Annotated in this window: 103 protein-coding genes, 1 tRNA gene and 2 pseudogenes; 60 read left to right on the forward strand and 46 right to left on the reverse strand. The window is 59.8% G+C overall.

Annotated elements, in window-relative coordinates; translation table 11 throughout:
• The 3 genes and pseudogenes from CLH61_RS11985 to CLH61_RS11995 form a co-directional block, all read right to left on the reverse strand.
• Positions 1–80: pseudogene (locus tag CLH61_RS11985) on the reverse strand (electron transfer flavoprotein subunit beta/FixA family protein); the annotation flags it as partial.
• Between the two features lie 173 nt (positions 81–253).
• Positions 254–1,393 (reverse strand): DcaP family trimeric outer membrane transporter, encoded by a 1,140-nt coding sequence (locus tag CLH61_RS11990; RefSeq protein ID WP_099614991.1) that lies wholly within the window; start codon positions 1,391–1,393, stop codon positions 254–256.
• A 210-nt stretch (positions 1,394–1,603) separates the two neighbouring features.
• Positions 1,604–2,608 carry a LysR family transcriptional regulator gene (locus tag CLH61_RS11995; protein WP_099614992.1) on the reverse strand — a complete coding sequence of 335 codons (1,005 nt, stop codon included), beginning with the start codon at positions 2,606–2,608 and terminating at the stop codon, positions 1,604–1,606.
• A gap of 264 nt (positions 2,609–2,872) precedes the next feature.
• Between CLH61_RS11995 and CLH61_RS12000 the strand changes: the two genes are divergently transcribed.
• The 10 genes from CLH61_RS12000 to CLH61_RS12045 all read left to right on the forward strand — a co-directional run bounded on the left by CLH61_RS12000 (position 2,873) and on the right by CLH61_RS12045 (position 15,412).
• Entirely contained in the window at positions 2,873–4,012 is a 1,140-nt protein-coding gene (locus CLH61_RS12000; RefSeq protein WP_099614993.1) for an acyl-CoA dehydrogenase family protein, read from the forward strand.
• A gap of 73 nt (positions 4,013–4,085) precedes the next feature.
• Positions 4,086–5,534 (forward strand): 3-oxoacyl-[acyl-carrier-protein] synthase III C-terminal domain-containing protein, encoded by a 1,449-nt coding sequence (locus CLH61_RS12005; protein WP_099614994.1) that lies wholly within the window; start codon positions 4,086–4,088, stop codon positions 5,532–5,534.
• Between the two features lie 28 nt (positions 5,535–5,562).
• On the forward strand, positions 5,563–6,762 hold the full coding sequence (locus tag CLH61_RS12010) for an acetyl-CoA acetyltransferase (protein ID WP_099614995.1): 1,200 nt from the start codon (positions 5,563–5,565) through the stop codon (positions 6,760–6,762).
• Between the two features lie 77 nt (positions 6,763–6,839).
• Positions 6,840–8,507: an acyl-CoA dehydrogenase family protein gene (locus CLH61_RS12015; RefSeq protein ID WP_099614996.1), complete on the forward strand. Its 1,668-nt coding sequence runs from the start codon at positions 6,840–6,842 to the stop codon at positions 8,505–8,507.
• A 91-nt stretch (positions 8,508–8,598) separates the two neighbouring features.
• Positions 8,599–9,519, forward strand: a complete 921-nt coding sequence (locus tag CLH61_RS12020) for an SDR family NAD(P)-dependent oxidoreductase (RefSeq protein WP_099614997.1) — start codon at positions 8,599–8,601, stop codon at positions 9,517–9,519.
• Positions 9,520–9,605: 86 nt separating this feature from the next.
• Positions 9,606–10,463, forward strand: a complete 858-nt coding sequence (locus tag CLH61_RS12025) for a MaoC/PaaZ C-terminal domain-containing protein (RefSeq protein WP_099614998.1) — start codon at positions 9,606–9,608, stop codon at positions 10,461–10,463.
• Positions 10,464–10,530: 67 nt separating this feature from the next.
• On the forward strand, positions 10,531–11,757 hold the full coding sequence (locus tag CLH61_RS12030) for a CoA transferase (RefSeq protein ID WP_099614999.1): 1,227 nt from the start codon (positions 10,531–10,533) through the stop codon (positions 11,755–11,757).
• 87 nt (positions 11,758–11,844) lie between these two features.
• Positions 11,845–12,975 (forward strand): CaiB/BaiF CoA transferase family protein, encoded by a 1,131-nt coding sequence (locus CLH61_RS12035; RefSeq protein ID WP_099615000.1) that lies wholly within the window; start codon positions 11,845–11,847, stop codon positions 12,973–12,975.
• A gap of 41 nt (positions 12,976–13,016) precedes the next feature.
• Positions 13,017–13,814, forward strand: coding sequence for an enoyl-CoA hydratase/isomerase family protein (locus tag CLH61_RS12040; RefSeq protein WP_099615001.1), 798 nt, complete (start codon positions 13,017–13,019; stop codon positions 13,812–13,814).
• Positions 13,815–13,858: 44 nt separating this feature from the next.
• A complete protein-coding gene (locus CLH61_RS12045) occupies positions 13,859–15,412 on the forward strand; it encodes an acyl-CoA synthetase (protein ID WP_211289111.1) in 1,554 nt (517 codons plus the stop codon).
• A gap of 58 nt (positions 15,413–15,470) precedes the next feature.
• Here the strand turns inward: CLH61_RS12045 and CLH61_RS12050 are convergent, their stop codons facing one another.
• Entirely contained in the window at positions 15,471–16,250 is a 780-nt protein-coding gene (locus CLH61_RS12050) for an enoyl-CoA hydratase-related protein (RefSeq protein WP_099615002.1), read from the reverse strand.
• 290 nt (positions 16,251–16,540) lie between these two features.
• Here CLH61_RS12050 and CLH61_RS12055 point away from each other — a divergent pair, with 290 nt between their 5' ends.
• The 10 genes from CLH61_RS12055 (at position 16,541) to CLH61_RS12100 (ending at position 27,784) form a co-directional block, all read left to right on the forward strand.
• Positions 16,541–17,611, forward strand: coding sequence for a C4-dicarboxylate TRAP transporter substrate-binding protein (locus CLH61_RS12055; RefSeq protein WP_099615003.1), 1,071 nt, complete (start codon positions 16,541–16,543; stop codon positions 17,609–17,611).
• 234 nt (positions 17,612–17,845) lie between these two features.
• Positions 17,846–18,283: a PaaI family thioesterase gene (locus tag CLH61_RS12060; protein WP_099615219.1), complete on the forward strand. Its 438-nt coding sequence runs from the start codon at positions 17,846–17,848 to the stop codon at positions 18,281–18,283.
• A gap of 150 nt (positions 18,284–18,433) precedes the next feature.
• Positions 18,434–19,501 (forward strand): C4-dicarboxylate TRAP transporter substrate-binding protein, encoded by a 1,068-nt coding sequence (locus tag CLH61_RS12065; protein ID WP_099615004.1) that lies wholly within the window; start codon positions 18,434–18,436, stop codon positions 19,499–19,501.
• Positions 19,502–19,601: 100 nt separating this feature from the next.
• The gene (locus CLH61_RS12070) at positions 19,602–20,678 is read left to right on the forward strand and encodes a C4-dicarboxylate TRAP transporter substrate-binding protein (protein ID WP_099615005.1); all 1,077 of its coding nucleotides are present in this window, start codon (positions 19,602–19,604) and stop codon (positions 20,676–20,678) included.
• Between the two features lie 142 nt (positions 20,679–20,820).
• Positions 20,821–21,420 carry a TRAP transporter small permease gene (locus CLH61_RS12075; RefSeq protein WP_099615006.1) on the forward strand — a complete coding sequence of 200 codons (600 nt, stop codon included), beginning with the start codon at positions 20,821–20,823 and terminating at the stop codon, positions 21,418–21,420.
• Positions 21,420–22,766, forward strand: a complete 1,347-nt coding sequence (locus CLH61_RS12080) for a TRAP transporter large permease (protein WP_099615007.1) — start codon at positions 21,420–21,422, stop codon at positions 22,764–22,766. The genes CLH61_RS12075 and CLH61_RS12080 overlap by 1 nt, the downstream gene beginning before the upstream one ends.
• A gap of 176 nt (positions 22,767–22,942) precedes the next feature.
• Positions 22,943–24,517: a class I adenylate-forming enzyme family protein gene (locus tag CLH61_RS12085; protein WP_099615008.1), complete on the forward strand. Its 1,575-nt coding sequence runs from the start codon at positions 22,943–22,945 to the stop codon at positions 24,515–24,517.
• Between the two features lie 182 nt (positions 24,518–24,699).
• On the forward strand, positions 24,700–25,860 hold the full coding sequence (locus tag CLH61_RS12090; protein ID WP_099615009.1) for an acyl-CoA dehydrogenase family protein: 1,161 nt from the start codon (positions 24,700–24,702) through the stop codon (positions 25,858–25,860).
• 23 nt (positions 25,861–25,883) lie between these two features.
• A complete protein-coding gene (locus CLH61_RS12095) occupies positions 25,884–26,984 on the forward strand; it encodes an acyl-CoA dehydrogenase family protein (RefSeq protein WP_099615010.1) in 1,101 nt (366 codons plus the stop codon).
• A 17-nt stretch (positions 26,985–27,001) separates the two neighbouring features.
• Positions 27,002–27,784, forward strand: coding sequence for an enoyl-CoA hydratase/isomerase family protein (locus CLH61_RS12100; RefSeq protein ID WP_099615011.1), 783 nt, complete (start codon positions 27,002–27,004; stop codon positions 27,782–27,784).
• A gap of 76 nt (positions 27,785–27,860) precedes the next feature.
• Here CLH61_RS12100 and CLH61_RS12105 read toward each other — a convergent pair whose 3' ends face one another.
• From CLH61_RS12105 to CLH61_RS12130, 6 genes are all read right to left on the reverse strand, one after another.
• Complete coding sequence (locus tag CLH61_RS12105; RefSeq protein ID WP_099615012.1) at positions 27,861–28,829, reverse strand: NAD(P)H-dependent flavin oxidoreductase; 969 nt, start codon at positions 28,827–28,829, stop codon at positions 27,861–27,863.
• 39 nt (positions 28,830–28,868) lie between these two features.
• Positions 28,869–30,296: a hypothetical protein gene (locus CLH61_RS12110; RefSeq protein WP_099615013.1), complete on the reverse strand. Its 1,428-nt coding sequence runs from the start codon at positions 30,294–30,296 to the stop codon at positions 28,869–28,871.
• Complete coding sequence (locus CLH61_RS12115; RefSeq protein ID WP_228152628.1) at positions 30,293–31,564, reverse strand: acyl-CoA dehydrogenase family protein; 1,272 nt, start codon at positions 31,562–31,564, stop codon at positions 30,293–30,295. Before CLH61_RS12115 ends, CLH61_RS12110 begins: the two co-directional genes overlap by 4 nt.
• The gene (locus CLH61_RS12120) at positions 31,485–32,666 is read right to left on the reverse strand and encodes an acyl-CoA dehydrogenase family protein (RefSeq protein ID WP_099615015.1); all 1,182 of its coding nucleotides are present in this window, start codon (positions 32,664–32,666) and stop codon (positions 31,485–31,487) included. Before CLH61_RS12120 ends, CLH61_RS12115 begins: the two co-directional genes overlap by 80 nt.
• A gap of 90 nt (positions 32,667–32,756) precedes the next feature.
• Positions 32,757–33,440 carry a nitroreductase gene (locus CLH61_RS12125; RefSeq protein ID WP_228152629.1) on the reverse strand — a complete coding sequence of 228 codons (684 nt, stop codon included), beginning with the start codon at positions 33,438–33,440 and terminating at the stop codon, positions 32,757–32,759.
• 125 nt (positions 33,441–33,565) lie between these two features.
• Positions 33,566–34,348: an IclR family transcriptional regulator domain-containing protein gene (locus CLH61_RS12130; RefSeq protein ID WP_099615016.1), complete on the reverse strand. Its 783-nt coding sequence runs from the start codon at positions 34,346–34,348 to the stop codon at positions 33,566–33,568.
• 142 nt (positions 34,349–34,490) lie between these two features.
• Here CLH61_RS12130 and CLH61_RS12135 point away from each other — a divergent pair, with 142 nt between their 5' ends.
• The 8 genes from CLH61_RS12135 (at position 34,491) to CLH61_RS12170 (ending at position 44,737) form a co-directional block, all read left to right on the forward strand.
• Positions 34,491–35,612 (forward strand): C4-dicarboxylate TRAP transporter substrate-binding protein, encoded by a 1,122-nt coding sequence (locus CLH61_RS12135; RefSeq protein ID WP_099615017.1) that lies wholly within the window; start codon positions 34,491–34,493, stop codon positions 35,610–35,612.
• A gap of 71 nt (positions 35,613–35,683) precedes the next feature.
• A complete protein-coding gene (locus CLH61_RS12140; protein WP_099615018.1) occupies positions 35,684–36,889 on the forward strand; it encodes a CaiB/BaiF CoA transferase family protein in 1,206 nt (401 codons plus the stop codon).
• A gap of 13 nt (positions 36,890–36,902) precedes the next feature.
• Positions 36,903–37,901 (forward strand): NADPH:quinone oxidoreductase family protein, encoded by a 999-nt coding sequence (locus CLH61_RS12145; protein ID WP_099615019.1) that lies wholly within the window; start codon positions 36,903–36,905, stop codon positions 37,899–37,901.
• The gene (locus tag CLH61_RS12150; protein WP_099615020.1) at positions 37,901–38,416 is read left to right on the forward strand and encodes a TRAP transporter small permease; all 516 of its coding nucleotides are present in this window, start codon (positions 37,901–37,903) and stop codon (positions 38,414–38,416) included. The genes CLH61_RS12145 and CLH61_RS12150 overlap by 1 nt, the downstream gene beginning before the upstream one ends.
• A complete protein-coding gene (locus tag CLH61_RS12155; protein WP_099615021.1) occupies positions 38,413–39,720 on the forward strand; it encodes a TRAP transporter large permease in 1,308 nt (435 codons plus the stop codon). Before CLH61_RS12150 ends, CLH61_RS12155 begins: the two co-directional genes overlap by 4 nt.
• A gap of 338 nt (positions 39,721–40,058) precedes the next feature.
• Positions 40,059–41,213 (forward strand): TAXI family TRAP transporter solute-binding subunit, encoded by a 1,155-nt coding sequence (locus CLH61_RS12160; protein ID WP_099615022.1) that lies wholly within the window; start codon positions 40,059–40,061, stop codon positions 41,211–41,213.
• A gap of 91 nt (positions 41,214–41,304) precedes the next feature.
• Entirely contained in the window at positions 41,305–43,257 is a 1,953-nt protein-coding gene (locus tag CLH61_RS12165) for a TRAP transporter permease (RefSeq protein WP_170003720.1), read from the forward strand.
• A 142-nt stretch (positions 43,258–43,399) separates the two neighbouring features.
• Complete coding sequence (locus tag CLH61_RS12170; protein ID WP_099615023.1) at positions 43,400–44,737, forward strand: hypothetical protein; 1,338 nt, start codon at positions 43,400–43,402, stop codon at positions 44,735–44,737.
• A 46-nt stretch (positions 44,738–44,783) separates the two neighbouring features.
• Here CLH61_RS12170 and CLH61_RS12175 read toward each other — a convergent pair whose 3' ends face one another.
• Together CLH61_RS12175 and CLH61_RS12180 are read right to left on the reverse strand one after the other, a co-directional pair.
• Complete coding sequence (locus CLH61_RS12175; protein ID WP_099615024.1) at positions 44,784–45,767, reverse strand: aldo/keto reductase; 984 nt, start codon at positions 45,765–45,767, stop codon at positions 44,784–44,786.
• Positions 45,768–46,006: 239 nt separating this feature from the next.
• Positions 46,007–46,966 (reverse strand): LysR family transcriptional regulator, encoded by a 960-nt coding sequence (locus tag CLH61_RS12180; RefSeq protein WP_099615025.1) that lies wholly within the window; start codon positions 46,964–46,966, stop codon positions 46,007–46,009.
• 99 nt (positions 46,967–47,065) lie between these two features.
• Between CLH61_RS12180 and CLH61_RS12185 the strand changes: the two genes are divergently transcribed.
• Positions 47,066–48,820, forward strand: coding sequence for an acyl-CoA dehydrogenase family protein (locus CLH61_RS12185; protein ID WP_099615026.1), 1,755 nt, complete (start codon positions 47,066–47,068; stop codon positions 48,818–48,820).
• Positions 48,820–50,076, forward strand: a complete 1,257-nt coding sequence (locus tag CLH61_RS12190) for a CaiB/BaiF CoA transferase family protein (RefSeq protein WP_099615027.1) — start codon at positions 48,820–48,822, stop codon at positions 50,074–50,076. Before CLH61_RS12185 ends, CLH61_RS12190 begins: the two co-directional genes overlap by 1 nt.
• 139 nt (positions 50,077–50,215) lie before the next feature.
• Here CLH61_RS12190 and CLH61_RS12195 read toward each other — a convergent pair whose 3' ends face one another.
• A complete protein-coding gene (locus CLH61_RS12195) occupies positions 50,216–51,373 on the reverse strand; it encodes a C4-dicarboxylate TRAP transporter substrate-binding protein (protein ID WP_099615028.1) in 1,158 nt (385 codons plus the stop codon).
• A 173-nt stretch (positions 51,374–51,546) separates the two neighbouring features.
• Between CLH61_RS12195 and CLH61_RS12200 the strand changes: the two genes are divergently transcribed.
• Positions 51,547–52,632 carry an alcohol dehydrogenase gene (locus CLH61_RS12200; protein WP_099615029.1) on the forward strand — a complete coding sequence of 362 codons (1,086 nt, stop codon included), beginning with the start codon at positions 51,547–51,549 and terminating at the stop codon, positions 52,630–52,632.
• Between the two features lie 56 nt (positions 52,633–52,688).
• Here CLH61_RS12200 and CLH61_RS12205 read toward each other — a convergent pair whose 3' ends face one another.
• The 3 genes from CLH61_RS12205 to CLH61_RS12215 are packed head-to-tail and all read right to left on the reverse strand — an operon-like array spanning position 52,689 to position 55,996.
• Positions 52,689–54,149: an NAD-dependent succinate-semialdehyde dehydrogenase gene (locus CLH61_RS12205; RefSeq protein ID WP_099615030.1), complete on the reverse strand. Its 1,461-nt coding sequence runs from the start codon at positions 54,147–54,149 to the stop codon at positions 52,689–52,691.
• A 19-nt stretch (positions 54,150–54,168) separates the two neighbouring features.
• Entirely contained in the window at positions 54,169–55,482 is a 1,314-nt protein-coding gene (locus CLH61_RS12210) for a TRAP transporter large permease (RefSeq protein WP_099615031.1), read from the reverse strand.
• Positions 55,475–55,996 carry a TRAP transporter small permease gene (locus CLH61_RS12215; RefSeq protein WP_099615032.1) on the reverse strand — a complete coding sequence of 174 codons (522 nt, stop codon included), beginning with the start codon at positions 55,994–55,996 and terminating at the stop codon, positions 55,475–55,477. The genes CLH61_RS12210 and CLH61_RS12215 overlap by 8 nt, the downstream gene beginning before the upstream one ends.
• A gap of 366 nt (positions 55,997–56,362) precedes the next feature.
• Between CLH61_RS12215 and CLH61_RS12220 the strand changes: the two genes are divergently transcribed.
• Positions 56,363–57,565 (forward strand): acetyl-CoA C-acetyltransferase, encoded by a 1,203-nt coding sequence (locus CLH61_RS12220; protein ID WP_099615033.1) that lies wholly within the window; start codon positions 56,363–56,365, stop codon positions 57,563–57,565.
• 12 nt (positions 57,566–57,577) lie between these two features.
• On the opposite strand, the gene CLH61_RS12225 is transcribed toward CLH61_RS12220, so the two are convergent.
• Entirely contained in the window at positions 57,578–58,486 is a 909-nt protein-coding gene (locus tag CLH61_RS12225; protein ID WP_099615034.1) for a LysR family transcriptional regulator, read from the reverse strand.
• Between the two features lie 163 nt (positions 58,487–58,649).
• On the opposite strand from CLH61_RS12225, the gene CLH61_RS12230 reads away from it, so the two are divergent.
• The 10 genes from CLH61_RS12230 to CLH61_RS12275 all read left to right on the forward strand — a co-directional run bounded on the left by CLH61_RS12230 (position 58,650) and on the right by CLH61_RS12275 (position 70,733).
• Positions 58,650–59,486, forward strand: coding sequence for an HTD2 family dehydratase (locus tag CLH61_RS12230; protein ID WP_099615035.1), 837 nt, complete (start codon positions 58,650–58,652; stop codon positions 59,484–59,486).
• A complete protein-coding gene (locus CLH61_RS12235; protein ID WP_099615036.1) occupies positions 59,487–60,650 on the forward strand; it encodes an acyl-CoA dehydrogenase family protein in 1,164 nt (387 codons plus the stop codon).
• A 26-nt stretch (positions 60,651–60,676) separates the two neighbouring features.
• Positions 60,677–61,876, forward strand: coding sequence for a CaiB/BaiF CoA transferase family protein (locus tag CLH61_RS12240; RefSeq protein WP_099615037.1), 1,200 nt, complete (start codon positions 60,677–60,679; stop codon positions 61,874–61,876).
• Positions 61,877–61,969: 93 nt separating this feature from the next.
• Complete coding sequence (locus CLH61_RS12245) at positions 61,970–62,785, forward strand: HpcH/HpaI aldolase/citrate lyase family protein (RefSeq protein WP_099615038.1); 816 nt, start codon at positions 61,970–61,972, stop codon at positions 62,783–62,785.
• A gap of 47 nt (positions 62,786–62,832) precedes the next feature.
• On the forward strand, positions 62,833–63,945 hold the full coding sequence (locus CLH61_RS12250) for an HlyD family secretion protein (protein WP_099615039.1): 1,113 nt from the start codon (positions 62,833–62,835) through the stop codon (positions 63,943–63,945).
• Entirely contained in the window at positions 63,932–65,473 is a 1,542-nt protein-coding gene (locus tag CLH61_RS12255; protein WP_211289112.1) for an MDR family MFS transporter, read from the forward strand. The genes CLH61_RS12250 and CLH61_RS12255 overlap by 14 nt, the downstream gene beginning before the upstream one ends.
• A gap of 181 nt (positions 65,474–65,654) precedes the next feature.
• Entirely contained in the window at positions 65,655–66,779 is a 1,125-nt protein-coding gene (locus CLH61_RS12260) for an acyl-CoA dehydrogenase family protein (RefSeq protein ID WP_407657585.1), read from the forward strand.
• Between the two features lie 46 nt (positions 66,780–66,825).
• The gene (locus tag CLH61_RS12265; RefSeq protein ID WP_099615040.1) at positions 66,826–68,502 is read left to right on the forward strand and encodes a long-chain fatty acid--CoA ligase; all 1,677 of its coding nucleotides are present in this window, start codon (positions 66,826–66,828) and stop codon (positions 68,500–68,502) included.
• Complete coding sequence (locus CLH61_RS12270; RefSeq protein WP_170003726.1) at positions 68,477–69,550, forward strand: MBL fold metallo-hydrolase; 1,074 nt, start codon at positions 68,477–68,479, stop codon at positions 69,548–69,550. Before CLH61_RS12265 ends, CLH61_RS12270 begins: the two co-directional genes overlap by 26 nt.
• A 130-nt stretch (positions 69,551–69,680) precedes the next feature.
• Entirely contained in the window at positions 69,681–70,733 is a 1,053-nt protein-coding gene (locus CLH61_RS12275; RefSeq protein ID WP_099615042.1) for an AraC family transcriptional regulator, read from the forward strand.
• 7 nt (positions 70,734–70,740) lie between these two features.
• Here CLH61_RS12275 and CLH61_RS12280 read toward each other — a convergent pair.
• The 5 genes and pseudogenes from CLH61_RS12280 to CLH61_RS12300 all read right to left on the reverse strand — a co-directional run.
• Positions 70,741–72,300 (reverse strand): annotated as a pseudogene (locus tag CLH61_RS12280) (acyl-CoA synthetase); the annotation flags it as partial.
• A 44-nt stretch (positions 72,301–72,344) separates the two neighbouring features.
• The gene (locus CLH61_RS12285) at positions 72,345–73,679 is read right to left on the reverse strand and encodes a TRAP transporter large permease (RefSeq protein ID WP_099615044.1); all 1,335 of its coding nucleotides are present in this window, start codon (positions 73,677–73,679) and stop codon (positions 72,345–72,347) included.
• A 44-nt stretch (positions 73,680–73,723) separates the two neighbouring features.
• Entirely contained in the window at positions 73,724–74,269 is a 546-nt protein-coding gene (locus CLH61_RS12290) for a TRAP transporter small permease (RefSeq protein WP_099615045.1), read from the reverse strand.
• 72 nt (positions 74,270–74,341) lie between these two features.
• Positions 74,342–75,436, reverse strand: coding sequence for a TRAP transporter substrate-binding protein (locus CLH61_RS12295; RefSeq protein WP_099615046.1), 1,095 nt, complete (start codon positions 75,434–75,436; stop codon positions 74,342–74,344).
• A 177-nt stretch (positions 75,437–75,613) separates the two neighbouring features.
• The gene (locus CLH61_RS12300; RefSeq protein ID WP_099615047.1) at positions 75,614–76,408 is read right to left on the reverse strand and encodes an enoyl-CoA hydratase/isomerase family protein; all 795 of its coding nucleotides are present in this window, start codon (positions 76,406–76,408) and stop codon (positions 75,614–75,616) included.
• Positions 76,409–76,622: 214 nt separating this feature from the next.
• Here CLH61_RS12300 and CLH61_RS12305 point away from each other — a divergent pair, with 214 nt between their 5' ends.
• From CLH61_RS12305 to CLH61_RS12330, 6 genes are read left to right on the forward strand one after another with little or no spacing between them, the layout of a single operon-like run.
• Complete coding sequence (locus CLH61_RS12305) at positions 76,623–77,435, forward strand: ABC transporter ATP-binding protein (protein ID WP_099615048.1); 813 nt, start codon at positions 76,623–76,625, stop codon at positions 77,433–77,435.
• The gene (locus CLH61_RS12310; protein WP_099615049.1) at positions 77,435–78,313 is read left to right on the forward strand and encodes a branched-chain amino acid ABC transporter permease; all 879 of its coding nucleotides are present in this window, start codon (positions 77,435–77,437) and stop codon (positions 78,311–78,313) included. Before CLH61_RS12305 ends, CLH61_RS12310 begins: the two co-directional genes overlap by 1 nt.
• Before the next feature lies 1 nt (position 78,314).
• Positions 78,315–79,358 carry a branched-chain amino acid ABC transporter permease gene (locus CLH61_RS12315; RefSeq protein ID WP_099615050.1) on the forward strand — a complete coding sequence of 348 codons (1,044 nt, stop codon included), beginning with the start codon at positions 78,315–78,317 and terminating at the stop codon, positions 79,356–79,358.
• Positions 79,359–79,416: 58 nt separating this feature from the next.
• Positions 79,417–80,625, forward strand: a complete 1,209-nt coding sequence (locus tag CLH61_RS12320) for an ABC transporter substrate-binding protein (RefSeq protein WP_099615051.1) — start codon at positions 79,417–79,419, stop codon at positions 80,623–80,625.
• 9 nt (positions 80,626–80,634) lie between these two features.
• Positions 80,635–81,447, forward strand: a complete 813-nt coding sequence (locus CLH61_RS12325; RefSeq protein WP_099615052.1) for an ABC transporter ATP-binding protein — start codon at positions 80,635–80,637, stop codon at positions 81,445–81,447.
• Entirely contained in the window at positions 81,444–83,246 is a 1,803-nt protein-coding gene (locus CLH61_RS12330; RefSeq protein WP_099615053.1) for an AMP-dependent synthetase/ligase, read from the forward strand. The genes CLH61_RS12325 and CLH61_RS12330 overlap by 4 nt, the downstream gene beginning before the upstream one ends.
• Here CLH61_RS12330 and CLH61_RS12335 read toward each other — a convergent pair.
• Genes CLH61_RS12335 through CLH61_RS12350 form a run of 4 tightly spaced genes read right to left on the reverse strand, consistent with a single transcriptional unit; the run spans position 83,237 to position 87,935 of the window.
• On the reverse strand, positions 83,237–83,908 hold the full coding sequence (locus CLH61_RS12335) for a LutC/YkgG family protein (protein ID WP_099615054.1): 672 nt from the start codon (positions 83,906–83,908) through the stop codon (positions 83,237–83,239). The genes CLH61_RS12330 and CLH61_RS12335 overlap by 10 nt on opposite strands.
• Before the next feature lie 2 nt (positions 83,909–83,910).
• Complete coding sequence (locus tag CLH61_RS12340; protein WP_099615055.1) at positions 83,911–85,356, reverse strand: LutB/LldF family L-lactate oxidation iron-sulfur protein; 1,446 nt, start codon at positions 85,354–85,356, stop codon at positions 83,911–83,913.
• Positions 85,353–86,192, reverse strand: a complete 840-nt coding sequence (locus CLH61_RS12345; RefSeq protein ID WP_099615056.1) for a (Fe-S)-binding protein — start codon at positions 86,190–86,192, stop codon at positions 85,353–85,355. Before CLH61_RS12345 ends, CLH61_RS12340 begins: the two co-directional genes overlap by 4 nt.
• 45 nt (positions 86,193–86,237) lie before the next feature.
• Positions 86,238–87,935, reverse strand: a complete 1,698-nt coding sequence (locus CLH61_RS12350) for an L-lactate permease (RefSeq protein WP_099615057.1) — start codon at positions 87,933–87,935, stop codon at positions 86,238–86,240.
• A gap of 227 nt (positions 87,936–88,162) precedes the next feature.
• Between CLH61_RS12350 and CLH61_RS12355 the strand changes: the two genes are divergently transcribed.
• Positions 88,163–88,939 carry a GntR family transcriptional regulator gene (locus CLH61_RS12355; protein ID WP_099615058.1) on the forward strand — a complete coding sequence of 259 codons (777 nt, stop codon included), beginning with the start codon at positions 88,163–88,165 and terminating at the stop codon, positions 88,937–88,939.
• 18 nt (positions 88,940–88,957) lie between these two features.
• On the opposite strand, the gene CLH61_RS12360 is transcribed toward CLH61_RS12355, so the two are convergent.
• On the reverse strand, positions 88,958–89,275 hold the full coding sequence (locus CLH61_RS12360) for a hypothetical protein (protein WP_099615059.1): 318 nt from the start codon (positions 89,273–89,275) through the stop codon (positions 88,958–88,960).
• Positions 89,276–89,576: 301 nt separating this feature from the next.
• On the opposite strand from CLH61_RS12360, the gene CLH61_RS12365 reads away from it, so the two are divergent.
• Positions 89,577–90,827, forward strand: a complete 1,251-nt coding sequence (locus CLH61_RS12365; protein WP_099615060.1) for an ABC transporter substrate-binding protein — start codon at positions 89,577–89,579, stop codon at positions 90,825–90,827.
• A 62-nt stretch (positions 90,828–90,889) separates the two neighbouring features.
• On the opposite strand, the gene CLH61_RS12370 is transcribed toward CLH61_RS12365, so the two are convergent.
• The 9 genes from CLH61_RS12370 to CLH61_RS12405 all read right to left on the reverse strand — a co-directional run bounded on the left by CLH61_RS12370 (position 90,890) and on the right by CLH61_RS12405 (position 98,238).
• The gene (locus tag CLH61_RS12370) at positions 90,890–91,132 is read right to left on the reverse strand and encodes a sulfurtransferase TusA family protein (RefSeq protein ID WP_099615061.1); all 243 of its coding nucleotides are present in this window, start codon (positions 91,130–91,132) and stop codon (positions 90,890–90,892) included.
• Complete coding sequence (locus CLH61_RS18635) at positions 91,125–91,250, reverse strand: hypothetical protein (protein ID WP_265734789.1); 126 nt, start codon at positions 91,248–91,250, stop codon at positions 91,125–91,127. The genes CLH61_RS12370 and CLH61_RS18635 overlap by 8 nt, the downstream gene beginning before the upstream one ends.
• Positions 91,247–92,419, reverse strand: coding sequence for a formate dehydrogenase subunit gamma (locus CLH61_RS12375; RefSeq protein WP_099615062.1), 1,173 nt, complete (start codon positions 92,417–92,419; stop codon positions 91,247–91,249). Before CLH61_RS12375 ends, CLH61_RS18635 begins: the two co-directional genes overlap by 4 nt.
• A gap of 86 nt (positions 92,420–92,505) precedes the next feature.
• Positions 92,506–93,114, reverse strand: a complete 609-nt coding sequence (gene fdh3B, locus CLH61_RS12380) for a formate dehydrogenase FDH3 subunit beta (protein WP_099615063.1) — start codon at positions 93,112–93,114, stop codon at positions 92,506–92,508.
• Positions 93,115–93,129: 15 nt separating this feature from the next.
• Positions 93,130–96,015: a formate dehydrogenase subunit alpha gene (locus tag CLH61_RS12385; protein WP_099615064.1), complete on the reverse strand. Its 2,886-nt coding sequence runs from the start codon at positions 96,013–96,015 to the stop codon at positions 93,130–93,132.
• Between the two features lie 87 nt (positions 96,016–96,102).
• Positions 96,103–96,291 (reverse strand): twin-arginine translocation signal domain-containing protein, encoded by a 189-nt coding sequence (locus CLH61_RS12390; RefSeq protein WP_099615065.1) that lies wholly within the window; start codon positions 96,289–96,291, stop codon positions 96,103–96,105.
• Between the two features lie 41 nt (positions 96,292–96,332).
• Positions 96,333–96,944 (reverse strand): TorD/DmsD family molecular chaperone, encoded by a 612-nt coding sequence (locus tag CLH61_RS12395; protein WP_099615066.1) that lies wholly within the window; start codon positions 96,942–96,944, stop codon positions 96,333–96,335.
• A gap of 92 nt (positions 96,945–97,036) precedes the next feature.
• Positions 97,037–97,660 (reverse strand): DUF3306 domain-containing protein, encoded by a 624-nt coding sequence (locus tag CLH61_RS12400; protein ID WP_099615067.1) that lies wholly within the window; start codon positions 97,658–97,660, stop codon positions 97,037–97,039.
• Positions 97,660–98,238, reverse strand: coding sequence for a DUF3305 domain-containing protein (locus CLH61_RS12405; protein ID WP_099615068.1), 579 nt, complete (start codon positions 98,236–98,238; stop codon positions 97,660–97,662). Before CLH61_RS12405 ends, CLH61_RS12400 begins: the two co-directional genes overlap by 1 nt.
• A gap of 141 nt (positions 98,239–98,379) precedes the next feature.
• Between CLH61_RS12405 and CLH61_RS12410 the strand changes: the two genes are divergently transcribed.
• From CLH61_RS12410 to CLH61_RS12425, 4 genes are read left to right on the forward strand one after another with little or no spacing between them, the layout of a single operon-like run.
• Positions 98,380–100,359 (forward strand): 4Fe-4S binding protein, encoded by a 1,980-nt coding sequence (locus tag CLH61_RS12410; protein WP_099615069.1) that lies wholly within the window; start codon positions 98,380–98,382, stop codon positions 100,357–100,359.
• Between the two features lie 17 nt (positions 100,360–100,376).
• Positions 100,377–101,222 carry an Mrp/NBP35 family ATP-binding protein gene (locus CLH61_RS12415; protein WP_099615070.1) on the forward strand — a complete coding sequence of 282 codons (846 nt, stop codon included), beginning with the start codon at positions 100,377–100,379 and terminating at the stop codon, positions 101,220–101,222.
• Positions 101,219–101,923 carry a biotin/lipoate--protein ligase family protein gene (locus CLH61_RS12420; RefSeq protein WP_099615071.1) on the forward strand — a complete coding sequence of 235 codons (705 nt, stop codon included), beginning with the start codon at positions 101,219–101,221 and terminating at the stop codon, positions 101,921–101,923. The genes CLH61_RS12415 and CLH61_RS12420 overlap by 4 nt, the downstream gene beginning before the upstream one ends.
• Positions 101,920–102,396, forward strand: a complete 477-nt coding sequence (locus CLH61_RS12425) for a DUF6505 family protein (RefSeq protein WP_099615072.1) — start codon at positions 101,920–101,922, stop codon at positions 102,394–102,396. The genes CLH61_RS12420 and CLH61_RS12425 overlap by 4 nt, the downstream gene beginning before the upstream one ends.
• Here the strand turns inward: CLH61_RS12425 and CLH61_RS12430 are convergent, their stop codons facing one another.
• The 7 genes from CLH61_RS12430 to CLH61_RS12460 form a co-directional block, all read right to left on the reverse strand.
• A complete protein-coding gene (locus tag CLH61_RS12430) occupies positions 102,397–103,644 on the reverse strand; it encodes a molybdopterin-binding protein (protein WP_099615224.1) in 1,248 nt (415 codons plus the stop codon).
• A 71-nt stretch (positions 103,645–103,715) separates the two neighbouring features.
• Complete coding sequence (gene mobB / locus CLH61_RS12435) at positions 103,716–104,207, reverse strand: molybdopterin-guanine dinucleotide biosynthesis protein B (protein WP_099615073.1); 492 nt, start codon at positions 104,205–104,207, stop codon at positions 103,716–103,718.
• A complete protein-coding gene (mobA, locus tag CLH61_RS12440; protein WP_099615074.1) occupies positions 104,204–104,791 on the reverse strand; it encodes a molybdenum cofactor guanylyltransferase MobA in 588 nt (195 codons plus the stop codon). Before mobA ends, mobB begins: the two co-directional genes overlap by 4 nt.
• Entirely contained in the window at positions 104,784–105,653 is an 870-nt protein-coding gene (locus CLH61_RS12445) for a formate dehydrogenase accessory sulfurtransferase FdhD (RefSeq protein WP_099615075.1), read from the reverse strand. Before CLH61_RS12445 ends, mobA begins: the two co-directional genes overlap by 8 nt.
• Before the next feature lie 183 nt (positions 105,654–105,836).
• Positions 105,837–106,643, reverse strand: coding sequence for an ABC transporter substrate-binding protein (locus CLH61_RS12450; protein WP_099615076.1), 807 nt, complete (start codon positions 106,641–106,643; stop codon positions 105,837–105,839).
• A 63-nt stretch (positions 106,644–106,706) separates the two neighbouring features.
• Positions 106,707–107,450, reverse strand: coding sequence for an ATP-binding cassette domain-containing protein (locus CLH61_RS12455; RefSeq protein ID WP_099615077.1), 744 nt, complete (start codon positions 107,448–107,450; stop codon positions 106,707–106,709).
• The gene (locus CLH61_RS12460; protein WP_099615078.1) at positions 107,447–108,145 is read right to left on the reverse strand and encodes an ABC transporter permease; all 699 of its coding nucleotides are present in this window, start codon (positions 108,143–108,145) and stop codon (positions 107,447–107,449) included. Before CLH61_RS12460 ends, CLH61_RS12455 begins: the two co-directional genes overlap by 4 nt.
• Before the next feature lie 116 nt (positions 108,146–108,261).
• Between CLH61_RS12460 and CLH61_RS12465 the strand changes: the two genes are divergently transcribed.
• Positions 108,262–109,146 carry a helix-turn-helix transcriptional regulator gene (locus tag CLH61_RS12465; protein ID WP_099615079.1) on the forward strand — a complete coding sequence of 295 codons (885 nt, stop codon included), beginning with the start codon at positions 108,262–108,264 and terminating at the stop codon, positions 109,144–109,146.
• 49 nt (positions 109,147–109,195) lie between these two features.
• Positions 109,196–110,332 carry a putative sulfate/molybdate transporter gene (locus CLH61_RS12470; RefSeq protein ID WP_099615080.1) on the forward strand — a complete coding sequence of 379 codons (1,137 nt, stop codon included), beginning with the start codon at positions 109,196–109,198 and terminating at the stop codon, positions 110,330–110,332.
• Positions 110,333–110,357: 25 nt separating this feature from the next.
• Here the strand turns inward: CLH61_RS12470 and CLH61_RS12475 are convergent, their stop codons facing one another.
• A complete protein-coding gene (locus CLH61_RS12475) occupies positions 110,358–111,311 on the reverse strand; it encodes a GlxA family transcriptional regulator (RefSeq protein ID WP_099615081.1) in 954 nt (317 codons plus the stop codon).
• A gap of 146 nt (positions 111,312–111,457) precedes the next feature.
• On the opposite strand from CLH61_RS12475, the gene CLH61_RS12480 reads away from it, so the two are divergent.
• Positions 111,458–112,336, forward strand: coding sequence for an MBL fold metallo-hydrolase (locus tag CLH61_RS12480; RefSeq protein ID WP_099615082.1), 879 nt, complete (start codon positions 111,458–111,460; stop codon positions 112,334–112,336).
• Positions 112,337–112,379: 43 nt separating this feature from the next.
• Positions 112,380–112,922 carry a cysteine hydrolase family protein gene (locus CLH61_RS12485; protein ID WP_099615083.1) on the forward strand — a complete coding sequence of 181 codons (543 nt, stop codon included), beginning with the start codon at positions 112,380–112,382 and terminating at the stop codon, positions 112,920–112,922.
• A gap of 164 nt (positions 112,923–113,086) precedes the next feature.
• Here CLH61_RS12485 and CLH61_RS12490 read toward each other — a convergent pair.
• Positions 113,087–113,163: transfer RNA gene (locus CLH61_RS12490), tRNA-Arg, on the reverse strand.
• A gap of 89 nt (positions 113,164–113,252) precedes the next feature.
• Positions 113,253–113,792 carry a YaeQ family protein gene (locus CLH61_RS12495; RefSeq protein ID WP_099615084.1) on the reverse strand — a complete coding sequence of 180 codons (540 nt, stop codon included), beginning with the start codon at positions 113,790–113,792 and terminating at the stop codon, positions 113,253–113,255.
• A gap of 77 nt (positions 113,793–113,869) precedes the next feature.
• Here CLH61_RS12495 and CLH61_RS12500 point away from each other — a divergent pair, with 77 nt between their 5' ends.
• Together CLH61_RS12500 and CLH61_RS12505 are read left to right on the forward strand one after the other, a co-directional pair.
• On the forward strand, positions 113,870–114,235 hold the full coding sequence (locus CLH61_RS12500; RefSeq protein ID WP_099615085.1) for a CidA/LrgA family protein: 366 nt from the start codon (positions 113,870–113,872) through the stop codon (positions 114,233–114,235).
• Positions 114,228–114,950, forward strand: a complete 723-nt coding sequence (locus CLH61_RS12505) for an LrgB family protein (RefSeq protein WP_099615086.1) — start codon at positions 114,228–114,230, stop codon at positions 114,948–114,950. The genes CLH61_RS12500 and CLH61_RS12505 overlap by 8 nt, the downstream gene beginning before the upstream one ends.
• Positions 114,951–115,026 lie beyond the last annotated feature (76 nt).

The raw sequence follows: 115,026 nt of genomic DNA on the forward strand, positions 1-115,026 counted from the left end.
TCAACACCGGTGTTGTCCGGCTTGACCCGCACCTTGACGTTGTAGTCGATAACGCGCTTGACCGCGACGAGAACCTTCATCCAACTCTCCGTTTTTCAATGCAGGGTGGAATCTGGCCACCCTTGTTACAGTTCCGGGTTACAGGTCCGGTTTACAGGTCGAGAGCGGGCTACCTTCAGGTGGCCCGCCCCCGGGGAATTCGTGTGAAAGGGTCCGGGTTGCAACAACCCGGACCCCTTGCAGTGTGGCTAGATCAGAAGTTGTACTGGGCAGCAAACATCAGGCGGCTGGCGTCGCCATCATCCCCGCTGACTTCTTTGACCTTGAAGTAGCCGTACTGAACGCCAAGATTGACGCTCTTTACCGGGGACCACTGGTAGTTGACGAACGCATTGGTGTTGCGCTCATGCTTGTCAGCAACGGCCAGGCCATCGGCCTCTGCGTCGTCCCAATCCATCTCGGTCATACCGGCGACCAGGTTGAACGTACCACCGGCAGCTTTCAGGCTGGCACCGATGTTGCCACTCATGCCAGTGATGGTTTCGACGTTACCGTTAACAACGTAGGCGTCTTCGCCGTAGTAGTTGCTGCCGGAGCGCCACAGATAGCCATTGGCGCCGTCGCTGTAGTTGACCGAGCCCTGGATGCTGAAGGTGTCGGTCAGTGCCAGTTTGGCGGAGCCAAACACCGCGTAGCCGAAGGCGGAATCGTCTTCGGTGCCGTCATCGTAGCCAACCTGCTGTACCACGGCTGCGGTGGAGTAGGCGAGCATGCCGGATTTGCTCTCGAGGCGGGCGGTGAAAGCCGGGAGGCCGTTCTTTGGCGTGGCGCCTTCAATACGGGTAGCCGAGTCCTCAACGGAAACGGACAGAGGGCCGGAGGTGTAGCGAACCTGGGCTTTCCGTGACCGCAGACCGGGATCACCGGCAACACCGTCGAATTCCAGCACTGAAGTGCCGCCAACAAAGCTGTTGTAGTTGGACCAGGTCTGGCCCAGGATCCAGTTTTCGTACTGGCCATAGGCGTGACGCAGGCGGAGAACGCCGCCGGTGGCGCCACCACGGAAGTCACCTTCCACATTCACCATGACGCCGGTCGGCAGGGTGGTGCGGACACCGATCCGTGACTGGACGGCATCGGCGTCGAAATAACCGGTCGCTTCGTTGTCTTCGTCAGCACCGGTATTGATCTTGCTGAAGTCACCTGACTGGGTGCCGGAACCGATGCTGATCTGCTCATCGATGTCGTATACGGCGTTGAGGCGGGCATAGCCGTAGATATCAACTTTTGCATCGCCCGCTTCAAAGGAAATCGCGCTTGCCTGTGTTGCAACCCCGAATGCGATGGCGGCGGTCGTTGCTTTTACTGCCATTGCTAATTTGTTAGTGGACATAGGGATACCTGTCTCCGAGATTCTTGTTGGAATTGTGTCGACTGGCCGTGACCTGTTGTGATTGCGGCCTTGGCGCCAGTGGTTTTAGCCGTCGCACGGCAGATGACACGCTAGCAGCGGCTGAAGACTCCAACAATTATCTATATTCGATAAGTCCTATGCGCTTTTGGTATATCGGAATTTTCCATACCTGCCCACCGGGCTGGGCGATTACTCGAGGACCTCGCCGACTTCGCCGGTTTCACGGGCTGACTGACTGATTTCCTTGGGATTAAACAGCAGCTTGCCCTTCCAGGTGCCGGCTTCAACCTGCTCTGCCACCTGCTGCATGATGATCTCCGCCAGCTTGGTGGTGGCAACGGACGCGGGCAGGTCGGTCGGTGTGACAATCGACAGGGTCCGCTTGATCTCCGGGGCGGTAATGGGGATGGCGACCACTTCCTTGCGCTGGGTCATGTCATGAACCGCAGCCGAAGACAGGATGGTATAACCCAGGCCGCGACGGACCATGTCGGTCAGCATCGGCCAGGCGCTGACTTCCAGCGCCAGCTTGAGGGTTTTCTTGCGCTCGGCGGCTTCCTTCTCCATGGCAACCCGCAAGCCATGCTTTTCTTCCGGCATGACCATGGGCAGGTCCAGTACTTCATCGAGGGTGATTTCCGAACGGTTGGACACCTTGGTGTTGGTGGGAGAAATCAGGTAGAGCCGTTCTTCGATCAGTGGCCGGTAACGCAGGTTCTTGTGGTTGCTGTGGTTATAGGTGATGGCGAGGTTCACCCGGTGCTGCATCACCATCTGTTGCAGGGTGCCGCTCATGGCGGACTTGACCGCCAGGTGGACCTGGGGAAACCGCTTGCGGTATTGCTCGACAATGGTGCCGGAGAAACCATGGGTTACCGTTGGCAGCAGGCCCAGCACCACCTGGCCGGTGACTTCTCCGGCCACCGCAGTCACATCCGCCTGGGTTCGCTCCAGGCTCTGCAGCAGCGTGCGGGCCCGCTCGTAGAGCAGTTCGCCCGCTGCGGTCAGCACCACGCCGCGGCCATGGCGGACAAACACTTCGACGTTCAGCGCCTCTTCCAGCATCCGGATCTGGCGGCTCAGTGCCGGCTGGGCCACGAACAGTTTTTCGGAAGCGCGGCTGAAGCTGCCGGTATCGGCAACGGTCAGGAAGGTGTTGAGCTGGCGCAGGTCGATGTTCAGGTTGAAGGGCATGGCGATCTCTTCTATAACAATTAATTATTCGTTCGGCGTACTCTATACCATCTTTGTCGGTGAGGCCTAGGGGTTATTAGTTGCCCATGGTATGCCGAAAAGAGATGGCAGATATAAAAAGTATATAATTGCTGTAGTTTTTCCTTGCTGATACGGTTGGTCACATCTGGTTTTTCCGCGCATCGCGGGCTCCGCCACATCCGGGTCGGGGTGATTGAAGTCCGGAATCGCACCTGACCAAAAGTCATCAAGAGGATAAAAACTATGCAAAACCGTTCTATCTATAGCAGCGACCATGAGCTGTTCCGCGAGAACGCCCGTCGCTTCTTCCGCGAAGAGCTCGAGCCCAACATCGAGCAGTGGGAAAAGGACGGTATCGTCCCCAAGGCGTTCTGGCGCAAGGCGGGCGAGAACGGTTTCCTGTGCTGTGGCGTGCCGGAAGAATACGGCGGGCCGGGTGCGGACTTCCTCTATAACATGGTGCTGTCAGAAGAAACCGGCTACGCCATCGGCGGTGCCAGCGTGGGTTTCTCGGTAAGTGCCGATATCGTCGCCTACTACCTGATGAATGCCGGTAGCGAAGACCAGAAGCGCCAGTGGCTGCCGAAGATGGTGACCGGTGAAGTGATTGCCTCTATCGGTATGACCGAGCCGGGCGCCGGCAGTGACCTCAAGGCGATCCGTACCTCTGCGGTCCGTGATGGTGACGAGTACGTTATCAACGGCCAGAAGACCTACATCACCAACGGTCAGAACTCCGATTTTGTCCTGCTGGCCTGTGTGACTGACCCGTCCAAGGGCGCCCGCGGTATCAGCATGATCATCGTGGAGGCCGACCGTCCCGGCTTCCAGCGTGGCCGCAACCTGGACAAGATCGGCCAGAAGGCCGCGGACACTTCCGAAATGTTCTTCCAGGATGTGCGGGTGCCGGTCACCAACCTGGTGGGCCAGGAAGGCGAAGGTTTTGCCATGATGATGCGTGAGCTGCCCCGCGAGCGGATCACCATTGCCTGCCGTGCCCAGGCTGAAGCACAGCGTGCCTTTGACCTGACCAATGCCTACGTCAAAGAACGCAAGATGTTCGGCCAGGCACTGGCAGATTTCCAGAACACCCAGTTCACCCTCGCCGACATCAAGACCAACCTGAGCGTGGGCTGGGCGTTTCTCGACCAGTGCATCAAGAAATGCGCGGAAGGCACGCTGACCGCAGATGAGGGTGCCATGGCCAAGTTGTGGACCACCGAGAACGAAGGCGTGGTGGTCGACAAGTGTCTGCAGCTGTTCGGTGGCTACGGGTACATGTGCGAGTACCCGATTGCCCGCATGTTCGTCGACGCCCGGGTTCGCCGCATCTACGGTGGTGCGTCTGAGGTCATGAAGCTGGTTATCGCCCGCTCTCTCTAATCCGGCTATCAATCTGGCAGGTCCGGCTGGCTCTGGTCGCCGGGCCTGCACAACAAGAAAGGAAGGAATTCACATGTCTGGTATTACCGCCTACGGTGCCTACATTCCCCGGACCCGCCTGCTGAAGTCCGCCATCGCCGACGCCAACGACTGGTTTGATGCCAGCCTGCGTGGCCTGGCCAAGGGCGAGCGCAGTGTCTGTAACTGGGACGAAGACACCATCACCATGGCCGTTGAGGCTGGTCAGGACTGTCTGTCGGTCCTGGATGCCGGTTCCGTCAACGCGCTGTACCTGGCTTCCACCACGCTGCCGTTCCTTGATCGCCAGAACTCGGTGGTGGTCAGCCAGGCGCTGAACCTGGGTGACCACCTGCGCACTATGGACGTGGCCGCCTCCCAGCGTGCCGCGACCTCGGCGCTGATCACCATGCTGGAATCCGGTGCTGCGGCCAAGGGTAACGCCCTGCTGCTGGCGTCCGAGCACCGCCGCAGCAAGTGCGGCTCCCGTGCCGAAATGCTGTGGGGTGACGGTGCCGCTGCGGTTGCGGTGGGTAACGAGGACGTGATTGCCGAGTACCTGGGCAGCGAAACCTACGTGACCGATTTCGTCGACCATTACCGCGGTGAAGACTCCACCCTCGACTACGAGTGGGAAGAGCGCTGGATCCGCGACGAAGGCTTCATGAAGAGCGTTCCGCTGGCGGTCAACCGCCTGCTGGAAAAGACCGGCGTGAAGGCATCCGAGATTGCCCATTTCGTGCTGGCCACCGATCAGGGCCGGACCCCGGCTGCGGTTGCCAAGGCCATCGGCATTGCCGCCGATGCAGTTGCCGACAACCACATCGGCAACCTGGGTGTGACCGGGGTTGCCCATCCCATCCTGTTGCTCACCGAAGTGCTGGAGAAAGCCCGCGCCGGTGACCTGATCCTGCTTACCGGATTTGGCCAGGGAACGGATGCGGTGCTGCTGCGTGCCACCGATGCCATCGCCGCCAGGCGTCCGAAAACCGGCTTCAGCGGTGCGCTGGCCCGCCGTCGCGAAGACGCCAACTACAACCGTTTCCTCAGCTTCAACAACCTGGTGGATCGTGAGGTTGGCAAGCGTGGTGAGCTGGACAAGCAAAGCTATCTGGCGGCCATGTACCGTCGCAAGGACCTGCTCACCGGATTCATCGGTGGCAAGTGCCGCAGCTGCGGCACCGTGCAGATTCCCAAGGAAAAATACTGCGTTAACCCTGAGTGTGGTGGTCTGGACAGCCAGGACGATCACCCGATGTCTGCCGTCAAGGGTCGCGTGATGACCTGGACTGCCGACCGCCTGACCTTCGACTGGAACCCGCCGGCGTACTTTGGCCTGGTGGAATTCGAGGGCGGTGGTCGCCTGATGATGGACTTCACGGAAGTTGAGCCCGGCACCATGGATACCGGTGTTGAGGTTTCCGTGCACTTCCGTATCCGGCAGTTCGACAACCAGCGTGGCTTCCGGAAGTACTTCTGGAAGGCCACTCCGGCTCAGCAATAACTTACGCAGCGACTACAGGTGACTAACAATGGCTAGTGGAATCAAAGATAAAGTAGTGATCCTTGGAATGGGCTGCAGCAAGTTTGGTGAGCGCTGGGATGCCAGTCCTGCCGATCTGATGTCCGAGGCATTTGAAGAAGGCCTGGCGGATGCCGGTATCGACAAGAACCAGATCGAGATGGCCTGGTTCGGTGCCGGTATCGATGCCTACAACGTGGGCTCCAGCGCCATGCCGCTGTCCATCGCCCTGCGTCTGCCCAACATTCCGGTGACCAAGGTCGAGAACATGTGTGCCACCGGTACCGAAGCCTTCCGTGGAGCGGTGTATGCGGTGGCTTCCGGTGCCTGTGACATCGCCCTGGCACTGGGTGTGGAGAAACTCAAGGACGTGGGTTACGGCGGTCTGCCCCAGCGGACCCGCGGTGTCGAAAACGACATGTACTGGCCGAACCTGTCCGCGCCGGGCGCCTTCGCCCAGCTGGCCAGCGGCTACCGTGCCAAGCACGGCGTCGACAAGGCCGACCTGAAGCGGGCCATGGCGCATATCTCTGTGAAGAGTCATGCCAATGGTGCCAAGAACCCGAAGGCTCACCTGCAGCGCGAGATCACCGAGGAACAGGCGATCAACGCCCCCTACATCGCCGAGCCGATTGGACTGTTTGACTGCTGCGGCGTGAGTGACGGGGCCGCCTGCGCCATCGTCTGCACACCGGAAATTGCCCGTGCCCTCGGCAAGGCCGACCTGGTGTCCGTCAAGGCGCTGCAGCTGGCGGCGTCCAACGGTGAGGAAGGTGGCTTCAGCAAGTGGGACGGTTCCTACCTGAAAACCACCCGCATTGCGGCCCAGCGTGCCTACGACGAGGCGGGTATCCGCAATCCCCGGGCTGAAGTCAGCATGACCGAGGTCCATGACTGCTTCTCGATCACCGAGCTGGTCACCATGGAAGACCTGCAGCTGTCGGACGAAGGCCAGGCGGTGCGAGACGTGCTCAACGGTGACTTCGACGCCAATGGCCGCATTCCGTGCCAGATCGATGGCGGCCTCAAGTGCTTCGGGCACCCGATTGGTGCCTCCGGTATGCGGATGATCTATGAAAACTACCTGCAGTTCTACGGCCGTGCCGGTGACCGTCAGCTGAAAGATCCGCGGCTGGCGCTGAACCACAACCTGGGCGGTTTCCCGCACCAGAACATCTGCAGTATCTCGATCATCGGTCGATACGAGTAAGGTGGTTCAGCCGGGGCGGCCAGCGGTTGGCTGCCCCGGTCCGTTTCTCCCAATCCACAGAGTCAGGAAGGTAGAGCATGAGTGTCGGTGAACAGGCTGCGGCCCTTGAACTTGCAAGCAGCAGTGTCAACACGGTTGAGCAGTTTGTCCGTCAGGGACTGAAGAACCTCAAGGCGTTCGCCACCGTGGACGGCAGGCTGGATGGCGACCTGCTGGACCGCCATCAGCTGGGTTGTTACGAACTGGCATTCTGTACCGCAGAGCTGGTGGCCGCGCGGGAAGTCTGCGAATACGCCCGCAAGGTGGGTGAGGACGATCGCTTTGCCGCGGATACCGCGCTGGCGTTTACCGCCGAAGCCGTGAGCTCGGCCCTCCAGCGCCTGCTGGCCCGTGCCACGGACCTCGGCCTGGATGTTGCGGAAGTGTCTGCGCTGTATGGCGATGGCGCCATCAGTACCTTGCGGGCCAGCTACGGCAGTGCGGAGTTCCTCGCCGGGATCGGCGGTGCCGTCACCGAGCGCGGCAGCAGCCGTCTGCCGACTTTGCTCAGTGAAGACAAGGAAATGGTCCGCGACATGTTTGCCCGTTTCGGTGCCGACGTGGTTGCGCCGCTGGCGGAGAAAATCCACCGCCACGACCTCGATATTCCCGATGAGATTCTCAACCAGGCCGCAGAGCTCGGCTGTTTCGGAATCAGCATTCCGGAACGGTTTGGTGGTCTGCAGCCGGACGACCGCGATGACAGCCTCGGCATGATCGTGGTCACTGAGGAACTTTCCAAGGCCTCCCTCGGCGCCGCCGGTTCGCTGATTACCCGCCCGGAAATTGCCGCCAAGGCCCTGCTGCAGGGTGGCACGTCGGCCCAGCAGGAAACCTGGCTGCCGCAGATCGCCTCTGGCGAGAAGCTTTGCGCGATTGCCATAACCGAGCCCAACTTCGGCTCGGACGTCGCGTCGCTGGGGCTGAAGGCGACGCCGGTGGACGGCGGCTGGCTGCTCAACGGCAGCAAAACCTGGTGTACCTTTGCCGGCAAGGCCAGCCTGCTGCTGGCGATGGCCCGCACCGAGGCGGATCCTGCCCTGGGACACAAAGGACTGAGCCTGTTCCTGGTGGAAAAGCCGGCGGCTGCCGGCCATGAATTCCGTCATCAGCAGCCCGGCGGCGGAGTGATTCAGGGCAAGGCCATCGCCACCCTGGGCTACCGCGGCATGCATTCCTATGACGTGTTCTTCGAGGATTACTTTGTGCCCGCCGATCGGCTGATTGGTGAGGAAAACGGCCGAGGCAAGGGTTTCTACTTCACCATGGCCGGCTTTGCCGGCGGTCGTATCCAGACCGCCGCCCGTGCCACCGGGGTGATGCAGGCCGCCTTCGAGAAGGCGCTGAGTTACTCCCGGGAGCGCAAGGTGTTCGGCAACCCGGTGGGCGATTACCAGCTGACCCGGGTGAAGCTCGGCCGCATCATGGCCACCCTGACCGCTTCCCGCCAGTTCAGCTACGCGGTGGCACGGATGATGGACGAGGGCGCCGGTCAGATGGAGGCTAGCCTGGTCAAGCTGTTCAGTTGTCGTGCCGCGGAGTGGGTAACCCGCGAAGCCATGCAGATTCACGGTGGCATGGGGTATGCCGAGGAAACGGCGGTCAGCCGTTACTTCGTCGATGCCCGGGTGCTGTCGATTTTCGAGGGCGCCGAGGAAACCCTGGCGCTCAAAGTGATTGCAAGAAACCTGGTGGGCAACGCCTGAACGGCGGTCGGCCAGACCCGATTGACCGGCAGTGCTGCACTGCCGCAACTACATCAATGATCAGACAACAAGAGACCTGTAGGAGGGTGTCATGAGCGATAAGAAACTTCTGGAAGGAAAAGTCATCGTGGTTACCGGCGCCGGCCGTGGTATCGGCCGCGCCACTGCACTGTTGCTGGCGGAAAGTGGCGCCAAGGTAGTGGTTAACGATATCGGTGGCGGTGCGGACGGTTCCGGTAACGATGCCACTCCGGCCCAGGAAGTGGTCAACGAGATCAAGGCAGCAGGCGGTGATGCGGTTGCCAACTTCGACAGCGTGACCTCCTGGGAAGGCGGTCAGAAAATCGTCCAGTCCGCCATCGACACCTTCGGTCGCATCGACGGCGTCATCAACAACGCCGGTAACCTGCGCGACGTGATCTTCCACAAGATGACTGAGGAAGACTTTGACGCGGTGCTGGCGGTCCACCTGAAAGGCACCTTCAACGTCAGCCGTGCTGCGGCGCCGATTTTCCGCGAGCAGGGCAGCGGTACCTTCGTCAACATGACCTCCACCTCCGGCCTGATCGGTAACTTCGGCCAGGCAAACTACGCGGCGGCCAAGATGGGTATCGTGGGCCTGTCCAAGTCCATGGCACTGGACATGCAGCGCTTCGGGGTAACGTCCAACTGCATCGCGCCGTTCGCCTGGAGCCGGCTGATCGGCAGCATTCCGACCGACAGTGAGGAACAGAAGGCCCGCGTTGCCAAGATCCAGCAGATGACTCCGGACAAGATCGCCACCCTGGCGGTGTCCCTGTGCAGCGACCAGGCGAAGAACGTCACCGGCCAGATCTTCGGTGTGCGTAACAACGAAATCTTCCTGTTCAGCCAGCCGCGTCCGTTCCGCTCTGCCCACACCTCCGAGGGCTGGACTCCGGAGACTGTGCTGAGCCGTGTGCTGCCGGCCTTCGAAGCGGACTTCTATCCGCTGAGCCGCTCTGCGGACGTGTTCAGCTGGGACCCGTTCTGATCCCGGTCTGACATTGCAGTATCGTTCCGGCCCTGCGGGGCCGGGCACCTGTACGGCCCTGACAGTAACAATAAAGGAGCGCCACGGTGGCCATCGATTACGATAAGCTGATGAATCGCAAGTTCGAGCGTCTCGAACACACCTACACCGAGAAAGACACCATCCTCTACGCCCTGGGTGTGGGTATGGGCATCGACCCCCTCGATGAAGACTGCCTGAAATTTGTCTACGAAGATGGCCTGAAAGCCATGCCCAGCATGGCGAATGTGCTGGCCTATCCCGGTTTCTGGGCGAAAGAGCCGGATACCGGCATCGACTGGGTGAAGATTCTCCACGCCGGTCAGGAAATGATCATGCACAAACCCCTGCCCGCCTCCGGCACGGTTGAAGCCACCACCCGGATCAACGAAATCGTCGACAAGGGCGAGGGCAAGGGTGCCCTGATCCTGTCCGAGCGCACCGTCCGTGATGCGGCTACCGGTGAAGACCTGTGTACCCTGATCAGCACCACCATGGCCCGCGGTGACGGCGGTTTTGGCGGCCCGTCGGTGCCGTCACCGAAGCCGGACCCGATTCCCGAGCGCGAGGCAGACCTGGTGTGCGACCTGCCAACGCTGCCGATGTCGGCACTGATCTACCGTCTGTCCGGCGATTACAACCCGCTGCACGCGTCACCGGCGGTGGCAACGGCGGCCGGATTCAAGGCGCCGATCCTGCACGGGCTGTGTACCTTCGGGGTGGCCACCCACGCCATTCTGAAAACCCTGTGTGACTACGATCCGGCCCGATTCCACCGCATTCGCCTGCGGTTCTCGTCACCGGTCTATCCGGGTGAAACCATTCGCACCGAAATCTGGCGCACCGGCAACGAAGTCGCCTTCCGCTGCCGGGTAACCGAGCGCGATGTGGTGGTCATCAACAACGGCTACGCCGAAGTCAGCTGACGCCCGTTCCGGTCGCCGGTGACGGCGGCCGGTGCTTCCACCCCCTGACAGCCAGGAACTGAACACCATGCAGAACATTCTCTCAGGACTCCGTGTCGTTGAAGGCAGTGCCTTCGTGGCCGCACCTTCCGGCGGTATGACACTGGCGCAGCTGGGCGCGGACGTCATCCGTTTCGATCCGATCGGTGGCGGTATCGATTACAACCGCTGGCCGGTGACCGCGGACCAGAAAAGCCTGTACTGGCACAGCCTCAACAAGGGCAAGCGTTCCATCGCGGTGGATTTCCGCCGCCCCGAAGGCCAGGAGCTGCTGACCCGGCTGATTGCCGCCCCCGGCGACGAGGCAGGCCTGTTCCTGACCAACTTCCCGGCCAAGGGCTGGTTGTCCTATGACCGCCTGAAAGAACACCGGGACGACCTGATTTACCTGAACCTGGTTGGCGATCGCCACGGCCGTGGTGCGCTGGATTACACCGTCAACTGCAAAGTGGGCTTTCCGGCGCTGACCGGGGTGGGCAAGAGCGGGGAGATCCCGCCACTGAACAACCCGATGCCCGCCTGGGACGTAATTACCGGGCAGCAGATTGCCCTGGGCCTGCTGGCGGCCGAGCGCCATCGCAGCCGCACCGGCCAGGGCCAGCTGGTGCGCATTGCCCTGGCTGATGTGGCACTCGCCACCCTGGGCAACCTGGGTTACATCGCCGAAGCCATGATCAATGGCAGCGATCGCGAGGCCATCGGCAACAACATCTTCGGCACCTACGGTCATGACTTCCAGTGCCAGGACGGTGAGCGGGTGATGGTGGTGGGAGTTAGTCCCAACCAGTGGCGGGCGCTGGTCGAGGTGACCGGTACCGAAGCCGAGATAACCGCCCTGCAGCAGCGCATGGGGCTGGATTTCCGCAAGGAAGGCGACCGTTACGAAGGCCGCGACGGTATCACCGAGATCTTCCAGCCCTGGTTTGCCGCCCGCCGCTTCGAGCAGGTTGCCACCGAGCTGGACAACGCCGGCGCCTGTTGGGGCAAGTACCAGACCATCCGCGAAGTGGTCGAGAACGACATCGACTGTTCGGTGGACAACCCGATGTTCCAGATGGTGGAGCAGCCGGGCATTGGCAAGTATCTGATGCCGGATCATCCGCTGCGATTCACCTCGGTGGATCAGGAGCCGGTGCGGCCTGCACCAAAACTGGGTGAGCACACCGAGGAAATTCTGGCGGACACCCTCGGCCTGTCCGCTGGCGAGATCGCGCGCCTGTTCGACCAGAAGATTGTGGCGGGTTCTGGCCGCTGAGTACCGAGATCAATAACAACACGATCAATCACAGCACGATTAATAACAACAAGGCTCGCCGGGTATCGGCGGCGATGGAGATTGCACATGGGACCGTTGCACGGTTTTCGCATTATCGAATTGGCCGGTATCGGCCCCGGACCCTTCTGCGGCATGGTGCTGGCAGACCTGGGTGCGGAAGTGATCAGCGTGGAGCGACTCGGCGCGCAGGCGCCGAAAGCGGCACTGGATTGCAGCCGCCGTGGCAAACGCTCGATTGCCCTCGACCTCAAGAGCAAAGTCGGGGTAGAGGCGTTGCTGAAACTGGTGGAAAGTGCCGATGCGCTGTTCGAGGGTTTTCGCCCCGGGGTAACCGAAAAACTCGGGATCGGCCCCGACGCCTGTCTCGCCCGTAACCCGAAACTGATCTATGGCCGGATGACCGGCTGGGGCCAGTTTGGTCCGCTGTCTCACGCCGCCGGCCATGACATCAACTACATCTCGCTGACCGGTGCACTCAATGCCGTGGGTCGCGCCGGCGAAAAACCGGTGCCCCCGCTCAACCTGGTGGGTGATTTTGGCGGCGGCGGCATGTTCCTGGCGCTCGGGCTGGTGGCCGGGCTGCTGGAGGCCCAGAAGTCCGGCAAGGGCCAGGTGATTGATGCGGCAATGACCGACGGGTCTGCCATCCTGATGTCCATGTTCCACAGTGCCCATGCCATGGGGCTGCATTCCCTGGAGCGCGGCACCAACAAGCTGGATGGCGGTGCCCACTTCTACGACACCTATGAAACCCGCGACGGCAAGTACATCTCCATCGGTTCCATCGAGCCACAGTTCTATGCCCGGCTGATGGCAGTGGCCGGTTTGCCCGCGGAGCGGTTTGCCGACCAGCTGAACCAGCAGCGCTGGCCGGAGCTCAAGCAGGCCATCGCCGAGGTTTTCCTGCAGAAGACCCGTGAGGAGTGGTGTGAGCTGATGGAAGGCACCGATATCTGCTTTGCGCCGGTGCTGGATATGCAGGAAGCCCAGAGCCATCCGCACAACGTGGCGCGCCAGACCTACGTGAAAGTGGGTGACATGACACAGCCCGCGCCAGCCCCCCGCTTCAGCAGGACTGCGCCGGAGATTCGTCACCCGGCAAAACCCTACGGTACGGATACCGCAGCAGTCTTTACCGAGCTGGGGTACAGTGCCGAGCAGCTGGACGCGCTACAGGGCGCCATCGCCGTCAACTGAACCTGGACCAACCGAATACGTTTGCATGGGGACAATAACAAATGAGTCATCTCTTATACGAAGCAGAAAACGGTGTTGCCTACCTCACCATGAATCGTCCGGAAGCCAGAAACGCGCTTTCGCTGGACATGCGGCAGAAGCTGTTGGCGACCTTCCAGGCGCTGGAGTCCGATGACTCGGTGCGGTGTGTGGTGCTGCGGGGCGCCGGTGATCATTTCATGGCGGGGGGCGACGTCAAGTCGTTCATGGAATTCACCCCGCTGACTCCCGAGCAGCGGCGGCTGACCTTCATCAACCGGATCCACACCAACCTCAACGGCATCATGTACACCATGCGGCGGCTCAACAAGCCGATTATTGCCAGTGTCCGTGGCGCGGCCGCCGGTGCCGGTATCAGCGTGGCACTGAGTTGTGACCTGGTGATTGCTGCCGACGATGCCTTCTTCACCCTGGCCTACAGCCACATTGCCAGCAGCCCGGACGGCGGTGCGACCTATTACCTGCCGCGGCTGGTGGGCACCAAGAAAGCCATGGAAATTGCCTTGCTGGGGGACCGCTTCAGCGCTGCCGAAGCCAAAGACCTTGGCATGATCAACCGGGTGGTGCCCGGTGCCGACCTGGAGGCGGAGACCCGCAAACTGGCCGAGCGGCTGGCTCAGGGGCCGACCCGCGCCTACGGCAACATCAAGAAGCTGATCCTGCAGTCATCGGAAAACTCCCTCGAACAACAACTGCAGTCCGAGGCGGAAACCTTCGGGGACAGCGTGATGGCTGAAGACTGGGTCGAGGGTGTAACCGCCTTCAATGAAAAACGCAAACCGCAGTTTACCGGCCGTTGAGGTCGTCAGTTTGAGCTGACGGGCCGGTTACAGGAGATTGAGCAGTGACCAAGACCACAATCGACAAGACTACGTTCAAGGGCATTGTCTGCGGCAGCAGGCATCTGAGCCATGAGGAATTCCAGCATGATATCCGTCGCGCGGCGGCGGGCTTCCGCAATATGGGAGTCGAACCGGGTGACTGCGTCGGTATCTTCATGCGCAACGACATTCCGTTCCTGACCGCCAACCATGCCGCCAACTATGTCGGTGCTTACGCGGTGCCGATCAACTGGCATCTGGCCGGTGAGGAGCTGACCTACATTCTGAATGACTGTGGCGCCAAGGTGCTGGTGATTCACGCGGATCTCTGGCGCGCCATCCACGATGCCATTCCCGCCGGCGTGACCTGCCTGGTGGTGGAGACCCATGAGGACATCGGTTCGGCGTTCGGCCTCGATGCGCAGGCCTGTACAGTGCCGGAAGGGCAGACCAGCTGGTACCAGTGGCTCGACAACCAGCAGCCGATCACTGAACCTGCCCGGGTCGGCCCATCGTCGATGCTGTATACCTCCGGCACCACCGGTCATCCCAAGGGGGTTCGTCGCATCGCCCTGGACGACGACAAAGTCACCCGGATGCGGAATTTCCGCTCCCGGGTGTACGGCTGCGCACCTAATGCCCGCTGCATGGTGCCGGGCCCGCTCTACCACAGCGCCCCCAACGGCTACGCCATGCAGGCTTCCAAAATCAGTGACCTGCTGCTGATTGTGCCGCGGTTTGACGCCGAGGGCGTGCTGCAGCTGATCGAAGAGTACAAGCTCACGGCGGCGATGATGGTACCGATCATGTTCATCCGTCTGCTCAAGCTGCCGGAAGCCATCCGCAACCGCTATGACCTGTCATCCCTGGAATTCATCATCCACGCCGCCGCGCCGTGTCCGGCGGACGTCAAGCGCAAGATGATCGAGTGGTTCGGACCGGTCATCAACGAGTTCTACGGCTCCACCGAGTCCGGTGCCGTGGTTGCCTGTAACTCCGAGCAGGCATTGGCGAAACCCGGCAGTGTCGGCAAGACGGTGCCGGAAGCGGATGTCCGCATTCTTGACGAGAACGGCAACATCCTGCCCGCCAATACCATTGGTGAAATTTACTCGCGGTTCCCGATCAACGATTTCACTTATAACGGCCGGCCGGAAGCCCGGGCTGAAATCGATCGTGACGGCTACATCACCTCCGGTGACATGGGTTATATGGATGAGGACGGATTCCTGTTCATCGCTGACCGGGCCAAGGACATGGTGATCTCGGGTGGGGTCAATATCTACCCCGCAGAGATTGAGTCGGTGCTTCATAATTACCCCGGGATCAAGGACTGTGCAGTGTTCGGGGTGCCGGATGAAGAGTTTGGCGAGTCGGTGATGGCGGTGCTGGAAGTCGACAATGAGGACGGCATTTCCGTCGACGAAGTCCGGGTTTATCTGCGCGAACACCTGGCTGGCTTCAAGGTGCCACGGACCATCGAGATCGGCAAAGACCTGCCGCGGGAAGACTCCGGCAAGATCTTCAAGCGCCGGCTTCGCGACAAGTACTGGCAGCAGGCCGGGCGCAGGATCTGAGCCGACTTCCGCAGGCCGGCGCCGCTGACGGCGCCGGCCAGTCGGGTAAACGCCCGGTTCAATGACCCCGGAAAACCGGCGGTCGTTTATGCTGGCGGGCCTCAATTGCCTCGGCAAAATCCGCGGTATTGAATGCAACCTGCTGGCTTTCGGCCTCCAGGGTCAGGGTCGCGCTGAGATCCAGGGTTGCCGCCATGGCAATCTCTTTTTTGATCAGGCCGAGGGCGGTGGTTGGCCCGTTCGCCAGTTGGCCGGCCAGTTTGTCTGCCTCTGCCCATAGCTGGTCATTGTCCACCACCTTGTGCGCCAGCCCCCACGTCAGCGCTTCCTCTGCCCCGAAGGTGCCACCGGTCAATGCAAGGGCAGCGGTGCGGCGGGCGCCGATGGTGCGGGAGAGAAACCATGAGCTGCCGCCGTCCATGACCGCGCCGATACGGGCAAACGAAACGTGAAATGCCGCATCCCGGTTTACCAGCATGAGGTCGGACGCCAGGGCCAGGCTGACCCCGGCGCCGGCGGCCGGACCGTTGACTGCGGCAATAACCGGTACCGGCAGGCTGGTCAGTTTTCTGATCACCTGATTGATCCCGCTTTCCACCTGTTCGCCAATGTTGGCGCGGCGGGCAAGGATCTGGTCGGGCTGGACATCGGCACCGGTACAGAAGCCCCGGCCATTGGCTCGAATGACGATGGCGCGGACGTCCGGATTGGTGGCCTGGTCCGTCAACAGCCGGAGCATCTCCTCCCGCATTTCGTTGCTCATGGCATTGAGCCGGTCGGGTCGGTTCAGGGTAAGGGTCAGGATATGGTTGTTTATTTCATGTAATAAATCGGCCATGGCTACTCCGTATTTGTTTTATGGATTGCTGCAATGCATCCGGATGTATTGTTGTTGCTCTGTTTATTCAGGCTTGCTTTAAGAGAACGCTTTTTATCGGCCTTTAAAAGTAACCTGTAACCGGCTTTTAATCCTGTCTTTTGGCATACCTGATTGGCATGGAAAATATAGATAAATTATAACTGTGCGGGCGACGGTGGGGTGTTAGCGTTAGGGCTCATAAAAATAATGCACGGAGCTCTCAAATGGCAAATACACAAATGACAAATACACAAATGGCAAGTACAAAAATGATAAGAACAAAATTACTGCGTCATGTTGGTTGTTATCTTGCCGTCGGTTTGTTGTCGACATCTGTTTGTGCTGAAACCACCCTGCGGTTCGCCGAGGGCGGGCCAAACCGCGGTACCCGTTCACAGGCAGTCGAGCATTTCATGAGTAATGCCAGTGAGCTGAGCGGTGGTGAACTGAAGTTCGATATCCACTGGGGCGGTGCGCTGCTGGACTACAAAACCGTCCCGGCCGGGGTTTCGGTGGGTACGGCGGATCTGGGCTCAGTATTGGCTGTCTATTCGCCCACCAAACTCAAGGCCCTGGCGATTGGCGATATTCCCCACCAGTCTGCCGATCCCTGGGTGGGAATGCGCTCGATGTATGAGCTGATGACCACCAACGAAGTCCTGCAGCGCATGCTGGGTGAGGAAAACCTGATGTACCTCACCGGCTTTTCCAGCAGCGGCGTGCAGTTCGAATGTGCCGGCGACAACCGGATCGAGTCGGTGGAGGACATCCGGGGCAAGAAAATCCGTGCGGTGGCCATCTACAGCAAAGTGCTGAAGGATATGGGGGCCGACATAGTCGGGGTTACCGCCGGTGAGATCTACCAGGCGCTGGATACCGGCCTGGTGGACTGCAGCGCCAGCTATCTGTACACCATCCGTGCCCTGAAAACCTTCGAGGTGATCGACCATGTGTCGCTGGCAGACTGGGGCCAGGTGGCCGGTTTTGCGGTGATGATCAACCGGGATATCTGGAACGATCTCAACGACAACCAGCGCAGTGCCCTGCAGCAGGCAGGTTCGGACACCATCGACTACTTTGCCCGGCTGCAGGTGGCAGAGATGGATCAGGTGGTGGAGGGTCTCACCAGCGGGGCCATAGGTAACAAGGTGCCGGTCAGCCGCTGGAGTGCAACGGAGCGGCAGCGGCTGATTGACGGGTCGGAAAAATACATCCAGGACTGGGTCGATGCCATGAATCGTGCCGGTGTAGACGGCCAGGGTATCTGGGATGAGTACCTGGCCATTGTGGCCCGCTATGAAGCGGAGAAGGAACGGCTCGGCTATCCCTGGGAACGTTGATTGCTACCTTCCGGTGCGGGCTTACCCTGGCTAAGCCTGTTCGGGGCAACCCGGCACCGCCATCTGGCGGTGCCGGAGTCACCAATAACTTTCATCGAATTCTTTTTGGTTGCCACCTGCGATACGCTTGAGGCTCAAAATGGTATTCGGTTTTGCTATGTGGCATGCCGGATTTATACAAAGAATGATTGCCGTGACGAATCCCGCCACGGCACAACCGAATGTGTGAGCAACATGAGTGAAGCAAACCTGCAGTTTGAAGCCGAGAATATGAGCGGCTTCCGGGAAGTTCTCGGATTTTCGGTGACCGAATGGGAGCCGAACCGCGCAGTCATCACCGCCGAGATGAACGAACGTCATCTCAACCGCAACGGCTTTGTCCATGGCGGGGTGTTTGTGTCTCTGCTGGACAGTGCAGCAGGGCTGTGTGGCACCTATTGCTCAGTGCCCGGCAATGTCCGGCGCTGCATCACCATCTCGCTCAATACCCACTTCATGAATCCGCTGCAACAGGGCGTATTGCGGGTCGAGGCCAAGGTGGTCAACCGTGGCCGCAAGATCTTTTTTGTCGAGGCCCGGATCACCTGTGAAGACACCCTGATCGCCACCGGCCAGGGGACTTTCCGTTATGTTTTCGGCGGCGAGAACGAGGAGGGGGTGCCGGCGGATTGAGGTCCGTCAACCCATATCCACAGGGCATAGATTCTATAAAATATGGGTCGTTGTTGATATTGCTTTCCGGTGATAGTTTGGGTGCGTGTGGTGGATGTCATCCCTCCGCCGCGGCCAACAAAAATAACACCCCACGCCGGGAGCAATGCCATGGTTTCAACATTCAAATCTCTGACCCTCGGGATCGTGCTGGCTTTGGCCGGGGCGGCCCAGGTTTCCGCCGAAGTCGTCCTGCGCTACGCCGAAGCAGGCCCTAATCGCGGCACCCGTGCCGCCGCCGTGCAGTTCTATGCCGATGAAGTCGAACGCCTGTCGGGTGGCGACATCAAGATCGATATTCACTGGGGTGGCGCGCTGCTGAAGTGGAGCGGCGTGATGGAAGGCGTCTCCGCCGGCAGTGCCGATCTTGGCTCGGTACTGTCCTCCTACGAACCCCAGGAGCTGAAGGCGCTGGGTATCGGTGATATTCCCCTTGAGTACGCAGATCCCTGGGTTGGCATGCGCGCCATGTACGACCTGATGACCAGCGACCCCCAGCTGCAAAAATCCCTTGCCGAGCAGTCCCTGGTCTACCTTAGCAACTTCAGCACCACCGGGGTCCAGTTCGAATGTACCCAGGGCAAGCAGATCCAGACAGTTGAGGACATCAAGGGCAAGCGGATCCGTGCTACCGGCACCTATACCAATGTGCTGGCCGAGCTGGGTGCGGACACGGTCAGCATGACCTTCGGTGAAGTCTATCAGGCGCTGGATACCGGCCTGGTGGACTGCCTGGCCAGCTACTTCTACACCATGAAAGCCTACAAGACCTACGAGGTGGTGGAGTCGGTGACCCGGGTTGACTGGGGACAGCTGCTGGGCTTTGCCATTGTGATGAACGAATTCGTCTGGTCCGATCTCGATGACAAGCAACAGGCCATTCTGCGCCAGGCCGGTTCCAACATGATTGACCACTTTGCCCGGCTGACCATCGAGGATGCGGAAGCGGTTGCCAAGACCCTGGCTGACGGCGGTTTTGGCAAGGTGGTTCCGGTTACCCGGATGGCGGCAGACGAGCGCCAGAAAATTCTCGATGCCACGCTCAAGTTCCGTGACAGCTGGATTGAAGATGCCAACCGTCGCGGCATGGCCGGACAGCAGATCTGGGACAAGTACATCGGGTTGCTGAAACAGTACCAGGGCCAGTTTGAGGCCAAGGGATATCCCTGGCAGAGCTGAGGGGTACCAGGAAACCGCCCCGACCGGACCCCGGGGGGCGGGACACCGAATGACGAATAGGCGGCCGGGCCGCCATCTGAAAACAAGAGGATAAACAACAATGGGTGCTAACAAGATGTTCAAATCGCTGGTGGTCGGCTCAGTTCTCTCGCTGGCTACCTTGGGCCAGGCGGTGGCGGAGACCACCTTGCGCTACGCCGAGGCAACCCCGAACCGGGGCGCTCGCGCTGATGCCCTGCAGTACTTTGCCGATCAGTTGCAGGAGCAGTCCGGTGGTGACCTGAAGCTGGACATTCACTGGGGCGGTGCGCTGCTGAAGTACAGCGCCATCCTGGGTGGCGTCAGCTCCGGCACCGCCGACATGGGCTCGGTGCTGGCGGCGTATGAGCCCCAGAAAATGCGGGCACTCAGTGTGGGCGATATCCCGGTGCCCCAGTCTGATTCCTGGGTGGGTATGCGGGCGATGTACGAGCTGATGACCACCAACGAGCAGTTGCAGAAGGAATTTGCCAAGAACGATGTGGTGTATGTCACCAACTACACCACCAGCCCGATGCAGTTCGAATGTGCCGGTGACGTGCGCATCGAGAAGCTGGAAGACTTCGCCGGCAAGAAGATCCGCGCCTCTGCCATCTACGCCAAGATTCTCGATGAGGTCGGCGCAAACATGGTGAACTTCATCTATTCCGAGGTTTACCAGGCGCTGGATACCGGGCTGGTGGACTGTTCCGGCGGCTACCTGTACGCCATGCGGGCGTTCAAGACACCGGAAGTCACCACCAGTGTGGCACTGATGAACTGGGGCCAGATTGCCGGTTTCGCCATGGTCATGAACAAATGGACCTGGGATGACCTCTCTGCCGAGCAGCAGCAGCTGATGCGCAAGGTGGGTTCCGAGATGGTCGACTTCTATGCCGAGAAGGTGATCAAGGACAACCAGGATGTGACTGACAAACTGCCTACCGGTGAACTGGGTAACAAGGTTGAAGTCATCAAATGGTCCGACGAGAGCCGCGCCGAGTTGTTCGCCCAGTCAGACAAATACGTTACTGCCTGGATCGCGGACATGAACAAGGCCGGCCTGGATGGCAAGGCAATCTGGGACGAATACCAGGCCCTGCTGAACAAGTACCAGGCTGAACTGGACGAGAAGGGTTACCCCTGGACCCGGAGCTGAGCTTCCGGGCGGGCTCGCCTCCTGCTGGCGGCGAGACCGCCGGCAGGTTCAGGGCAGCCCGCTGTAATTCGATAACAACAATCAACCATCAAGAAACCGGGACTTGCCCAGGGTACGGGCAGGTTCCCATCGGGAGGTGCACATGGTCGTCACCGAGCGTACGGAACGACTTCAGTCTCAAGGCTCGCCAGCCGTTTCCCTGAGGGCTCTCGGCTGCGCGCGAGGGTCACTGGCGTGGCTGGAGAATGTTTTTCTGCTGATCGCGGTGGTCTGTATTCTGGGCCTTTGCGCGGTCATTGCCAGTAGCGTGTTGCTGCGCACATTCTCCTCTTCCGGTATCCCGGACGAGATTGTGATCGTCGGCGAGATGATGATTGGCGCGCTGATCCTGCCGCTGGCCTTTGTAGCGGCCGATCGCGGGTTTATTTCCGTGGAGATCTTTACCCAGAAACTGGGGCCGAAATTCCAGCAGGCGCTCAATGTGCTGACTGCCGTCGTGGGCCTGATTGCCGTAGCACCGATTACCTACGCAGCCTTCCTGTCCGTGGTGGATGCTTTTGAATCCGGCGCCTATTTCTTTGGTCTGCTCGAATTGCCGAAATGGCCGGGGCACACCCTGTTCTTTGTGGGCTATTTCCTGTTCTTTATCCGGCTGATTGACCTGGCTGTCTGCGACTCCCTGGAAGCGCTGGGCGTCATCAAGTGCAAGCAGCCTGAAACCACCCACGAGGTAGCAAACTGATGGAAGCTTCCCTGATTGGCGGCTGGGGCTTTGCCGCCGCGCTGGCTCTGATGATCATGCGGGTGCCCATCGCCTACGTGCTGGTGGGCGTGGCCTCGGTGTGTTCATTGATCGCCTACGCCTGGCGGCCGGGCGGCGAGTTCATGTTCGAGCGCGGTCTGCGCCCGGCGATGGCACTGATCGAGTCCAATGCCTTCGACTTTATCCACTCCTATTCCCTGAGCATGATTCCGCTGTTCATCGCGGCGGGGCACATTGCCTATCATTCCCGTATCACCACCGATATCTATGAGGCGGTACGGGTCTGGCTGGCCAAGATGCCAGGCGGCCTGGCAATTGCCTCACTGTTCGGTTGCGGTGGTTTCTCTGCGATCACCGGCTCCAGCCTGGCGTGTGCGTCCTCCATGGGGCGGATCTGTGTGCCGGAGATGCTGCGTTTCGGCTACGACAAACAACTGGCGACCTCGACGGTGGCCATGGGTGGCACCCTGGGCTCGCTGATTCCGCCCAGCGTCCTGTTCATTCTGTACGGCATGTTCACCGAGCAGTCGGTCAACAAGCTGTTCCTGGCTGGTGTACTGCCGGGCATTCTCACCATCGTTGGCTTCATCGTGGTGGTGATGATCTGGGCCATGCTCAAGCCCGACCATGCGCCGGCGCCGAAAGACCTCAACTTCACCAACCGTGACCGGCTGAAGGCGGCGATCAAGGGCTGGCCGGCACTGACCCTGATGGTCATCATCATCGGTGGTATCTACGGCGGGTTCTTCACCGCTACCGAAGCCGCCGCCGTATGCCTGCTGTTTGCTATCGGGTTCGGCGTGCTGTCCCGTCGCCTGACCTGGGCGGACTTCCTCAGCTCCATGAAGGAGACTGCGTTCCAGTCGGCGGCGCTGTTCTTCATTGCGATCGGTGCCAAGATCTTTGTCTCCTTCGTGTCGCTGACCGGTGTTACCGGTGCCTTCGTCGGCTTTGTCGACAGCCTGGGTCTTGAGCCCTGGATGGTGCTGTTTTTCATTGTCATGCTGTACATCGTACTGGGCATGTTCCTGGACTCCATCGGCACCATGCTGCTGACCCTGCCGTTTGTTATTCCGCTGGTGGAAGGCATGGGCATGGATCTGATCTGGTTCGGCGTCGTAGTGGTCAAGCTGCTGGAAATCGGCCTGGTAACGCCGCCGCTGGGGATGAACGTGTTCGTGATTAACAGCGTGGTGGGCAAGGAAATCAAGGTGCACACCATCTTCTTCGGAGTGATGAAGTTCCTGGTGGCAGACCTGATCGTACTGGGCCTGATTGTGGCGTTCCCGATCATCTCGCTGCTGATCCCCAACAGTATGGGGTGACCGGGCCCGGATGATGAGGGGACAGACCCGAGGTCAGTCCCCTCAGGGAGCAAGCGTAAGGGGACTGACCTTGGGTCTGTCCCCGGAGGGAAAGGAAGCGCAGGGGGACTGACCTCGGGTCTGTCCCCGTAGGGAAAAAGAATCCCCGTGACAGTAAGAGTGATATCGAGAGCGCCATGATGAATACGACCGGTACTGCCGCCATTGCGGTTCACCACCTGCTGGAAAAAGCCGCCGAACGCTGGCCCCGGAGTCCGTCCGTCAGTTTTGAGGGCCGGACCTACAGCTGGCAGGAGACCCACAGCCGCTGCCAGGACCTGGCCCACGCCTTGGCCGGGCTAGGGGTGGCCGCAGGCGACCGGGTGGCCTATCTCGGTTTCAACTCGCACTGGTGTTTCGAGCTGTTTTTTGCCGCCCCGATGGCGGGCGCCATTGTGGTGCCGGTGAATTTCCGCCTGTCTGTCGGCGAGATGGTCACCTGCATTGAAGATGCCGAGCCCGCGGTGCTGCTGGTGGACGAGCACCACCTGGAACAGGCGGCGGCTATCGTCGGTGCCTGTCCCTGGCTGAAGGCGGTCGTCTATGCCGGCCACGGCGCGGTACCCCGCGATATGATCGGGTACGAGCAACTGTTGACGGAGGCGAAGGGAACCACGCTGGCGCCGAGTGGCAATGACGACACCCTGGTGATCTTCTATACCGGCGGTACCACCGGACGCTCGAAAGGGGTGATGCTTACCCACATCAACCAGTTTACCAATGCGCTGGGCGGGATCTCCTGGTACCGCATGGTCGAGCGGGAAACCCACCTGCTCGCCAGCCCGATGTTCCATACTGCCGCCGGATCGCGGGTGTACACCGCCACCATGACCGGAACCCATACGGTGATCCTGTCGCGCTTTGACGTCGTGGACGTGATGCAGCTGGTGGAGCGCTACCGCATAAACACCATGCAGATCGTGCCCACCATGCTGCAGATGATGCTCGATCACCCCGACTTCAGCGGCTTTGATCTCTCCAGCCTGCGGCTGATTACCTACGGTGCCGCGCCGATGCCGGTGGCGTTGCTGGAGCGGGCCCTGAAGGTTCTGCCGCGGGTGTCCTTTGCCCAGTCCTATGGCATGACCGAAGCCTCCCCGGTGGTAACGGTGCTGGATGGCGAAGATCACTCCCTGGAGGCGACGCGACTGCCGCGGCTGGAATCGGTGGGCCGTCCGGTGTTCCACAATCATGTGAGGATTGTAGATGGCGAACGCCGCCGGTTACCCCCCGGAGAAGTGGGGGAGATTGTGGTCAAGGGCTCCAATGTCATGAAGGGCTACTGGCGGGCGCCTGAGCTGACCAATGCAGTGCTGCAGGATGGCTGGTACTACACCGGCGACAGTGGTTACCTGGACGAAGATGGCTATCTGTTCCTCGTCGGCAGAATCAAGGACATGATTGTCAGTGGGGGGGAGAATGTGTACCCCATTGAAATCGAGAATATCCTGTCCCGCCATCCAGCGGTGAGGGAGTGCGCGGTGATTGGTGTGCCTCACGAAAAATGGGGCGAGTCAGTACATGCGGTCATAAGACTGGTGGCCCCCGACAGCGTAACCGAACAGGATATCAAGGCCTATTGTCGTGAGCGGATTGCCCATTATAAATGTCCCACCGCAGTTACCTTTGTGGACGACCCGTTGCCGGTTTCAACGGTTAATAAAATATTAAAGACTGAAATCCGCAAAATGGTAATTGATAAGTTGAAGTAATACCGGGGTTATATCGGGTTCATATTATATTGATATTTGTTTAATGGTGCGAAATGTCAGATATTTATATCACGTCGTTGTTTGTTGACCCCTTTTGAGGTTGAGTCCGGGTTTTCTGATCTTTCAGAAAGCCCTTTTTTTTGCCCGAAAAATAATATTAACGATTTATATGAGTGCTCATTATGGAAAGTGTCCGATTTAATTTTCCCGCTCCGGAAATCGATCAAAGCGTTGATGAGCTGCGTAAGGAAGTCCGTGCCTTTCTGGACGAGGAGCGCCGCAGTGGTGGCTTCGTACCGGTGACGGACTGCTGGTGCGCCGGGGTGGATCCGGCCTTCAGCCGCAAACTGGGTCGGCAAGGCTGGATCGGCGTCACCTGGCCCCGTCAGTACGGCGGCCGCGAGCTGAGTGCGCTGCATCGCTATGTGATTACCGAGGAGCTGCTGGTGGCCGGTGCGCCGGTGCACGCCCACTGGATTGCCGACCGTCAGAGTGGACCGCTGATCCTGGCCACCGGTACCGAAGATATGAAGCGCAATATCCTGCCACGAATCGCCGCCGGTGAGTGTTTCGTCGCCCTGGGCCTGAGCGAGCCGGAATCCGGCTCGGATCTCGCCTCGGTACGTACCCGGGCCCACCGGGTGGAAGGCGGCTGGGAGATTACCGGCACCAAGCTGTGGTCGTCGGGAGCCCAGCATTGCCAGTACATGACCGTCCTCGCCCGCACTGGTGAGCGGGACCCGAACCGGCGTCATGAAGGTCTTACCCAGTTCCTGGTGCCACTGGATTCGCCAGGGGTAACGGTGCGGGGCATCCGCGACATGAGCGGGGTGGAACACTTCAATGAAAGTCACTTTGAAAAAGTATTCGTGCCCGACGATGCGGTGCTGGGACAAGTGGGCGAGGGCTGGAAGCAGATCACCAGCGAGCTGGCACTGGAACGATCGGGCCCGGAGCGTTTCCTGAGCACGTTTGTCGCCCTCGAAAGAGCACTGCAACAGGGCGCCGCTGCGATGACCGGGCATCAGGCGGCGGTCGTCGGCAGCATCATTGCCCGTATCCGTGCGCTGCGCGCCATGTCACTCGGGGTTGCTGCGCTGCTTGGCCAGGGGCATTCGCCGGAAGTGGAGGCGGCGCTGGTCAAGGATCTCGGTACCCGCCTGGAGCAGGACATCATCGAACGGTTGCGGGAGTTCTGGCCGGTACGGATGAAACAGGGCTACGGCGATGAGCTCCAGTACCTGCTGTCTGACAGCCTGCTGCGTCAGCCCTCGTTTACCCTGCGGGGCGGCACCAACGAGGTTCTCAAGGGCATCATCGCCCGTGGCATGGGGCTGCGCTGAGCGCGCTGCACGGGAGATTCATTATGGGATTTGATATGGAACAGACCGATCAGCTGATACTGGATACCGCGCACCGTTTGTTTACCGATCAGTGTGGTGCGGATGTTGTTAACGGTGCCGAGCGTGGGGAAGCGCCCGAGCGCCTGCGCCAGGCGATTCTCGATGCCGGCCTGACCCTGGCCTGGGTGCCCGAAGCGGCGGGTGGAGTGGGCGGCTCACTGGCCCTGGGCTTAAACCTGATTCGCCAGGCTGCAGGCTTTGCCCTGCCGGTGCCCCTGGCAGACGCCCTGGTGGCTAACCTGTTACTGGCAGAAAGCGGGCTGGCGGTTACCGAGCGCTGGGCGGCGCTGGCTTTCGATGGCGACGAGCTGCCGGTGTTGCTGCAGGGCGAAGTCAACGGTGTGGTGGCGGCTGCCGCGGGTGCCCCGGAGGCCGCCGTGCTGGTGGTGCCGGTGACGGAGAAGGGCGTGGTCAAGATTGCCACCTTTGCGCCATCGACCATCGAGATGGAGCACCAGGAAAGCCTCGCCGGCGAGGCGCGGACCCGCGTTATTCTCAAGTCGGCGATTCCCGGCCAGCTGTCGGGCCCGGTGGATGGCATGACCGCGGACGGCCTGAAGCAGTTCTGCGCCCTGGTGCGGGCCTGCCAGATTGCCGGCGCGCTGGAAAAGATCGGCGAACTGACGGTGGGTTATGTCAAGGAGCGCCAGCAGTTTGGCCGCCCCCTGGGCAAGTTCCAGGCGGTTCAGCACAAGGTGGCGGATATTGCCGGAGAAAGTGCGCTGGCCGGTGCGGCGGTGGAACAGGCTGTCCGGCGGGTGTCTGCTCACCCGGAACCGTTCAGCGGTGATTCGGACATCTTCCTGCCCCTGGCAACCGCCAAGGTGGTGGCCTCCGAAGCCGCCGGCAAAGTAACCCGCGATGCCCACCAGGCCCATGGTGCCATGGGGTTCAGCTTTGAGTATCCGTTGCAGCAATACAGCCGCCGGGTGTGGAGCTGGCGGGAGGAATTCGGCTCCGAATTCTACTGGTCCGAACGCCTGGGTATGGCGGTGGCGGCTGAAATCTCTGCCCTTGGTGCCGGCGAAGTGGCCGGTTGCGCCTGGGATGCGGTATCCCGATAAATTGACCAGGAGAGTCCATGAAAACCTTTGAAGATGTTGTTGTTGAGTGGCATGACCATGTCGCGCTGGTAGAGATCTGCCGCCCGCCGCTGAATTTTTTTGATGTGACCCTGATTGAGCACCTCGCGGAGACGTTCGAGTCTCTTGATCAGGATGACCGGTGTCGCGCCATCGTACTGGCGGCCCGGGGCAAGGCGTTTTGCGCCGGCGCGGACTTTTCCTCCAACGGCAGCGACCTGTTCCGCCCGGAGTCCGATAACAACGCCATTACCCTGTACAAGGCGGCGGCGCGATTGTTTGCCTGTCGCAAACCGGTGGTGGGTGCCATTCATGGTGCCGCCATCGGTGGTGGTCTGGGGCTGTCACTGGTGCCGGACTTCCGTGTGGTCAGCCCGGAAGCGCGCTTTGCTGCCAACTTCGTCCAGCTGGGTATCCATCCCGGGTTCGGAATCAGCCTGGTGCTGCCGCGACTCATCGGCCAGCAACGGGCGCGCTTGATGTTGCTCACCGGCCGCCGGATCAAGGGCGAGGAAGCCCTCGAGTATGGTCTGGCGGACAAGCTGGTGGCAGCTGACCGGGTTCGCGCCGAGGCTCTGGCGCTGGCTACCGAAATCGCCGGGTGTGCGCCGCTGGCGGTGGAATCCACCCGCGCCACCCTTCGTCAGGGGCTAGTGGAGGAGTTGCAGGCCCGTCTCGAACACGAGTTTGCCGAACAGGCCTGGCTGGCCCGAACTGCCGATCACAAGGAAGGCATGGCAGCCGTCGGCGAACGGCGACCGGGGCAGTTCACCCGCTCGTGACCAGCTAAGCCCGAGCCAGGTTGCCTGGTATCAAAAAGGGGCCCGCGGGCCCCTTTTTTCAGGTCTGGACCTTGCCTCAGAGGCTGCCGGCAACCTGCTGCCTGGCAGTTTCGTACTCGTCCCGCAGTTCGGCCACGGTGTCTGCCACCGACTTCTGCTGAGTGATGCCACCAACACCCTGGCCGGCGCCCCAGATATCCCGCCAGGCCTTGCTCTTGCTGCTGCCTCCGGAACCAAAGCTCATCTTGCTCTTGTCCGAGAGGGGCAGGTTGTCGGGATCCAGCCCGGCCTTTTCGATGCTGCCGCGCAGGTAGTTGCCGTGGACGCCGGTAAACAGGTTGGTGTAGACGATGTCCGACGCCGAGGATTCCACGATCATATCCTTGTAGGACTGTTCGGCATTGGCTTCCTCGGTGGCAATAAAGCGGGTGCCCATATAGGCCATGTCGGCGCCCATGACCTGGGCACCGAGAATGTGGTTGCCCTTGGTGATCGCGCCGCCGAGAATCACCGGGCCATCGAAGAACTGGCGGATTTCCGACAGCAAAGCGAACGGGCTGAGGGTGCCGGCATGGCCGCCGGCACCGGCGGTTACCAGGATCAGTCCGTCGACCCCCATACTCAGGGCCTTTTTGGCATGGCGGATGTTGGTGACGTCATGGAATACCAGACCACCGTAGCTGTGTGCGGCTTCGATCACCATCGGATTGGCCTGCAGGCTGGTAATGATGATCGGCACCTTGTGCTTAACACACACCTGCATATCGTGCTCGAGGCGGTCGTTGGTTGGATGGGCGATCTGGTTGACCGCATAGGGGGCTACTTTCACGCCCGGGTTATCGGCCTGGTAAGCCGCGAGCGCCTCGTCGATCTCGGTCAGCCATTCATCGAGCTTTTCTGCCGGTCGGGCATTAAGCGCGGGGAAAGAGCCGACAACGCCGGCCTTGCACTGCTCGATCACCATCTTCGGGGTGGAGATGATGAACATCGGCGAGCAGAGTACCGGGAGGTTCAGCTTGCCTTTGAGGGTATCCGGTAGACTCATGGTGAGGCTCCTGTCTGGGTGTTGTTATCGGCTGGCGCTTCACAGCACCAGGTAAAGGGTCAGGTACATGATCGCCAACACGCTGGCGCTGAACCAGCCATTCCAGAGCACGCCGAACCGGAGCGGGGAAATGCCCGAGAAGCTGGAAATGAAGCGCAGCGAGGCGGTAAAGGGTGACGCGCCGGCAAATACCGCCCAGGTGATGGAGATCACCGACGCCTGAACCAGAGGCGAAATGTCCAGGTCCGGAATCTGCTGCAGGGCGCCGAGCATCAGGGTGACGGTGATGATGGCGTTGATGCCGATGAATGAGCAGATCAACATGGCCAGCGAGATACCAACCATCAGGGTCGCGTTGCTGACATTGGCCTGGGTGAGCAGGGCACTGGCGGCAGCCGGGTCGATCAGCGGAATCAGGATAACGCCGATAAAACCGGATGAGGTGAACAGTACGACCTCGTTACGCTGATTGGTAAAGGTCTGCGGGAAGGAGTTTTTCATCCGCCGCAGTAACAGTCCCGCCTTTACGCCTGTAGAACGGCCACGGTACTGTTGCCAGATCCAGATCAGGCCAATGATCGGGGCACACATCAACAGGGTGGGGAACAGATCCAGGCCCGTTAACCGGGACAGCCCGTAGGCCAGACCCGGAATCAGCGCGACGAGGCCGACCAGCGGAACCAGTTGGGTCAGATTACCCCCGAAGGTGGCTCTGGTGCGGGGGCGCGGGTAAGCCAGCCAGTCCAGCACACCCCCCCAGAGCATGAACAATAGCGCCCAGAGCAGACCCAGAGGCGCATATTGTTCCCAACTCAGTTGTGGAATGCCGGACAGCACCAGCAGCATCGTCACGGTTGTTGGCGCCCAGAGCGGAACCCCGCAAAAGCCCCGTAGGGTGGCGGTGAGCATACGGCGACTGCGAATAGCCGCAATGCGTTGGGCTTCCGGGTCGGCGGTGGGCCGAATGGCGCGATGGACCATGGTTCCCAACACGTTGAGGGCACCAATATTGAGCATGACGCTGAACAGGTGAGAGCCAAAGGCCATCAGCATATAGCGCCGGGCAGGCGGTTGGTGCACCAGTACCTTGCCGCACTTGCGCACCAGCGAAGACGACTTGGCAGACTCCCTTAGTACCGCCAGGGAGGTGAGGAAGAGCGTGAAGAATGCCGCCCGGTCGACGCCGGCGGCAATGGCCGGCCCGTCAATCATGCCGCCCAGCCACAACCCGACGGCAAGCGCCGGTGCGAGGATTGAAAAGATCCGGTAGGTCAGGCTGATGCCCGGCCACTGCAGTACCACAAAGATCAACAGAGACGCGCCCGCCACGCTGCTGAGCCAGCCGGACGTCACAAACTGCTCGGCAATGGCGCAGGCGCAGACCAGCAACAGGCAAATGGTTGCCAGGTTACGGCTGGTCAGCGCCCATTCCTCACTGCGGGCCTGTTGCAGGGCCAGTGTGCTCACATGGGCAGCGACAGGGTCGCTAGTTGTTGCTGGTGGTAGTCCGCATCCCCGAACAGGGAGTTGAGTACCATCAGGTGTTTGACGTAGTGCCCCACATCCAGTTCGTCGGTGATGCCCATGCCGCCGTGAAGCTGGATGGCTTCGTTGCCCACCCGCTTGCCCCGACGCCCGGTCAGGACCTTGAGTGCATGCAGGTTACGACGATGTTCCGCAGTGCCGGGTTTGTCGGCTGAGCAGACCGCCCGGTACAGCAGTGAGCGGATCTCCTCGCAGGCCGTGAACATGTCCACCATGCGATGCTGCAGTACCTGGAACGAACCGATGGCCACGCCGAACTGTTTGCGGGCCCTGGTGTACTCGATGGTGGTGTTGGTCAGGTGGGTCATCAGCCCGAGCGCTTCGGCACAGACCCCGGGCAGGGCCTCGTCGATGACCCGCTGCAACAGGGCGAGCCCGTCGTTCTCAGGGCCAACCAGCTGGTCGGCCGTGACCTGGACCCGGGTCAGCCGCAGGTTGGCTACTGGCTGGCCGTCCATCAACCGGAAGTCCGTCAGCTCCAGGCCGGGAGTGGTCCGATCCAGCAGGAACAGGCTGATGCCGGCTTCGTCCTGCTGCGCACCCCCGGTGCGGGCGGACACAATGAGTTTGTCGGCGACCGGACCATTGAGGACCAGCGTCTTCTCTCCGGACAGTTCAAAGCCGGCGGCAGTGCGGCTGGCACGGGTCGAGGTATCGGCCAGGGCGTAACGTGCCTGGCGCTCCATGAACGCGACACCACCCTGCAGCTGGCCGGCGATAACGCGGGTCAGCAGGTCGTCACGCAGGTCACCAACGGTGCCGGCTTCCACCAGTTTGCCAAACAGTAACACCGTCGCCAGGTAAGGTGCTGCCACCAGTCCTTTGCCCATCTGTTCCATCAACAGCATCAGGTCGGTGGCATTGCCACCAAAACCGCCGTGCTCCTCCTCGAAGGGCACGGCGAGCCAACCCAGGTCGGCAAATTGTTGCCAGAGCTCGGGGTCGAAACCAGTAGTGCGCCCGACATCCTGCTGGCGGCGGTCAAACGAGTAGTCCTGGCCGACAAAGCGGGCAGCACTATCCTGAAGCATTTGTTGTTCTTCGGTGAAAGAGAAATTCACAGCCCAATCCTTCTGTTGATAATCCGCTGTTGTCCGCTGCTGATGGCGATCAGAGGCCGAGGACCCGCTTGGCGATAATGTTCTTCTGGATCTCGTTGGAGCCACCGAAAATCGTTGAAGCCCGGCCATACATGAAGTCCTTGCGGGCCTGGTCACCGAAATCGTGCCCGAGGTCGGCTGCCGTGGCGCTGTCACCGGCAATCATGCCGCCGTATACCCCGGCCAGCTCGATGGTCAGTTCATGGAGGGCCTGCTGGATCTCGGTGCCGCGGATCTTCAGCAACGACGATTCGGCGCCCGGGCTCTGATTGTTGGCCATGGCCGCCAGCACCCGGAGTTCCATGTATTCCAGCGCCATCAGGTCCACTTCGATGGCTGTGAAACGGGCGCGGAATGCCTCGTCCTCAATCATCGGACGGCCGCCCTGAAGCTCGCGGGTGGCCAGTTCGCGCAATCTGTCGAGGCGGCTCTTGGAATCGGCGACGCGGGCGATGACGGTGCGTTCATGGGCCAGCAGGGACTTGGCATAGGTCCAGCCCTGGCCTTCCTCGCCGATGCGATTGGCCAGCGGTACCCGTACATTGTCGAAATGCACTTCGTTGAGTGAGTGCACCCCGTTGATGCTGCGGATGGGCGAAACGGTGATTCCGGGCGTTTTCATGTCGATCAGCAGGAAACTGATACCCTGCTGGGGCCTGCCGGAGTGGTCGGTACGCACCAGGCAGAAGATCCAGTCGGCGTACTGGGCATAGGTGGTCCAGATCTTGGATCCATTGACGATGTAATCGTCGCCGTCCCGGTCGGCGCGGGTTTTCAACGCCGCAAGGTCAGAGCCGGCGCCCGGCTCCGAGTATCCCTGGCACCACCAGTCATTGCCGTTGAGGATGCCCGGCAGGAAGCGCGCTTTCTGTTCGTCATTGCCATAGGTGTAAATAACGGGGCCGACCATCTTCAGGCCGAAAGGCACAACATCCGGTGCATTGGCTGTCACCCGCTCGCATTCATAGATATACGACTGGGTTACCGTCCAGCCGGCACCACCGTATTCGCGAGGCCAGAACGGCGCGACCCAGCCCTGCTCAAAGAGTTGCTTCTGCCACTGGATGACGCCCTGCTTGTAGGTGTCAGGGTTGTTGATCAGTTGTTGCGACTTCTCGGGCGCTGCCTTGGCAAAAAAAGCCCGAACGTCATCCCGGAATTCCAGATCGGTGGTCGAGAGCGTGGTATCCAAAACACAGTCTCCAAATAGCTTGCTTATTGTTTTTGCCAGAAATAGCCCGGCGGGGCCGGGCTATCAAGTGGCGGGCTATGCAGCAGGTGGTCAGCCCCGGAAAACGACCGAATTGGCCAGCGGCTCACGCACGGTCCGCGTCCGGTTGGCATCGACTTCGGGATCTTCATAACCAAAACTGATACCCAGCAGAATGCCGGTGCTATCGTCGAGCCCGAACGCTTCCCGTACCAGATCCGGATAGGCGCGCATGCTGCCCATGGCACAGGTGCTGATGCCGAAGGCATGCATGGTCAGCATGAGGGTCTGGGCATAGATTCCGACGTCCAGCGAAATGGTGGCACCGAAATTACGATCCATACCCAGGAAGACGATGTGCGGGGCGTCGAAAAGCTCGAAGTTGCGGCGGACCGCCCGGAGCCTGCCGGGTTTGTCATCCCGGGCAATCCCCATCTCGTTATAGAGCGCGACCGCGCAATCCACCTGACGTTGGCGGTATTCCCCTTCCCAGGCAGAAACGTAGGGAAAATCCGGTTGGCCCGGTAAGCCCTGATCCAACCGTTCCACGAACTGGTCCCGCAGCCGGTCTTTCACCTCGCCGGAGGCAACAAACACCTTCCACGGCTGGGTATTGCAGTTCGACGGCGCTTGCTGGGCGATCTCGAACACATGCTCCAGCACCTCGGGGGGAACCCGGTCGGGCAGGAAGCCCCGGATGGATCGCCGTGACGTGATCGCGTCGATCAGGGACATGGTGGGTTTGGATATGACCATAGCGTTCTCCGGGGTAATTCTTGAAGTTGTTATTGAGTACACGGTATCAAGTTAGTGTGCGGCTGGGAAAAGCATATTTTTTATCAGAGCTATGCTGGGTATGCATAGCTCTCGACATCCGATTTTTACCGCTGACGTATCAGTTCCTCGTGAATCTGCGTGGCGGTTTCCCCAAGCTGCTCTCGCAAGTAGTCCAGCATTCCGGGTTCTGCCGCCTTGCTTGGGGGGAGGGTGATATTTATTGCTGCGATAGTTTTGCCGTGCCGGTTGCGGATCGGAACTGATATGCCACACATGCCCTCTTCGAGTTCACGATCGACCACCGACCAGCCTTTGGCGCCATCCTCCCGAATAATCCGGCGCAGCTCCTCTTTATCGGTGACGGTGAACCGGGTGTATTGCTCAATATTGGCGGTATCAAGAAAGTGGTCCAGCTCTTCGTCCGAAAGACCGGCAAGTTGTATGCGGCCGAGGGAAACCACATGAGCCGGAAGTGATGAGCCAATGTTCAGGGTGCTTTTGAGTAGTTTTCGGGTTGGAACACGCATGACGTAGTAAATGTCATAGCCGTCGAGCACTGCGATAGAACAGGATTCGTGGACACGCTGTACCAGTTCTTCCATGTGGGTTTGCGCGAATGACCAGATCTCCATGGATGACAGGTATGAGAATCCCAGTTCCAGAATGCGGGGCGTAAGCCAGAACTGTTTACCATCGGTACGTGCGTAACCCTGATCACAGAGCGTATGCAGCAATCTTCGTGCACTGGCCCGGGAAATGGCGGCCCTGGAGGCAACTTCTGATAGTGAAAGTTTCGCAGAACCCTCCCCAAAGGTTTTAATGACTTCCAGTCCCCGGATAAACGAATGAACCATAAGGCTTTGTTCCTTTGCTTTATGGGTGCTCATCGCTTTTGTCTCCCAAATAAATTTTGACACTCGATGTTTTCTGAGCTTTTCTTTGTCGTGTTCTCAAAGAGAACATTGTGTGCGCACAGCGAACAAAAAACAAGTAATCGCTGCGTAACCCCAGAAATCGGAGATAACTACAATGCACAAAGAACGTCCTTCCCCCTTTATGTCGATGAGTGTTGGCTGCCTGTTGGTTGCCGGCTCCTTAGCTTCCGCCGGAGCTCTGGCGCGGGATCTCACATACGGTAGCTATTTGCCTCCCCAGCATCCCACAAGTACTGGAATAACTGCCTTTCTGGATGAGGTGGCGGAGCGAACTGAAGGCAGTCTTGAATTCAAATTCTTCCCTTCGGGAGCTGCCGCATCGGGTAAGGAAATGCTGTCGGCGGTCCGTGATGGAATGATCGATGGTGGATTTCTGGTGACGGTGTATTACCCGACCTCTATCCCGGCCAATACGACAATCAGCGACCTGTCGTTCTGGGATCAGAACTCTCTGGTCGCGACGGCCGCCAGTATTGATACGGTTCTTACGGGGTGCCCCCAGTGCCTTGAAGAGTTTGAAGAGCATGACGTTCGTTTTCTTGCGAGTTATGCCACGCCACCCTATCAGGCCATGTGTAAGAGCGACTTTGCATCCGGGTTTGAACCGGCAGGGATGAGGATGCGAGTGGCCGGCGAAGAAATTGGTCGGTGGGTAACCCAGATTGGCGGTATTCCGGTCAATATTCCCAATAGCGAGTCCTATGAGGCGATGGAGCGCAGTCAGCTTGATTGTGTTATTGGAGCTACCAGTTGGTTGAAGTCGCTGTCGTTGAATGAAGTTGCCAACAGCGTTGTTGAGTTGCCGATGGGAGCTTTCCTCGGTGGTTCACTGCTCAATATCCGTAATTCCGTATGGGATGAGCTCACAGATTCAGAACGCAGGGCCATTGTGGAAGCGGCGCCTGTGGGTGTCGCCAAAACTATTTTCGAGTATCAGAAGGAAGAGGCGGAGGTCCGGAAGGCGGCCAGTGGCCAGGGCATTCGATTTGTAGCGGTGTCTGACGAAATGAAGCAGACACGCGGGGCTTTCATGCAGGCTCAGATCGAAAGGGCAGCTGCAACCGCGTCCGACCGGGGAGTTAAGGATGCCAGTCAGATTGTAGAGAGTTTCATTGCCAACCTTGAGAAATGGGAGAAGTTGCTGGCGGATCCGAACATCACGGAGCAGCAATACGCGGCATTGTTGAAAAGCGAGATATACGACAAGGCATTCTGAATCCCAGTCAATTCGGGCACGGGCTTCAGCTAGCTGTTGCTCGTCGCCCGTTGTCCAAGGTGAGCTAATCAATGAATCAAGAAAAGCCTGAATTGTTGCCCTTCCGTGGTATCCGGGTACTGGATGTGAGCCAGGGACTTGCGGGGCCATACGCGACCCAGATGCTGGCTATGATGGGCGCCACAGTACTGAAAGTGGAACCCCCGCAAGGAGATTGGGGGCGACTGATGGGGCTCCGTCGGGAGGGGCATAGCACCCTGAGTGTTTCGGCAAACTGGAACAAGCGGGCCATCTGTGTTGATGCCAGAACGGATGAAGGTGCCGAGGTGCTGAAGCGCCTGGCAGGTCAGTCCGACCTGGTCATGGAAAGTTTTCGACCAGGGGTTATTGACAAGATGGGACTCGGATACGAAGCGCTGTGTGAGCTGCGTCCGGGAATCATCCTGGGGTCAATCAGCGGTTTCGGCCGGTCAGGCCCCTACGCGGAAAGACCGGGCTCTGACAGCATTTTGCAGGCGATAACGGGTATGTCTGTGATGAACGCCAATGCGGAAGGTCATCCTCAACGTGTTGGCATGCTGGCAGTGGACATGATCACAGGCCTGTATGCGGGGTTTGCACTGGCCGCGGCCTTATACCAGCAAAAAACTACCGGAAAGGGGTGTCATCTGGACTTGTCTCTGTTGGCTGGCGCATCCGCCTTCCAGGCAATGCCAATGATGGAATCCTTTTTGCAAAATGGCCAGCGCAGTGCCCATGTCACCGTGCCTTCTGGCACATTCGAGGCCAGCGATGGCGCTATGTCGGTGGTTTGTCTCCGGAATGAAATGTTCTATGCCCTCGCGCGGGTACTGGGGCATCCGGAATGGCAGCAGGATCTGCGTTTTTCAGAGAACGAATCCCGTCAACGCAATGCGACAGAGCTTCATCAACTGATAGCCGAAGTGTTGGTGTCTCGCCCCAGAGCCCACTGGATTGATCGCTTGAACGAGGCCGGTGTGCTCTGCGGTCCGCTAAATAATTACGTCGATCTGCTCAGCGACCCCCAGGTTCGGTTCCTCGATCTGATGCCAGAAGTGAGCCACAAAGCCTTTGGAAAGATTCCCTTTCCAAGATTCCCGGGAGCCGAGCCCCTTGTCGAAAACCTCAGGCCGGCACCCGATCTGGGAGAGCACACGTGTGAGGTGCTGCGGGAAGCGGGTTATGACGAAGAAGGAATTGCTTCGCTCGTTCACGCCAAGGCCTGTTTTCAGGGCATGACGTCAAATAACGGCTGAATTCGGGGGGTTCATGAAAGCGATCCTGTGTGAAGAGTTTACGGGCTATGAAGACTTGAAAGTGGTTGATATGGAGCGTCCTGACCTCGCGCCTGGTTGTGTTCGCATCCGGACTCATTATGCCAGTGTCAGCTATGCAATATCCTTGATGGTCAGCGGGCGTTATCAGCGCAAGATGGAGCTGCCGTTCATTCCCGGTACTGAGGTGTCGGGGGAAATACTGGAATGTGCTCCGGATGTGGAATTCTTCAGGCCGGGAGATCGGGTGGCCGCAATTGTGGACGCCGGTGGTTTTGCTGAGGAGCTTGTCACCAATGTAGCAACGGTCTATCCGGTTCCCGATAACGTCTCGCTGGCGCGAGCAGTCGGGATTCCCTTGTCGTTTGGTACCGCCGCAACAGCATTGGAGCGGGGGAGGGTAAAGAATGGCCAGCGAGTGCTGGTTTGCGGGGCGGGTGGAGCGCTTGGTCTTGCGGCTGTGGAAGTCGCAAAGCTAAAAGGAGCGGTGGTTATTGCGGCGGCCAGCTCCGAGCCCAAGCTGGAAGCCGCCCGGCAGGTCGGGGCCGACATACTGATTAATTACCAGGCTCGGGACCTGTTGGATTCTGTTCGCGCTGAGACTGAGGGGCGAGGCGTGGATGTGGTGTTCGACCCGGTGGGTGGCGCAGCCTTTGAAAGCCTCATTCGATGCACGGCAAACGGAGGCAACATTCTCTCTTTGGGTTTTGCCAGTGGTGAGATTCCCAAGGCACCGGTAAATCTGCTCCTTGTAAAAAATATCAGCCTGCATGGGGTGAACTTCTCCGAGTATATCGGCTGGGGTAAGACCGATCGTCGTCACGAATTTGCCCCGCAAATCCGTAGTTTGATGGATTGGCTGTTTTCAGCTGCTTCGGCAGGCCGCCTCAACCTCAGGGAGCCTCAGTTGTTTGATCTCGCAGAAGTAACGAAGGCAATCGACTGCGTCGTTGGTCGGCGTTCGGTAGGCAAGGTAGTCCTCAGGATCTCTTAATGGAGGCGTTTATGGGTGCTTGGCTGAAAAAAATCAGTAATGGGGCGGCGGTAGCAGTTGGCGCAGTAACGGTGCTGATGATGCTGCACGTGACGGCTGAGGTGCTGCTCCGGGTTCTTTTCGGAATGCATATTCCGGGGACTATGGAGGTGGTTACCTACTACTACATGGTGGCCGCTGTGTTTGTCGGTATTTTTTCCTGTACCACTGACGATGTTCATGTTCGTGTTGATGTGGTTGCCCAGTTCCTTCGGGGGAGTGTGCGGCGCGCAGTGGATGGTATTGGCGTCGTTGCAATGACCGTGTATTTCGCCATTTTTTCTTACGGTCTTTATTTGCAGGCAGTTCGGAGTTGGAAGCGTCAGGAGACGGTGGATGCGATCGTAGCAGAGCTGTCAATCTGGCCATCACGCTGGCTGGCGGTGATTGGTGTCTTCCTCGCCTTGCTGGCTTCTCTGCACTGGCTATACCGGTTTGCTACTTCGTCGACTGATCAGCGGGAGGGGGAGTCGTGAGTCCTGTAGACATTGGTCTTTCCTGTATCGGTTTACTGCTCGTCCTGCTCGCACTGCGCTTACCCATTGGAGTCGCCTTAGGTTTGACTGCCTTTACCGGCATTTGGTGGCTCCGGGGCTCCGGTGCTGCATTTTCGCTGATGGGGTCAACCACCTTCCAGTTCATTGCCCACTGGTCACTAACGGCAATCCCGATGTTCATTCTGATGGGGGCGATTGCTTTCCATACGGGTTTAACACGTACTCTTTTCGACGCGGGGAGGGCCTGGCTGAGTTTTTTGCCCGGTGGTCTGGCCATCGCCACCAATGTCTCTAGCGCCGGCTTCGCCGCAGCGAGTGGCTCGAGTGTGGCAATGGCAGGTGCCATGTCTCGACTGGCTGTGCCTGAAATGTTGCGCGCTAAATACGATCCGGGTCTCGCGACGGGAGTGGTTGCCGCATCAGGTACTCTGGGAGCGTTCATACCGCCGAGCATACCGTTCGTATTATATGCCGTGTTTATGGAGGCATCCGTCGGTCAGTTGCTGATGGCAGGGATAATCCCTGGTTTGCTGACCATGTTGGCGTATGCAGCTTTGATCGTAATCAGAGTGAAGTTGAATCCGGATCTGGCACCAAGGACTACAGACCAATACGCGATGCCAGAGAAACTTCGCTTATTGGCCCGGTCCTGGCCCTTGCCAGTGATTGTTGCGGGGGTAGTTGGTGGTTTGTACACCGGCACAGTTACCGCCACTGAGGCCGGCGCTTTCGGTGCGTTTATCGCGGTGATTGCAGCGGTTGTCCAGGGTTCCTTCAGTTGGTCTGCCATGAGGGAGGCTGTTGCGGAAACTGTCCAGAGCACGGCGTCCATCTTTCTGATTGCCATTGGTGCAGTGTTATTCAGCCGGATGCTAACGTTGAGTCAGATACCCATGAGCATTGGGGAGTGGGTTGGAGACTATGCTGTCGCGCTATGGATATTTCTCATCATAGTGACCATCTTCTATATCATTCTCGGTATGTTTCTGGACCCTATCGGATTGATGCTGGTAACCCTCCCGGTTCTGGCTCCTTTTGTCATTGCTTTTGACATCAACGTTATCTGGTTCGGTGTACTGGTGGTCAAGTTTATTGAAATCGGCCTGCTTACTCCTCCGATCGGGCTTAACCTGTTTGTGGTAAGTGCCGGAGTTGGAGAGTCTGTTCCGTTTGGAACCATTGTTCGGGGAACCCTTTGGTTTCTTGCAGCAGAAGCTGTAGTACTGGCACTTCTTATGTTTTTTCCGGAAATCTCTCTGTTTCTCCCTTCGTTGATGTACTGACCTCTGCAGTCGGCCGCATTGCCATGACGGACAACGGAATGTCTGTTTTGGTAATAAGCCTCGGGGAACTTCAAAGGGGAGTCTATTGGCCCTGGTTGGGTGTGCCGGTGGGTGGGTTCTGATTTATCTGCTGAGGCGGTGTCTGGAGCGAGGTATAACATAGCGGTATACCAACGATAGAATAATGGTTTGCTGAAGAATGGAAGAATCGTTGACCATTTCCCGGTGAGGGTTTAGCTTGATGCGAACTGCATATATGTTCTATGACAGTACGCCTGTTGATACTTTTCGGTGTTTGCGGGCCAGCGTTGAGACAACAACAATACTGGGAGATTTATATGACCGTTCGTTCCGTTAAATTCCTGCGGCCACTGACCGCCACCGTCTGTTCCGCAGCCCTGGTGCTTGGCGCCACTACTGCCGTCCAGGCCGCGGATACCAAACTGCCGGATACCATGACCTGGTCCTCCTACGATGTAGGCTCTGCCGGTTACGCAGAAGCCTCCGCTATCGCGGATGCCTTCGGTAAGAAATACGGCACCCGGATTCGTATCCAGCCGTCTGGTTCGTCTATCGGCCGCCTGCAGCCGCTACTCAGTGGCCGGGCGGATGTGGGCTTCCTGGCCACCGAAACTTTCTTTGCGACGGAGGGTGTCTACGATTTCTCAACTCGGCAGTGGGGGCCGCAGGATCTGCGTGCCATCGCCGGCCGGCCGTCGTCCTTCGGCATCTTTACGGCTGCGGATGCTGGTATCGAGACACTCGCCGATCTTAAAGGTCGCAAGTTTGCCTATGTGGCCGGTAACCCGTCTGTTAACGTGAAGTGCGATGCGTTCCTGGCGTTTGCGGGGCTGAGCCGGGATGATGTGGAGGCTATCATGTTTCCGACGTATGGTAGCGCCATGGGCTCTCTTGCACGTGGAGAAGCCGATGCTTCCTGCACCACCACCACACCGAGCCACGTTTATGAACTGGCAGAATCCCCCCGTGGTATCCGTTGGCTGAACATGGATCCGAACGACAAGGAAGGCTGGGCCAATGTAAACAAGCTGGCGCCTTTCTTCACTCCTTACAAGGAAACCATCGGCGCCGGTATCAGTGAAGAAAACCCTGTCACTATTATGGCTTACCGTTACCCGGTGCTGGCGGTGCGAGCAGATATGGATGCAGAAACTGTATACAACATGCTCAAGGCCGTGGATGAGACTTATCCGATGTACAAGGATGCCACATCAGCCATGCCGCGTTGGGATGTCAATCTTGCCGGTGTCCCGCCAATCGACGCCCCTCTGCACGAAGGCGCCATCCGTTACCTGAAAGAAAAAGGTATCTGGACCGCAGACCACCAGGCCTGGAATGACGCCCGTACCGCGCGCCTGAATGCGTTGCTGGAAGCCTGGCCGAAGGCGGTTGCTGAAGGCGAGGGTAAGAGCGACGAAGAATTTGCCCAGATCTGGGAAAAGCATCGTCAGCAGGCGCTTGGCGCGCTCTGATTTTTACTCTGAACGACAAGCTGTGTTGATTCCGGGGGCGGCATCTTAGCGATGCCGTCTCCGGGGTTCCAACCCCGGAGCATTTTGCAACATGACCTCTCCCCAGGGCGCCGATGCCCAAACCAATACTCCTGAACCCCAAAGCTCCGACAAAGGACGTCTGCGTGGAATCGGCTACTGGATAGCCCTGGGCCTGGGTACTCTGGGATTGCTGATGGCAATCAACCAGACCTTCAACTTAAAGTTTCTGGGTTTCCAGCCACTGGGCAACTCCTACCTGTATTACCTGATTGGTATCTTCCTGGCAGCGGCGTTTCTCTGTTTTCCGGCCTGGTCCGGCGCCCGTAACCGGATTTCCTGGTATGACTGGGTGCTGGCGGTGTTGGCGCTGGTGTCCTGTGGCTACCTGGGTTACCACGGCCTGACCATGATCAACATGGGCTGGGAGTACATGGCGCCGACCGAAGCCACGGTGTTTTCCGGCATCCTGCTGGTCCTGGTACTTGAAGGGGTGCGCCGCTGTGGTGGCTGGCCGCTGTTGTTTGTGTCGCTGTTCTTTGGCAGCTACCCGCTTTACGCGGACAGCATGCCCGGCTTTCTCTGGGGCAATCAGTACGAGCTGCCGGAGCTGCTTCGCGCCCACGTTATCGGCGTGGAAAGTATTATCGGAATTCCCATGCAGGTGGTGGCGCAACTGGTCATCGGCTTCGTGGTGTTTGGCGCCGCGCTCACCATCACCGGTGGCGGTGATTTCTTTATGAAATTTGCCACCGCCCTGATGGGCCGTAGCCGCGGTGGTCCGGCCAAGGTGTCGGTGCTGTCCAGCGGCATTCTGGGTAGTCTGTCCGGCAGTGTTATTTCCAACATTCTCACCACCGGTCCGATCACCATTCCGACCATGAAGAAAACCGGCTATCCGGCGCATTACGCCGGAGCGGTAGAGGCCTGCGCCTCCACCGGCGGTACCCTGATGCCACCGGTGATGGGCGCGGTTGCCTTTATCATGGCGTCGTTCCTCGGTGTGGCCTACGCCGAAATCATGATTGCCGCCTTCCTGCCGGCGCTGCTGTTTTACCTGGCGCTGCTGTTCCAAGTGGACAACTATGCCGCCCGCCGTGGCCTCAAGGGCCTGCCGGAGTCGGAGATTCCCTCCCTCAAGGAAACCCTGAAGGACGGCTGGCCCTACCTGCTGTCCCTGGTGATGTTGGTCTACATGCTGCTGGTAATGCGGATCGAGGCTTACGCGCCGTATTACGCCTCGCTGGTGCTGCTGGGGGTGGCGCTGTTCAAGCGTGACTACCGGCTGAACTGGGTCCGCGCCAAGTCGTTCATTGCGGACCTGACCACCAACGTCTCCAACCTGGTGGCGATTCTCGCGGGTATCGGCCTGGTGGTTGGCGGCCTGTCGTACACCGGAGTGGCGGGGGCGTTCTCGCGAGAGCTGTTGTTGTACGCTGACGGCAGCATACCGCTGATGTTGATTGCCGGCGCCATCACCAGTTTTGTACTGGGCATGGGGATGACGGTGAGTGCCTGCTACATCTTCCTGTCGATCCTGCTGGCGCCAGCACTGGTCAATGCCGGGCTTAACCCGCTGGCCAGCCACCTGTTCATTCTGTACTGGGGCATGCTGTCGTACATCACGCCGCCGGTGTCCCTGGCTGCCATCACCGCAGCGGGTGTGGCGGGCTCCAATGCGACCAAGACCGGCATCTACGCCATGCGCCTTGGCGGCATCCTGTTTATCCTGCCGTTCCTGTTTGTGTTGAATCCCTCGCTGATCCTGCAGGGTGACATCACCCGGATCCTGATGTCGGTGGTGACGGCCATTACCGCCATCTGGCTGATTGCGTCTGCCATGGAAGGCTACCTCTACCGCATCGGCATTATCGGCTGGCCGTTACGGATAATGGCGCTGGCCGCCGGTGGCTGCCTGATCTATCCGAACCTGGTATCGGAGGCGGTCGGCCTGGGCCTGATCATCCTGATGTATGCCGGCAAAGGTTTGTTGAACCCGCAGCGTCTAGTGGTGCCTCGCAGCTAGGTTGCGGCAGCAAAACTTGCGACAAAAGTAGTAAGCTATCTTACGGCCGGTAATCATCTCCGTTATGATTGCCGGCCGCTGTTCATTCTGGACGGCAATATTCCATGTGACTGACGGGGAGCGTTTCGGAGATGGGGATCGAATGAAGGCTTTGCTACAACCGGACAGTTTCTCCCGTCCCCGTTCTCTGCTTGCCTATCTGGCCCTTTTGGCCGGTATAGCGACCTTTCTACCCGGCCACATCTATCTTTCAACCCTGCTGGCTTGCCTGGCTATTGTGCTGGGGTGGGGTAACCTGCGCACGGTCGGTCGCGCCATTTTTGTGCTGATTCTCCTGCTGACCGTGGTTGCGCTGGTTACCGAGCCATCGGCGGTGCCAAGGGCTGCGGGCAACATGGCGCGTATCGGTTCGCTGATCATCACGGTGATGCTGCTATCGGCTGTGCTGGGCCAATCGAACGATCTGAAGGTTATCTCCCGCAGTCTGTTTGGCGGTAAATCCCTGTTCCGCTATGTGGGTATGACGTCGGGCACTGCGATGCTCTCCATCCCCCTCAACTTCGGTGCGGTCGGTGTTATCGCAACCATGATCGGACTCCAGGTGAAGGATCAGGGCGATAGCCCGATGGCGCGCAATGCCGCGCGGGCTGTGATCCGGGGCTTCGGGGCGTCACCCATGGCCTCGCCGCTGTCCATTGCCATCGTCATGACCGTGACGTTTCTGCCTGGCTTGTCGAGCTGGAAGCTGATTGCCCTCGGGCTGCCGTTTGCTTTGCTTTACCTGTTTGCTGGCACCTTTGCACGAGAAGAGGAGCCACCCCGGGAGGCCCTCCTGGTGGATGGCGCTGAACTGGAGTCGGCTTTGCTGCCATGGCTGCGTTTTATCAGCATCATTGCGCTGATCTGTGTGGGCGCCTTTACCCTGAGCGCCTGGGGTGGGCTGCTCTATTCCCAGGCGGTGACCCTGAGCTGCCTGACGGCAGTGGTGATCGGACTGATATACCGCCGGTTACATGATGGGGTGCTGACGATGCCCTCACTGGCCCTGATCAATAACGAGCTGGCCATCATGGGCGGCTCCTCATTCCTCGGGGGGATTGTCAGTACCTTCGCGCTTGGCTGGCTGGGCATGGAGTTCAGCCTGCCCGTCTGGGCCTATCCGCTGGTGGCGATGGCGGTGCCCTGGCTGTTCTTCGCCGGGGGGGCGATCGGGGTGAATCCGATCATCTCCGGCACCTTGTCCGGCAGTATTCTGGGGCCGATCTGGCCGGAGTATGGCCTGCTCGGCCTCGGGCTGGGTATTGTGGCGGGGTGGGGGATTACCATCGCCGGCACGCCGTATTCGGCCAATTCACTGTTGCTGGAACGTTGCACCGGATACAACGCCCATACCGCATCTTATGGCTGGAGCCTGCATTATTCCCTGGCAGCGCTGGTTGTCTGCAGCCTGGTCTGTGCGGTGTTTACCCTGCCATTCTGATAACTGCCGGACGGGAAGCAGAGTTTCCCGTCCGGCACCTTCTGTCTCAGGCGTGCCCGGCCACCTGGTGGGGCACATAGTGGGCCTCGAGGGCGGCTTTCTCGTCTTCGCTCAGTTCCAGCTCCAGTGCCGCGAGGGCTTCTTCGATATGGCCCGGCTTGCTGGCACCGATGATGGGGGCGGTCACTGCGGGGTTGGACAGCACCCACGCCAGGGCAACCCTCGCCATAGAAGTGCCGCGGTTGTCCGCGACTTCCCGCAGGGCGGCGATGACAGGTTGATCGATGTCGCTGCCGAGGTGCCATTTGCGGGTGTTCTCGTCGGTGCGTGCCCGGGCCGTCTCACCGCCCTCACCCTGTACAGTCTTCCCGGCCAGGATGCCGCGGGCCAGAGGACTCCAGGGGATCACGCCGACGCCCTGGTCGGCACATTGCGGCAACATCTCCCGCTCTTCTTCCCGGTAGATCAGGTTGTACATGGGCTGCATGGTGACAAAACGGGTCCAGCCGTGTTTTTCCGCGGTGAACTGGGCCTTGGCAAATTGCCAGGCAAACATGGACGAGGCACCGATGTAACGGGCCTTGCCCGCCTTCACCACATCGTGCAGCGCCTCCATGGTTTCCTCGATGGGAGTGTGATAATCCCAGCGGTGGATCTGGTACAGGTCAACATGGTCAGTGCCCAGCCGCTGCAATGACGCGTCGATGGCTGCCATGATGTGCTTGCGGGACAGCCCGCGGTTGTTGGGGCCATCCCCCATGGCATTGAAGACCTTGGTGGCGATAACCACGTCCTCGCGGGGCGCATAATCCAGCAATGCCTTGCCCACCACCCGCTCGGACTCACCAATGGAATACATGTCCGCGGTATCAAAGAAGTTGATGCCGGCGTCCAGCGCCTGTTTGATAAAGGGTCGACTGGCCTGCTCGTCCAGAACCCACTCCCGCCATCTGGGTGAGCCATAGGTCATGGTGCCCAGGCACAGGCGGGAGACTTTCATGCCGGTTGTTCCGAGGCGGCGGTATTGCATGGTTTTCTCCAAGATTGCAGGTGAAAAATATCAAAAACGGGGGAATATAAATTGCGATTCGGAATCGGTCAGAAAAATCGATTGATAGTTCTTAGAATAAAGACCATGGCAACTCGAAGTTCAAATTAAAACAGGCCTCGAGGGCCCGGTCAGATTGCTGACGAACCCCGGTTTTCCGGGGTTCGTTGCGTTTGGGCGCTGTGGAGTTCCGTTAGTGATGGGTTCAGCCCAATTGCCAGCTACGAGAACTGCTTGCGTTCCAGGCGCGAGCGGATGCAATCGAGCAGGAAATCCCGGCCCAGGCTGGCCGAGTCCCGCTTCCAGATGCAGCAGGAGGTATAGCGGGTATCGACTCCCGCCAGCGGCACGAAGCGCACATTGATCATGCCAGACAGCTCCAGCGACTGGGGGACCAGAGAAATGCCGAGGCCGTAGGACGTCAGCGCCACTACGGTCTGCCAGTGGGACGCCTCGTGCTTCACATTCAGTTCAAAGTTCTTGGAGCGGAAGATATTGCGAAAATGCTGGTGGTAATGGGGGGCCAGTGCGCTATTGAGCATGACCAGCGGTTCACTGTCGATATTGGCCAGTTCGATAACATCACGTTGTGCCAGTGGGTGGTCTGCCGGCAGACAGCAGACGAATTCGTCGACCCCGATGGGTAGCGAATCGACTTCGGGAGGCAGGGGTATCGAATTGATAAAACCTATATCGATACGGCCGCGGCAGAGCGACTCCACCTGATCCAGAGAGTACTGCTCGAACAGCTGGATGCCAATGCCCGGATACAGATCCTTGAACTCGGATAGCAGCGGCGGCAGACCGCGGTAGATCATAGCCGGTGTTGAACCAATACGCAGGACCTCATAATTCGACTCGGCAGCGCGGCGGAGCATGTCCTGGGTATCGTCGAGCTGGCCTATCAACAATCGCGCCTGGCGCTGGAACAGTTTGCCGGCCGGCGTCAGTGCAACATGCTTGCTGTCGCGCTCGAGCAGTTGCACGGCAAGCGCCTCCTCAAGCTGGCGGAGACTGTTGCTCAGAGGTGGCTGCGAAATGTGCAGGCGTTCCGCAGCACGACCGAAATGCAGCTCTTCGGAGAGCACAAGAAAGTAGCGGAGCTGTTTCAGTGTCAGGGCCATGGGGGCTTCCTTCGCGGCGCGGGAAAACGAGGCGTCAGCGCCAAGTATAACAACCATTCAAAAAACTGTATCGTTCCCAATTTATATAGTATTGGGCAGCGTCCCGGGTGTTTTGTAGCCTGCTAACAGGCACAAAAACAAAGAGAGGACCTGTTCATGAGCCATCAGATCGACAGCGTTGTACCTGATTCCCGCGGCCATAGCGCCTACGCATCCGACCCTGACTTCGCCCGCCTCTTCCGGCTGTATGCGGACGACGCACTGGTACGCCACACAGAGCCGCGTCTCAAAGCACTGGGCGCCCTCGTTGGAGACGAACTCGAGCAGCTGGCCCTGACCGCCGACAAGAACCCGCCGACGCTGCAACTGCGTGCCCGTAACGGTGCCGAGTCCCAGCGAATCGAAAAACACCCGGCCTACCAGCGCCTGGAGGAATATGCACTGGCTGAATTCGGGCTGGCGGCCATGTCGCACCGGGCTGGCGTGTTCGGTTGGCCGGAACGGCTGCCTCCGATCATCAAATACAGCCTGACCTACCTTTTTGTGCAGGCTGAGTTCGGGCTGATGTGCCCGGTCAGCATGACCGATTCCCTGACCCGCACCCTGCGTAAATTTGGCGACCCCGCTTTGGTGGAGCGGTTTATCGGGCCGCTGACTTCCCAGGACTTCGGCGAACTGTATCAGGGCGCGATGTTCATGACTGAGCAGGAAGCCGGCTCAGACGTTGGTGCCACCGTTACCGAAGCGCGTCTTGAGGATGGCGTCTGGCGGTTGTACGGCGACAAGTGGTTCTGTTCCAATCCGGATGCCGACCTTGCCATGGTGCTCGCCCGTCCGGCCGGCGCCGAGCCGGGCACCCGCGGCCTGACCCTGTTCCTGCTCCCACGGAAACTGGCGGATGGCAGTCTCAATCGCTACCGCATCATCCGTCTCAAGGACAAGATGGGCACCCGCTCCATGGCCAGCGGCGAGATCGTGCTGGAAGGCGCCGAAGCCTACATCGTCGGTGAGCAGGGCAAGGGCTTCAAGCATATGACCGACATGATCAACATGTCGCGCCTGTCCAACGGTGTGCGTGCTGCCGGGCTGATGCGGCGATCTCTCAACGAGGCGCTGTTCGTCGCCCGTAACCGCAGTGCATTCGGCAAGCGCCTGATTGAGCTTCCGCTGATGGGGCGTCAGCTAATCAAGATAATGGTCAGTACCGAGCAGGGCCGGAGTATGGTTTTCCATACTGCCGACTGCCTCCGTAGGGCTGACGCCGGTGATGACGATGCAGCGAAGCTGTTGCGCATCCTGACACCGCTGATCAAGTTCCGTACCACGCGCGATGCCCGCAAGGCCGCTGGTGACGGCATGGAAGTGCGTGGGGGCTGCGGATACATCGAAGAATTTTCTGATGCCCGGGTTCTGCGCGATTCCCATCTGGGTTCCATCTGGGAAGGTACCAGCAACATTGTGGCGCTGGACGTTTTCCGCGCCATCCGTCGTGAAGGTACCCTGCCGGTGCTGCAGCGCTACCTCCACAGCCTGCTCGGCGACGTCGGCCTGCCGGATGCCTCGATGACACTGCTGGCCAATCTTGTTGATGAAGTCGCCGACCGCGCGCTGATGCAGGTGGATGCTGACGCCGAAGAAGCCGACGTACGCCAGATCGCCAGCGCCTTGTACAACATCACCTCTGCCGTTTTCCTGGCCTGGGAAGCCGCGAAGATGGGCGACAACTGGCGGCGTCTGGCGCTGGCCCACCTTGTGATCGTCCATAAACTGCTGCCCCGGGATCCTCTGGGCACCAGTCACCCCGACCAGGCGCAGCTGAATAGGGCGCTTCTTGAAGAGCGCGAACTGACCCTCGACGAGGCAATCCGGTTGGTTCCGGCTTGCAAGCGCCGGGTCGAGGAGGTGGTCTGATGGGCAGCGCGCTGGACGGTATCCGCATCATAGATCTCAGTCGTGTACTGGGTGGCCCATATTGCACCCAGCTGCTGGGGGACCATGGCGCGGATGTGATCAAGATCGAACCGCCGGTGGGCGACGAAACCCGTGGCTGGGGGCCGCCCTTCATCAATGGCACCGCGTCCTATTTCCAGGGCGTCAACCGCAACAAGCGGGGACTGGCTCTCGACCTCGCCCGTGAAGAAGGTCGTGAGATCCTGCTGCAGCTGCTTGAGGACGCCGATGTGCTGGTGGAAAACTTCAAAACCGGCACGCTGGAGAAATGGGGCATTGGCTATGACCGGCTGCACGAGTTATTTCCACGCCTGATCCACTGCCGCATCAGCGGCTTTGGTGCCGACGGCCCGTTGGGCGGGCTGCCCGGCTATGACGCCATAGCCCAGGCAATGGGCGGACTGATGAGCGTCAACGGGGAGGAAGGCGGCGACTCGCTGCGGGTTGGGCTGCCGCTGGTGGATATGGTCACCGGCCTTAACGCAGTGGCCGGCATCACCCTGGCACTGCATGAGCGTACCCGCAGCGGTCAGGGCCAGTTTGTGGAAGCGGCCCTATTCGATTCGGCGCTGGCGCTGATGCATCCGCATTTCCCCAACGTCTTCGCCGGGGGCTCCGAGCCGAGGCGGACGGGCAACGCCCACCCCAACATTTCGCCCTATGAGTCGTATGCCACAGGTACCCAAAAGATCTTTCTGGCGGTGGGCAATAACACCCAGTTTGCCAAATTGTGTGCGGTGCTGGAGTGCCCACAGATCCTGGAAGACGAACGATTTCGGGATAATGGTCAGCGGGTGATCAATCGAGTCGAACTGCGTGGTGAGCTCGAAGCGGTGCTCAGTCGCCACAATGGCAGCGAGATCGCAGAAAGGCTGATTCGCGCTGGCGTGCCCTGCGGCCCGGTGCTCAGCGCCAGCGAAGCGCTGCGTCACCCCCACACCGCCCATCGAGGCATGCTGGTGGAAATTGGCAGCTACAAGGGTACCGGTACGCCGGTGAAACTGGACCGCACCCCTGCCAGCTACCGCAACGCCCCTCCGGCATTCGCCCAGCATTCCAATGAAATCCTGGCCGGGCTGGGGTTTGATGAAAGCCGCATCCGGGAGTTGCGGGAGAGTGGCGTGGCGCCACCAGCGTTTGATTCCGGTTATCACCAGGTCGATTGTGCAGACTGCAAAGAGACCATCAAGCCAGGGCTGCTCGGGGTGAGTCAGTAAAGTATCTGTTCGGGTTGGCGGCAGGTTGAATCGAAAAAAACCCGCTTGCGAGCGGGGTCAAACTGCTGACAAACCCTCGCCATTGCGGCGGGGTTTGTCAGCAATCTGCACGGGCCTCGAGAGGCCCGTTTTTTCATTTCTATTTGCCGTAAGTGGCAGGGTCAAGTTTGGAATAAACTTCGTTCCAATACAGTTCAGCCAGTTGATCTGCCGTCTCGATATCTCCCACGAGTCCGTTCCATTTTTCAATCAACTTGGACATGTTGGCGGCCAGCTCCTGAGTTCTCGAGCCATCGATTTTGTATTCGTCAGCATAGAATTTCGGGATGAATTCTAGGTCTGATTTGATGAATTCTCTCGATTTTTCAAGAAGATCGCCTTCCGCTTTCAGAATGTTGATACCTTTCTTCTCAGCTTTTTCCATGTCGCTATAAGCTTGTTGCTGATAGAGGAAGGTAACATAGGCAGCCATAACTGAACCGGCCTTTAGCAGCCCCTCTTTCTCCTCGTTATTGAAACGATTCCAGGTGTCACGATTAAGGGTTGCTGCTCCACCCGCGGCATATAATCCACCAGGTACGTCGGTGGTTATATTCTTGACAACATCAATAAGATTGAAGTTGGTTAATTCCGTGGGTGAAAGGAAGGTGCAATCCACCACACCTTGCTCGAGTGCTTCATAAACTTCGGTGACCGGAAGTGCGACCGGTGATCCTCCAAAGTTTTTGGCCCAGCGCGCCCATGAGGCTCCCGATATCCGCAAACGTTTTCCGTTTATTTCCTCGACTGTGTTAACAGGTTCGTTGCAGAACATTACATAGGCGGGAGTAGATACGACCGATGTATAGACCTGATTGTTAGATGCAAATTCGTTCTGACACTCTGGGCAGTTGAGCATTATATATTCAAGCATGGCGCCGGAATAAGCGTAACCCTCTTTCCCGGGCACTTCATTCTGCAGCGCTGTTTGCATTGACATATCTGCCCCAAGATTTGAATGCGGATAATCTGAGGGCGAATAGGCTGTAAGTAGATAACCAAGATCAGCCATTCCCTGACTAATTCCAGAAGACATTTCGCTGTGATTTAGAAGTGATAACTCGTAAATTTTAACTGAGTGCTCATTATTGGTGTTTTTCTTCACTGCTTCAGCATATTTCTTGGCAGCTTCAATCGGAGCGCCAGATGGAAAACCAACTGCAAATCTGAGAGTGTCTGCTTGCACCGAACTGGAAATAGCCGCTGTGGAAAGTGCAACTCCCAATGTTGTGGTATATAAAAGTTTTCTGGAATCCATAACAATTTCCTATGCTCTGTTGTTCTTTGGTTTTATGTATTCAGAATTATTATTTCTGTTGCGCATAAACAGTATATTCAGTAGCCTTTAATTGTCAAAGTAATTGATAGTATTAAAGGTTTTGTTTTTGACGTTTTAAATTACGATAACTCAAAAAAGCAGGAGTGATTGCAATGTCGAAGCATTTTCAGCTGGATGGTAACTATGTTCGCTACGAGTTTTCCGAGTTTGGAGGAAAGTTCAGCCCAGTCAACTACGACATGCCAATTCCGACAGGAAGCGAAGTTTTGCTTAAAGTTGACTTTTGTGGTGTTTGCCACAGTGATGTTCATGTTCATGAAGGGTATTACGGCCTCGGCCAAGGGAGAAAACTTGATCTTGGAGAGCGCGGGATAAAACTTCCGGTAACCTTGGGACATGAAGTAGTGGGTACAGTCGTTTCCATGGGTGAGAAAGTTGAAGAAGTTTCAGTGGGTCAACAAAAGTTGATATATCCATGGATCGGCTGTGGGGAATGTTCAGTATGCCAGCGCGGTGAGGAGAACCTTTGTACAAAGCCCGGATCATTGGGGGTTTTTAAACCGGGTGGATATTCCGAATACATTCTTGTTCCGCACCAGAGATATCTTGAAAGTCTTGGTAGTCTGAATCCGGCTAACGCATCTTTGCTCGCATGCTCCGGATTGACCACATTTTCGGCCATCAAAAAAATACAGCCGGTGCATAACGAGGAGTTCGTTGTGGTTGTTGGTTGTGGAGGACTTGGTCAACTGGCGATTAAAACTTTGGTGTTGTCAGGTATTGAGAATGTGATTGCGGTGGATGTGTCGGAGGAGAAGCGCGAGATTGCCAAGAGCTCAGGCGCAAAGTTCGCTTTCGATCCTCGGGATGAGAAGATCGCGGAGTTGGTGGCCGAGGCCGGGAACGGCAACTGCATTGCCGTACTGGATTTTGTTGGCAACGATCAGACCATGGAGTTTGGCCTGGGTGTTTTGAGAAAGGGAGGGAAATTTGTAGCCGTTGGCCTGCATGGTGGTGAAATTCGCTATCCCATCCCATTCCTGATTACCAAGGCCATTTCGATTATTGGCTCTTACACCGGAACACTTGGTGAAATGAAGGAGTTGGTGGAGTTCGCCAACAAACACGACCTGGTTAACATCCCAGTGGAAATCAGGCCACTAGAGCAAGCGGAATCGGCAGTTGAAGACCTGTCGGCGGGCAGGGTCCCCGGCCGCATAATTCTGAAGAACGGATGAATAAAAACGGGGGGCATTCGCCCCCCGTCTCGTGACCGGCTGTGTTGGTCGGATTGTCAGGTTTTGATGCAGACGTAGTGCATTTCGAGGAACTCATCGATTCCGTGGGACGATCCCTCACGCCCAATTCCCGACTCTTTCACTCCGCCAAAAGGTACCGTTTCTGATACAAAACGCGGGGTGTTGACACCAACCATGCCGTATTCGAGAGCTTCCGAAACCCTGAAAATACGACCGGTATCCCTGGTATAAAGATAGCTTGCCAAACCGTACGGTGTATCGTTGGCAAGTGCGACCGCTTCTTCCTCGGTGGCAAATTTGTACACTGCGGCAATGGGCCCGAAAATTTCAGAACGGAAAATCTCCATGTCCTTTGCAACATTGGTCAACACGGTGAACTCGAAAAAGTTCGGCCCGAGGTGTGGCAACTTGTTCCCGCCACGATAGACCGTTGCCCCCTCGCTGACGGTTGAGTCGACCAGATTCTGGATCTTGGCGATGGCTTTTTCATTGATCAGGGGGCCATGGCTGACATTCTCCTGAAGCCCATGGCCTTGAACGAGATTGGCGATTGCCTCGTTGTATTTTTTCAGGAATTCATCATGAATGCTTTCCTGGATAAACAGTCTGTTGGCGCAGACGCAGGTCTGGCCACTGTTGTAGAACTTGATGGAAATCGCACCCTGCACAGCCGCGTCGAGATCGGCATCTTCAAATACAATGAACGGTGCATTACCGCCCAGCTCGAGGCTGAGTTTCTTCACCGTGCTGGCACATTGTTCAAGCAGAATTTTGCCGACAGCGGTGGACCCGGTGAAGGACAGCTTTTTGACGGTCGGGTTTTTGCTGAGCTCAAAGCCTACCTCGGCCCCGCTGCTGGCAGTGATAACGTTAATGACGCCTGCGGGAACTCCGGCGTCGGTCGCCAACTGAGTCAGCGCCAGTGCAGACAGTGGGGTATCTTCAGCAGGTTTGATTACCACGGTGCACCCGGCAGCAAGAGCCGGAGCGACCTTGCGGGCAATCATCGAGTTGGGGAAATTCCAGGGAGTAATGGCCGCTACCACGCCAATCGGCAATTTTTGCATGTATTCGAAGTTGCCATTGGCACTGCGGGGCAGGGTTTCGCCGGTTACCCGCATGGCTTCGTTGGCAAACCATTCGATATAAGCAACGGACGAGGCAACTTCGCCACGCGCTTCCGCCAGGGCCTTGCCCTGCTCCATGGTTAATATGGTCGCCAGGCTTTCAAGATTGTCGTTTACCAACATGGCCCAGCGCTTGAGGATAGCGCTGCGCTCCTTGGGCGTGAGGCTCTTCCAGGCCGGAAATGCAGTGTGGGCAGCACTAATGGCTTCGCTGGTATCTTCCTGGCCTTGGTCGGGCACCTGAGTGATCCGCTCATTCGTGGCGGGATTGAAGACCGCAAAGGTTTTTCCGCTTCGGGCGTCAACCCACTGACCATTCACATACGCCTGATGACGGATCAGCTTTGCTACTGGTTCGGGAATGCTCATGAAATCTCCTGTTGTTGTTTTAGCGTCCACCTACCAGGTTCGGCAGGTACATGATGATGTCTGGTACCGCGATCAGGAGCAGCACAATGAGCAGGTCCATCGCCAGAAACCAGAGAATTCCTTTGAAGATTGCTGAGGTGGTGACCAGATTGCCAACCACACTTTTGATGACAAAGACATTCATCCCGACCGGCGGTGTAATCATGCCGACCTCAAGAAGTTTGGTGAGAATCACCCCGAACCAGATCAGGCTGTACTGGGTGCTTTCGATCACTGGCAGAATGATGGGAAGAGTGAGCAGCATGGCTCCGATCGGTTCCAGAAACATACCAAGCGCCAGATAGATCAGGACGATGCCCAGAATGATGAGTAGATCGCTGGCGTTGAACGACAGAATCAGCTCGGAGATATAGTCGCCGGCCCCGGAGAACACCAGAAACCGCGTCAGCATGCTTGCGCCAACCGCAATGATCAGTAACGCACTGGTGGTCACCAGAGTCTCGAGAACAGAGGCCTTGAAAGCGCTCCAGGTCATCTGGCCTTTCACCAGTGCCACAATGCAGGCCAGAGAGGCCCCTACGGCGCCCGCTTCGTTAGGGGTGAAAATACCCGCAAATAGCCCACCGAAGATGCCGAACATGATGAGAAAAATCGGCCAGGTGTCCTGCAAAGATCGGATCTTTTCCTGAGTCGGAATCTTTTCCTTCACGTCGTGGGCGAGGTCCGGATTCAGCTTTACGCGGATCCAGACCACGAGAACGTATCCCGCCATGGTGATAAGGCCGGCAGCAATACCACCAAGAAACAGCTGGGAGACTGACGTCTGAGCGATCACGCCATAGAGAATCATGATGATCGACGGCGGAATCAGGGCACCGATCGTACCCGCTACCGCTACGGTACCGGTGGCGAGGCCGGGATCGTATTTGTAGCGCATCATCTCTGGAACCGCGATACGCCCCATGGCCGCTGAGCAGGCAATTGATGAACCGGATACTGCGGCAAAACCTGCCGAGCCGAAGATTGAAGCGATTGCCAGCCCACCGGGAACCCCTGCCAACCAGGCGCGTGCCGCCTTGAACATCCCTTGGGTCAGCTGTGTGTGATAACAAATGAAGCCCAGAAACAGAAACAATGGCACCGAACTCAGCGTCCAGTTGGCTGCGAAGTTGTAGGGAATGATGCCCAGGGAGGACAGGGCGACTTCGACGCCGATCACCGCCCAGATCCCAACAAAAGACACCATGATCAGGGCAATCCCGATGGGAACTCTCAGGGCAATCAGTGAGAACAGCGAGAAGAGACCAGTGAAGCCAATCGCAATGTCAGACATGGGCCGCCTCCGTTACCAGGGCCCGTTCGGACCGAGTCAGAAACGACAGAAAGCGGAGCAGGCAGTAGCTGCCCAGAAGGAATGTTCCTGCACAGAGAATGAAGTAGCTGGGCCAAGTGACGATGGTGTAGTCCCCCTGCATGACCGAGGTGTTCGAGCGGAAATTTTTAATGGCCACCTTGAACGCCTCGCTGGTCATCACAAACGCCGTTGCACTGATCAGCAGGTAGGTCCAGCCATTCAGTCGGTGTTGTGCCGTGCGGGAAAATTTTGTTGTCAGGATCTCCACGGCGATCGACGAGTTGGTTTGCTCGGCGTAGGCGAGGGGCAGGAAGATCGCAATGAGCATGTAGTAGTGGGCAACGACAGTGATGGTACCGGGTAGCGGAGTGTTGAACAGAAATCGGGCCAGAATGTCCAGGCTGATATGTATCATCATCAGCGCTATGGCTAGCCCGCCGAGAAATGTGACAATCTTGTTGATCTTGTTTATCAGGGTTTCGAGGTATTTCATGAACTTGTAACCACCGCCGTTCTTGTTGGTTTTTTCAGTGTGGCGAGCCGAATCGGTGGGTCCGGAACGCCCGAGCGAACTCTCATAGATTGAACAAGTGCTTGTAGTTTGGGTATTTTGAAGTGGTTAAAGGGGGGTTCAGCGAGTGTTAAACAGGTGATGAGGAGTAAGCGGGGGTGTTTTAAGGGCGAGGTGCAGATCGTGAAAAAGGGGAGGGGTGGCTAGCACGATCAGGAGGATCACCGTGCCGCTTAAAGGTGCTTTCAAGAGATTCGAATTCTAACCGGGAGCGTGATCGAAGACTATGAGGTACGAGCCAAACAGCCTGCCCGTCTGGTGAGGCTGGCATAGTCTAGAGGATCAAACATGCAAAAAAGACGCGCTGCCATAGTGGCACCGGTACGCACCGGGGTTGGGGCATTCGGCAAAAGCCTGCGCCAGGTTTCCGTTGAAGATCTGATTGCCACGGTCGTCAATGAAACCATCAAGCGCTCCGGCGTGGATCCCGCCATCATTGAAGATGTCGTGGTTGCCCAGTCTTATGCCAACAGCGAGGTGCCGTGTGTTGGCCGTTGGGCGGCTTTGCAGGCAGGGTTGCCGGAGCATGTGCCCGGCATGCAGCTGGACCGTCGTTGCGGAGGCGGCCTGCAGGCCATCATCAATGGTGTGATGATGATCGAGTCCGGCGCCTGTGACGTTGTGCTTGCCGGTGGCGTAGAAAGCATGAGCAATATTGAGTACTACTCGACCGATGTGCGTTGGGGCAAGCGTGCAGGGTCCTTTACCATGCACGACCGGCTGGATCGTGGCCGGGAGCGGTCGCAACCGGAAGACCGGTTTGGCTATATTTCCGGAATGATCGAAACCGCCGAGAACCTGGCCACCAAGTATGGCATTTCCCGCGAGGCGGCTGATGAATATTCGGTTCGCAGTCATCAGCGTGCGGCCGCTGCCTGGGATGAAGGCCGTTTTGATGAAGAGGTTGTCGCGGTCAATATTCCGCAGCGCAAAGGTGATCCAATCGTCTTCAGGTGCGATGAAGGTATCCGGCCTGAAACCACCATGGATTCACTGGCAGCGCTGCGCCCACTGATGAAGGGCGGTACCGTTACCGCGGGTAATGCCAGCCAGCAAAGCGATGCTGCGGCAGCCTGTCTTGTTGTTGCTGAGGACAAACTGGCCGAGCTGAACCTGGAGCCCATGGCCTTCATGGTAGGCTGGAGTGCGATGGGGTGCCATCCGGCAACCATGGGAATTGGTCCGGTGCCCGCAGTAGAGAAACTGTTCCGTAAGACCGGTCTCGGCTTCGGGGACATGGATCTGGTTGAGGTAAATGAAGCGTTCGCCTGTCAGGTGCTTGCGGTCCTGAAAGAGTGGGGTTGGGATGACCTTGACCGTCTCAATGTCAACGGATCAGGGATATCCCTGGGCCACCCGATCGGTGCCACCGGCGTGCGCATCATGACCAGCCTGCTGCACGAGATGCAGCGTCGGGGCAGCCGTTATGGCCTGGAGACCATGTGCGTTGGTGGTGGCCAGGGCGTGGCGGCCATTTTTGAGCGAGCCTGAGGGCTCGCACACTCAGTCGGTCGGGGAGAGCGAAGCCATACTGCGTATCTCCTCCACCAGCTCCTTACCACACCTCGGCAAGGCATCCAGTTCGCGGACAATCAGGCTGCGCTCCCGTTCGGCCCAGTCGTCTTCCAGGTCGATGGTGACGATGTCGAGGAAATCGGCATAGCGGCGGGCGATGGAGCGGGGCAGGATGCCGATTCCGACACCGCGGCTGACCATCCGGCAGGCCGACTCGAAGCCGAACACCTGGATTCGCATCTGCAGGGTCGAGCCGGTTTCGCCGGCCTGGTCCTTGAGGAAGTTGAACAGGGTGCTGCCTTCCCGTAATCCGATGTGGGGGTATTCCAGGGTTTCCCGGAAGGAGAGGGTCTGGCGGGTGGCCAGCTCGTGACCTTTCGGGGTAACCACCACCAGCCGGTCGACACTGAACGGAATGATCTCGAGCTTCTTGTTGGCATTCACCGGGCCGGCGACCACCCCAAGGTCGGTTGAGCCGTCGACCACCCCGCGAATAATGTCGTGGGTCAGCCGTTCCTGCAGGTCAATGGTCACCCCCGGGCGGTTGACCAGAAAGCGTGCCAGTACGTCGGGCATGAAGTCGCTCACCGCCGTGGTGTTGGCGAAGATGCGCAAATGGCCGGACTCCCCTTCTGCATACTGGGAAAACTCGTCCTTGATGTAATCCACCTGGCGCATGATGGCACGGGCATGGACCAGCAGGTCATGGCCGGCGGGCGTCAGTTCCACACCCTGGCTGTCCCGGTAGAACAGCCGGCTGCCGAGTTGTCCTTCCAGCGACTTGATCCGCATGCTGGCCGCCGCTGTGGAAAGGCTGGCGCGGCGGGCACCGCCGGTCAGGCTGTTGGCTTCGGCGACATGGATGAACAGGCGCAGGTCAGGGATATCAAAGTGCATGGGTCAGATAGTCAGCAGGCTAACAAAGGGACGCTCAGTCTAAACCACCGGGGTGTTCATGGAAACCAAACGCACCCTTGTGGAAAAACGAATTCTCTCCTGCGTCGTATATCGGCATTCTTACCATTATTCAAAACCCAGAATAAAGATTGATAGAGGATGCATGATGTCAAGCTCCCCCGAAGACTGGATCGGTAAGCAGGAATCCTGCGGGGATCGCCTCGATCCTTCCCATGCCGGCCGTATTGCGGCGATGCTGGACCGCCCTTTCCCGCAGGAAGGTGATGCCCTTGCGGCATTATGGCACTGGGCGTTTTTCCAGATTCCGGTACCGCCGTCCGCCACCGGGCCGGATGGCCATATTGCGCCGGGTGGTTTTTTGCCTAAGTCCGAGGGTAACACCCGGATGTGGGCCGGTGGCCGGGTCAATTTCCACCAGCCACTGACCATCGGTCAGCCGGCGCAACGTCAGTCCCGCATCAAGGCGGTCAACGAAAAAAACGGCCGCTCCGGCAAGCTGCTGTTCGTCACGGTGGAACATGAGTTTCGCCAGAACGGCGTGCTGTGCGTGAGCGAGGAGCAGGACATCGTCTACAAGGCGCCGGCAGCGCCGCGGCTGTCACTGGACAAGCCGGTTGCCGAGGCCCAGTGGAGTCAGCCGGTCACACCGTCGCCGCTGCTGCTGTTCCGTTATTCCGCGGTGACCTTCAACGGCCACCGCATCCATTACGACCACCCCTACACCACGCAGGAAGAGGGCTATCCGGACCTGGTGGTCCATGGCCCGCTGATTGCTACCCTGATGGTACAGGCCTTTGTCGATGCCAATCCGGGATTGAAGCCGGTGCGCCTGTCTTACCGGGGATTGCGCCCGTTAACCGTCAACAAGCCGTTCCGGGTCGAAGGCCGGATGGCCGGCGACGGCCAGGCATTGCTGTGGGCCGCTAATGAAGACGGCCCGGCTCACGAGGCAGAACTTGAATTCGAGGAGAACAACTAGATGACCAGTCCATCCCTGGAGAAGTATCAGGATATCCGTGAAGGCGTACGTGGCCTGTGTGCCGAGTTCGACGCAGCCTACTGGCGTGGTGTTGACGAGCGTAAGGCGTTCCCCGAGGAGTTCGTCGAGGCAATGACCCGCGCGGGCTGGCTGGCGGCGATGATCCCCGAGGAGTACGGCGGGTCTGGCCTCGGGGTGTCGGAAGCCTCGGTGATCCTGGAGGAAGTCAACCGCGCCGGTGGTAACTCCGGAACCGTGCATGGCCAGATGTACAACATGTTTACCCTGCTGCGCCACGGCAGTGAGGCCCAGAAGCAGAAGTACCTGCCAAGAATTGCGGCCGGCGAATTGCGCCTGCAGTCGATGGGAGTGACCGAACCCACCACCGGGACCGATACCACCAAGATCAAGACCACCGCGGTGCGTCAGGGCGACAAGTATGTGGTCAATGGCCAGAAGGTCTGGATCTCCCGCATCCAGCATTCCGACCTGATGATCCTGCTGGCCCGCACCACGCCGCTGGAAGAAGTGCAGCGCAAGGCGGAAGGCATGTCGATCTTTATCGTGGACCTGCACCAGGCCATCGGTAACGGCCTGACGGTCCAGCCCATTGCCAACATGGTGAACCACGAGACCAACGAGCTGTTCTTCGACAACCTGGAGATTCCGGCCGAGAACCTGATTGGCGAAGAAGGCAAGGGCTTCCGCTACATCCTCGATGGCCTCAATGCGGAACGTGCGCTGATTGCTGCCGAGTGTATTGGTGACGGTCGCTGGTTTATCGACAAGGCGCGCAAGTACGCCAGTGAGCGGGAAGTGTTTGGCCGGCCGATCGGCAAGAACCAGGGCATCCAGTTCCCCATCGCCAAGGCGCATATCAACGTGGAAGCCGCCGACCTGATGCGCTGGCGTGCCTGTGAGGAATACGACAGCGGTCGCAACGCCGGCGCCAGCGCCAATATGGCGAAGTATCTGGCTGCAGAGTCTTCCTGGGAGGCTGCCAACGTGTGTCTGCAGACCCACGGCGGATTCGGCTTTGCCAATGAGTACGACGTGGAGCGGAAGTTCCGTGAAACCCGTCTGTACCAGGTAGCGCCGATCTCCACCAACCTGATTCTGTCTTACGTGGCCGAGCACCTGCTGGAGCTGCCCCGGTCGTTCTGACACCCGACAGCTGCGGGATCGTTGTTGTGACAGCAAATAATAACAAGCCCCTCCCGCTGGGCGGGGTAACGGTAGTCTCACTGGAACAGGCAGTTGCCGCGCCCTTGTGTACCCGCCAGCTGGCGGAGCAGGGGGCGCGGGTAATCAAGGTTGAGCGGCCGGGTAGCGGTGACTTCGCCCGGGCGTACGACGACCGGGTCAACGGCATGTCGTCCCACTTTGTGTGGGTCAACCGTTCCAAGGAAAGCCTCGCCCTGAACCTGAAGACAGCGGAAGGGCAGGACATCCTTCACCGGTTGCTGGCGGAGGCCGACGTTCTGGTGCAGAACCTGGCACCCGGCGCTACCGCCCGCATGGGGCTGTCGTTCGCCGCGCTGCATCAGCGGTACCCCGGGCTGATTGTCTGCGACATCTCCGGTTATGGCGAGGGTGGTCCCTACCAGGACAAGAAAGCCTACGACCTGATGATCCAGAGCGAGAGCGGTTTCCTGTCCATAACGGGAGATCCGCAAGTGGAGGGCATGGCGAAGGCGGGTTGCTCGGTGGCCGACATTGCCGCCGGCATGTATGCCAGTAACGCCATCCTGTCGGCACTGTTGCTGCGGGGGCGGACCGGCGAGGGCAGTCACATTGATGTCTCCATGCTGGAGAGCCTGGTGGAGTGGATGGGTTACCCCATGTACTACAGCTTCGACGGAGCACCGCCACCGGCCCGGGCCGGCGCCTCCCATGCCACCATTTATCCCTACGGCCCCTTTCCGGTTGGCGATGGCACCACGGTCATGCTGGGCCTGCAGAACGAGCGGGAGTGGCGAGCGTTCTGTGACGCCGTGCTGGAATGCCCGGAACTGGCGGACAACCCCGATTTCATCGACAACTCGCAGCGCTCCGCAAACCGCAGACAACTGCGGGAGCTCATCGTGACGGCTTTTGCCGGGCTGACCCGGGATGAGGTGGTGCGTCGCCTGGATGAGGCCGGTATCGCCAACGCGACCGTCAATGACATGGCCCTGGTGTGGCGTCACCCGCAGCTGGCGGCCCGTGACCGTTGGCTGGAAGTGGCCACACCGGCCGGACCGGTGCCGGCGCTGAAAGCGCCCGGGCTGTGGTTTCCGGAAGCCGTTTCCGCGGTGCCGGCGGTCGGGGAGCACAGTGCCGTCATCCTCGGGGAGCTCGGTTACCCCCGGGACCAGATTGACCACTTTAAAAGCGCGGGTGTGATCTGACGCCAGCGCACTCATTCAGCGTTCAGCGCGCTATCCAGTAAGCACACTATCCGGTGCGCTACCTGGCGCGCTGTAGAGAACAGGAACCTGACCATGACAGGCAGAGATTTGAAAACCATGCTCTTCGTGCCGGCCTCCCGCCCTGAACGCATTCCCAAGGCGATTGCCAGTGGCGCCGGTGCGGTGATTGTGGATCTGGAGGATGCGGTCCCGGCGGATGCCAAGGATTCGGCGCGACAGGCCCTGGAAAGCTTCCTTGCCGGCCATGACGGTGCGCCGATCTACGTGCGCATCAATGCCCGGGGGACAGCCGGGTTTGAGGCGGACCTGGCGCTGTGCGCGCGTCATGACAAGGTGGTGGGCATCATGTTGCCAAAAGCCGAATCCGCCAGTGATATCCGGGCGGTGGCCGGTTCCGGCAAGGCCATCATTCCACTGATCGAGTCTGCCCGGGGCCTGGTTGCGCTCAACGAAATCGCCGCGGTGCCAGGGGTGGAGCGGCTGAGTTATGGCGGGCTGGACCTCAGCGATGACCTGGGGATCGAAGGTAATACCGAGGGGGCGGACACTGTCATGGACCAGTGCCGCTATCAGCTGCTGGTCAGCTCCCGCGCGGCCGGTTTGCTGGCGCCCATCGATACCGTATTCCCGGTCTTTGACGACGAAGATGCGGTGCTCGGGCGAGCCCGCCGGGCCCGCAACATGGGCTTTGCCGGCATGCTGTGTATCCACCCGAAGCAGGTTACCCCGGTGCAGGCCGGATTTTCCCCGGATCCCGATCAGGTGGCCTGGGCCCACAAGGTCATGGAAGCTGCCACGTCTGGCGGCGGTGCCTTCAAGGTCGATGGCCAGATGGTGGATGCACCGGTGATCGCCATGGCCCGAACAATTCTGGAGCGGGCCCGCTAGGCCTGCCTGCCACGATTCCGCAACAATCATAACAAGGACCATCCGGTATGACGTTGTCGGGAGCCCGAAAGCGTTACCTGCGGGGCAGGGCCGCAGTCAGAACCGTGGCTGTGCTGGTGCTCATGGTGGCACTGCTGCTATTGGCGGGGCAGTGGCTGATCTACCGGATCAACCATGTCCATGTAGTGGATGCCCGGATCAAGACTGACATGGTGGCCGTGGCATCCCGCCTGCCGGGCTGGGTTCGTTCGCTGGCGGTTGAAGAGGGGGATGCGGTAACGGAACAGCAGCCGTTACTGGAGATTGACAGCCGCGAGCTGGAGCTTGAGCTGGCGGTGATCGCGAGCCGCCGGGCGGTGCTGGAAGCAGAAACCGCCCGGATTGGCGCGGAGCTGGACTTCGCCAGGGCGGTGGATAACACCGAACTGAAGCTCGCTGATCAGGCACTGGCGGCGGCCCGCCTGGAGTTGGCGCGGCAACAGCTCGGGCTGGCCAAGGCCGCTGAGGATCTGCAGCGTCTTCAGGGCATGACTGCCAATGCCATGGTGTCGGCACAGCAGCTGGCGGATGCCCGCCACCGGCGCGACGGTTCGGCACTGGACCTGAAGCTGGCGGAGAACCAGTCCCGGGCGGCAACGGCCGGCCGGGCGCGGGCCGAGGCGGAGTTGTTAAGGCAGCAAGTGCTGGCCCGGGAGGCGGAGGTGGTTGCCGGTCGCCTGGCGGAGCTGGCAGCGGAAGAGCAGACCCTGCAGTTGCGTCTGCGGGACCATCGCCTGCGCAGCCCGGTAGACGGTCGGGTGGCCCGTACCTTTGTCGAGACCGGGGAGTACGTCCAGGCCGGGCAGAACCTGATGCTGGTGTTCCGGCCCGGCAGCCTCTGGGTCGAAGCGAACGTCAAGGAAACCGCGGTGCGCAAGGTGCAACCGGGGCAGGCGGTGCAGATCGAAGTGGATGCCTATCCTGACGAGGAATTCCGCGGCACGGTCACCCGGGTGGGCTACGCCGCAACCAGTGAGTTTGCGCTGATTCCCAGCCCCAATCCCAGCGGCAACTTCACCAAGATGACCCAGCGGATTCCGGTGCGGATCGTTTTTGACCAGCCGGACAGCCGGTTGCGACCGGGCATGATGGTAGAGGCGGGAATCCGTGTCCGCAACTGACGCGCTGTTCGAGCGATACGGGCCGCGCTATAAGTGGTTCAGTACCGCGACGGTGATGCTCGGTACCCTGTCCATGACGCTGGCCGCCACCATCGTCAACGTGGCCATCCCGGACATCATGGGCAATTTTGGCATCGCCCAGACCAAGGCCCAGTGGTTGTCCACCGGATTCCTGGCCGCGATGGCGGCGTTCATGCTGCTGAGTTCCTGGGTGCTGCAGACCTTCGGGATGAAGGCCGCGTACATCGGCGCCATGGTGCTGTTCATGATGGCCGCGGTGCTGGGCGGAGTCAGCGTCCATGAAGACATGGTGATTCTGTCGCGCATCCTCCAGGGGGCCATGGCCGGGATCATCCAGCCGCTGGCGATGACGGTGATCTTCCGGGTGTTTCCGGCGGACCAGCGTGGCCTGGGGATGGGGGTTTATGGTCTTGGAGTCATTCTGGGGCCGGCGGTAGGGCCGGCAGTGGGCGGCTTCCTGGTGGACTGGCTGAACTGGCGGGCGGTGTTTTTTCTGCCGCTGCCGGCCTGTCTGGCAGGCATCGTCTTTGCGCTGTTTTTTGCCCCTGACCGGGATCCGGAGGACCAGCCGCAACCGTTCGACTGGAGCGGTTTCGGCTTGCTCTGCACGGCGCTGGGTTTGTTGCTGTGGACCCTGTCCAACGGCCAGCGGCTGGGCTGGAATTCGGCGGAGATCCTTGCCACCGGCAGTGGGGCGCTGGTGACCGCCGTGGTGTTCGTGGTGTGGGAATTACACAGCCCGCGGGCGTTGCTGGCAGTCCGGATCTTCACCAACCCGGGTTTTGCTGCCGGTTGCCTGGTGGCGTTCTGTTACGGTGCCGGACTGTTCGGGTCGACCTATCTGGTGCCGTTGTTTGTCCAGGAGATCCAGGGGTTTTCGGCCACTGCCTCGGGGTTGTTGCTGATGCCGGCGGGGCTGGCCATGGGGCTGGTGTTTCCTGTTGCCGGTCGGCTCAGTGACCTGTACCCCGCGCCCATGCTGATGGGGCTCGGCGCCGTGCTGTTTGCCTGGTCCTGCTGGGCACTGGCGGTGGTGGATGTCTATACGTTGCCATGGGTGATTGCGGGCTGGGTGGCGGTGGGCCGGCTCGGGCTGGGGCTTGGTATGCCGGCACTGAGTACCGGCTCGCTGAACACGCTGGCTTCGCACCTGCTCAGTCAGGGCGCTGGCGCCAATAATTTTGCCCGTCAGCTGGGCGGTGCCATGGGCGTGAACGTCCTTGCGGTGGTGCTGGAATGGCGCAGTGCCGGGCACGCGGCGGTGATTGCCGAGACCCAGACCGTAGGCAATGAGGGGACCCGGACCTGGCTGGCGGCCATGGGCGACAGCTACACCGCGGCCGGCGCTAGTGCAGACCAGCTTCATGGCCTGGCGCTGCGACAGCTTGGCGAGTTGGTCTGGTTTCAGGGCTACAGCCGCGGATTTCAGGACAGCTTCCTGGTGTTGGCGCTGGCGTTTGCGGTCGCTTTGGTGCCGGTATGGCTGATGCGACGGGCGGGGGCATAAGACGGAAACGGGACGACACCGAGGCGAAATATGCCAATCAAAACTCCCGTTCCTGCCATTGGTATCGGCAGGGTGGATGCCTAGCCTGAAGGGCGGCACCAACGATTCCGGCCGCGCCGGGGCAGCCCACACCAAGAACAATATTGAGGATGAGAGCATGGACAATTACAAGACACCCTGGATGACCGAAGAGCTGGAAATTTTCCGGGACTCTGTACACAAGTTCCTCGACAAGGAATTCGTGCCCAACCAGGAGCGATGGGGCAAGCAGGGGTATGTGGATCGTGAGGCCTGGTACCGGGCCGGCGAAATGGGCCTGCTCTGTGCCAGCATTCCGGAGCAGTATGGCGGTGGTGGTGGCTCGTTTGCCCATGAAGCGGTCATCAACATTGAAATGACCCGCGCCCTGGTGAATTTCGGCATCGGCGTCCACAACGGCATTCTTGCCCACTATATCCTGGCCTACGGCAGTGAGGCGCAGAAGCAGCGCTGGTTGCCACGTATGGCGACCGGTGAGCTGGTGGGCGCCATCGCCATGTCCGAGCCCGGGGTTGGCTCCGATCTCAAGAGTGTGAAAACCCGCGCCGTCCGCGACGGAGACGATTACCTCATCAATGGTTCCAAGACCTTCATCACCAATGGCTACCACGCCAATCTGATCTGCGTGGTATGCAAGACCAATCCGGAACTCGGTGCCAAGGGCATCTCCCTGGTGATGGTGGAAACCGAGGGCCAGGGTGGTTTCCGACGTGGCAAACTGCTGGAAAAGATTGGCCAGAAGGCGCAGGACACCGCCGAACTGTTTTTCGATGACGTGCGGGTGCCCCAGGGTAACCTGTTGGGTGCGGAAGAGGGTCGGGGCTTTGGTCAGCTGATGCAGCAGCTGCCCCAGGAACGGATGATCATCGCCCTGTCGGCCCAGGCCAGCATGCACCGCGCCATTGAATTTACCACCGACTATGTCCGGCAACGGGAAGTGTTTGGCCAGCAGCTGAGCGAGTTGCAGAACACCCGCTTCAAACTGGCCGAGTGCAAAACCGTTGCCACCATTGCCACCACCTTTGTGGACCAGTGCATGATGCAGCTGCTTGCCGGTCAGCTGGATACCACCACCGCCGCCATGGCCAAGTGGTGGACTACCCAGAAGAACTGCGAGGTGATTGATGAATGCCTGCAGCTGCATGGTGGCTATGGCTATATCCTCGAGTATCCGATCGCGCGGATGTATGCCAATGCACGGGTCAGCAAGATCTACGGTGGTTCCAATGAAATCATGAAAGAGCTGATTGCTCGCAAGATCACCTGATCCCAACAATCCAACAACACATCAGGCGTGGAGCCGGGAGAACAACATGAAAGCGCAACAGAGCACCTATTGGCCCAAGGGGTTGCCACGGACACTGGATCTGCCAAGAACCAGCCTCTATTACAATCTGGAAGTGGCGGCAACCCGCTACCCGGACAAGCCGGCGGTCGTGTTCTACGATTCGGTGCTCAGCTATGCCGGATTGTGCCAGCAGGTCCAGGCGCTGGCGGGCTACCTGCAGCAGGAATGTGGCGTGCGCCCCGGTGACCGTGTCGCGCTGTATTCGCAGAACTGTCCGCAGTATGTGATCGGCTACTACGCCATTCTCCGTGCCCAGGGTGTGGTGGTGCCCGTTAACCCGATGAACCTGGCGGAGGAGCTGCAGTACTGCGTAGCCGACAGCGGCGCCCGGACCGCCCTGGTGGCGCAGGAACTGTACGGCAATGCGCAGCCCCTGCTGGCCTCCGGCGACCTGGATCACCTGGTGGTCCACGCCTATGCCGATTACCTGACCGAGGCGACCGACCTGGCAGTACCTGCTGCGGTAACTGCGCCACGGCAGGAACATGCCGGCTCCGGCGTCACCCTGTGGCAGGATGCACTCGACCGCAACCTCACCCCGGCGGCCTTCGCCGGCAAGCACGACGACCTGTGCGTGATTGGTTACACCTCCGGCACCACCGGCCATCCGAAGGGCTGCGTCCATTCCCACAGCACGGTAATGGCATCGGTTGCAGCCTCGGCCGTCTGGCGGGGTGGTTCACCGGCGTTCTCGGCACTGGCCATTGCCCCGCTGTTCCATTTCCTGGGAATGCAGGGAGGCATGAACGGGCCGATCTTCAACGGCGCAACCGCGGTGCTGATGCAGCGGTGGGACCGCGACGTGGCGCTGAAACTGATCGAGCGCCACCGGGTCAGTCTGTGGAGCGCACCGCCTTCAATGATTGTCGATTTCTTCTCCAATCCGGCGCTGGCAGACCATGATGTGTCCAGCCTCAGCAAGCTGATGGGCGGCGGCGCCGCCATGCCGGAAGCCATCTCCCGCAAGCTGGCCGAGGAATTCAGCATCACCTATAACGAGGCCTATGGTCTGACCGAGACGGCCGCCTTCATCCTGGGAAATCCGATCGAGCGGGGCAAACGGCAGTGCCTGGGTATCGCCAGCTTCGGGGTCGATGCCCGAATTGTTGATCCTGCCACTCTCGAAGAGCTGCCCCAGGGCGAAACCGGCGAGATCATCCTCCATGGCCCGCAGGTAATGCTGGAGTACTGGAACAATCCCGAGGCCACCGCCAAGAGTTTCCTCGAGCGGGACGGCAAGCGCTTCCTGCGGACCGGCGATCTCGGCTACATGGATGAAGAAGGCTATTTCTTCATGGTTGACCGGCTCAAGCGGATGATCAATGCTTCCGGGTTCAAGGTATGGCCGGCGGAGGTTGAAAGCATTATGTACGGCCACCCGGATATCCATGAGGCCTGTATTATCGCGGTACCGGACCCGAAGCGGGGTGAAACTGCCAGGGCCCTGGTGGTGCTGAAACCGACCGCGCCGGCCAATCTCACCGAGGACGATATTATCGCCTGGTGCAAACAGCACATGGCCGCCTACAAGGTGCCGACGTCCGTTGCGATTCTGGACGAACTGCCGAAATCCGGTACCGGCAAGATCATGTGGCGGCAGCTGCAGGAGGATGCCCGTGCAGAAAGCTCGAATTGTGCCTGAGGTCGCCGGGGCCGCGGCTCCCGTAATCCGGGCTCCGGAACCGGCTGAACTGGTTGAGGTGGCGCGGGATGTGTTCTGGTCCCGCATCCCGTTGCCGGGCAAGCTGAACCACATCAATATCTGGTTGCTCCGCGAGGAAGACGGCTTCTCGGTGGTGGATACCGGGATGTACACACCTGACGCCGAGGCCGCCTGGGAGTCGTTGCTGGCGGCTCTGCCGGAAGGCATGCCGATCCGGCGGGTATTCGTGACCCACCTGCATCCGGATCATGTCGGCATGGCCGGCTGGTTGCTGGACCGGGGGGCGGACGAGTTCTGGATGACCCGCATGGAGTATCTGACCTGCCGGGTGCTGGTGGCGCAATCCCATGATGACACCGTGCCGGAGGATTTCACCGGGTTTCACCGTGCCGCGGGCTGGTCTGCCGCGGCAGTGGATGCCTACTACGATCATTACCACAATTATGGCCGGCGGATCTCCCGCCTGCCACGGAGCTATCGGCGCCTGCAAGAGGGCCAGTACCATGTTATCGGTGGGCACCGCTGGCGGGTGGTGACCGGTAACGGTCATTCCCCGGAACACGCCTGCCTGTACTGCGAGGACAGCAAACTGCTGATCTCCGGTGATCAGGTGTTGCCCGGGATTTCGTCCAATGTGTCGGTAACGCCCCTGGAGCCAACGGCTAACCCAATGGCTGACTGGCTCGCCTCGCTGGCCAGGCTGAAAGCGGAACTGCCGGACGACCTGCTGGTCTTGCCAGCCCATCAGCGCTGTTTCATCGGTCTGCACGATCGAATCGATGCCCTGATCGCCAGTCAGGAAAATGCCCTGGCGGGGTTAAGGACGGCGCTGGAAGCGGGCCCGAAGCGGGTGGTGGACCTGTTCAGCGTGTTGTTTGGCCGTGCCATCAGCGACGAGAATTTCATGATCTTCAGCCTGGCGACCGGGGAGGCGCTGGCCTGCCTCAATTACCTCTGTGAACGGGGGGAGGCCGACTATACGACAGATGCCCGGGGGGTTCGCTGGTACCGCGCACCGGCACCGTAACGGTGCGTCGGGGTTCAGGAAACATAAACACGGCGTTAAGGATTGCCTGATGGTACCGGCGCTGGCTTCCGTGGATCATGGAGTTTGCCCGGATCTATAACAACAGCAAACCATCCAATGCAGAACGCCCATGTACAGAACAGCGCCCCGGCATACGGTGCCGGTATCCCAGGTTCATAACATTCTGGGGGGAGCCCGGCGACAGGGACTGAGTGTTAACCCGCTACTGGTGCAGGCGGGGATATCGCCGTTGCTGATGGGTTCCCGTCTGTCGCGGGTCTCCCAGGCCCAGTTCGCCAAACTGCTGCGAGTCGTCCAGCGTCAGACCGGTGACGAGTACTGGGGGCTGTGCGCCCATCCGGTCAAGTTCGGTACCTTTGCCCAGTGCTGTGAGCTGATGGTGCATGCGCCGACCCTCGGTGATGCCCTGCGGGCCGGCAGTCATTTCTACCATCTGGTTTTGCAGGACTTCACCGTTCGCCTGCAGCGACAGGACGATCTGGTATGGGTGCGCCTGCACAGTCATGGTCCGGTGGGTGAATGCTCCGATTTCGCCGAGCGGGTGTTCATGTTCTTTGGCTACGGCCTGATGTGCTGGCTGATCGAAGAGCGCCTGCCGGTCAGCCACGTGCTGATGCGGGGTGAGGCGACCTCCGAGCAGCCGCTGGGCAGCTTGTTGTTCAATGCGCCGGTGCGCTATGGCCAATCCCGCAATGCCTTCTGCTTCGATGCCCGCTGGCTTGATTGCGCGGTGCGCCAGGACAGCGCCAGCCTGCACGGTTTCCTGCGGCGCTCCCTCGGCAACCTGGTGGTGCGGTACCGGGATCGTTCCTGTATTACCGAGCGGGTCCGTTGTTATCTGCGGCAGCATCTGCATGACGGGTCGGTGCCGGTGGAGCAGGTTGCCGAAGCGTTCGGGATGACACCGGATACCCTGCGCCGCCGGCTGCGGATGGAACAGGCCCGTTTCCAGGATCTGAAAGACGGCCTGCGCCGGGATGCCGCCATTGAATACCTGGCGTGCCCGAACCTCTCGCTGGCCGAGGTGGCAGAGCGCCTCGGGTTTTCCGAACCCAGTACCTTCCACCGCGCCTTCAAGAAGTGGACCGGGCTGCCGCCGGGGGAGTACCGCCAACTGGTGTTGGCGGAGGACCGTCCGCTGGCGGTCGGCCAGGACTACTGAACCTCGGTCAGCCAACCCGGCGTTCCCGGTTCTGCCAGTAGGCTTCCCGCATCTTGAACTTGAGCAGTTTGCCGGCACCGGACATCGGCATCTCGTCAACGAACTCGATGCTGCGGGGGCATTTGTAGTTGGCAATATGCGCCTTGCAGTGGCTGATCAGCTGCGACTCGCTCAGCTCGCTGTCCGGGCGCAGTTTGATGGCGGCGTGGACCCGTTCCCCCCAGCGTTCGTCCGGCACCCCGAACACCGCACACAGCTCCACCTGAGGCAGTTTGAGAAGGGTGTTCTCAACCTCGGCAGAGTAGACGTTCTCGCCCCCGGACACGATCATGTCCTTGATGCGATCCACCACGTAGAGAAAGCCGTCATCATCGAAATAGCCGGCATCGCCGGTGTGCATCCAGCCGCCCCGGAGCGCCTCGGCAGTTTGCTCCGGCTTGTTCCAGTAGCCCTGCATCACCATCGGACCACGGACTACAATCTCGCCGACCTGGTGGTTGGCCAGTTCGTTGTCCATCGGGTCGACAATGCGGATTTCCGCTACCGGGGTGGGAACGCCGGCAGAACGCAATTTGTCCGCCTTGCGGCCTTCGGCCGTGTGATAGCGCGGCGGCAGTACTGCTACGGTGGGCGCCAGTTCGGTCATGCCATAGGCCTGGGAAAAATCGGCACCGGGCAACGCTGCCATGGCCCGTTCCAGCAGGGTGACATCCATCGGCGAGGCGCCGTAACGGATGGACTCCAGGCTCGACAGATCGCGGCTGGCGAATCCAGGGTGGTCCAGCAGCATGCGCAACATCGTGGGGACCAGGAAGATTTCGGCAATTCGGTGCTGTTCGATGGCCTGGAGTACCTGACCGGGTTCGAAGACGGGCAGCACGATGTGGCTGCCCAGGCGCATGGACAGCGCAAAGACCGACTGCATGCCGGCGACATGGAACAGCGGCGCAGCGTGCAGGCCGACCTGCCGGGGAGGGCGGGGCGCAGCCAGGGAGGCCCCGATGGCACCCAGGTAGCAATTGCCGTGGCTGAGCATCACGCCCTTCGGCTGCCCGGTGGTGCCGCCGGTGTACAGGATGGCGGCCAGGTCGTCGCCGTGGCGGTGGGCGTCGGCCACCGCTGCTGACCGGTCGATCACGGCTTCCATAGGAATGGCGCCGTCGGGCAGTTCTCCGTCACCGACAAACACGATGGTTTCCAGCCCCGTGGCGTGCTCGCGGATCGCCGGCAGCAGTGGCTGGTATGTGTCATCGATAAACAGGATGCGGGTGTCGCAGTCATCCAGGGAATAGGCAATCTCGCGGGCGCTCCAGCGGATATTGACCGGATTCACCACGCCGCCGCCCCAGAGTGCCCCGTACAGGTATTCCACGTAGTGGTCGGAATTGCGAGCCAGCATGGCAACCCGGTCACCGGGCCGCATGCCGAGGCCTTGCAGGCCACCGGCCAGCCGCGCCACCCGGCTGACCAGCTGGCGCCAGCTCTGGCGGCGGTCGCCGTCAGCCGTGGCCAGGGCGTCCGGGCATTCCCTGAGTGCTTTGTGGAGGGCTTGGGTGATGTTCATGTGTGCCTCTTGCTGATTGTTGTTGTCAGGATGAGCGGCCTGCTGCCCTACATCAGGTCAGGCAGGAAGGTGACGATTTCCGGGAAGGCCACCAGTATGGCGATGGTCACAATGTCCATGACGATGAACCAGGACACCCCTCTGAAAATATCGCCGAGGCGGACGCTGTCGTTGACCACCGCCTTGAGAATGAAGCAGTTGATTCCTACCGGCGGAGAGATCAGGCCAATTTCCAGGTACTTGATCATGATGATGCCGAACCAGATCAGGTCGTATTCCAGGCCTTTGACGATGGGGATGACGATAGGCAGCGTCAGCAGCATGATCTCGATGGAGCCCATGAAGGTGCCGAGAAAGATGTACAGCACCGACAGGGACGCGATCACCACCGCCGGATGGACGTCGAAGCCGCCAGCCCAGCTGGTCAGGTCGGCGGCAATGCCGGTCAGCGCGGTGAACGAGGTGACCATGTAGGCGCCGATCACCGCGGCGAACAGCATGGAGGTGCTTTTCAGGGTTTCGAGCAGGGCATTGGAGGTTTTCTTGCGGTCCAGCCGCCGGGCAAACAGGCTGATCAGAAACGCGATGCTGGCGCCGATGGCTCCCGCTTCCGAAGGGGTGAAGAGCCCGGAGTAAAGTCCGGAAACCACCACCACGATGAGCAGCAGCATGCCCCAGGTACTTTTGAGTGAGCCGAACTTGTCCTGCCAGCTGACTTTCGGGGTTGGCGGTGCCAGTGCCGGGTTGAGCCTGGCACGGATCATCACCATGGCCACGTAGATCAGCAGGGACAGCAGGCCGGGGATGACGCCGGCGACAAACATCGCGGCAATCGACTGGTCGGTGAACACCGCGTAGAGAATCATCAGGATGCTGGGGGGAATCAGTGATCCGAGGGTGCCGGAGGCGGCGACCACCCCGGTGGCCAGCCCCTTGTCGTAACCCCTTGCCAGCATTTCCGGCACCGCCATCCGACCCATGGCCGCGGCGGTGGCCAGACTGCTGCCACTGATGGCGGCAAACAGGGCGCAGCCTACGGAGGAGGCGACGGCCAGGCCACCGGGCATACGGCCGAGCCACATCCGTGCGGTCTGGTAGATGTCCCTGGTGAAGCCGGCTTCGGTGGCCAGGTAGCCCATCAGCAGGAACATGGGAATGGTGGTAAAGGTGTATTCGGCCGTCGAGGAGTAGGGCAGGTCCCCAAGAAAGCTGTTGGCGGTCATCAAACCCTGGGCAAGGTCAAATCCGTCGCCGCGGCTGGCCATCACCAGCACCAGTCCGGTGTAGCCGGTGGCCACCAGCACAACGGCAATCGGGATCCGCAGCAGCAGCATGGTGATCATGCCGATGGTGGCCCAGATACCAATCGTGGTTGGATCCATTATTCACACGCCTGTTCTGATTGTTGTTATGGGAGCCTTGCTGTTCAGTACCCGTTGGTTTCGTCGAGTGCCTGGTCGAACTCGGAAGTGTGTCCGGGCCGGCTGGACGGAAACACCAGTTGCACCAGCATGCGCACGCACCACCAGGCAAGCCCCAGCGGGATCAGTGCCTTGGCCGGCCACTCCGGCAGGTCGAGGGCGCTGGCGTAGGCAATGACGCCAAACTCCCAGGACTCCCAGGCCATCCGGGCACTGAGCCAGGTCATCAGGCCAAAGAAGACGACTCCGAGAACCAGGCCCACGGTGACCAGTGCAGACTGGACCTTTTCGGGCAGGTGATCGGTGATGACCGTGACCTCAAGGTGGCCGCCGAGGGATTGCAGATAACCCATCGGCAGAAACACCACTGCCACCATCAGCATTTCGGAAATCAGCAGGTCGTCGGGCACCGCCTGGGAGAAAAAGGTGCGTCCGACCACCGACAGGAAGGTCACCACCACCATCATGGCCAGCAGCAACTGGCTGAAGCGGACAACCTGACGATCGACGGCGCTTATCGCGCGGGGTATGGACTCGCTGAGCCTGGCCATAGCATTACCCTCCGGTTAGGCAACTGCCTGTTCGGGTACCGGGCGGCCAGTGGCCGCCGCGGCACCGTGGTGTCAGTTGCGATCCCAGGGATAACCTTGTTCGCGTACTTCCTGCTCTACCGCCTGCAGCTGGCTCAGGAAACGCTGGTGGAGCTCGCTGGCGGCCGGATCGCGCTTGGCCATGTCCGCGACGTACTCATCGATGGCCGGGGCAAAATGCTGCTCCCAGAGCTGGCGTTGCTCGTCGGTCAGAACGTGGTAATCAACGGTGTATTTGGGATGGGTTTTAAGGAGGTTCTTGGCAATTTCTGCTTCCTCAAGACCCGCCTTGGCCATCTTTTCATTGAACACAGGCTCAAGCTCCTGGATTACCTGCTTTTCCTTTGCAGACAGGCTGCCCCAGACCCGGGCGTTCATCATGACCGGAACCAGTGACTGGCCGATGCCGGTTTCCACCACGTATTTGGCAACTTCGTTATGCTTGTAGGGTGCCATCAGGTAAAGGTAACTCTGGGCGCCGTCGATGGTGCCCCGTTCCATGCCGGAATAGAGGTCGGTGAACGTAATGTTGACCGAGGTCAGGTCCCAGTCGTTGGCCGCGGCCGCACTGACTGCCCGCGGAGTCAGGCGTACCTTGTCACCCTTGAAGTCGTCCGGCGTCAGGTAGGGGCGGGTCGTACTCATGTTGACTCGTACCCCGCTGGAGTAAAATCCAATGGGCTTCAAACCATTTCGGGCGGCTTCCTGCTCGATCGGTTCGAAGTCGTCGGTGGCCCGTCGCCAGGCCTCACTCGCGACGTAATTGTCTCCGGAGCCCAGTTCGGTCTGCGACATTGCCAGCAGCGGGTTCTGTGCCATGGTGTACTCCGGGCTCATTGGCCCGATGTCGGCAATGCCGGACTGAATGCCCCGGGCCGCGTCCTTGAATTTGATCAGACTCTGCAACCAGTGAATCTTGATCTCGATGGAACCGTCGGTGCGCCGTTCCACTTCCTCAGCCCACCAGCGAAGCACATCATTGGACGGGCGTTCGGTGGGAGGCGCAGGCGTGGCGTAGTTCAGGGTCCGGGCTTCAACCTGGGGCGCGGTCATGCCGGCAGCCAGGGACAGGAAAAGGGCGCAGGCGGGCAGGGTCTTGGCCAAGCGCAGTTGCTTCAGTACATCCATGACAGGTCCTCACTATTTATTGTTGTCGTGCCTGATCGTTTTGGGGTGCCCGCATTACAGGAATGCGGGCAACAGTCTGCAGCCTAGGGAAAGCAGGCCCGGTCACCAATGGCGGATGCGGTGAAGAGGATTGGCAAATGTGTGCAGTGATTCGGGAGCTAAGTATTCCGCAGGCGCCTAGTGACCCCTGAAAGCCGCCGGGCGCTTGGCCAGAAAGGCAGCAACCCCCTCCTGGAAGTCGGCGGTCTCTACCATCTTCAGAAAGGACTGGCGTTCGGTTTCAAGATGGGTTTCCAGTGAGCTGCCGGAGGCCTGGTCCACCAACCGCCGGAAGGCACCGAAGGCCCGGGTGGCGCCGCTGGCGGCCTTGTTGATCGTGGCGGCCAGCACCTCACTGAATTGGCCGGCGGCGGCCACTTCGGTGACCATTCCCCACTGTTTGGCCTCCGCTGCGCTCAGGGTGCGGCTGAGCATCATCATTTCGGCAGCGCGTCCGGCGCCGATCCGGTGGGGCAGAAACCAGCTGCCGCCGCAGTCCGGTACCGCGCCAATGCCGTTGTAGGCAATCAGGAAGCGGGCGTTTTCCTCGGCGACGATCAGGTCTGCCATCAATGCCAGGCTCAGGCCGGCGCCGGCCGCCGCGCCCTTGACCGCGGCAATCACCGGTGCATCGAGGCGACGCAACAGGAGAATGGCCGGGTTGAGGGCGCCTAGCAGGGCGTTGACCACCTGCGCGGCATGTTCCGGGCTGCCGGCCATACTCGCCACGTCGCCTCCGGCCATGAAAGCACGCCCTGCGCCCGTCAGCACCACGCAACGCAGCCCGGGTTGTTCGGAGAGCTGGCGGGCCGCGGCGAGGAAGGCTTCGGCCATCGGGACGTTGATGGCATTGAGCACGTCGGGCCGGTTAAAGGTGAGGGTTGCCACGCCGCTGGCGTTATCAAATCCGTACTCAACCAGGGAATTTTTCATTGCTCTGCATCTCTTCGTGGTGTTGGTCCGTTTCATAATAGGACAAGGATACGTGGCCATAATCATTGTGATGGGCTATTTTGAATCTGGCACGGGAATTCATCCCGGCCATAACGACAACAACAAGAACCAGACCACCTCTGCGTGCGGGTGATGACTCGACGGGGCCTGTCCAGGGCTCTGCGGTCCGCTGTGCGGGGTGCGGGGAGGAACCGTGAGTATCCTCGAAATCAGCGATCTGTCGCTTTCCTTCGGCGGCGTCAAGGCACTGCAGGAGGTCAGCTTCCGGGTGCCGGAAAACACCGTCACTACCATCATCGGCCCCAACGGCGCCGGTAAGACATCGTTATTCAACTGCATTTCCGGCTTTTACAAGCCCCAGCAGGGCACCATCCGCTACCAGGGCAAGGACCTGGCCGGCACCCGGCCACCGGCCCGGGCGGCCCTCGGGCTGGCCCGCACCTTCCAGAACATCGCCCTGTTCCGCGGCATGACGGTGCTCGACAACATCAAGCTGGGTGCCCACGTCCACATGAAGAGCGGGCTGCTGGGTTCACTGATGTATTTCGGCGCTGCCAGGCGCGAAGAGCTGGCAATCCGCGAAGAGGTGGAGCGCCGCATCATCGACTTTCTCGAGATTGACCACATCCGCCGCCAGCCGGTGGCCAGCCTGTCCTACGGCCTGCAAAAGCGGGTGGAACTGGCGCGGGCACTGGCCATGCGTCCGAAGGTACTGATGCTGGACGAACCGGTGGCAGGCATGAACCGGGAAGAGAAAGAGGACATGGCCCGATTCATCCTGGATATCCGCGAGGAGTGGGGCGTCACCGTGCTGATGGTGGAGCACGATATGGGCATGGTGATGGATATTTCCGACCACATTGCGGTATTGAATTTTGGCCAGGTCATCACCGAAGGCCTGCCGGCCGAGGTACAGAAGAACCCGGAGGTAATCCGGGCCTACCTGGGTAACAGTGATATCGACAGCCTGCGCAAGAAGCTCAACCCCGACCGGGAGGCTGCCTGATGGATTGGCTGTTTTTTGGCGAGATCAGTCTAGCGGGGCTCGCCATGGGCGGGCTCTATGCCCTGATCGCCCTGGGTTTCGTGATGATCTACAAAGCCACCCGGGTGATCAACTTTGCCATCGGCGAGATCATGATGTTTGCCGCTTACCTGTTCCTCGCCTTTGCCGGCGGCATGGAACTGTCGCCGTGGATCGCCATGCCGCTGGCGGTACTCGGTGGCAGCATCCTGGGTGGGGTGATCGAGAAAACCATGATCCGGCCGATGCTCGGGGAGTCGCCTATCTCGGTGGTCATGGTCACCATTGGCATTGCCAGCATCCTGGTGGGCGTGGTGGAGTTTTTCTGGACGGCGGACCCGCAGTTGCTGCCCCAGTTCCTCCCCCGGGAGCCGGTATTCATCGGTCCGTTGTACCTGGCCCCGAAGATTGCCTACGGCTTCCTGATCGGCGCGGCGGTGCTGGTGCTGTACCTGCTGTACTTCCGCTTCTCCCGTGGCGGCGTTGCCCTGCGGGCCACTGCGTCCGACCAGGCGGCGGCCTATTCCATGGGCATCAATGTGCGCCGGGTGTTCAACCTGGCGTGGGTGTTCGGCTCGCTGGCGGCTTCCCTGGCGGGCATTCTGGTAGCAGCGACCGGTGGCCTCAGTCCCCAGTTCGGCATCATTGGCCTTAGCGTGCTGGTGGTGGTCATCGTCGGTGGTCTGGACAGCATTCTCGGTGCCCTCATCGCCGGCTTGTTCATCGGCTGGCTGGAAACCGTGGCCGGCGCATACCTGGGAGGGGAGTACCGGATGCCTGCCACCTTTGTGGTGCTGGCGGTCATTCTGGTTATTCGTCCCTACGGCCTTTTCGGCACCCACGAAATAGAGCGAGTATAAGATGCGCATCGGTGACGCCAAACAGACCTACCAGGCCGATGAGGCTATCTGGACCAGCAGTACCCAGAAGTTCTGGTTCTCGCTGCTGTTGCTGATCCTGCTGGTATTCCCCTTCCTGGCCAATGCCTATCTGCTCTACCTGGGCTGCCTGGTGGGCATAGCGGTTATCAGCACCACCGGTCTCAATATCCTGACCGGCTTCACCGGGCTGATCTCCCTGGGCCAGGCCGGCTTTATGGGCGTGGGGGGCTACACGGTGGCCTGGCTTTCCCTCAACACCGGGCTGCCATTCCCGGTTGCGCTGCTGCTGGCGGGGCTGATGGCCGCGGCGGTGGGCATTCTCGTGGGCCTGCCCTCGCTGCGGGTGAAGGGGCTATACCTGGCCATTGCCACCCTGGCGGCGAGTGTCTTCCTGCACTTCATTTTTGCCGAATGGGAACCGGTCACCGGCGGCATGGCGGGCCTGAGTCTCGAACCGGCTCACCTGTTCGGGTTTACCTTCCAGAGCGATTTCCGGATGTACTTCATCATCGTGCCGCTGGCGGTGCTGATGGTATTCGCTGCGCGCAATGTGTTTCGCACCCGGGTCGGCCGTGCCTTTATTGCGATCCGCGACCGGGATATTTCAGCGGAGATCCTGGGCATCAACCTGCTGCGCTACAAACTGATGTCCTTTGCGCTCAGCTCGTTTTATGCCGGGGTGGCCGGAGGCCTGTTTGCCTATTTTTACCGCGTTGTGACCCCGGAGAGCTTCCCGCTGGCAATGTCGATTTTCTATCTGGCGGCGGTGATTGTCGGCGGGATGGGTAATCTGCTGGGGGGCATTCTCGGTGCCGCATTCATGACTCTGGTGCCGGAAATCCTCAAGCTGCTGACCGCTGCTCTGACCCCGTTCTACCCCAACGCACCGGTGTTCATGTCGCCGATGCTGGAGATTATTTTCGGTGCACTGATTGTCGGGTTCCTGATCTTCGAGCCGCACGGGCTGGCGGAGATCTGGCATCGCATCCGGCGCTTTTTCAGTTTATGGCCGTTCAGGAACTGATCGTGTTTCACCCAAACCTCAAGCAACACCAACAACAAGAGCAGCAAGGAGAAGAAACATGTTGAAAAGCATCCTCAGCAAGGGCCGCAGGCTGGCAGGCCTCGGCAGCCTGGTTGCTGCCCTGACCGTGACCGCACCGGTCATGGCCCAGGACAAGGACCCCATCGTGTTCGGCGGTTCGATTCCCCTGTCCGGCGTGTTTGCCTTTGCGGGTGTTCACCTGCATGCCGGGCTGACCGACTACACCAGCTGGATCAACAGCCAGGGCGGTATCAACGGCCATCCGGTCAAGTACGTGATGGAGGATACCGGCTATGAAGTAGACCGATCAGTCGCCGCCTTCAAGAAAATCTCCGGCAGCGATGCCCCGGCGGTCTACTACGGGGACAGCACCGGCTTCATGAAGGCCATCTCCGCCGAACTCAACAGCATGGGCACCACCCTGATGAGCGGGGCGTCCTTCGCCACCGCCCTGACCGATAATGAACAATACCCCTACCAGTTCATTCCGGGGCCGAACTACAGCCAGATGTTCGGCATTATCCTTGAGTACATTGCCTCCCAGGGCAAAGAGGGCGACATGCCTACCGTGGCGTTCGTCTACAGTGACACCGAATTCGGCAAGGATCCCATTGCCAACGGCAAGACCATGGCCGCGGATCTCGGTATCAAGGTTGTCGAGGAAATTGTCACCAAGCCCGGCAGTGTGGATGTGTCCGCCGAAGTGTTGAAACTGCGCCGGGTGCGACCGGATTACGTGGTGTTCCACGGCTATGTGCTGTCACCGATCAACGAATTCATGGTGCAGATGCGTCAGATGGGGCTGGACACCCAGTTCATGGGCACCTTCTGGTCCTCTGACAAGCTGATCATCGACAAGATGGGCAAGGATGCCGACGGCTACATGGGGGTCATGCCGTACAACTACTACGACAGTGACGAGACAGGCCCGATGCTGGATGCCCTCCGCGCCCAGGCTGAAAAGAGTGACCCCAAGGCCGGCTACCGCCCCACCGGGTACATGCAGGGCTGGTTCAATGCCATGGTCTGGACGGAGGTTATCAAGCGCACTCTCGATGCCGGCAAGGAACTGACGGCGGAGAACATGGCGGCGTCCCTGGCGTCTATCGAAAACTGGGACACCGGCGGCATCATCGGTATTCCGGTCACCGTCAGGGACATGTCGTTCCCGGTTGGCCGCATCTGGCGGGTCAACGCGGAGCAGGGCCGTTACGAGCCGGTATCGGACTGGATTCACCTCGACTGAGCCCGCTGTATGGAAGCCTTACTGGAAATCGATAACATCGAGGTGGTTTACAACAAGGCAGTGCAGGTCCTGCGGGGCCTGTCACTGCGGGTACCCCGCGGCGCCATTGTAGCGCTGCTGGGGTCCAACGGTGCCGGTAAATCCACCACCCTGAAAAGCGTGTCCGGGCTGCTCGCGCTGGAAGATGGCGAAGTGACCGCGGGTGAAGTGCGCTTCAACGGAACCAACGTCAAAACCCTGGCGCCCGAGAAGCTGGTGCGCAGTGGCCTGTTCCACGTCATGGAAGGTCGCCGGGTTTTTGAAGACCTGACCGTCGAGGAAAACCTGATTGCCGCGACCTATGCTCTCAGCGGTCGCAAAACACCCGCGCTCAGCGACAGCTATGAGCTGGTCTATGACTACTTTCCCCGCCTCAAGGAGCGCCGCAAGCAGCTCGCAGGCTACCTGTCCGGCGGCGAGCAGCAGATGCTGGCATTGGGGCGGGCACTGATTGCCCAGCCGCAACTGATTATGCTGGATGAACCGTCCCTGGGCCTCGCGCCGCTTCTGGTGGAAGAAATCTTTACCATCGTGGCGCGGATCAACCGGGAGCAGGGCACCGCGATCCTGCTGGTGGAACAGAACGCCGCGGTATCGCTGGCTATCGCCTCCTACGGTTACATCATGGAAAACGGCAAGATCGTGATCGATGGCCCGGCCGACAAGCTGACCGCTAACGAAGACGTCCGGGAGTTTTACCTCGGCGTCGGCGGCGCGGAGGGTGAGGCCCGCAGTTACCGGGACATCAAGCACTACAAACGCCGCAAGCGGTGGCTCTCATGACAACACCTGACATTCCCGACCTGACCCTGACCCAGATGCTGCGGGCCCATGCCCGGGCGCGGCCAGATGCCCTGGCGCTGCAACAGAAGGACTTTGGCATCTGGCAGGCACTATCCTGGCAAACCTATTACCAGAGGGCCCGTCATTTCGGGCTTGGCCTGCGCGCCCTGGGGCTGTCCGAAGGGGGCCATGTTGCCATCATCTCGGAGAACCGGGTCGAGTGGGTGATCGCCCAGATGGGCATCGGCATGGTCAAAGGCATTTGCGTGGGGGTCTATCCCACCAGCCCCTGGAACGAAGTCGCCTATGTGCTGGAGCACAGCGATGCGGAGATGGTGGTGTGCGAGGATCAGGAGCAGACCGACAAGGTGCTGGAAGCCTGGTCACAGCTGCCCCGGCTGAAACATAACATCGCCATCGACATGAAAGGCCTGCGCTACTATCCGGAGCCGCCGTCGTCATTTGACGACATCGAAGCCATGGGCCGGGACTATGAGCGCAGCCATCCCGGGCTCATCGACCAGTTGCTGGACAGCCAGAGCCAGGACGACGTTGCCCTGATGATCTACACCTCCGGCTCCACCGGGCGGCCCAAGGGGGCGATGATTACCTGGGGCAACCTGCATGCGGCGGCGCCGGGCCTGATTGAGTTGCTGCAAGCGGATGAGCATGGCTCCAGCCTGTCCTATCTGCCGCTGTGCCACGTGGCAGAGCAGGCCTTTACCAACATTGCACCAGTCTATGTGGGCAGTGCGGTCAGTTTCGGCGAGAGCCTGCGGACCATTCAGGAGGATCTGCGGGAAATTGCACCGACCTTCTTCCTCGGGGTGCCGCGTATCTGGGAAAAACTCCATTCCTCCATCTATATCAAGATCCAGGAGACCGGTCGCCTGCGCCAGGGATTGTTCAACAGGGCCATGAAGGCGTGCGCCCCGCTGGCCACCAAGCCCCGGTCCCGCTGGACGCTGGCGGAACGGCTGACCTTTGCGGTCTGCTACTGGACGCTGTTCCGGGCCCTGCAGAACTTCATCGGCCTGCGTCGCTGCACCATTGCGCTGACCGGCGCCGCCCCCATCTCCACCGGAATTCTCGAGTTCTTCCGCACCATCGGTGTGCCCCTGGTGGAGGTCTATGGCCAGACCGAAAGTACCGGGGTGGCAACCGCCCAGTTACGGGAGGATGTACAGCTGGGCACGGTGGGTGTGGCGATCTCCGGAGTCGAGGTGAAGCTTGGTGAACATAACGAGATCATCATGCGTGGCGGCAGTGTGTTCAAGGGCTACTACAAGAACGACGATGCCACCGCGACCACGTTGCAGGACGGCTGGCTGCACACCGGTGACGTGGGTGAATGGCAGAACGGGCAGCTGAGGATTGTCGATCGCCTCAAGGACATCATGATCACAGCCGGCGGCAAGAACCTGTCACCCACCGAGATCGAAAACACCATCAAGGCCAGCCCCTACATCAAGGAGTGTATCGTGATTGGCGAGGCCCGCAAGTATGTTGCCGCGCTGATCCAGATCGACTTCGAGACCGTGGCGAAATGGGCCGAGCAGGAACGGATTGCCTACACCACCTTTCGCAGCCTGACCGAGCACGGGCAGGTCAGGGAGCTGATCCAGGCCGAGGTGAACAGGGGGAATGACCGCCTGCCCCAGGTGGCGCAAATCAAGCGCTTCCATCTGCTGACCAAGGAGCTGGATCACGATGACGATGAGGTGACGGCAACCATGAAAGTGCGACGCAGCAACATCTACACCAAGTACACCGAGGTGATCGAGTCGCTCTATGCCTGATCGAGAATCACCACGATAAGCTCCTTCGGCCCATGGGCACCGTAGGCCAGCACCTGTTCAATATCCGCCGTCTTTGATGGCCCGGATACCAGCAAGGCATTGGTGGGTAGCCCGGCGGCCCAGCGTTGCGCCGTCATCAGGTCGTACAGGTTGTCATGAATTTCGCTGGCCTTGAGCAGGGCGATGTGGACCGGCGGTACCAGGCTCATCAGGCGCGGTTCATGGCGGTCCGGCCAGAGAACCAGGGAACCGGTGGCGGCGATGCCACCGATGGTGCCGGTGATGCTGGCTTCGACGTTTTCAAACAGCGCTGTTTTCCATTGCTCGATGGGGCGGTCGTAAGCGAGCAGTTGCGACCGTTGGCCCGTGGTCTGCCAATAGTGCTGTAATGCCTTACCGTGATCAGTGGCGGGTGCGCACAGCAGGTTGCTGAGGTTGCGCCGGTTCAGCAGGTCGGCCACCAGCGCCGGCCAGTCGGTTGCGCTGACCTGGTGGACCTCGGTATGAACTGCCTCCATCAGGGAGCGCAGCCGTTCAACCCGTGCCGCTGGCGGGTACTGCCAGGGCCGGGTGACCAGTTGCTCGTCGAACTCGTCCGGCCGCGGAGTGGTGCCGGCCAGACTGTTGCGAAGTTTGCCGAGGATATTACTGCGGGCTGTCATCGTCATTGATCTCCACGTTGCCGCAAATGGGCATCCGCCAGTTCGTGCAGGGAGCGTCGCGCCGGCACGGGTGCACTGTGGTTACGGGTCCAGGGTCCGGCGTTTTTCGGGGTCAGCCGGCGCAGTCGGGTCGCAGCCCGCAGAAACAGACCATAGAGGGCCGGACGGGTGTTGAGCAGTTGCCAGCCCTGCCAGATCATCCGCTCGGTGCGGGAGTACTTGCTGCCGCCACCCTTCACCACCTGTGGCTCCGCCGGATTGCGGACGTTTTCCTGGCGCAGCCGCTGCAATAATTGCGGGATCGGGATCTTCACCGGACAAACCTCGCCGCAGGCACCGCACAGGGACGAGGCACCGGGATGGTCGGGTACCTGGTTCAGGCCTGCCATATGCGGGGTGATGATCTTGCCAATTGGACCGGGGTAGACCTCGCCATAGGTATGGCCGCCCACCCGGGTGTAGACCGGGCAATGGTTCATGCAGGCGCCGCAGCGAATGCAGTTCAGGGTCTGGCGCATCTGGGCATCGGCGAAGGCGCCGCTGCGGCCGTTATCCAGCAGCACCAGGTGGACTTCCTCGGGCCCGTCCAGTTCCTCGGGCTTGCGGGGGCCGGAAATCAGGTTGACGTAGGTGGTAATCGGCTGGCCAAGGGCTGAGCGGGTAAGCAGCGATAACAGCGGCACTACGTCCCGCAGGTTCTGTACCACTTTCTCGATGCCGGTGACCGCAATGTGGACCGGCGGCACCGTGGTGCTCATCCGGCCATTACCTTCGTTTTCCACAAGCAGAAGGGTGCCGGTCTCGGCGATGGCAAAGTTGACACCGGATACACCCACGTCCGCTTCCATGAACTTGCGCCGCAGCGTCCGCCGACCGGTCTGGATCAGCTCGTTGACGTCGTCGGTTGCCGGCTCGTCCAGTTTTTCACTGAATAGCCTGGACACCTGGCGGGCATTCTTGTGGATCGCCGGCATGATGATGTGGGAGGGCTTTTCACCGTCCAGCTGGACGATATACTCCCCCATGTCGGATTCCAGGCACTCGATGTCCCGCCTGGCCAGGTAGTCGTTCATCTCCATTTCTTCGCTGACCATGGATTTGCCCTTTACCACCTGGCGACCGTTGCGTGCCTCGATGATGCCGTGGACAATGCGGTTGGCCTGCTCGACGGTTTCGGCCCAGTGAACCGTCACCCCGTTTTCGGTCAGTTTCGCTTCCAGCTGTTCCAGCAGGTCCGGCAACCGGGACAGGGCGCGGGCCTTGATGCGGTTACCCAACTCCCGGAGACCTTCCCGTTCCTGTTCATCCGGGAAGGCATCGGCCCGCTTCTTTATCAGCGAATCCATGGCGGTGCGGAAGTTGGTGCGCAGCTGGTCATCCGCCAGAGCAGTGGTGGCCCGGCTGCGGAAGTCGGCGGCCAGTTCGGTGACTGGAATTCGCTGGCTCATACTGCCCCCTTGCGCGCCCGAGTATTGACCCGCTCCCACAGGAAACTGGCCAGATGCCGGCCGCGAAAGGCCTGCTGCTGTTTCTCCAGCGAGCCATTGATGTTCAGCAGGCAGCCGCCATCGGCGGTAACCATTTCCACGGCGCCGGAGTCCATCAGGGCCCGGGTCTTGTCCATCACCATGGCGCCGGAGACTTCCGGCATGCGTACCGAGAAAGTCCCGCCGAAGCCACAGCATTCACTTTCGTGGTCATGGTCCACCCGCTCGACGTTGTCGAGCTGCCCCAGTAACTCCCGGGCATGGAGATGAGTATCCATTTCGCGGCGGGCGGAACAGGACGTGTGCAGGGCAACGCGGCGGGGCTGGCCCTGGTCGGCCAGCCGGACCTTGCAGACCCGCAGCAGAAATTCCGTCAGCTCGAAGGTGCGCTCAGCCAGGGCGTTGACGCGGGCCAGGGTGTCCGGTTCATCGGCAAACAATTCCCGGTAATGGTGGCGCAACATGCCCGCACAAGAGCCTGAGGGCACCACCACAGGAAACCCGCTGCGGTCCAGTACCTCCAGCTGAGCACGGGCGACGGCTTTCGCCTGGTCGCGATAACCGGAGGTCCAGGCGGGTTGACCGCAACAGCTCTGTTCCCGTGGGAAATGCACCCGGATGCCTTCCCACTCCAGCAGGCGAATGGCGTCCATCCCCGCTTCCGGGAAGAACAGGTCCACCACGCAGGTGCCGAACAGGACGACTTCCGCCGGCTTGTCCGGATACTGCCGTGGTTTCGGCCGATCGGGTGCGACCCGGGTTGCGTTGGGTGCCGCGTCGTAGAACAGTTCGTTCATCACTCCGTTCCTCAAGGTACACTCAGGATTTGTGGTGTTGCCCCGTCAACCGAGAGCCAGCAGCGGATCGGTAAGTCCCAACCCGTAGGCGGCGATCAGGGCGATCAGGCCGGTCATCAGCAAGTAATAGAGTGTCGGCCAGACGGTCTTGCGCAAGGTCTGGCCTTCACGGCCCAGCAGGCCTACGGTGGCGGAAGCCGCCACCACGTTGTGGATGGCCACCATGTTACCGGCGGCCGCACCGACGGCCTGAACTGCAACCATCAGTGCGGTCGACAGACCAAGGGATTGTGCGACGCCAAACTGGAACTGACTGAACATCATGTTGGATACGGTGTTGGAGCCGGCCAGGAAGGCACCCATGCCACCCACGGCCGGCGCCAACAGCGGATAGATACCGCCGACGGTATCGGCCACCCAGCTGGCCATGGCAATCGGCATGCTGGGCAGGTCGGACAGGTTCACGCCCGAGTTGATCAGGATGCGCACCATCGGCACGGTAAACAGCAGCACAAAGCCGGCACTGAGCAGCACACTGCCGGACTCCTTCACCGCGGCGGCAAGTTCACGAACCTGCATGCGATGGATAAAAAAGGTCGCCATCACCACCATCACCAGAATGCCACCGGGCAGGTAGAGAGGCTGTACGCCCGCGCTGATGCCGGCTTCACCCAGAATGTTGGAGAAGCTGACGGCCACCGAGGTGAAGGCCTGCTTCACCGGCGCTACGGTGCGGCTGAGCACCAGCAGGATGCCAACCAGCAGGTAGGGCAACCACGCCCGGAAGCTGCCCATGGGCTTGGCGGCCAGGTCTTCCAGTTTCATTTCGATGGTGCCCAGCCACTCGCTCGGCCAGTCCTTGCTGTCAGCAAAATCCCAGTGGGTTTTTGGCATCAGGAAGCCCTTTCGGGCGGCAGTCGTCACAATGGCCAGGCCGATCAGGCCACCCAGCAGCGACGGGAACTCCGGGCCAAGCACCACACCGGTCACTGCGTAGGGAACTACAAACGCCAGCCCGGCAAACAGTGCAAACGGCAGCACCTCGAGGCCTTCACGCCAGCTTTTGTTGCGGCCGAAAAAGCGGGTCATCATCATCACCATGAACAAGGGCATCAGCACGCCTGTGATGGCGTGGGTAATGGCCACCTCGGAGGTGATCAGCTGCAGGTAGGCGTCCCAGTTCGAGCCCACCTGTGCCAGCTGTTCGGAGATGGTGTTACGGTCGAGCCCGGTGGTTACGCCCACCACAATCGGTGTGCCTACGGCACCGAACGAAACCGGGGTGCTTTGCACCATCATGCCAAGCATCACCGCAGACATGGCGGGAAAGCCCACCGCGACCAGCAGGGGAGCGGCGATTGCCGCAGGCGTACCGAAGCCGGAAGCGCCCTCGATAAAACAGCCGAACAGCCAGACAATGATGATGGCCTGTACTCGCCGGTCCGGGCTGATGTTGGTGAAGCCCGCGCGGATGGCGGTAATGCCGCCCGAGTGCTTCAGAGTGTTGAGCAACAGGATGGCGCCGAAGATGATCCACAGCAGGCCGAGGGTAATCACCAGGCCCTGCAGTGAGGAGGCAAGAATCCGATTGAAGCTCATGTCCCAGGCGGTATAGCCGATCAGCGCGGTGACCAGGAAGACCACGGGCATGGCACGGCGAGCCGGCCAGCGCAGGCCGAGGAGCAGAATTCCGGCTAGAAGAATCGGGGTAAACGCCAACAGGGCGAGAAGACCGGGCGACATAGGGCTCTCCTGACTTTTGTTATTGGAGTATTTGGGTAATTGGTATTACCAATTGTTATCGGGGTTTGATTACGGTATTTGAGATGCTGTCTGGCTGTCAAAGGAGGAAGCTAAGACATTGGTCTAACGGCACGGGGCATGTGCTGTAAAAACAGGCAGGAAGCAGGGTATTCTGATATTGGTATGACCAATATAGATATGACGGGGCGGGAGTAGGCAGGACGTTTATGGCAATCGGACACATTGCGCCGCGGCGGCTGGCGGACACCATTGTAGAACAGCTGGAAACCATGATTCTGGAGGGTACCCTGCAACCGGGCGAGCGACTGCCGCCCGAACGGGTGCTGGCGGAGCAGTTTGGCGTATCCCGGCCGTCCCTGCGGGAGGCGATCCAGCGCCTGACCGCCAAAGGGCTGCTGGTGAGCCGTCAGGGTGGTGGTAATTTTGTGACCGAATCCCTTGGCGCCAGTTTCAGTGATCCGCTGATTCCGCTACTGGAGGCCCGTCCGGAGGCCCAGCGGGACCTGCTGGAGTTTCGTCGTACCCTGGAGGCAGACTGCGCCTACTATGCGGCCAAGCGTGCCACGGAGGTGGATAAGGCCCAGTTGCAGAAGGTCTACGAGGAGTTGCAGGGCTGCTATGCCCGTGACACCGATCGTGACCTGGAAGCCGAGGGGGTTGCCGACGCCCGTTTTCACCTGGCCATCGCCGAAGCCAGTCATAACGTGATTCTGCTGCACACCATACGCACGCTGTTCAACATGCTGAAAGATCATGTGGTCACCAACATCGGCGGAATGTACGCCAAGGAGGCAGAGACCCGGCTGGGACTGGCCGAACAGCACCGGTTGCTGTTCGACGCCATCATGGACGGACGTGCAGAAGACGCCCGTGAGCTGGCCGGAACCCACATCGAATATGTCCAGCAAGTACTCTCCGAACGCAGCGAGAACCACCGGCGGCTGGAGCGGGCAATGCGCCGGGACAAACTGACCCGAAGCTGAGTTGTGCTGCTGGTCAGACTAGAAACGAACTCCCTCGAACAGCACCCGCTGCCGGTAATGGGTCAGCACGACGCTGACAAACGCGAGCACGAGGAACAACACAATACCTTTCGGAACCAGCAGGTGAACTGCGGGGTTTGGTGCGGTACTGGCGGTCACCAGAATCAGGCCAAGAATGTTGCGGGCGAGACGCACCGTCAGCATGGCGCCAAGGTAGCCCGCTTGTACGGCGGATCCGGCAGCGGGCAGGCAGCGGCTGAAGGCCGGCATCAGCTGGACGCTGTTAATCAGCAAGGTCAGGAATATAACTATCTGAAAGATATGAAGAATAATCATGGTTGGGGCGTATGGGGTGAAATAAGGTTGCTAAGGTCTGGTTAAAAAACGCCCGGGATTATCCCCGATTGCTCATTTTTTTGCCAGTCTGGCCAGCCCGAGCTCGGGAACCTCACGTCCGTATCACCCACCAGAGAGGCAGTGTGTTTGAACGGACAGAATTGATATATGACAGAACTGCGGAGATACATTCGGTAACGAAAAAAAGTCTTGCCCGCCACTGTGAACTTTCATTCATTTTTTGAAATGAGGGTATAGTTCCGTCCCCAAAAACTACAAGACTAATCAGAGGACGGTACCTATGAAACGGAACGCAACCCTGCTGGCAGGGTTTATCCTGTTGCTTTGCAGTTTGCCGCTGGTGGCAGAACCCATCCGACTGGGATTCAATTACCCGGAATCCGGTCGTTACAAAGCGCTGGGCTTGCAGCAACGCCTCGCCGCATTCCTGGCGGTGGAGGAGATCAATAAATCGGGCGGTATCCTTGGCCGCAACGTCGAACTGGTTATCCGCAATACCGCCGGGTCTGTTGAGCGGGGCGCCGCCAACACCGAAGAGCTGATCCGCCAGGAAAACGTCGACATGATTTTCGGTGGTGCTTCCAGCCCGGTGACCATTGCCTCGGGCAAGGTGGCGAAGCAACTGGGCCGCCTGTATTTCGGCACCACCACCTCCGCCAACGCCACCACCGGCAGTGAAGGGCACGATCACATGTTTCGTGAGTACCCCAATGCCTGGATGACGGCAAACGCCCTGGGCCACTACCTGACTGAAAACTTCCGTGATGCCAGTTACTTCTATGTGACTGCCGATTACACCTGGGGCCAGTCCTCGGAAGCCTCCATTCGGGCCTTTACCAACACCACCGACACCCAGAAGCATCCGCACGCACTGACGCCCTTCCCCAAAGCCCTCATCAGGGATTTCAAGAAAGCACTGGAGGCCGCGGAAGCCAGCAAAGCAGAGGTAGTGGTACTGGTGTTATACGGTGACGACCTGGTCCGGGCCCTCAAAGTGGCCTATGAGATGGGCCTGAAAGACAAAGTGCAGATCGTGACACCCAATATCACGCTGGGCATCGCCCAGACCGTAGGTGCGTCTATCATGGAAGGCGTTATTTCCACCACTCCCTGGGAGTGGATGATTCCTTACCAGCTCGACTTCGCCCGCGGCCAGGCATTTGTCGAGGCATTTACCGAGCGCCATGGCGTACGGCCTACCTCTACAGCTGCCACGGCCTATGGCATTGTCTATCAGTACAAGGATGCAGTGGAGCGTGCCGGCACCACCAATACCCAGGCGCTGATCAAGGCGCTGGAAGGGCATAGCTACACCCTGCTCAAGGACCGCCAGCAATGGCGCGCGTTCGATCACCAGAACCTGCAAACGGTGTACGTCGTGCGCAGCAAGCCGAGAGACCAGGTGGTGCAAGACGAACTGCACAGTGACTTTTTTGAAGTGGTGGGTTCCCTTGAAGGCGAGAAAGCCGCGCAGACCCTGGAGCAGTGGACGGCTGAGCGGGCTGCGGCGAACAAACCACCGTATCTGTGAGAGGCAAGCCAGTTACCTGATACTTCGGAAGCGCTCCACCTGAGCCGGGGCGCTTCTGAAAGCTATGCCAGACAGATCCGATAACGAACGACGCCCGCCTCCTCCTCCTCCCGGATCCATTCAATCCGGTGACCGGTCAGCTCACACAGCACCTGTAGATCCCGGCGGCCGCTGGGGTCGTCGGCAAGGAACTCGACCTGTGTCCCGCTGGGTAACCCTTGGGTGCGTTTCTTGAACCGCAAAATCGGCAGCGGGCACACCAGACCGACGGCGTCGATCTGGTATACCCCGGACTGATCAGTCAAGGCGCACGCTCTCACTGATGGCCTGTTCCGCTGAGGACCAGCCAAACTGGCTCAGAACGACCGGGGCGAGAGAGGCAATCACCAAGGCTGCGACAAAGGCGCCAATCATAACCTTCATGATGAGCCTCCTTTGCCTTGCCTGGCTTCGACCTCGGCGACCCAGAGGTCGTGGTGCTGGCGTGCCCACTCGATATCAACCTGACCGTTGCCCATGGCATCGAACGCACCTTCCATACCGACCGTACCGATATAGATGTGGGCGATGATGGCCACCATCATCACGAACGCCACGATCGAATGCCAGATGTTGGCGTACTGCATCTCCTGGTGCGGTGCCAGGTCAGTCGGGAGACTGGTGCCCAGAATGCTGTTGATGAGGCCAAAAGTGTCGGCAAACATCGGCATCTGGAACGGGAACAGCAGCGACAGCCCGGACAGGGACACGGAGACGCCCAACAGCATGACGGTCCAGAAAATGATCTTCTGACCGGCGTTGAACTTCTTGGCCGGAGGATGGGACTTGGTAAAAATCCCGCCGCCTGCCTTGATCCACTGCCAATCCAGCTTGCTGGGGATGTTGTGTGTCACCCACATCACAAACGTCATGACAAGGCCCAGCATAAAGGCCCAGGCAATGTTGTTGTGAAGCCACTTGGACCCGGCAGCCAGCGGCGCAAAGGCGTCAGCCCCGATAACAGGGATCAGGAAACTGCGCCCCATCAGGGTGATCAGCCCCGTTAAACCGAGCGCGATAAATGAGCCCGCCAACAACCAGTGGCCGAAGCGTTCGATGGCCTTGAAACGTTCAATGGTCGTGCCTGCGGGGCCGCCATCGATCATGATCTTGCCGCGAACGAAGTAGAACACCACAAGCAGGACGACGATGCCCAGCAGGGCCAAGCCGCCGTAGGTGATGACCGGTCCTTCCCGCAACTTGTACCAGGCAATGCCTTCATCCTGGATCATCACGCCATTGGCGGGGCCGGGTGACTGAACGGTGGGATCAATTTTGTTATAGCGGATAGAGCGCCACACCTCGGCATCCGAGACTCCGCCCCGGGTGCCGAGTTGATCAGTCATCGGTGCCGCCCTGGCAGGGTCGCCCAGGTTTTCAGACCGAAAGGACTCGTCGACCTTCAACTGTTCCTGGCGGCGCAGGATATCTTCAAGGGTTTGCGCGCCCCCGGTCGCTGTCCGGTCAACCGCAGGGGCCTCTTCCGCCCATGCAGGGCTGAACGCCAGTACCGTCAGTGCAACGACCGCTGCACCCAATAATTTAAAGTTCATGTGAGCACTCCAACGGAATCAACAAGAAGAATTCGTTGCCTCAGTGGATTCCGGGGCCGGAGGGGCCCCGGAACACTCAGACTGGCTTATGCACCCTTCTTCTCGTAGGCCGTGCCCCATCCCCATGCGCCGGAACCGAAACCACGGTTCACCACACGCTGGCGATAAATGTCCGCCACCTCGTTGCCATCACCGGCCAACAGGGCTTTGGTCGAGCACATTTCCGCACAGAGTGGCAATTTGCCCTCCGCAATGCGGTTACGTCCATACTTGGAAAATTCGGCTGCCGAGTGGTCTTCTTCAGGACCGCCTGCACAGAACGTGCATTTGTCCATCTTGCCCCGGCTGCCAAAGTTGCCCGCTTGCGGGAACTGGGGCGCGCCGAACGGGCAAGCATAAAAACAATACCCACAACCGATACACAGATCCTTGGAATGCAGCACGATGCCGTCCTCGGTCTGGTAGAAGCAGTCCACCGGACAGACGGCCATGCAAGGCGCGTCTGAACAGTGCATGCAGGCTACCGAGATCGACCGCTCGCCCGGCTTGCCATCTTCGATGGTTACCACGCGGCGACGATTGATGCCCCAGGGAACTTCGTGCTCGTTTTTACAGGCCGTTACGCAGGCATTACATTCGATGCAGCGCTCGGCGTCGCAAAGGAATTTTGCTCTTGCTTGTCCTTCAAGTGCCATGGTCTACACCTCTTGTTATGCTGGTTCGATTGCACACAGGGTGCACTTGGTCTCTTGCATCTGCGTGACCGAGTCGTACCCGTATGTCTGAACGGTGTTAGTGGATTCACCCAGTACGTAGGGATCGGAGCCTTTGGGGTACTTGTCCCTCAGGTCCTTTCCTTCCAGGTGCCCGCCGAAGTGGAATGGCATGAAGGCTACGCCCTCTCCAACCCTTTCGGTAACCATGGCCTTCACTTTGATTCGAGCGCCCTCGGGGCCGGAAACCCAGACGTCGTTGCCGTCACGGATATTGAGGTTATTCGCGTCACGCGGATTCACCTCAATGAACATGTCTTGCTGCAGCTCCGCCAGCCAGGGGTTTGACCGCGTCTCGTCACCGCCACCTTCGTATTCCACCAGTCGGCCCGAGGTCAGAATGATGGGGAAGTCCTTGCTGAAGTCCTTCTTCTGAATGGACTCGTAGAGGGTCGGCACCCGCCAGAACGTCTTGTCCGCGTAGGTCGGGTAGTCTGCCACCAGGTCACGGCGATTGGTGTAGAGCGGCTCGCGGTGCAGCGGCACCGGATCCGGGAAGTTCCAGACGATGGCGCGGGCCTTTGCGTTACCAAAGGGCGCACACTCGTGCTTGATTGCCACCCGCTGGATACCGCCGGACAGGTCCGTTTTCCAGTTGGTCTCGGGGCCTGCCACTGCATCAATGCTGGCACGCTCTTCGGCCGTCAGGTCCTTATCCCAGCCCAGGTCCATTAGCATCTGCATGGTGAACTCGGGGTAGCCGTCCTTGATTCCGGAGTCTTTCGAGTACACCCCATCGGCCAGCAGGTTGTTGCCGTTATGCTCGACACCGAAGCGGGCCCGGAAGGTGAGGCCACCCTTCGACACCGGCACTGACATATCGTACAGCACGTGCGTTCCCGGATGATTCATCTCCGGCGTACCCCAGCAAGGCCAGGGGAGACCATAGGTATCACCATCGCAGGGGCCACCGACCGCACGCAAGGTGGTCTTGTCGAAGTGGTGCTGGTTGGCCATGTGCTTTTTGAGGCGCTCGGGCGATTGACCGGTGTAGCCGATGGTCCACATGCCGCGATTGAATTCGCGAGTGATGTCTTCAACCGACGGCTCGTTGCCTTCAATGGCAATGTTGCGGAACATGCGGTCGGTGAAACCGAACTTGTCCGCAAACAGCTTCATGATTTCGTGATCAACCTTGGAATCAAACAGCGGCTCGACAACCTTTTCACGCCACTGGAGCGACCGATTGGAGGCGGTCACCGAGCCCGAGGTTTCGAACTGGGTGGTGGCGGGCAGCAGGTAGGCGCCGTCCTTGCGGTCGTGCAGCACTGCTGAAACGGTGGGGAAAGGATCCACCACGACCAGCAGGTCCAGCTTCTCCATGGCTTCTTTCATCTCGAGCATGCGGGTCTGGGAGTTGGGCGCGTGGCCCCACAGCACCATCGCCCGGGTATTGTCGGGCTGTTCGAGGTTTTCCTTGGCTTCCAGAACACCGTCGATCCAGCGGGATACCGGGATGCCCTTCTCGTTCATCATGGCTCTGGATTTGCCGTTCTTGTCCCACACGGCAAAGCGGCCCTTCAGCCAGTCGAAGTCTTCCTCCCACACCCGTGCCCAGTGTGCCCAGGAGCCTGCCGCCAGGCCATAGTAGCCGGGCAGGGTATCGGCCAGGACGCCGAGGTCGGTAGCACCCTGAACGTTGTCGTGACCGCGGAAGATGTTGGTGCCGCCGCCAGCCACACCCATGTTGCCCAATGCCAGCTGCAGGATGCAGTAAGCGCGGGTGTTGTTGTTGCCATTGGAGTGCTGGGTGCCACCCATGCACCAGATGACCGTTCCGGGGCGGTTGTTGACCAGGGTCCGGGCAACGCGCTCAAGTTGTGCTCCCGGAGTGCCGGTTACACGCTCGACCTCCTCGGGATTCCAGCGTTCTACTTCCTTGCGGATGTCGTCCATGCCGTACACCCGGGTACGGATAAACTCTTTGTCTTCCCAGCCGTTTTCGAAGATGTGCCAGAGAATGCCCCAGACCAGCGCCACGTCTGAGCCTGGCCGGAAGCGCACATACTCATCCGCATGGGCGGCGGTCCGGGTGAAGCGCGGATCGCATACGATGAGCGGCGCGTTGTTTTCTTCCTTGGCCTTCAGTACGTGCAACAGCGACACCGGGTGCGCCTCGGCCGGGTTGCCCCCGATAATGAAAATGGCCTTGGAGTTGTGGATGTCGTTGTAGGAGTTGGTCATCGCCCCGTAGCCCCAGGTATTGGCTACGCCGGCGACCGTGGTTGAGTGGCAGATCCGGGCCTGGTGATCGACGTTATTGGTGCCCCAGTAGGCCGCGAATTTGCGGAAGAGATAGGCCTGTTCGTTGCTGAACTTCGCACTGCCCAGCCAATACACCGAATCTGGGCCGCTCTCTTCGCGGATCTGCAACATCTTGTCGCCGATTTCATTGATCGCTTCGTCCCAGGAGATCTTCTGCCACTGGCCGTCGACCATTTTCATGGGGTACTTGAGGCGACGTTCGCCGTGGGCATGCTCACGTACCGAAGCGCCTTTGGCGCAATGGGAGCCAAGGTTGAACGGGCTGTCCCAGCCCGGCTCCTGGCCGGTCCAGGTGCCATTCTGGACTTCTGCCACCACCGTGCAGCCAACCGAGCAGTGGGTACACACGGTTTTTTTAAGAACGACTTCCCCGCCTTCGGTCGACGGGGTCGCAGCTTGAACCCGCCCCGACGTCAGCGACAACGCCGCCAGGCCACCCACTGTTACACCGGAGGCCGCCAGAAAACCACGACGGTCCATGGTTTTGGCAGCGAGGGATGAAAGTAAAGATCCCGCACGGGAGCCTTTCGCTACCCCGTTGGTCTTCTTCCGTAACATGTCACCTACCTCTCTCTTTTTATTCTCGTTTTTCCGGAGGTGTGATCATTCAAGGGCATCACGCAACCTTGAATGATTCACGCGTCCTCAAAAGCGAGCCGATTCGAAATATTTACGTGTGTGCTCCGTGTCACGCAAACCGCTGCTTTTGGGGGTCTCTTTAACCACCTCGGCTGCGGCGTTTGGTGCAACGGCCATTGCAACGGCAGCCGGAGCTGCGGCTGCGGCCATTTGCAGGAAACGGCGACGGCTGTTGTCACGCTTCGGGTTGTCCATCGGACTCCTCCACCTGAGTTAGGGGATCGGGTCGATCCCGGTTATTGAATTGCAAAGGCATCAGCCTCTATGGCCATGAACGCTCGCCCCAGCGAGCCCACAGGCGCGTAGAAGACTGCGCTTTGCGCTCCTTCCAGATCGGTAAAAAACAACGCCGCCCACTTTGCCATGTGTGCGTCAAAAAAGGCTTTTTGTGACGAAAGATCGCTGTCGCTCGCGAACTCGCCGGTAATGATGCCCGCCATGATTTCACACAGCGTGCTGATATGGTCTTCCGGTTCCTTGACGCCCTCACTGGCCTTGATGCCCCGGGCCATCAGGTCGGTACGCAAATCCGCGAGCGGCTTCTCGTTCAGGAAGCCGGTCAGGTAATAACTGGCATAGGGCAACAGCTCACCACGGCCAACGCCGATGAAGAGGTTGTTGAATTCCCGTTCGGCGTCACGGGAGGTGGTGCGTTGGGCAAGGGCAGCCAGGTTCTTGTAGGCGGAGCCCAAAGGGGTGTCGTCACCCGGCAAGGAAGCCAGCCCTTTGAGCAGCTCACTCGAAGGTGGACCGCCCAGCAAGACAGCCAGCAATTGATAGATCCGGGCCCTCGCGCGGTCCTCTTCAGAGATTGAGCGAGGGCATTGAAGTTCTGCGGTGTTAGCCAAGCCTTGTTCCTTAGAATTGTTGTGCAACTTTCGAACAATTAATTTTAAGTTATAGTCTTAACCGGTGTCCGGTGCAACAGTGCTGCCGGGTTCTAGGTGTCAAAGCGCATTCGCGGGCGATAGCGCGGCTCCGGCTCCACCCCGGCTTTGGCAGAGGCAGACTCGACAGATTGATTGCTGATCGGGACTTCGAGCGGCGCTTCACGCTCCGGTTCACTCCCGGCGTCGGCAAGGGCTGCCTGTTCCGGTTCGGGGGCGTTAGCGTCCGGCGCCTCGGCCGGGTTTTCGATCTGAACTACGTCCTGTTCATCACGACGGGCTTTCTTATCGAACATACCCTGTCCCACTTTATACAGGGTGTTCACGCTTTTGGCGGCAAAAGCGGCATCGGTGTAGTCTTCATCGTAGTCATTAAGGCCGTCCAGCACGGCCAGCACCGGGTTGGTTTTCCACAATGCCCGTAGCGCCTTGCGGCGCAATAATTCGGGAATTTCTTTGCGCATGAAGCCTGTGACGTCCGCACCCAGTTCAAGGGTATCCGGGTCGGGCAGGCCGTACTTCTCCAGTACCTCACGCTCGGGCAGGGTTTCATTGATGAGGAGTTCCCGTTCCTCGGGGGAAGGCTCGGGATCATTGCCCTGAGGAGGGAGAGATTCGGCCTGTTTGCCCGCCTCGGCCTTTATGCGCGCCCAGCGCTGCAGACGTGACTCAGCCATTAGTGAACACTCGGTTTCTTGATATTGGAAGGGGCGCGGTAGACGTCACTCTCCTGGCGAATCCGCGGATCCCCTTTGCCGTCCTCTACGGTGTCGACAGCGACTTCATTACGACGGCGTTTCTTGAACGGCTCCTCGATATAGTGCATGTCGATGAATTCCTTGATCCAGGCCGCCAGCGACTCGGGAATCGGTACGGGTTCGACAATACTCTCTCCGCTGTCCAGAGAATCCAGCGCCTCATGGGCACTGGCGGTAACGGCGCTGACCACCCAGCCCGACGGAGACTGACCGGTCTGATCCTTGTCCATTACAACCCAGACTGACGGAACGGCCATATTCAGGGATACCAGATAGCCTTCCACATCGGCGCGGAACAATTCCATGGGCACTGTGCCCGCGTGGTAATCGACCACCTCGCCCTCGCGAACCAGCTCTTTCCAGAACGCCTCCGGAGCTCCCGGAATGACGGCTACAGGCTTCCACACCTCCTTCGCCCAGCGGGTTACCCCGGGCGAGCGGCGAACGACGGCACCAACCTGTAACTCCCGTTTCCAAAGTTCTGTACGACTACTCATGGCATTTCTCTTATTGTTCTTGCTTAAAGCTAGCAGGGCCCGAACAATTATCCAATTGTCCTTAAGTAAATGGCTGTGGCATGCTCGAAAGGCTAGACCGATACGTCTACGTATAACAACAACGAAAGAGTCAAATTCCTGATGACGGCATCCAAGACCCTACTGTTATGCACCTGCGATAGAACACAGTCCTTTGATCCCGAGGCGCTGCAGACGGCAGCGGCGGCTGAGCAGGTGGTCGTGGTGGATCAACTGTGCGGCAAGGATATGAAAACGGCAGCCGAGCACCTGGCGGGCAGTCGCGATGTGCTCATCGCCTGTGGTCAGCAGGCGGCGCTGTTCGAGCGTCTGGGCGAGGAGATCCAGGCTGAAATCCAGCACTCCGCGCCCCTGAGTTCCATTGACATCCGGGATCGCGCGGGCTGGAGCGCACCGCACGCCAACCCGAAGCGGCTGCATGCCAAACAGGCCGCCCTGATGGCGGCCGCCCAGTTACCGGCGCCCATGGCGCCAGTGAAAACCATTCACTCCAACGGTGTCTGCTGCATTGTCGGCCCCACCGAGCAGGCCGTCCGGATGGCGGAGCTGGTGCAGGACGAGCTGGGTGTCACCTGCATCGTGAATGATGCGGGGCCCATACAGCTGCCCTCCGCCGGTTACGACGTGGCGAGGGGGAAACTGACAACAGCAAATGGCGCGCTGGGTAACTTCAAACTGGAGTTTTCCCAGCTGCAGACGCTGAACCCCGCGGGTCGTGGCGAGCCCGGTTATGGCGAGGCGAAAGCCACCGCCCGCAGTGAATGTGACATCTTTATCGACCTGCGCGGCATGGGGCCGGCATTCCCCAGCCACGAGAAACGTAACGGCTACTTCTGGGCCGACCCGGCCAGGACCGGGGAGCTTGAGCGCATTGCCCTGACCGCAAGGGAGCTGGTTGGCGAGTTCGAGAAGACCGTGTATTTCCGGCTGGAAGAATCCCTGTGTGCCCATTCCCGGGCCAACCAGCCGGGTTGTACCCGTTGCCTGGACGTATGCTGCACCGAGGCCATTTTCTCTGCCGGCGAACATATCCAGATCGATTCGGATATCTGTGCCGGTTGCGGGTCCTGCACGGCAGTTTGCCCGACGTCTGCAATCACCATGAACGAGACCTCCTTCGAGGCCATCACCCGAAACCTGGAAGTGATGGCCCGGGTCTACCGTGAACATACCAATGAAGCCCCACGGCTGGTCTTTCACACCCTGGCTGCGGGGGCTGAGGCCATCGCCTACCTGGCCCGCTATGACGAAGGGTTGGCGGACGACCTGATCCCCCTGGGGCTGGAGCATATCGACCGGATCGGCCATGCCGAGATCATGGCCGCATTCGGAGCAGGCTATGCCGAAGTACTGATTCTGGCGGACAACGAGATCGACCGCCGGACGGTTACTGCCGAAGTTGAGCTGGCCCGGGCCATGCTTGCGGGCACCCATAACTCCCCGAGCAGGGTCCGGATTATCGAAGCCATCGAGCTTTGCGCCGCCGGCGACAATGCCGGGCGGGTAAGTGAACCGGTTCTGCTGGTTGGCGGCCGCCGTGACATCACACGGGTCACCGCCACGGCGATGGCGGACAGCATTGCGGCGCCGATCCCGTTGCCAGTGGGCGCACCGTACGGCGCGATCGAGATCAACTCCGATAAATGCACGCTCTGTCTGGCCTGCGTGTCGCTGTGTCCCACCGGCGCCCTCGGCGACCATCCGGACCGGCCCGAGGTTCGGTTCACCGAGAACGCCTGCGTGCAGTGCGGTATCTGCCAGAATACCTGCCCCGAAACGGCCATTACGCTGACGCCCCAGCTGGACCTGTCGAAGGACGCGCTGAGTGCCAGGCCCTTGCATGGCGAGGACCCGTTCGAATGTATCCAGTGTGGCAAGCCTTTCGGGGTTGCCAGTACCATCAACCGAATCGTTGAAAAACTGGAAAACCAGCACTGGATGTATACCAAATCAGACAACGTCCAGCTCATCAAGATGTGCGACGACTGTCGGATCAAGGCCCAGTACCACGGGGATAACGCACCCATGGCAGGGGGCGAGCGCCCCCGGGTTCGCACCAGTGACGACTATCTGGACAGCTAAACCAAACAGGATACAACATGGTTCAATACACCGAAGTAGGAAAGGCCAACCTGATTGGTACCGACGCGCCCCGGCCACAGGACAAAAATCCGCGGGGCATTGATCGCATCATTGCCATCGCCTCGGGCAAGGGTGGGGTGGGCAAGTCCACGGTAGCGTCGAACCTGGCGGTCGCGCTGGCCTCGAAAGGCCTGAAAGTCGGCCTGTTGGATGCCGATGTCTACGGCCCCAGCCAGCCCCGCATGCTGGGTGTTTCAGGTCGCCCGTCCAGCCCGGATGGCCACACCATCCTGCCGTTGCGCAATCACGGGGTAACCCTGATGTCCCTTGGCCTGATGGCTCCGGAAGACGAGGCCATTGTCTGGCGCGGGCCGATGCTGATGGGTGCCCTGCAACAGATGATGAACCAGGTGGATTGGGGCAGGCTGGACGTTTTGCTGGTAGATCTTCCTCCGGGTACCGGTGACGTGCAGATGACCCTGAGCCAGAAATTCTTCGTTGCCGGCGCCGTTGTGGTCTCGACGCCCCAGGACATTGCCCTGATGGACGCCCGCAAGGGCATCGACATGTTCAACAGGATGGAGGTGCCACTGTTTGGCCTGATTGAAAACATGGCCTCGTTTGTCTGTGACGGATGCGGCAAAGAACACCATCCGTTCGGGCACGGCGGCGCCCGGGCCGAGGCGGAAAAGCTTGGCGCACCCTTCCTGGGGGAGATTCCGCTGGATCTGGATATCCGGGTTGGCTCGGACGGCGGCGTGCCGATTGTGGTGTCGAAGCCGGATAGCCCGCAGGCGAAGGCTTTCCAGCGCATCGCCGATGAAATTATCGCCTCTGACGTCTACGCCCGGGCCATCCGATGATCCAGTCACCCCGGTTTCCGCCGTTGCTCACAGGCGAAGTGGTGTCCAGGCATACGGATCCTTTCGATAAGGCGGTCAGCCGCGCTATCGCCGGAGTCGACTCGGGAACGATTTTCTACTCGGAGGCGCCGGACGCCCTGCGCGCGGCTCTGGTGCTGGCGCCGGAAACACCCCTGGAAGAGGCGATTCTGGCCGTCTATGTGGCCCAGGTCGGCCTGGCCGAGAGTCTGGGCGCGCTTGCCCCGCCGGAAGTGCCTGTGCATTTCCAGTGGCCTGATCGCATCAAGGTGAATGGTGCGGTCTGCGGCAGCGTCCGCTTTGCGGCAAATGTGTCGGATCCCGATGCGCATCCCGACTGGCTGGTCATCGGTATTGATGTGCCTTTTATTCCTGCGAGCGGCGAGCCGGGCGAGAACCCGAATCAAACCTGTCTGTATGAGGAAGGCTGCGTCGATATTACGCCCATCGCGCTGTTGGAGAGCTGGTCCAAGCACACCCTGTTGTGGCTGACCTATTTCATGGACAGCGGGTTCGAGCGGGTACATAACGAGTGGCGGCCACGCTGTGACACCCTGGGTAAAATGATCGACTACCCCAGGCCCGGACTCTTTGTCGGGCTGGATGAAAAAGGCCGCATGCTGTTGCGTGAGGGGGTCATGACCGAGACCCTGAGTCTGATTAAATTTGCGGAGCACCTATGAAACTGGCGCGAACCCTGCGACTGGATGTATCCGATGAAAACGTCTTTGAAAACCCTGCCCCCAGCGGTGAGTGGGCTATTTCCGGCGGGTTCGAATTTTCCAACTGGACCGAAGCGGACCTGAAAGGCAAGGCCCGCCAGGCGTTCAGCAACGGTTGGTACAGTATTGAGTCTGGCGGCCGCGCCAGTTTTGTGGGTGTTTGCGATATCACCGAAGCCGAACTGGAGCAGTTGCGCAGGACCCTGGCGCAAACCTTTGTCGAGATTTACGGCGCGCCGGATATCGACGCGGCCTATCCCGTCGCCTGCGAAGAAATCGACCAGATGCGAACCATGTGTGAGGACTTCGAGGACAACACCCTGCTGATGGTCAGCCGCAGGCTGACCGAGCTTGGTGTCGAGGAAACCTACCGTTCCAGCGCCCCGCAGGATGCCTCGCTGGAGGCCTTTGCGGTGCACGGCAGCGTCGATTGATTACAACCCGAAGCTGCCGTAGGGAATGAACCGCACCGGGGTTCCCGGCTCGATCTGCCGGGCACTCTCGTCCAGGTCCACCAGCCCCTCGGACCAGGCCAGACCGGTGACCCGGCCCGAGCCTTCCGAACCGAACACCTCAACTTGCCCGTCACGAACCCGGGCCCGCAGCATCTCGCTGCGTCCCGGCTTCTTGTTCTTGGAAAAGTTGGCAGGTACGAAATAGCCCTGGGGTTCGAACCATTCGGCCCCTGCCAGCAGCGCCATGGCGGGCGCACCAAATCGTAGCGCGCAAACCCAGGCGGCAACCGGATTGCCCGGCAACCCCACCACAGGCGTGCCTTTGAACATGGCCAGCGCCAGCGGGCGCCCCGGCTTGATCGCGATGCGCCAGTTGCTGATCTCGCCATGGGCTTTCAGGGTTTTCGACACATGGTCCTCGTCTCCGGCGGAAACACCGCCACTGGTGAGGATCAGATCGCATTGCTCTGCGCCACGCTCCAGTGCCGCTGTGACGTCTTCGGCCCGGTCCAGTGCATGGCCCAGGTCGACCAGTTCGTAGCCCAGCTGCGTGACCAGGGCGCTCAGCATCGGGCGGTTGGCATCGTAGATCTGCCAGTCGGTGACCGGGGAGCCCACCGGCTTCACTTCATCACCCGTAGACAGTACGCCGACACGAAGCCGCTGATAGACATCGACGGACTCGACCCCGACACTGGCGAGTACCGAAATCTGGGTAGGGGTCAGGCGGGTACCCGCCGAGAGAATCCGGTCCTGGGCCTGGATGTCCTCGCCGGCCAGGCGTCGATTGGCTCCCGCCTTCAGCGTGCCGTTCAGGTGCAGCTGGCCATCAATGACCTCGCAATCCTCTTCCAGGACCACCGTGTCGGTGCCGGCCGGCATCACTGCACCGGTCAGGATGCGGATCGCGTGGCCCGCGGGAACCCGGTCCCGGTACGGTTCACCGGCGGCACTGCGGCCATCCACCAGCGGCAGGGCGCAAGGCACCTCGGTCAACGGTCCCGCAAACGCGTAGCCATCAACCGCGGAATTGCTGCTGGGGGGGTGGGCTCGTGGCGCGTGGACATCGCTGGCCAGTATCCGGCCATTCAGCTGCGACAGCGGGACGTCACGCTCCACGGCCACCACCGGATGCAAGCGTGAACGTAACCGCTCCAGGGCTTCGTCCACCGGCGTCCAGTTCACCCCGGGGGGCAGGGCAAAGCAGTCGTTGCGAAGCGGTTTCATGCTGCTCCCGTTACCGGTGCGCTCGCTCCTGGTGCCTTCATTCTTGATGCTTTTATTATCGATAGTACCGTTCATGACTGTTCACGCGTCAGAATAAAGTCAGTGATTGCGGGTACGTTGTTCAGGTCGAAAACCGGGCCCGCAAAATCTGCGGCATAGTCCGCTGCCACTGCAACAATGCTGGCGTCCTGCGGATAAAGCGGGTCGTGCGAGCTATCCCGCCGGTGCACTTCAATTTTGGGATGCGCATGGGTCTTGAATCCCTCCACCACCACCCAGTCGCAGGGACCCAGCCGGGTCAGCAACTCATCCAGTGTCGGCTCTTTGGCGCCCCGGAGCTCGTGCATGATGGCGAAGCGCTGACCACCGGCCAGGATGACTTCCCGGGCACCGGCCTTGCGATGTTTGTAGCTGTCTGTTCCGGGTTGATCTACATCCACCAGGTGATGGGCATGCTTGATCGAGTTGACGGTTAACCCTCTGGCGGATAACTCACGAATCACTGCGCTGGCCAGAGTGGTTTTTCCTGAGTTTTTCCAGCCCACGATGCCGATAACGTTCATTTCAGATGCTGCTCCGCCCAAGCCAGGTCTTCCGGCGTATTAATATTGAAAAAGTCGCCCTCATCAAAGATGACCAGTGTTTCACCCTGAGCCTGTGTCCACTGGCGGATCTTTCGCACCCCGTCGTTCAGCGCGGCTCTCAGCTCATGCCGCAGCGAGACCTGCCAACGGCCAAAGGTTGGTTGTGGCACCCGGCCACGCTCCGGGTCCGGTGTCGCTGCCAGCACCACCGGGGTGTCGTATCGGGACAACCGTTCCACCAGGTCCAGCGGAAATGAGGGGGTATCGGCGGCGACGCTGATCAGCCAGTCATGGCCCTGCTCGGCAGCCCAGTCCATCCCTGCCAGCACGCCGGCCAGGGGGCCGGCATAGTCTGGGACCGAGTCGGCCACCACCGGTAGTCCGAGGTCATCAAACCGGTTCAGGTCCCCGTTCGCATTCAATACCACGGCGTCCACCTGTGGCGTGATCCGATCGATGACGCGCTGGATCAGGGACCTGTCGCCCAACATCAGTCTGCCTTTATCGCCACCGCCCATGCGGTTGGCCTGGCCACCGGCCAGGATGACGGCGCACTCAGTCATGTTCTGCCCCTTTTCTGCGCATTTTTTTGTCTTCCTCCGGAACCTGCGACAGGTCCTGATCGAACACCAGGCGGTGCTGGCCGCTGAGGCAGGTAAATTTCCTGCCCCGCATCCGCCCGATCAGCGTCAACCCGACCTGCCGGGCGATATCGACGCCCCAGGCAGTGAAACCGGACCGGCTGATCAGGGTCGGGATGCCCATCAGGGAGGTTTTGATCACCATTTCGGAGGTCAGACGGCCCGTGGTGTACAGTACTTTGTCGGCCGCAGCGATGTTGTTCTGGTGCATCCAGCCTGCGATCTTGTCGACGGCGTTGTGGCGCCCGACATCCTCCATATAGGCCAGGATCCGGCGGCCCTGGCACAACGCAGTGCCGTGAATGGCACCGGTTTCCATATACAGGCTGGGCGTATGGTTGATCTGGTAGGAGAGATCGTAAAAGGTGCTGGTGTGCACCGGTGTATCCGGCAATGACAGCCCCTCAAGGCCTGCCATCATGTCACCGAAAACGGTGCCGACAGCGCAGCCGGAGGTGCGGGTTTTCTTTTCCAGTTTGTCTTCGACGTCTGTGACGCTGGCGGTGCGCACCACCGCGACTTCCAGTTCTTCGTCGTAATCGATCCCGGTGACCTGGTCCGTCTCTTTCAGCATGCCCTGGTTCAGCAGAAAGCCAAGGGCCAGGTACTCCGGGTGATCGCCAATGGTCATGGCCGTGACAATCTCCTGGCTGTTCAGGTAGATGGTCAGGGGGCGCTCTTCGATCACGCTGATCGATTTACCCTCACCGGTTTCGTCAATGCCCTCCACTGCGCGGGACAGCCGAGGATCTTTGGGGTCGGGAAGCAGGGGATCAATCGTCATTTTTGTTATAGCCCTTTCATGCACACCGTAGAGTGGAAGAGTTACGGAGATTGTCAGAGATTAGCCTATTTGGCATTCGGGAAAAACAGCTGCTTGTCGGCAATAAAAAACCCCAACATTGCTGGGGTTTTTTATTGGTCAGGGAAAACGAGGAGTCGTTTAGTGGTTTACCACTCAGTAGACCTACTTCGCGTTCGGGAAAAACAGCTGTTGTCCGTTCACCTTGAAGTCGGCAATGGCTTGTTGGCCATCCTCGGAGATCAGCCAGTTGTGCCATTGCGTGGCCAGGTCGTGCTTGAGGTGAGGATGCTTCTCCTCGGAGAGCAGCAGGCTGCCGTACTGGTTGAACAGCACATTGTCGCCTTCAAAAAGCAGTGTCAGGTTCTGACGGTTGCCGAATGCCACCCAGGTGGCGCGATCCGACATCACATACGCATCCATGGCGGCGGCGGTGTTGAGCGTGGGACCCATGCCGCTGCCCAGTTCACGGTACCATTCGCCGTCCGGTTCGACGCCGGCGTTCTCCCACAGGCGCAGCTCGGCGCGATTGGTGCCGCTGTCATCACCCCGTGAAGTGAACGGTGCCTCGGCTTTGGCGATAGCCGCGAATGCTTCGGCTGCACTTTTCGCGTCACGGACATTTGCAGGGTCATCCGCAGGGCCAATCAGAACAAAGTCGTTGTACATCACATCAGCACGCTCGGTGGCATAGCCGTTCTCGATGAACCGCTGTTCGCCGGCGGTGTCGTGCACCAGCAGGCTATCGGCGTCGCCGCGACGGGCGAGCTCAAACGCCTGTCCGGTACCCACCGCAACCACTCGCACCTCGATACCGGTGGCTTCTTCAAACTTCGGTAAAATAGCGCCAAAAAGTCCCGAGTTCTCGGTGGAAGTTGTCGAGGCCAGGGTGATGTAGTCTTCGGCGTGGGCACTGAGCGCCAGGCCCATGGCGGTCACGCCTGCGAGTACCAGGTTTAAGGTCTTTTTCATCTTGTTTTTTCCATTTTTGGGTAAGGGCATCCATTGGGCAACGGCAACGTCATCAGCGCCGGACTACTCGACCAGTTCACCGGCAACAAACGCCTGCGCCTCTGGTGAGACGGGGGTGTTAAAAAAGGCTTCTGCGGGGGTGTGTTCGCGGACTTTTCCACCCGAGAGAAACAGGACATCGCCGGCAAGGCGCCTGGCCTGATGGATATCGTGGGTGGTCATCACGATGCGGGTTCCCCGCTGGTGAAATTCGCGTACCGCGGCCTCTACGGCTTTGATGGCCGCCGGGTCAAGCGCGGAGGTGGGCTCATCCAGGAACAGCACCTGGGGTGAAAGTACCCAGGCGCGCGCCAGTGCCAGGCGCTGTTGCTGGCCGCCGGAAAGTACCCGGGCGGGTTTGTTGGCGCAGGCTGACAGGCCAAACCGCTCGAGCGCGTCAAGTGCCAGCTTCGAACGTACTCTGCGCGGGATGTTATTCACTGCCAGTGCGTGAATCAGGTTGGCGACGGCGGAGCGACGCAACAACACCGGTTGCTGGAACACCATCGCCTGGCGCGGGCGACCTTCACCTGACCAGGCGATTTTTCCTTCCGTAGGGGAGAGCAAACCGTGCGCCAGCCGCAGCAGCAGGCTCTTACCTGCGCCGTTTGGCCCCATTACCAGGGTAGGCCCGATGCCATCCAGGGTGAACGAGCAGGGGCCCAGCAGCAGCTTATCCTCGTGGCTGAAGGCAACGCCTTCAAAGCACAGCGCTGGTGGCGGCATAACCGCCGAGGAGGCGAGGAGGGAGGCGTTCAGTGAAGTCATCCGGCCCGCCTCCTGGTCCGTTCACCGACCCAATAGGCGCCTGCATTAATCAGCATGACCAGCGTCAGCAGCACAATGCCCAGTCCCAGTGCCAGCGGCAGGTTGCCCTTGCCGGTTTCCAGCACGATGGCGGTCGTCATCACTCGGGTAACCCCGTCTATGTTGCCGCCTACCATCATTACCGCGCCCACTTCGGCACTGGCGCGTCCAAAGCCGGCAAGCAGGACGGTCAACAGCGCAAAGCGGGCATCCCACAACAGGGTCGGCATCATGCGTCCCCGTGACATACCCAGTGAAACAAACTGTTCCCGGTACTCCCCCAGCATCTCTTCCACCTTCTGGCGCGAGAGTGCGGCCAGGATTGGCAACACCAGGACCACCTGGGCAATGACCATGGCACCCGGTGTAAACAGGAACCCCAGTTCACCCAGCGGCCCTGCGCGGGAGAGCAGCAGATACACCATGAGCCCGGCCACCACCGGGGGCAGCCCCATCAGGGCATTGAGCACGACAATCACCCCGCCGCGCCCGGGGAAGCGCCACAGTGCCACGGCGGCACCGAGTGGAAAGCCAAGCACAGCTGCAATCAGTACCGCCAGAAGCGACACCTGCAGCGAAAGCACCACGATCTGAAACAGCGAGGCGTCGAGGTTTACCAGTAACGATAACGCCACATAGAACGCATTATTTTCCACAGCTGCGTCTCCTTGTTATTGAGCATCGTGGCGTTTCTGGCTACGCTTTGCACAGCCTGCTGAAAAATATGCAGCCAAAAACAGTCTGGTGCTTTACCGGACGGCAGGAGAGCGCGATGCCCCTTCCTACTTACCTCACCACGGCCGAGGCCGCCGAGTATCTGCGCCTGAAAGAGCGCAAAATCTACGACCTGGTCAGTCAGGGCGTTATTCCCTGTGTGCGGGTGACAGGAAAACTGTTGTTTCCACGTCAGCGTATCGACCTGTGGTTGATGAACCATCTGGAGGGTGACGACGCCGTCAGCTCTCCGACCCCGCCGGTACTGGCGGGCAGCCAGGACCCGTTGCTGGAGTGGGCGGTGAAGGAGAGTAATGCGGAACTGGCTTTGCTGTGTCAGGGCAGCGGTGATGGCGTACAAAGACTGATCGACGGGCGTGCTCTGCTCGCCGGTACGCACATCTGGCATGCTGAAAGCCAGCGCTACAATGATCCTGCCACATTGGGGCTGAGCGGGATGCGCGACCTGGTGCTGATCCGCTGGGCAAAGCGCCAGCAGGGGCTGCTGCTGGCCGCCGATAACCCTCATCAACTGGCACGGCTTGAGGATATCGCCCGTCCCGGCATACGTCTCGCGCATCGCCAGCCCGATGCCGGTGTCAGCCATTTGCTGCAGAGTCTGCTTGCGCGCCACCGCATCGATGCCTCGCAGCTCACCTGGGCTGCCCACCCGTCACTCAGCGAGGATGACCTCGCCCTGGCCATCCGCCAGGGCGAAGCGGATGTTGGTGTGGGGATCGAAGCTGCGGCGCGGCGTCAGGGGTTGGCCTTTATCCCGCTGCAGCAGGAGCATTTCGATCTGGCCATGCGCCGGCGCCATTATTTTGAACCGGCCGTGCAACGGCTGCTGGCGTTTGCCGGTTGCGAGCGCTTTGTCCAGCGCGCCGAGGCGCTGGGCGGTTATGACATCAGTGAATTGGGACGGGTCGTGTATAACGCCTGATCGGCGCCAATACTAAAATAATAAATAGACGGGTGAATCAGGAGCCGGCATGCCCATAACCCGAAAAGATCTGGTAAAAGAACTGAGTGGGTCGCTGGGTGATATCGGCACCCTGCTGCCGCTGAGTCTTGGGGCTATAGCCGTCGCAGGACTGGCTCCGGTGCCCGTGCTGTTGGGCTTTGCTGCATTCTATATTGCAACGGGGCTGTATTATCGCCTGCCAGTACCGGTGCAGCCCATGAAAGCCGTTGCCGCGTTGTTGCTGACGGCCCAGGTGAGTTCCCAGAGTCTGGTGGCCAGTGGCGTGCTGATCGGGATCATCTTGTTGCTGCTGGGTTCAACCGGATGGATTAACCGGATGTCCCGTCTGGTACCCGGCTCAGTGCTGAGCGGCCTTCAGTTGGGGCTGGGGCTTTTGCTGGCCAACATGAGCCTGGGGTTGATGGCTGCCTCCCTGCCGGTGGGCCTGGTCACCTTGGCGGTACTGGTCGTTACCCTGAAACTGTGGCCGCATTTGCCGGTGACGCTGATCGGACTTGCGGTGTCGGTTGCCCTTGGCACAGTGATTGGGGCACCGGGACTCAGCTTTCATATGCCGGACTCGGTAACCTTCGCCTTGCCTGAACTGCCAGACATAAACGATTGGCAGCAAGGGTTTGCCGTTTTGGTGTTACCCCAGCTGGCCCTCACGCTAACCAATGCCATCTTGCTTACCGCGTTATTGGCCGGGGATTACTTCGGTGAGCAATCCCACCACGTTTCGCCAGCCCGGCTTTCGGTGAGTACCGGCCTGGCCAACCTCTTGCTGGTGCCGTTGGGTGCCTTACCCATGTGTCACGGGGCAGGTGGCCTGGCGGCGCACTATCGCTTCGGGGCCCGGACCGGCCTGGCACCCGTTATGCTGGGAATTTTTCTGCTCATGGTTGCCCTGATACCGGGCGGCCTTTCCGTCATCGCGGCAATTCCGGTGGCAGGGCTCGGCGCCTTGTTGCTGGTCGCCGCGGTGGAGCTGGCTTCGTCGAAACGTCTCTGGACAGCCAAGCCGTCTTGCTGGCCTGTCATCGCAATAACAGCACTGGTTACTGTCTGGGCCGATCCGCTGTTCGGGCTATTGGGCGGGGTGGCTGCGGAAACGGTGAGGGCGGCTTGGGTGCGTAGAGGGCGGACAGGTTCTCAGCAGGGTTAGCAAGCAATGCAGGGCGGCTGGGAAGTCAGGTCATCTCACCGAACGTCTTGCGCCAATCCCGTGGACTCACGTGGTGACGTTGCTTGAAATGCTGACGGAACGACGTTGCTGTATGGAAGCCGATCCGTTCTGCAATGGCTTCGACAGACAACGATGTGGTTTCCAGCAACTCACGTCCTCGCCGTAATCGTTCACTCACCAGCCATTCCACCACCGTCATGCCGGTTGCCTTCTGAAAATGGCGCGTGAAGGTGCGCCGGCTCATGGACGTGCGAGCGGCCAGATCATCGATGGTATGAGTGTCGGCGAGGCTTTCACGCAAATAGTCCAGAAGCCGGTTGATGTGGGCATCCTGGGTGGAGATCGCTACCGGTTGCTCGATGAACTGGGCCTGGCCGCCCTCCCGGTGAGGCGGAACCACCATAAGACGGGCAATGGTGTTGGCGGTCCTCGCACCGTAATACTCACGCACCAGAAACAGGCAGCAATCCAGACCGGCAGCCGTTCCGGCGGAAGTGACCAGCCTGTCGTCCTCCACGTAGAGGGCGTTAGTATCCAGATTCACCTCCGGGAACCGCCCGAGAAAGTCCTGCTCGGCCAGCCAGTGGGTTGATGCTCGCTTGTTGTTGAGTAAACCCGCATAGGCCAGGGCATAGGTTCCGTAACAAAGGCCCACTACATGGGCGCCCCGCTCATTGCAGCGGACCAGCGCTTCCGCCAATTCGGGCGGTGGTGTTTCGCTCAGGTCATGCCAGCCGGGCACCACCGCAATATCAACCGTATCCAACAGTTCCAGGCCGCCATCCGGCTGCACAGTCATTGCCCGCTCGGATTCCAGAGGCTTTCCCTCCGGCGCCACAATCAATAACTCGAACAGCGGGCCTTCAGGCAGGGAAATGCTGAATACCATGTAGGGCACCGAGAAGTGGAAGGGGCTGAATTGCGGGTGAAGGATCAACCCGACTCTGGGTAATGCCACGATATCGTCCCTGTGGTTCATTTAGCCCAATGATAACGGCTTGGCCCGATTGTTTCGATGATTGTCTTTCAGGTCAGTATTTGTGTTAGCCACACCACCCTAAACTTGATCCTGTCAACGAAACACTCTATTGGAGGATGAACACCATGTTGATCAAAACCTTCGCTGGTACTCTGGCGCTGGCTTCCGTTGTCCTGGCCGGCGGTGCCTTCGCCGCATCCGGCGATCAGGAATCCATCCAGCAGATTCAGCACATTCGTAATGCCACCGTAAAGGTCACCTACGGGGAAACGACGTTTCTGATCGATCCCATGCTGGCGGACCAAGGTGCCTATCCGGGCTTTGAGAACACTTATCGCAGTGAACTGCGCAATCCGCTGGTCGGGCTCCCGATGGCGGCGACGGATGTGGTTATGGGTACGGACGCAGTGATTGTGACCCACACCCACCTGGATCACTGGGACGATGCGGCTCAGAAGCTGTTGCCGAAGGACATCCCCTTGTTCGTCCAGCATCCGGCTGATGCGGAACTTATCCGGTCACAAGGCTTCGAGGATGTACGCATTCTGGATGACACGGCGGAATTTGGTGGCGTGACACTGCACAAAACCGGCGGTCAGCACGGTTCCGATACTCTCTATGCCGTTCCCGAACTGGCCAGGGCGCTTGGTGAGGTGATGGGCGTGGTTTTCGAGGCAAAGGGCCAGAAAACCACCTACGTGGTGGGTGATACCGTATGGCGGGATGAAGTGGTGCAGTCGCTGGAGCGTTTCCGTCCGGAAGTTATTGTGCTGAACACTGGCGCTGCGGAGTTAACCGGCTTTGCGGGCGACCCGATCATCATGGGTAAAGCAGACACTTTGCGGGTACACCGTGCCGTACCGGAGGCCTCCATCGTAGCTGTGCACATGGATGCGGTTAACCACATGACCCTCAGCCGTGAGGAACTGGCCGATTTCGTGCAGGACGAAGGCATTGACGAGCAGGTTTCGATTCCGGCGGATGGCGAGACTTTATCGTTCTAACCAGAAGGCACCTGAAACACTCTACCGAGAGAGGAGCAGTCAAATGAGCAAGCGAGCCGTTATTGTTGTTGATGTCCAGAATGAATATTTCGCCTCCGGCAAACTGCCGCTGGTGAATATTGAAAAGGCTGCAGCCAACGCAGCGCGGGTCATAGCCAAGGCGCGTCAGAACAAAGACCTGCTGGTGCATGTCCACCATGAGTCCCTGGACCCGAACGCACCGTTTTTTACGCAGGGCACTGATGGCGTCCAAATTCACGAATCAGTGGCACCCCGTGGCGATGAGCCGGTGATCCTGAAGAACTATCCCAACTCGTTTTTGAACACCAACCTCAAGGAGTTGCTGGAAACCAACGGCATTGAGGAAGTGGTGGTGATTGGTGCCATGAGCCACATGTGTATCGAGGCTACCAGCCGCGCGGCGTCGGACTTTGGCTACAAGGTCACGGTACTGGAGGATGCCTGCGCTACGATGGATCTGGAATTCAATGGTGTGACGGTGCCAGCGGCACAGGTTCATGCCACTGCTATGGCGGCTCTTGGGTTTGCCTATGCGGGCATCCAGTCCACCGGGGATGAGCTGTAACGATATAACCTTTTGGATCTGCTCTGTTGCGCTGGTAATCAGGAACGCTGAACAGCCACGTCGTCGTGTCCAGGCCAAAGCTTCTCGGGCGATAAAGTGGCCGAAATAGCATGGACACAGCCATAAAAAAGGACCCGCGCTTTCACGCAAGTCCTTCTTGAATATGGCGCGCCCGAGAGGATTCGAACCTCTGACCTCTGCCTCCGGAGGGCAGCGCTCTATCCAGCTGAGCTACGGGCGCATTCGAAGTTGCCGGCTGTGCGTCAATTTCGAGTGCGCAATCTTACGTGTGCAGCGGTAATCTGTCCAGCCCCTGTGGAAGCCTTTTCGTTACGGGTACATTCCTTCGGGGGTGAGGTTGACCAGGGACTGGTCATTTCCTACCGAAACCTCGCCATCCTGGATGGTGAACTGCAGGGTCATGGTCCGTTCGGCCATGGCGGCCAGGGCTGTGGTAGCATCCTGGGGCAGGTTGATGACAGTGAGGTTGTGGAAGCGGGTCAGCTTGTTGTGGTGCTTTTCCCACCACAGCGGGACCGCCCGGCCGCCATAGGTGTACAGAATCACCTGCTTCGAGCGGTTGCAGGCTTTGCGCAGGCGGCTTTCATCGGGCAGGCCGAGTTCAATCCACAGTTCAATCTCGTCACTCAGGCTCTTCTGCCATAATTCCGGCTCGTCGTCGGTGCTCAGGCCCTTGGTGAATTCCAGCTGGTCACTGGCGTTAAGCGCGAAGGCGAGCAGGCGGATCATCATGCGCTCATCGGTTTCCGACGGATGACGGGCGATCGTCATGTGGTGGTCGGCATAGTAATGCCGGTCCATGTCGGCGATATTGAGTGTCGCTTTGAAGATGGTTGCTTTTAGCGCCATGGGGCCTTCCTGCATTGGAGTCGGTCCGGGAATTTGGGCTAGTGTAATGCAATTGGGGATCAGCAGAGAAAAACAGCATGGTGATGTTGCGCGGTTTTCTGGTTTTGACGGCGTTTTTTGTGATCGGTGAGGCGTTACGGGTGATGCTGGCGTTGCCGATCAGTGGTGGTGTGCTGGGCATGATCCTGCTGACGCTGCTGCTGATGGTGCGTGGTTCGATCAGTGACAGCCTGGCCAATGCCAGCCAGGCGCTGATTTCAGTGCTGGTGCTGCTGATCATGCCGGGGGTGGTGGGTGTGTTTTTCCAGGCCGATCAGTTCGCCTCCGAATGGCTGGCGATTGCGCTGGCCCTGTTGGCGGGTACCTTCCTCAGTGTGCTGACCACGCTGTGGGTCATGCAGCGGGCGGTGGCGGGGCGGCCAAAGGCGGGTACCGGTGAGTGAGCTGACGACGCGCTATCAGCTGCTGGCGGACCTGCTGGCGAGTAGCCCGGTGCTGGCTATTGCGCTGACCCTGGGAGCGTTTCTGGCGGGCAGCTGGCTGTTCCGGCGCCTCGGGCAGCCCATCTGGAGCCCGCCGGTCCTGCTGGCCGCAGTGTTGCTGAGCCTGGCTCTGGTGGTGCTTGCGGTGGATTTCCGCGACTACCGCAACGGCGCCCAGTGGCTGACGGTGCTGCTGGGCCCGGCGACGGTGGCCCTCGGGGTGCCGCTGTACCAGCAGATGCACCATATTCGTGCCCTGTGGCGTCCCATTCTTATTACCCTGCCCATTGCCGCAACCATGGCGGCGGTCTATGCCATTGTGATTGCCCGGCTGCTGGGCGCGTCCCCCGAGGTACTGGCCTCGCTGGCACCCAAATCGGTGACCGCGCCGATTGCCATCGGCATCACCGAGCAGCTGGGCGGGTCGGTGTCGCTGATGATGGGGGGCTTGCTGATCACCGGGGTGGTGGCCACCCTGTTTGTGGAGTTCATCGCCCGTCGCCTGGCGATCCGCGACGACCGCATCCTGGGCTTTGCCCTTGGCATCAACGGCCATGCCATCGGCACGGCCAAGGCGTTCGAGATCAGCCCGACGGCGGGTGCCTTTGCGTCCCTGGGCATGGGGCTGACGGGGGTGTTTACCGCACTGATTCTGCCCGTGGCGTTTCGCCTTTGATCCTGCCGGCCCTGAAACCGTTTTCTGTGACGGAGGCTTACTGTGTCTGACCCACAACTTCCGAACTCTCTAACGA

Origin of the sequence: Marinobacter profundi (genome assembly GCF_002744715.1) — a bacterium.
GTDB classification, from domain to species: domain Bacteria; phylum Pseudomonadota; class Gammaproteobacteria; order Pseudomonadales; family Oleiphilaceae; genus Marinobacter; species Marinobacter profundi.

Bases quoted from the DNA above. Each gene is read 5' to 3' on its own strand.
- CLH61_RS11990 (WP_099614991.1), bottom strand. From the start codon at position 1,393: ATGTCCACTAACAAATTAGCAATGGCAGTAAAAGCAACGACCGCCGCC.
- CLH61_RS11995 (WP_099614992.1), bottom strand. From the start codon at position 2,608: ATGCCCTTCAACCTGAACATCGACCTGCGCCAGCTCAACACCTTCCTG.
- CLH61_RS12000 (WP_099614993.1), top strand. From the start codon at position 2,873: ATGCAAAACCGTTCTATCTATAGCAGCGACCATGAGCTGTTCCGCGAG.
- CLH61_RS12005 (WP_099614994.1), top strand. From the start codon at position 4,086: ATGTCTGGTATTACCGCCTACGGTGCCTACATTCCCCGGACCCGCCTG.
- CLH61_RS12010 (WP_099614995.1), top strand. From the start codon at position 5,563: ATGGCTAGTGGAATCAAAGATAAAGTAGTGATCCTTGGAATGGGCTGC.
- CLH61_RS12015 (WP_099614996.1), top strand. From the start codon at position 6,840: ATGAGTGTCGGTGAACAGGCTGCGGCCCTTGAACTTGCAAGCAGCAGT.
- CLH61_RS12020 (WP_099614997.1), top strand. From the start codon at position 8,599: ATGAGCGATAAGAAACTTCTGGAAGGAAAAGTCATCGTGGTTACCGGC.
- CLH61_RS12030 (WP_099614999.1), top strand. From the start codon at position 10,531: ATGCAGAACATTCTCTCAGGACTCCGTGTCGTTGAAGGCAGTGCCTTC.
- CLH61_RS12035 (WP_099615000.1), top strand. From the start codon at position 11,845: ATGGGACCGTTGCACGGTTTTCGCATTATCGAATTGGCCGGTATCGGC.
- CLH61_RS12040 (WP_099615001.1), top strand. From the start codon at position 13,017: ATGAGTCATCTCTTATACGAAGCAGAAAACGGTGTTGCCTACCTCACC.
- CLH61_RS12050 (WP_099615002.1), bottom strand. From the start codon at position 16,250: ATGGCCGATTTATTACATGAAATAAACAACCATATCCTGACCCTTACC.
- CLH61_RS12055 (WP_099615003.1), top strand. From the start codon at position 16,541: ATGATAAGAACAAAATTACTGCGTCATGTTGGTTGTTATCTTGCCGTC.
- CLH61_RS12060 (WP_099615219.1), top strand. From the start codon at position 17,846: ATGAGTGAAGCAAACCTGCAGTTTGAAGCCGAGAATATGAGCGGCTTC.
- CLH61_RS12065 (WP_099615004.1), top strand. From the start codon at position 18,434: ATGGTTTCAACATTCAAATCTCTGACCCTCGGGATCGTGCTGGCTTTG.
- CLH61_RS12070 (WP_099615005.1), top strand. From the start codon at position 19,602: ATGGGTGCTAACAAGATGTTCAAATCGCTGGTGGTCGGCTCAGTTCTC.
- CLH61_RS12075 (WP_099615006.1), top strand. From the start codon at position 20,821: ATGGTCGTCACCGAGCGTACGGAACGACTTCAGTCTCAAGGCTCGCCA.
- CLH61_RS12080 (WP_099615007.1), top strand. From the start codon at position 21,420: ATGGAAGCTTCCCTGATTGGCGGCTGGGGCTTTGCCGCCGCGCTGGCT.
- CLH61_RS12085 (WP_099615008.1), top strand. From the start codon at position 22,943: ATGATGAATACGACCGGTACTGCCGCCATTGCGGTTCACCACCTGCTG.
- CLH61_RS12090 (WP_099615009.1), top strand. From the start codon at position 24,700: ATGGAAAGTGTCCGATTTAATTTTCCCGCTCCGGAAATCGATCAAAGC.
- CLH61_RS12095 (WP_099615010.1), top strand. From the start codon at position 25,884: ATGGGATTTGATATGGAACAGACCGATCAGCTGATACTGGATACCGCG.
- CLH61_RS12100 (WP_099615011.1), top strand. From the start codon at position 27,002: ATGAAAACCTTTGAAGATGTTGTTGTTGAGTGGCATGACCATGTCGCG.
- CLH61_RS12105 (WP_099615012.1), bottom strand. From the start codon at position 28,829: ATGAGTCTACCGGATACCCTCAAAGGCAAGCTGAACCTCCCGGTACTC.
- CLH61_RS12115 (WP_228152628.1), bottom strand. From the start codon at position 31,564: ATGGCCGGGCTTCAACGATTTTCGGTGGCTCCAACGAGATCCAGAAGA.
- CLH61_RS12125 (WP_228152629.1), bottom strand. From the start codon at position 33,440: ATGGTCATATCCAAACCCACCATGTCCCTGATCGACGCGATCACGTCA.
- CLH61_RS12130 (WP_099615016.1), bottom strand. From the start codon at position 34,348: ATGAGCACCCATAAAGCAAAGGAACAAAGCCTTATGGTTCATTCGTTT.
- CLH61_RS12135 (WP_099615017.1), top strand. From the start codon at position 34,491: ATGCACAAAGAACGTCCTTCCCCCTTTATGTCGATGAGTGTTGGCTGC.
- CLH61_RS12140 (WP_099615018.1), top strand. From the start codon at position 35,684: ATGAATCAAGAAAAGCCTGAATTGTTGCCCTTCCGTGGTATCCGGGTA.
- CLH61_RS12145 (WP_099615019.1), top strand. From the start codon at position 36,903: ATGAAAGCGATCCTGTGTGAAGAGTTTACGGGCTATGAAGACTTGAAA.
- CLH61_RS12150 (WP_099615020.1), top strand. From the start codon at position 37,901: ATGGAGGCGTTTATGGGTGCTTGGCTGAAAAAAATCAGTAATGGGGCG.
- CLH61_RS12160 (WP_099615022.1), top strand. From the start codon at position 40,059: ATGACCGTTCGTTCCGTTAAATTCCTGCGGCCACTGACCGCCACCGTC.
- CLH61_RS12165 (WP_170003720.1), top strand. From the start codon at position 41,305: ATGACCTCTCCCCAGGGCGCCGATGCCCAAACCAATACTCCTGAACCC.
- CLH61_RS12170 (WP_099615023.1), top strand. From the start codon at position 43,400: ATGAAGGCTTTGCTACAACCGGACAGTTTCTCCCGTCCCCGTTCTCTG.
- CLH61_RS12175 (WP_099615024.1), bottom strand. From the start codon at position 45,767: ATGCAATACCGCCGCCTCGGAACAACCGGCATGAAAGTCTCCCGCCTG.
- CLH61_RS12180 (WP_099615025.1), bottom strand. From the start codon at position 46,966: ATGGTTGTTATACTTGGCGCTGACGCCTCGTTTTCCCGCGCCGCGAAG.
- CLH61_RS12185 (WP_099615026.1), top strand. From the start codon at position 47,066: ATGAGCCATCAGATCGACAGCGTTGTACCTGATTCCCGCGGCCATAGC.
- CLH61_RS12190 (WP_099615027.1), top strand. From the start codon at position 48,820: ATGGGCAGCGCGCTGGACGGTATCCGCATCATAGATCTCAGTCGTGTA.
- CLH61_RS12195 (WP_099615028.1), bottom strand. From the start codon at position 51,373: ATGGATTCCAGAAAACTTTTATATACCACAACATTGGGAGTTGCACTT.
- CLH61_RS12200 (WP_099615029.1), top strand. From the start codon at position 51,547: ATGTCGAAGCATTTTCAGCTGGATGGTAACTATGTTCGCTACGAGTTT.
- CLH61_RS12205 (WP_099615030.1), bottom strand. From the start codon at position 54,149: ATGAGCATTCCCGAACCAGTAGCAAAGCTGATCCGTCATCAGGCGTAT.
- CLH61_RS12210 (WP_099615031.1), bottom strand. From the start codon at position 55,482: ATGTCTGACATTGCGATTGGCTTCACTGGTCTCTTCTCGCTGTTCTCA.
- CLH61_RS12215 (WP_099615032.1), bottom strand. From the start codon at position 55,996: ATGAAATACCTCGAAACCCTGATAAACAAGATCAACAAGATTGTCACA.
- CLH61_RS12220 (WP_099615033.1), top strand. From the start codon at position 56,363: ATGCAAAAAAGACGCGCTGCCATAGTGGCACCGGTACGCACCGGGGTT.
- CLH61_RS12225 (WP_099615034.1), bottom strand. From the start codon at position 58,486: ATGCACTTTGATATCCCTGACCTGCGCCTGTTCATCCATGTCGCCGAA.
- CLH61_RS12230 (WP_099615035.1), top strand. From the start codon at position 58,650: ATGATGTCAAGCTCCCCCGAAGACTGGATCGGTAAGCAGGAATCCTGC.
- CLH61_RS12235 (WP_099615036.1), top strand. From the start codon at position 59,487: ATGACCAGTCCATCCCTGGAGAAGTATCAGGATATCCGTGAAGGCGTA.
- CLH61_RS12245 (WP_099615038.1), top strand. From the start codon at position 61,970: ATGACAGGCAGAGATTTGAAAACCATGCTCTTCGTGCCGGCCTCCCGC.
- CLH61_RS12250 (WP_099615039.1), top strand. From the start codon at position 62,833: ATGACGTTGTCGGGAGCCCGAAAGCGTTACCTGCGGGGCAGGGCCGCA.
- CLH61_RS12260 (WP_407657585.1), top strand. From the start codon at position 65,655: ATGACCGAAGAGCTGGAAATTTTCCGGGACTCTGTACACAAGTTCCTC.
- CLH61_RS12265 (WP_099615040.1), top strand. From the start codon at position 66,826: ATGAAAGCGCAACAGAGCACCTATTGGCCCAAGGGGTTGCCACGGACA.
- CLH61_RS12275 (WP_099615042.1), top strand. From the start codon at position 69,681: ATGTACAGAACAGCGCCCCGGCATACGGTGCCGGTATCCCAGGTTCAT.
- CLH61_RS12285 (WP_099615044.1), bottom strand. From the start codon at position 73,679: ATGGATCCAACCACGATTGGTATCTGGGCCACCATCGGCATGATCACC.
- CLH61_RS12290 (WP_099615045.1), bottom strand. From the start codon at position 74,269: ATGGCCAGGCTCAGCGAGTCCATACCCCGCGCGATAAGCGCCGTCGAT.
- CLH61_RS12295 (WP_099615046.1), bottom strand. From the start codon at position 75,436: ATGGATGTACTGAAGCAACTGCGCTTGGCCAAGACCCTGCCCGCCTGC.
- CLH61_RS12300 (WP_099615047.1), bottom strand. From the start codon at position 76,408: ATGAAAAATTCCCTGGTTGAGTACGGATTTGATAACGCCAGCGGCGTG.
- CLH61_RS12310 (WP_099615049.1), top strand. From the start codon at position 77,435: ATGGATTGGCTGTTTTTTGGCGAGATCAGTCTAGCGGGGCTCGCCATG.
- CLH61_RS12315 (WP_099615050.1), top strand. From the start codon at position 78,315: ATGCGCATCGGTGACGCCAAACAGACCTACCAGGCCGATGAGGCTATC.
- CLH61_RS12320 (WP_099615051.1), top strand. From the start codon at position 79,417: ATGTTGAAAAGCATCCTCAGCAAGGGCCGCAGGCTGGCAGGCCTCGGC.
- CLH61_RS12325 (WP_099615052.1), top strand. From the start codon at position 80,635: ATGGAAGCCTTACTGGAAATCGATAACATCGAGGTGGTTTACAACAAG.
- CLH61_RS12330 (WP_099615053.1), top strand. From the start codon at position 81,444: ATGACAACACCTGACATTCCCGACCTGACCCTGACCCAGATGCTGCGG.
- CLH61_RS12335 (WP_099615054.1), bottom strand. From the start codon at position 83,908: ATGACAGCCCGCAGTAATATCCTCGGCAAACTTCGCAACAGTCTGGCC.
- CLH61_RS12340 (WP_099615055.1), bottom strand. From the start codon at position 85,356: ATGAGCCAGCGAATTCCAGTCACCGAACTGGCCGCCGACTTCCGCAGC.
- CLH61_RS12345 (WP_099615056.1), bottom strand. From the start codon at position 86,192: ATGAACGAACTGTTCTACGACGCGGCACCCAACGCAACCCGGGTCGCA.
- CLH61_RS12350 (WP_099615057.1), bottom strand. From the start codon at position 87,935: ATGTCGCCCGGTCTTCTCGCCCTGTTGGCGTTTACCCCGATTCTTCTA.
- CLH61_RS12355 (WP_099615058.1), top strand. From the start codon at position 88,163: ATGGCAATCGGACACATTGCGCCGCGGCGGCTGGCGGACACCATTGTA.
- CLH61_RS12360 (WP_099615059.1), bottom strand. From the start codon at position 89,275: ATGATTATTCTTCATATCTTTCAGATAGTTATATTCCTGACCTTGCTG.
- CLH61_RS12365 (WP_099615060.1), top strand. From the start codon at position 89,577: ATGAAACGGAACGCAACCCTGCTGGCAGGGTTTATCCTGTTGCTTTGC.
- CLH61_RS18635 (WP_265734789.1), bottom strand. From the start codon at position 91,250: ATGAAGGTTATGATTGGCGCCTTTGTCGCAGCCTTGGTGATTGCCTCT.
- CLH61_RS12375 (WP_099615062.1), bottom strand. From the start codon at position 92,419: ATGAACTTTAAATTATTGGGTGCAGCGGTCGTTGCACTGACGGTACTG.
- fdh3B (WP_099615063.1), bottom strand. From the start codon at position 93,114: ATGGCACTTGAAGGACAAGCAAGAGCAAAATTCCTTTGCGACGCCGAG.
- CLH61_RS12385 (WP_099615064.1), bottom strand. From the start codon at position 96,015: ATGTTACGGAAGAAGACCAACGGGGTAGCGAAAGGCTCCCGTGCGGGA.
- CLH61_RS12390 (WP_099615065.1), bottom strand. From the start codon at position 96,291: ATGGACAACCCGAAGCGTGACAACAGCCGTCGCCGTTTCCTGCAAATG.
- CLH61_RS12400 (WP_099615067.1), bottom strand. From the start codon at position 97,660: ATGGCTGAGTCACGTCTGCAGCGCTGGGCGCGCATAAAGGCCGAGGCG.
- CLH61_RS12405 (WP_099615068.1), bottom strand. From the start codon at position 98,238: ATGAGTAGTCGTACAGAACTTTGGAAACGGGAGTTACAGGTTGGTGCC.
- CLH61_RS12410 (WP_099615069.1), top strand. From the start codon at position 98,380: ATGACGGCATCCAAGACCCTACTGTTATGCACCTGCGATAGAACACAG.
- CLH61_RS12415 (WP_099615070.1), top strand. From the start codon at position 100,377: ATGGTTCAATACACCGAAGTAGGAAAGGCCAACCTGATTGGTACCGAC.
- CLH61_RS12420 (WP_099615071.1), top strand. From the start codon at position 101,219: ATGATCCAGTCACCCCGGTTTCCGCCGTTGCTCACAGGCGAAGTGGTG.
- CLH61_RS12425 (WP_099615072.1), top strand. From the start codon at position 101,920: ATGAAACTGGCGCGAACCCTGCGACTGGATGTATCCGATGAAAACGTC.
- CLH61_RS12430 (WP_099615224.1), bottom strand. From the start codon at position 103,644: ATGAAACCGCTTCGCAACGACTGCTTTGCCCTGCCCCCCGGGGTGAAC.
- mobB (WP_099615073.1), bottom strand. From the start codon at position 104,207: ATGAACGTTATCGGCATCGTGGGCTGGAAAAACTCAGGAAAAACCACT.
- mobA (WP_099615074.1), bottom strand. From the start codon at position 104,791: ATGACTGAGTGCGCCGTCATCCTGGCCGGTGGCCAGGCCAACCGCATG.
- CLH61_RS12445 (WP_099615075.1), bottom strand. From the start codon at position 105,653: ATGACGATTGATCCCCTGCTTCCCGACCCCAAAGATCCTCGGCTGTCC.
- CLH61_RS12450 (WP_099615076.1), bottom strand. From the start codon at position 106,643: ATGAAAAAGACCTTAAACCTGGTACTCGCAGGCGTGACCGCCATGGGC.
- CLH61_RS12455 (WP_099615077.1), bottom strand. From the start codon at position 107,450: ATGACTTCACTGAACGCCTCCCTCCTCGCCTCCTCGGCGGTTATGCCG.
- CLH61_RS12465 (WP_099615079.1), top strand. From the start codon at position 108,262: ATGCCCCTTCCTACTTACCTCACCACGGCCGAGGCCGCCGAGTATCTG.
- CLH61_RS12470 (WP_099615080.1), top strand. From the start codon at position 109,196: ATGCCCATAACCCGAAAAGATCTGGTAAAAGAACTGAGTGGGTCGCTG.
- CLH61_RS12480 (WP_099615082.1), top strand. From the start codon at position 111,458: ATGTTGATCAAAACCTTCGCTGGTACTCTGGCGCTGGCTTCCGTTGTC.
- CLH61_RS12485 (WP_099615083.1), top strand. From the start codon at position 112,380: ATGAGCAAGCGAGCCGTTATTGTTGTTGATGTCCAGAATGAATATTTC.
- CLH61_RS12495 (WP_099615084.1), bottom strand. From the start codon at position 113,792: ATGGCGCTAAAAGCAACCATCTTCAAAGCGACACTCAATATCGCCGAC.
- CLH61_RS12500 (WP_099615085.1), top strand. From the start codon at position 113,870: ATGGTGATGTTGCGCGGTTTTCTGGTTTTGACGGCGTTTTTTGTGATC.